This is a genomic window from Gordonia sihwensis NBRC 108236, from assembly GCF_000333035.1.
Lineage (GTDB): Bacteria > Actinomycetota > Actinomycetes > Mycobacteriales > Mycobacteriaceae > Gordonia > Gordonia sihwensis.
Window position 1 is genome coordinate 57,672 of the sequence record NZ_BANU01000014.1, and the last position, 108,370, is coordinate 166,041.

The 108,370-nt window shown below is 69.3% G+C and carries 99 protein-coding genes and 2 riboswitches (1 of these 101 running past the window's edge); of the genes, 44 read left to right on the top strand and 55 right to left on the bottom strand.

What is annotated here, in order from left to right; translation table 11 throughout:
• Window positions 1-1,083, top strand: the 3' portion of a protein-coding gene (locus GSI01S_RS10015; RefSeq protein ID WP_006896435.1) for a flavin-containing monooxygenase. 471 nt of this gene lie to the left of the window's left edge; the window shows 1,083 of its 1,554 coding nt (coding positions 472-1,554); its start codon lies beyond the left edge, outside the window; the stop codon is at window positions 1,081-1,083.
• Between the two features lie 55 nt (window positions 1,084-1,138).
• The gene (locus GSI01S_RS10020) at window positions 1,139-1,969 is read left to right on the top strand and encodes an SDR family NAD(P)-dependent oxidoreductase (RefSeq protein WP_006896436.1); all 831 of its coding nucleotides are present in this window, start codon (window positions 1,139-1,141) and stop codon (window positions 1,967-1,969) included.
• A gap of 78 nt (window positions 1,970-2,047) precedes the next feature.
• Here the strand turns inward: GSI01S_RS10020 and GSI01S_RS10025 are convergent, their stop codons facing one another.
• Both GSI01S_RS10025 and GSI01S_RS10030 read right to left on the bottom strand, forming a co-directional pair.
• Window positions 2,048-2,926, bottom strand: coding sequence for a glycine betaine ABC transporter substrate-binding protein (locus tag GSI01S_RS10025; RefSeq protein WP_006896437.1), 879 nt, complete (start codon window positions 2,924-2,926; stop codon window positions 2,048-2,050).
• Between the two features lie 22 nt (window positions 2,927-2,948).
• Window positions 2,949-3,566: a MarC family protein gene (locus tag GSI01S_RS10030; protein ID WP_039867436.1), complete on the bottom strand. Its 618-nt coding sequence runs from the start codon at window positions 3,564-3,566 to the stop codon at window positions 2,949-2,951.
• A gap of 55 nt (window positions 3,567-3,621) precedes the next feature.
• On the opposite strand from GSI01S_RS10030, the gene GSI01S_RS10035 reads away from it, so the two are divergent.
• Window positions 3,622-4,719, top strand: coding sequence for a magnesium and cobalt transport protein CorA (locus tag GSI01S_RS10035; protein ID WP_039867437.1), 1,098 nt, complete (start codon window positions 3,622-3,624; stop codon window positions 4,717-4,719).
• A 6-nt stretch (window positions 4,720-4,725) separates the two neighbouring features.
• Here GSI01S_RS10035 and GSI01S_RS10040 read toward each other — a convergent pair whose 3' ends face one another.
• The 6 genes from GSI01S_RS10040 to GSI01S_RS10065 form a co-directional block, all read right to left on the bottom strand.
• Window positions 4,726-5,301: a suppressor of fused domain protein gene (locus GSI01S_RS10040; RefSeq protein ID WP_039867438.1), complete on the bottom strand. Its 576-nt coding sequence runs from the start codon at window positions 5,299-5,301 to the stop codon at window positions 4,726-4,728.
• A gap of 63 nt (window positions 5,302-5,364) precedes the next feature.
• The gene (locus tag GSI01S_RS10045; RefSeq protein WP_006896441.1) at window positions 5,365-6,534 is read right to left on the bottom strand and encodes an ABC transporter ATP-binding protein; all 1,170 of its coding nucleotides are present in this window, start codon (window positions 6,532-6,534) and stop codon (window positions 5,365-5,367) included.
• 3 nt (window positions 6,535-6,537) lie between these two features.
• Window positions 6,538-7,368, bottom strand: coding sequence for a carbohydrate ABC transporter permease (locus GSI01S_RS10050; RefSeq protein WP_006896442.1), 831 nt, complete (start codon window positions 7,366-7,368; stop codon window positions 6,538-6,540).
• A gap of 6 nt (window positions 7,369-7,374) precedes the next feature.
• Window positions 7,375-8,586: a carbohydrate ABC transporter permease gene (locus GSI01S_RS10055; protein WP_006896443.1), complete on the bottom strand. Its 1,212-nt coding sequence runs from the start codon at window positions 8,584-8,586 to the stop codon at window positions 7,375-7,377.
• The gene (locus GSI01S_RS10060; RefSeq protein WP_051999639.1) at window positions 8,583-10,040 is read right to left on the bottom strand and encodes an extracellular solute-binding protein; all 1,458 of its coding nucleotides are present in this window, start codon (window positions 10,038-10,040) and stop codon (window positions 8,583-8,585) included. Before GSI01S_RS10060 ends, GSI01S_RS10055 begins: the two co-directional genes overlap by 4 nt.
• Window positions 10,041-10,177: 137 nt before the next feature.
• Window positions 10,178-10,654, bottom strand: coding sequence for a YflT domain-containing protein (locus GSI01S_RS10065; protein WP_039867440.1), 477 nt, complete (start codon window positions 10,652-10,654; stop codon window positions 10,178-10,180).
• Window positions 10,655-10,691: 37 nt separating this feature from the next.
• Here GSI01S_RS10065 and GSI01S_RS10070 point away from each other — a divergent pair, with 37 nt between their 5' ends.
• From GSI01S_RS10070 to GSI01S_RS10085, 4 genes are all read left to right on the top strand, one after another.
• Window positions 10,692-11,972: a magnesium transporter MgtE N-terminal domain-containing protein gene (locus GSI01S_RS10070; RefSeq protein ID WP_006896446.1), complete on the top strand. Its 1,281-nt coding sequence runs from the start codon at window positions 10,692-10,694 to the stop codon at window positions 11,970-11,972.
• The gene (locus tag GSI01S_RS10075; protein WP_006896447.1) at window positions 11,969-12,478 is read left to right on the top strand and encodes a DUF1003 domain-containing protein; all 510 of its coding nucleotides are present in this window, start codon (window positions 11,969-11,971) and stop codon (window positions 12,476-12,478) included. Before GSI01S_RS10070 ends, GSI01S_RS10075 begins: the two co-directional genes overlap by 4 nt.
• A gap of 118 nt (window positions 12,479-12,596) precedes the next feature.
• The gene (locus GSI01S_RS10080) at window positions 12,597-13,715 is read left to right on the top strand and encodes a lytic transglycosylase domain-containing protein (RefSeq protein WP_006896448.1); all 1,119 of its coding nucleotides are present in this window, start codon (window positions 12,597-12,599) and stop codon (window positions 13,713-13,715) included.
• A 42-nt stretch (window positions 13,716-13,757) separates the two neighbouring features.
• A complete protein-coding gene (locus tag GSI01S_RS10085; protein WP_006896449.1) occupies window positions 13,758-14,900 on the top strand; it encodes an Mrp/NBP35 family ATP-binding protein in 1,143 nt (380 codons plus the stop codon).
• Between the two features lie 24 nt (window positions 14,901-14,924).
• Here the strand turns inward: GSI01S_RS10085 and tatB are convergent, their stop codons facing one another.
• The 4 genes from tatB to sigE form a co-directional block, all read right to left on the bottom strand.
• On the bottom strand, window positions 14,925-15,353 hold the full coding sequence (gene tatB, locus GSI01S_RS10090; protein WP_006896450.1) for a Sec-independent protein translocase protein TatB: 429 nt from the start codon (window positions 15,351-15,353) through the stop codon (window positions 14,925-14,927).
• A 41-nt stretch (window positions 15,354-15,394) separates the two neighbouring features.
• Complete coding sequence (locus tag GSI01S_RS10095) at window positions 15,395-16,852, bottom strand: S1C family serine protease (protein WP_006896451.1); 1,458 nt, start codon at window positions 16,850-16,852, stop codon at window positions 15,395-15,397.
• A gap of 3 nt (window positions 16,853-16,855) precedes the next feature.
• Window positions 16,856-17,233: a zf-HC2 domain-containing protein gene (locus tag GSI01S_RS10100; protein ID WP_006896452.1), complete on the bottom strand. Its 378-nt coding sequence runs from the start codon at window positions 17,231-17,233 to the stop codon at window positions 16,856-16,858.
• Between the two features lie 79 nt (window positions 17,234-17,312).
• Entirely contained in the window at window positions 17,313-17,936 is a 624-nt protein-coding gene (gene sigE / locus GSI01S_RS10105) for an RNA polymerase sigma factor SigE (protein ID WP_006896453.1), read from the bottom strand.
• Between the two features lie 219 nt (window positions 17,937-18,155).
• Between sigE and GSI01S_RS10110 the strand changes: the two genes are divergently transcribed.
• Window positions 18,156-18,797: an O-methyltransferase gene (locus tag GSI01S_RS10110; RefSeq protein ID WP_006896454.1), complete on the top strand. Its 642-nt coding sequence runs from the start codon at window positions 18,156-18,158 to the stop codon at window positions 18,795-18,797.
• 24 nt (window positions 18,798-18,821) lie between these two features.
• Here the strand turns inward: GSI01S_RS10110 and manB are convergent, their stop codons facing one another.
• The 3 genes from manB to rfbD are packed head-to-tail and all read right to left on the bottom strand — an operon-like array spanning window position 18,822 to window position 21,733.
• Window positions 18,822-19,895: a mannose-1-phosphate guanylyltransferase gene (gene manB, locus GSI01S_RS10115; RefSeq protein WP_006896455.1), complete on the bottom strand. Its 1,074-nt coding sequence runs from the start codon at window positions 19,893-19,895 to the stop codon at window positions 18,822-18,824.
• Window positions 19,896-19,933: 38 nt separating this feature from the next.
• Window positions 19,934-20,815: a glycosyltransferase family 2 protein gene (locus GSI01S_RS10120; protein ID WP_006896456.1), complete on the bottom strand. Its 882-nt coding sequence runs from the start codon at window positions 20,813-20,815 to the stop codon at window positions 19,934-19,936.
• A 9-nt stretch (window positions 20,816-20,824) separates the two neighbouring features.
• A complete protein-coding gene (gene rfbD, locus GSI01S_RS10125) occupies window positions 20,825-21,733 on the bottom strand; it encodes a dTDP-4-dehydrorhamnose reductase (protein WP_006896457.1) in 909 nt (302 codons plus the stop codon).
• A 168-nt stretch (window positions 21,734-21,901) separates the two neighbouring features.
• Here rfbD and GSI01S_RS10130 point away from each other — a divergent pair, with 168 nt between their 5' ends.
• Window positions 21,902-23,662, top strand: coding sequence for an LCP family protein (locus GSI01S_RS10130; RefSeq protein ID WP_006896458.1), 1,761 nt, complete (start codon window positions 21,902-21,904; stop codon window positions 23,660-23,662).
• A gap of 44 nt (window positions 23,663-23,706) precedes the next feature.
• Window positions 23,707-24,402 (top strand): TIGR03089 family protein, encoded by a 696-nt coding sequence (locus tag GSI01S_RS10135; protein ID WP_006896459.1) that lies wholly within the window; start codon window positions 23,707-23,709, stop codon window positions 24,400-24,402.
• Between the two features lie 87 nt (window positions 24,403-24,489).
• Here GSI01S_RS10135 and GSI01S_RS10140 read toward each other — a convergent pair whose 3' ends face one another.
• Both GSI01S_RS10140 and GSI01S_RS10145 read right to left on the bottom strand, forming a co-directional pair.
• Window positions 24,490-25,659: an acyl-CoA dehydrogenase gene (locus GSI01S_RS10140; protein WP_006896460.1), complete on the bottom strand. Its 1,170-nt coding sequence runs from the start codon at window positions 25,657-25,659 to the stop codon at window positions 24,490-24,492.
• A 68-nt stretch (window positions 25,660-25,727) separates the two neighbouring features.
• Window positions 25,728-26,435 carry a TetR/AcrR family transcriptional regulator gene (locus GSI01S_RS10145; RefSeq protein ID WP_006896461.1) on the bottom strand — a complete coding sequence of 236 codons (708 nt, stop codon included), beginning with the start codon at window positions 26,433-26,435 and terminating at the stop codon, window positions 25,728-25,730.
• A 78-nt stretch (window positions 26,436-26,513) separates the two neighbouring features.
• On the opposite strand from GSI01S_RS10145, the gene GSI01S_RS10150 reads away from it, so the two are divergent.
• Genes GSI01S_RS10150 through GSI01S_RS10165 form a run of 4 tightly spaced genes read left to right on the top strand, consistent with a single transcriptional unit; the run spans window position 26,514 to window position 29,412 of the window.
• Window positions 26,514-26,888: a nitroreductase family deazaflavin-dependent oxidoreductase gene (locus tag GSI01S_RS10150; RefSeq protein ID WP_006896462.1), complete on the top strand. Its 375-nt coding sequence runs from the start codon at window positions 26,514-26,516 to the stop codon at window positions 26,886-26,888.
• Complete coding sequence (locus tag GSI01S_RS10155; protein ID WP_006896463.1) at window positions 26,885-27,703, top strand: dienelactone hydrolase family protein; 819 nt, start codon at window positions 26,885-26,887, stop codon at window positions 27,701-27,703. Before GSI01S_RS10150 ends, GSI01S_RS10155 begins: the two co-directional genes overlap by 4 nt.
• Complete coding sequence (locus GSI01S_RS10160; RefSeq protein ID WP_006896464.1) at window positions 27,700-28,398, top strand: GNAT family N-acetyltransferase; 699 nt, start codon at window positions 27,700-27,702, stop codon at window positions 28,396-28,398. Before GSI01S_RS10155 ends, GSI01S_RS10160 begins: the two co-directional genes overlap by 4 nt.
• A 3-nt stretch (window positions 28,399-28,401) precedes the next feature.
• The gene (locus GSI01S_RS10165; protein ID WP_039867471.1) at window positions 28,402-29,412 is read left to right on the top strand and encodes an NAD(P)H-dependent flavin oxidoreductase; all 1,011 of its coding nucleotides are present in this window, start codon (window positions 28,402-28,404) and stop codon (window positions 29,410-29,412) included.
• A gap of 7 nt (window positions 29,413-29,419) precedes the next feature.
• Here GSI01S_RS10165 and purE read toward each other — a convergent pair whose 3' ends face one another.
• The 6 genes from purE to GSI01S_RS10195 all read right to left on the bottom strand — a co-directional run bounded on the left by purE (window position 29,420) and on the right by GSI01S_RS10195 (window position 34,448).
• Entirely contained in the window at window positions 29,420-29,941 is a 522-nt protein-coding gene (gene purE, locus GSI01S_RS10170; RefSeq protein WP_006896466.1) for a 5-(carboxyamino)imidazole ribonucleotide mutase, read from the bottom strand.
• Between the two features lie 130 nt (window positions 29,942-30,071).
• On the bottom strand, window positions 30,072-30,842 hold the full coding sequence (locus tag GSI01S_RS10175; protein ID WP_006896467.1) for an ABC transporter permease: 771 nt from the start codon (window positions 30,840-30,842) through the stop codon (window positions 30,072-30,074).
• Window positions 30,839-31,624 (bottom strand): ABC transporter ATP-binding protein, encoded by a 786-nt coding sequence (locus tag GSI01S_RS10180; RefSeq protein WP_006896468.1) that lies wholly within the window; start codon window positions 31,622-31,624, stop codon window positions 30,839-30,841. The genes GSI01S_RS10175 and GSI01S_RS10180 overlap by 4 nt, the downstream gene beginning before the upstream one ends.
• On the bottom strand, window positions 31,621-32,511 hold the full coding sequence (locus GSI01S_RS10185) for a DUF4097 family beta strand repeat-containing protein (RefSeq protein ID WP_006896469.1): 891 nt from the start codon (window positions 32,509-32,511) through the stop codon (window positions 31,621-31,623). Before GSI01S_RS10185 ends, GSI01S_RS10180 begins: the two co-directional genes overlap by 4 nt.
• Window positions 32,512-32,596: 85 nt before the next feature.
• Complete coding sequence (locus tag GSI01S_RS10190) at window positions 32,597-33,109, bottom strand: toxin-antitoxin system HicB family antitoxin (RefSeq protein WP_006896470.1); 513 nt, start codon at window positions 33,107-33,109, stop codon at window positions 32,597-32,599.
• Window positions 33,110-33,215: 106 nt separating this feature from the next.
• Complete coding sequence (locus tag GSI01S_RS10195; protein ID WP_006896471.1) at window positions 33,216-34,448, bottom strand: 5-(carboxyamino)imidazole ribonucleotide synthase; 1,233 nt, start codon at window positions 34,446-34,448, stop codon at window positions 33,216-33,218.
• Window positions 34,449-34,538: 90 nt separating this feature from the next.
• On the opposite strand from GSI01S_RS10195, the gene GSI01S_RS10200 reads away from it, so the two are divergent.
• Window positions 34,539-35,099: a GtrA family protein gene (locus GSI01S_RS10200; protein ID WP_045538607.1), complete on the top strand. Its 561-nt coding sequence runs from the start codon at window positions 34,539-34,541 to the stop codon at window positions 35,097-35,099.
• On the opposite strand, the gene GSI01S_RS10205 is transcribed toward GSI01S_RS10200, so the two are convergent.
• The 3 genes from GSI01S_RS10205 to GSI01S_RS10215 are packed head-to-tail and all read right to left on the bottom strand — an operon-like array spanning window position 35,071 to window position 37,701.
• Complete coding sequence (locus tag GSI01S_RS10205) at window positions 35,071-36,468, bottom strand: HAMP domain-containing sensor histidine kinase (RefSeq protein ID WP_006896473.1); 1,398 nt, start codon at window positions 36,466-36,468, stop codon at window positions 35,071-35,073. The two genes, GSI01S_RS10200 and GSI01S_RS10205, sit on opposite strands and share 29 nt — an antisense overlap.
• A 7-nt stretch (window positions 36,469-36,475) precedes the next feature.
• Entirely contained in the window at window positions 36,476-37,168 is a 693-nt protein-coding gene (locus GSI01S_RS10210; RefSeq protein WP_174302287.1) for a response regulator transcription factor, read from the bottom strand.
• Complete coding sequence (locus GSI01S_RS10215) at window positions 37,165-37,701, bottom strand: PH domain-containing protein (RefSeq protein ID WP_006896475.1); 537 nt, start codon at window positions 37,699-37,701, stop codon at window positions 37,165-37,167. Before GSI01S_RS10215 ends, GSI01S_RS10210 begins: the two co-directional genes overlap by 4 nt.
• A 112-nt stretch (window positions 37,702-37,813) precedes the next feature.
• On the opposite strand from GSI01S_RS10215, the gene GSI01S_RS10220 reads away from it, so the two are divergent.
• A complete protein-coding gene (locus GSI01S_RS10220) occupies window positions 37,814-38,410 on the top strand; it encodes a hypothetical protein (protein ID WP_006896476.1) in 597 nt (198 codons plus the stop codon).
• 12 nt (window positions 38,411-38,422) lie between these two features.
• Here GSI01S_RS10220 and GSI01S_RS10225 read toward each other — a convergent pair whose 3' ends face one another.
• Window positions 38,423-39,217: a biotin--[acetyl-CoA-carboxylase] ligase gene (locus GSI01S_RS10225; RefSeq protein ID WP_006896477.1), complete on the bottom strand. Its 795-nt coding sequence runs from the start codon at window positions 39,215-39,217 to the stop codon at window positions 38,423-38,425.
• Between the two features lie 133 nt (window positions 39,218-39,350).
• Between GSI01S_RS10225 and GSI01S_RS10230 the strand changes: the two genes are divergently transcribed.
• Genes GSI01S_RS10230 through GSI01S_RS10240 form a run of 3 tightly spaced genes read left to right on the top strand, consistent with a single transcriptional unit; the run spans window position 39,351 to window position 41,919 of the window.
• Entirely contained in the window at window positions 39,351-40,976 is a 1,626-nt protein-coding gene (locus GSI01S_RS10230) for an acyl-CoA carboxylase subunit beta (protein ID WP_006896478.1), read from the top strand.
• Window positions 40,977-41,005: 29 nt separating this feature from the next.
• Window positions 41,006-41,245: an acyl-CoA carboxylase subunit epsilon gene (locus GSI01S_RS10235; RefSeq protein WP_006896479.1), complete on the top strand. Its 240-nt coding sequence runs from the start codon at window positions 41,006-41,008 to the stop codon at window positions 41,243-41,245.
• A complete protein-coding gene (locus tag GSI01S_RS10240; protein ID WP_006896480.1) occupies window positions 41,242-41,919 on the top strand; it encodes a Maf family protein in 678 nt (225 codons plus the stop codon). The genes GSI01S_RS10235 and GSI01S_RS10240 overlap by 4 nt, the downstream gene beginning before the upstream one ends.
• Window positions 41,920-41,923: 4 nt before the next feature.
• Here GSI01S_RS10240 and GSI01S_RS10245 read toward each other — a convergent pair whose 3' ends face one another.
• Complete coding sequence (locus GSI01S_RS10245; protein WP_045538601.1) at window positions 41,924-42,829, bottom strand: neutral zinc metallopeptidase; 906 nt, start codon at window positions 42,827-42,829, stop codon at window positions 41,924-41,926.
• Between the two features lie 189 nt (window positions 42,830-43,018).
• Here GSI01S_RS10245 and GSI01S_RS10250 point away from each other — a divergent pair, with 189 nt between their 5' ends.
• From GSI01S_RS10250 to GSI01S_RS10270, 5 genes are all read left to right on the top strand, one after another.
• Entirely contained in the window at window positions 43,019-43,912 is an 894-nt protein-coding gene (locus tag GSI01S_RS10250; RefSeq protein ID WP_006896482.1) for a sulfurtransferase, read from the top strand.
• 17 nt (window positions 43,913-43,929) lie between these two features.
• Window positions 43,930-44,355 (top strand): SufE family protein, encoded by a 426-nt coding sequence (locus GSI01S_RS10255; RefSeq protein ID WP_006896483.1) that lies wholly within the window; start codon window positions 43,930-43,932, stop codon window positions 44,353-44,355.
• Window positions 44,356-44,371: 16 nt separating this feature from the next.
• A complete protein-coding gene (locus GSI01S_RS10260; RefSeq protein ID WP_006896484.1) occupies window positions 44,372-45,775 on the top strand; it encodes a condensation domain-containing protein in 1,404 nt (467 codons plus the stop codon).
• Between the two features lie 214 nt (window positions 45,776-45,989).
• Complete coding sequence (locus tag GSI01S_RS10265) at window positions 45,990-47,801, top strand: acetyl/propionyl/methylcrotonyl-CoA carboxylase subunit alpha (protein WP_006896485.1); 1,812 nt, start codon at window positions 45,990-45,992, stop codon at window positions 47,799-47,801.
• Between the two features lie 131 nt (window positions 47,802-47,932).
• On the top strand, window positions 47,933-48,289 hold the full coding sequence (locus GSI01S_RS10270; protein WP_006896486.1) for a hypothetical protein: 357 nt from the start codon (window positions 47,933-47,935) through the stop codon (window positions 48,287-48,289).
• A 44-nt stretch (window positions 48,290-48,333) separates the two neighbouring features.
• On the opposite strand, the gene GSI01S_RS10275 is transcribed toward GSI01S_RS10270, so the two are convergent.
• On the bottom strand, window positions 48,334-48,783 hold the full coding sequence (locus GSI01S_RS10275) for a hypothetical protein (RefSeq protein ID WP_231650343.1): 450 nt from the start codon (window positions 48,781-48,783) through the stop codon (window positions 48,334-48,336).
• A 231-nt stretch (window positions 48,784-49,014) separates the two neighbouring features.
• Window positions 49,015-49,248: riboswitch (cobalamin riboswitch) on the top strand.
• A 109-nt stretch (window positions 49,249-49,357) separates the two neighbouring features.
• Between GSI01S_RS10275 and metE the strand changes: the two genes are divergently transcribed.
• Both metE and GSI01S_RS10285 read left to right on the top strand, forming a co-directional pair.
• On the top strand, window positions 49,358-51,709 hold the full coding sequence (gene metE, locus GSI01S_RS10280) for a 5-methyltetrahydropteroyltriglutamate--homocysteine S-methyltransferase (RefSeq protein WP_006896488.1): 2,352 nt from the start codon (window positions 49,358-49,360) through the stop codon (window positions 51,707-51,709).
• 144 nt (window positions 51,710-51,853) lie between these two features.
• Complete coding sequence (locus GSI01S_RS10285) at window positions 51,854-53,506, top strand: FMN-binding glutamate synthase family protein (RefSeq protein WP_006896489.1); 1,653 nt, start codon at window positions 51,854-51,856, stop codon at window positions 53,504-53,506.
• 17 nt (window positions 53,507-53,523) lie between these two features.
• Here GSI01S_RS10285 and GSI01S_RS10290 read toward each other — a convergent pair whose 3' ends face one another.
• Genes GSI01S_RS10290 through prpD form a run of 5 tightly spaced genes read right to left on the bottom strand, consistent with a single transcriptional unit; the run spans window position 53,524 to window position 61,158 of the window.
• Window positions 53,524-54,129, bottom strand: coding sequence for an NUDIX hydrolase (locus GSI01S_RS10290; RefSeq protein WP_006896490.1), 606 nt, complete (start codon window positions 54,127-54,129; stop codon window positions 53,524-53,526).
• Between the two features lie 37 nt (window positions 54,130-54,166).
• Window positions 54,167-57,559, bottom strand: coding sequence for a pyruvate carboxylase (locus GSI01S_RS10295; RefSeq protein WP_006896491.1), 3,393 nt, complete (start codon window positions 57,557-57,559; stop codon window positions 54,167-54,169).
• Window positions 57,556-58,728 (bottom strand): bifunctional 2-methylcitrate synthase/citrate synthase, encoded by a 1,173-nt coding sequence (locus tag GSI01S_RS10300; protein WP_006896492.1) that lies wholly within the window; start codon window positions 58,726-58,728, stop codon window positions 57,556-57,558. Before GSI01S_RS10300 ends, GSI01S_RS10295 begins: the two co-directional genes overlap by 4 nt.
• A complete protein-coding gene (gene prpB, locus GSI01S_RS10305) occupies window positions 58,725-59,654 on the bottom strand; it encodes a methylisocitrate lyase (protein ID WP_006896493.1) in 930 nt (309 codons plus the stop codon). Before prpB ends, GSI01S_RS10300 begins: the two co-directional genes overlap by 4 nt.
• Before the next feature lies 1 nt (window position 59,655).
• On the bottom strand, window positions 59,656-61,158 hold the full coding sequence (prpD, locus tag GSI01S_RS10310; protein ID WP_006896494.1) for a 2-methylcitrate dehydratase PrpD: 1,503 nt from the start codon (window positions 61,156-61,158) through the stop codon (window positions 59,656-59,658).
• A 118-nt stretch (window positions 61,159-61,276) separates the two neighbouring features.
• Between prpD and GSI01S_RS10315 the strand changes: the two genes are divergently transcribed.
• Complete coding sequence (locus tag GSI01S_RS10315; protein ID WP_006896495.1) at window positions 61,277-62,683, top strand: short-chain fatty acyl-CoA regulator family protein; 1,407 nt, start codon at window positions 61,277-61,279, stop codon at window positions 62,681-62,683.
• A 55-nt stretch (window positions 62,684-62,738) separates the two neighbouring features.
• Here GSI01S_RS10315 and GSI01S_RS10320 read toward each other — a convergent pair whose 3' ends face one another.
• Complete coding sequence (locus tag GSI01S_RS10320; RefSeq protein ID WP_006896496.1) at window positions 62,739-64,907, bottom strand: MMPL family transporter; 2,169 nt, start codon at window positions 64,905-64,907, stop codon at window positions 62,739-62,741.
• A gap of 98 nt (window positions 64,908-65,005) precedes the next feature.
• Between GSI01S_RS10320 and GSI01S_RS10325 the strand changes: the two genes are divergently transcribed.
• Window positions 65,006-65,266: a metal-sensitive transcriptional regulator gene (locus GSI01S_RS10325; protein ID WP_006896497.1), complete on the top strand. Its 261-nt coding sequence runs from the start codon at window positions 65,006-65,008 to the stop codon at window positions 65,264-65,266.
• A gap of 7 nt (window positions 65,267-65,273) precedes the next feature.
• Here the strand turns inward: GSI01S_RS10325 and GSI01S_RS10330 are convergent, their stop codons facing one another.
• Complete coding sequence (locus GSI01S_RS10330; RefSeq protein WP_006896498.1) at window positions 65,274-66,941, bottom strand: PucR family transcriptional regulator; 1,668 nt, start codon at window positions 66,939-66,941, stop codon at window positions 65,274-65,276.
• Between the two features lie 105 nt (window positions 66,942-67,046).
• On the opposite strand from GSI01S_RS10330, the gene GSI01S_RS10335 reads away from it, so the two are divergent.
• Window positions 67,047-70,577 (top strand): bifunctional proline dehydrogenase/L-glutamate gamma-semialdehyde dehydrogenase, encoded by a 3,531-nt coding sequence (locus tag GSI01S_RS10335; RefSeq protein WP_006896499.1) that lies wholly within the window; start codon window positions 67,047-67,049, stop codon window positions 70,575-70,577.
• Between the two features lie 147 nt (window positions 70,578-70,724).
• Entirely contained in the window at window positions 70,725-72,275 is a 1,551-nt protein-coding gene (gene putP, locus GSI01S_RS10340; RefSeq protein ID WP_006896500.1) for a sodium/proline symporter PutP, read from the top strand.
• 12 nt (window positions 72,276-72,287) lie between these two features.
• Here the strand turns inward: putP and GSI01S_RS10345 are convergent, their stop codons facing one another.
• Window positions 72,288-73,505, bottom strand: coding sequence for a PucR family transcriptional regulator (locus GSI01S_RS10345; protein WP_006896501.1), 1,218 nt, complete (start codon window positions 73,503-73,505; stop codon window positions 72,288-72,290).
• Between the two features lie 118 nt (window positions 73,506-73,623).
• Here GSI01S_RS10345 and GSI01S_RS10350 point away from each other — a divergent pair, with 118 nt between their 5' ends.
• Window positions 73,624-75,141, top strand: coding sequence for a flavin-containing monooxygenase (locus GSI01S_RS10350; protein ID WP_006896502.1), 1,518 nt, complete (start codon window positions 73,624-73,626; stop codon window positions 75,139-75,141).
• A 74-nt stretch (window positions 75,142-75,215) separates the two neighbouring features.
• Here the strand turns inward: GSI01S_RS10350 and GSI01S_RS10355 are convergent, their stop codons facing one another.
• The 8 genes from GSI01S_RS10355 to GSI01S_RS10390 form a co-directional block, all read right to left on the bottom strand.
• Window positions 75,216-76,535, bottom strand: a complete 1,320-nt coding sequence (locus GSI01S_RS10355; RefSeq protein WP_006896503.1) for an Ig-like domain-containing protein — start codon at window positions 76,533-76,535, stop codon at window positions 75,216-75,218.
• A gap of 14 nt (window positions 76,536-76,549) precedes the next feature.
• Window positions 76,550-77,260: a hypothetical protein gene (locus tag GSI01S_RS10360; RefSeq protein ID WP_231650329.1), complete on the bottom strand. Its 711-nt coding sequence runs from the start codon at window positions 77,258-77,260 to the stop codon at window positions 76,550-76,552.
• A 65-nt stretch (window positions 77,261-77,325) separates the two neighbouring features.
• On the bottom strand, window positions 77,326-78,252 hold the full coding sequence (locus GSI01S_RS10365) for a hypothetical protein (RefSeq protein WP_006896505.1): 927 nt from the start codon (window positions 78,250-78,252) through the stop codon (window positions 77,326-77,328).
• A 266-nt stretch (window positions 78,253-78,518) separates the two neighbouring features.
• On the bottom strand, window positions 78,519-79,745 hold the full coding sequence (locus GSI01S_RS10370) for an acyl-CoA dehydrogenase family protein (RefSeq protein ID WP_006896506.1): 1,227 nt from the start codon (window positions 79,743-79,745) through the stop codon (window positions 78,519-78,521).
• Window positions 79,746-79,839: 94 nt separating this feature from the next.
• Window positions 79,840-80,646: an 8-oxoguanine DNA glycosylase OGG fold protein gene (locus GSI01S_RS10375; protein WP_006896507.1), complete on the bottom strand. Its 807-nt coding sequence runs from the start codon at window positions 80,644-80,646 to the stop codon at window positions 79,840-79,842.
• 24 nt (window positions 80,647-80,670) lie between these two features.
• Window positions 80,671-81,162 (bottom strand): histidine phosphatase family protein, encoded by a 492-nt coding sequence (locus GSI01S_RS10380; RefSeq protein ID WP_006896508.1) that lies wholly within the window; start codon window positions 81,160-81,162, stop codon window positions 80,671-80,673.
• Window positions 81,163-81,167: 5 nt separating this feature from the next.
• Window positions 81,168-81,974 carry a CbtA family protein gene (locus tag GSI01S_RS10385; RefSeq protein WP_006896509.1) on the bottom strand — a complete coding sequence of 269 codons (807 nt, stop codon included), beginning with the start codon at window positions 81,972-81,974 and terminating at the stop codon, window positions 81,168-81,170.
• Window positions 81,975-81,994: 20 nt separating this feature from the next.
• A complete protein-coding gene (locus tag GSI01S_RS10390) occupies window positions 81,995-82,216 on the bottom strand; it encodes a CbtB domain-containing protein (RefSeq protein WP_006896510.1) in 222 nt (73 codons plus the stop codon).
• Window positions 82,217-82,278: 62 nt separating this feature from the next.
• Window positions 82,279-82,354: riboswitch (cobalamin riboswitch) on the bottom strand.
• 104 nt (window positions 82,355-82,458) lie between these two features.
• On the opposite strand from GSI01S_RS10390, the gene GSI01S_RS10395 reads away from it, so the two are divergent.
• The 3 genes from GSI01S_RS10395 (at window position 82,459) to GSI01S_RS10405 (ending at window position 88,479) form a co-directional block, all read left to right on the top strand.
• Window positions 82,459-87,105, top strand: a complete 4,647-nt coding sequence (locus GSI01S_RS10395) for an ATP-dependent helicase (protein ID WP_006896511.1) — start codon at window positions 82,459-82,461, stop codon at window positions 87,103-87,105.
• Window positions 87,106-87,107: 2 nt separating this feature from the next.
• Window positions 87,108-87,893 (top strand): DNA-formamidopyrimidine glycosylase family protein, encoded by a 786-nt coding sequence (locus tag GSI01S_RS10400; protein ID WP_006896512.1) that lies wholly within the window; start codon window positions 87,108-87,110, stop codon window positions 87,891-87,893.
• Between the two features lie 82 nt (window positions 87,894-87,975).
• A complete protein-coding gene (locus tag GSI01S_RS10405) occupies window positions 87,976-88,479 on the top strand; it encodes a nuclear transport factor 2 family protein (protein ID WP_006896513.1) in 504 nt (167 codons plus the stop codon).
• Between the two features lie 6 nt (window positions 88,480-88,485).
• Here GSI01S_RS10405 and GSI01S_RS10410 read toward each other — a convergent pair whose 3' ends face one another.
• Window positions 88,486-88,908 carry a pyridoxamine 5'-phosphate oxidase family protein gene (locus GSI01S_RS10410; RefSeq protein ID WP_039867448.1) on the bottom strand — a complete coding sequence of 141 codons (423 nt, stop codon included), beginning with the start codon at window positions 88,906-88,908 and terminating at the stop codon, window positions 88,486-88,488.
• Window positions 88,909-88,988: 80 nt separating this feature from the next.
• Entirely contained in the window at window positions 88,989-90,731 is a 1,743-nt protein-coding gene (locus GSI01S_RS10415) for a glycerol-3-phosphate dehydrogenase/oxidase (RefSeq protein WP_006896515.1), read from the bottom strand.
• Window positions 90,732-90,782: 51 nt separating this feature from the next.
• Here GSI01S_RS10415 and glpK point away from each other — a divergent pair, with 51 nt between their 5' ends.
• From glpK to GSI01S_RS10430, 3 genes are read left to right on the top strand one after another with little or no spacing between them, the layout of a single operon-like run.
• Entirely contained in the window at window positions 90,783-92,291 is a 1,509-nt protein-coding gene (gene glpK, locus GSI01S_RS10420) for a glycerol kinase GlpK (RefSeq protein WP_006896516.1), read from the top strand.
• Between the two features lie 38 nt (window positions 92,292-92,329).
• On the top strand, window positions 92,330-92,713 hold the full coding sequence (locus GSI01S_RS10425; RefSeq protein WP_006896517.1) for an ArsR/SmtB family transcription factor: 384 nt from the start codon (window positions 92,330-92,332) through the stop codon (window positions 92,711-92,713).
• 9 nt (window positions 92,714-92,722) lie between these two features.
• Window positions 92,723-93,208, top strand: coding sequence for an SRPBCC family protein (locus tag GSI01S_RS10430; RefSeq protein ID WP_006896518.1), 486 nt, complete (start codon window positions 92,723-92,725; stop codon window positions 93,206-93,208).
• On the opposite strand, the gene GSI01S_RS10435 is transcribed toward GSI01S_RS10430, so the two are convergent.
• Together GSI01S_RS10435 and GSI01S_RS10440 are read right to left on the bottom strand one after the other, a co-directional pair.
• Complete coding sequence (locus GSI01S_RS10435) at window positions 93,177-94,595, bottom strand: MFS transporter (protein WP_006896519.1); 1,419 nt, start codon at window positions 94,593-94,595, stop codon at window positions 93,177-93,179. The genes GSI01S_RS10430 and GSI01S_RS10435 overlap by 32 nt on opposite strands.
• Window positions 94,592-95,995, bottom strand: coding sequence for an NAD(P)H-quinone dehydrogenase (locus tag GSI01S_RS10440; RefSeq protein ID WP_006896520.1), 1,404 nt, complete (start codon window positions 95,993-95,995; stop codon window positions 94,592-94,594). Before GSI01S_RS10440 ends, GSI01S_RS10435 begins: the two co-directional genes overlap by 4 nt.
• A gap of 121 nt (window positions 95,996-96,116) precedes the next feature.
• Here GSI01S_RS10440 and GSI01S_RS10445 point away from each other — a divergent pair, with 121 nt between their 5' ends.
• Entirely contained in the window at window positions 96,117-96,608 is a 492-nt protein-coding gene (locus tag GSI01S_RS10445; RefSeq protein ID WP_006896521.1) for a gamma-glutamylcyclotransferase family protein, read from the top strand.
• 73 nt (window positions 96,609-96,681) lie between these two features.
• Here the strand turns inward: GSI01S_RS10445 and GSI01S_RS10450 are convergent, their stop codons facing one another.
• Complete coding sequence (locus GSI01S_RS10450) at window positions 96,682-97,860, bottom strand: amidohydrolase (RefSeq protein WP_039867450.1); 1,179 nt, start codon at window positions 97,858-97,860, stop codon at window positions 96,682-96,684.
• Window positions 97,857-98,552, bottom strand: a complete 696-nt coding sequence (locus tag GSI01S_RS10455) for an enoyl-CoA hydratase/isomerase family protein (protein WP_006896523.1) — start codon at window positions 98,550-98,552, stop codon at window positions 97,857-97,859. The genes GSI01S_RS10450 and GSI01S_RS10455 overlap by 4 nt, the downstream gene beginning before the upstream one ends.
• Before the next feature lie 65 nt (window positions 98,553-98,617).
• Here GSI01S_RS10455 and GSI01S_RS10460 point away from each other — a divergent pair, with 65 nt between their 5' ends.
• The 3 genes from GSI01S_RS10460 to GSI01S_RS10470 are packed head-to-tail and all read left to right on the top strand — an operon-like array spanning window position 98,618 to window position 101,635.
• Window positions 98,618-99,430: a purine-nucleoside phosphorylase gene (locus tag GSI01S_RS10460; RefSeq protein ID WP_006896524.1), complete on the top strand. Its 813-nt coding sequence runs from the start codon at window positions 98,618-98,620 to the stop codon at window positions 99,428-99,430.
• A 4-nt stretch (window positions 99,431-99,434) separates the two neighbouring features.
• Complete coding sequence (locus GSI01S_RS10465) at window positions 99,435-100,991, top strand: phospho-sugar mutase (RefSeq protein ID WP_006896525.1); 1,557 nt, start codon at window positions 99,435-99,437, stop codon at window positions 100,989-100,991.
• Window positions 100,988-101,635: a hypothetical protein gene (locus GSI01S_RS10470; RefSeq protein ID WP_006896526.1), complete on the top strand. Its 648-nt coding sequence runs from the start codon at window positions 100,988-100,990 to the stop codon at window positions 101,633-101,635. The genes GSI01S_RS10465 and GSI01S_RS10470 overlap by 4 nt, the downstream gene beginning before the upstream one ends.
• On the opposite strand, the gene GSI01S_RS10475 is transcribed toward GSI01S_RS10470, so the two are convergent.
• Window positions 101,632-103,554, bottom strand: a complete 1,923-nt coding sequence (locus GSI01S_RS10475; RefSeq protein WP_006896527.1) for an ABC transporter ATP-binding protein — start codon at window positions 103,552-103,554, stop codon at window positions 101,632-101,634. The two genes, GSI01S_RS10470 and GSI01S_RS10475, sit on opposite strands and share 4 nt — an antisense overlap.
• 75 nt (window positions 103,555-103,629) lie before the next feature.
• On the opposite strand from GSI01S_RS10475, the gene soxR reads away from it, so the two are divergent.
• Window positions 103,630-104,094: a redox-sensitive transcriptional activator SoxR gene (gene soxR / locus GSI01S_RS10480; protein WP_006896528.1), complete on the top strand. Its 465-nt coding sequence runs from the start codon at window positions 103,630-103,632 to the stop codon at window positions 104,092-104,094.
• 9 nt (window positions 104,095-104,103) lie between these two features.
• Here soxR and upp read toward each other — a convergent pair whose 3' ends face one another.
• Entirely contained in the window at window positions 104,104-104,751 is a 648-nt protein-coding gene (upp, locus tag GSI01S_RS10485) for a uracil phosphoribosyltransferase (protein ID WP_006896529.1), read from the bottom strand.
• Window positions 104,752-104,837: 86 nt separating this feature from the next.
• Here upp and GSI01S_RS10490 point away from each other — a divergent pair, with 86 nt between their 5' ends.
• Window positions 104,838-105,161, top strand: coding sequence for a type VII secretion target (locus GSI01S_RS10490; protein ID WP_006896530.1), 324 nt, complete (start codon window positions 104,838-104,840; stop codon window positions 105,159-105,161).
• Complete coding sequence (locus GSI01S_RS10495) at window positions 105,158-106,105, top strand: C40 family peptidase (protein WP_006896531.1); 948 nt, start codon at window positions 105,158-105,160, stop codon at window positions 106,103-106,105. Before GSI01S_RS10490 ends, GSI01S_RS10495 begins: the two co-directional genes overlap by 4 nt.
• Before the next feature lie 30 nt (window positions 106,106-106,135).
• On the opposite strand, the gene GSI01S_RS10500 is transcribed toward GSI01S_RS10495, so the two are convergent.
• A complete protein-coding gene (locus GSI01S_RS10500; protein WP_006896532.1) occupies window positions 106,136-107,845 on the bottom strand; it encodes a cytochrome c biogenesis protein DipZ in 1,710 nt (569 codons plus the stop codon).
• 81 nt (window positions 107,846-107,926) lie between these two features.
• Window positions 107,927-108,370 (bottom strand): anti-sigma factor (locus GSI01S_RS10505; RefSeq protein WP_006896533.1); only part of this gene is annotated, 444 nt, incomplete at its 5' end.

The window sequence follows — 108,370 nt, forward strand, 5'->3', positions numbered from 1 at the left end:
GGCAAGATCGTGCACTCGGCCCGCTGGGACACCGACTACGACTTCACCGGCAAGCGCGTGGCCGTCATCGGCACCGGCGCCTCGGCGATCCAGATCGTGCCGCAGCTGGGCAAGGTGGTCGGACACATGGACGTGTACCAGCGCACCGCGCCGTGGATCATCCCGCGCAACGAGCGCCCGTACCTGAGCGTGGAGAACTGGGCGTTCAAGAACGTCCCCGGTCTGCAGGCGGCCATCCGCGGCGGCATCTACTCGTTCAACGAGGTGGTCGCGGCCGGGATGACCTACGCCCCGAAGGCGCTCAAGCCCGTCGAGGCGCTCAGCCGAGCCAACATCTTCCGCGGTATCCGCGACCCCGAGCTCCGCAAGGCGGTGACCCCGCGGTTCGCGGTGGGCTGCAAGCGCATCCTGAAGTCCAATGAGTGGTACCCGACCCTCGACCAGGACAACGTGGAACTGGTGACCGACGGCATCGACCGCATCACCGAGACCGGCATCGTCACCGCGGACGGCACCGCCCGCGACGTCGACGTGATCGTCGTCGCGACCGGATTCCACGTCACCGACTCCCCTGTCTTCGACACCATCGTCGGGGCGAACGGCGAGAGCCTGGCACAGGTCTGGGAGCGCGAGGGCATGCAGGCCTACAAGGGCTCGTTCGTCCACGGTTTCCCGAACCTTATGCTGCTGATCGGACCGTCGACCGGTCTGGGCCACACGTCGATGGTGTACATGATCGAGTCACAGCTGAACTACCTGGTGGACTACGTGCGCAAGACACGCGCCCACGGGATCACCAGAGTGGACGTGCGCAAGGACGCGCAGGACCGTTTCAACGCGGGGATCCAGCGCACGCTGCGGTCCAGTGTCTGGGTGAACGGCGGGTGCGCCTCCTGGTACAAGGATCACAACGGCGACATCACCGTCCTGTGGCCGGGGTTCACCTTCAACTTCCGCAATCAGACGCGTTCGTTCGACCTCGACGCGTACGACGTGCGCACCGCGGACCGGCCCGCCGTCGTCGCAGAGTCCGTGCAGACCGCTGACGAGGCCCCGGCCGAACCCATCGGCACCGACGCCTGACCCGACCGGCACCCGACTTCCCGACACCGCAACTTCCCGACTTCAGGAGAGAACTATGAAGGATTTCAACAACAAGGTCATCGTCATCACCGGCGCCGGCTCCGGGATGGGCCGCGACCTGGCGGTCAAGCTCGCCAAGCGCGGTGCCAAGATCGCCATCTCCGATGTGAACCCGGACGGTCTCGCGGAGACCGAGCGGCTGGTCGCAGCGACCGGTGCGCAGGTGCACAGCCAGTTGCTCAACGTCGCCGAGCGAGAGGCCGTCCTCGCGTACGCCGACACCGTGGCCGGCCACTTCGGCACCGTCAACGCGATCTTCAACAACGCCGGCATCGCGCACCACGGTGAGGTCGAGACCATGGAGTTCAAGGACATCGAGCGTGTCATGGACATCGACTACTGGGGCGTCGTCAACGGCACCAAGGCGTTCCTGCCGTACCTGATCGCGTCGGGCGACGGCCACGTCGTCAACACCTCGTCGCTGTTCGGCCTGCTGGCCGAACCGGGTCAGGCCGCATACAACTCCGCCAAGTTCGCCGTCCGCGGCTTCACCGAGGCGCTGAATCAGGAGATGATCATCGCGAAGCAACCGGTCAAGGTGACCTGCGTGCATCCGGGCGGAATCAAGACGGCGATCGCCCGCAATGCGACCACGTCGGGCGATCACGACCAGGCGAAGACCGCGGAGTTGTTCGACAAGTACCTGGCGAACACCAGCTCGGAGAAGGCCGCCGACATCATCATCAAGGCGGTCGAGCGCGACCGCGCACGCGTCCTCGTCGGCGCGGACGCGAAGGTACTCGATCTGTGCGTCCGTCTGGTGGCCTCCGGCTACCAGGGCATCGGCGCCCGCGTCACCGGTTGGGCGCTCAAGCGCACCAAGTAGCCTCCCGGACCACGGACGGGGCCGCCGCGACGAGACGATCGTCGCGGCGGCCCCGTCTCGGTGTACGAGCCCGGCGGATCAGACGCCGTGCGTGCCGATCCATTCGTTCGCGACGGCCGCGGGGTCGGCGCCCCGCTCCACGCGCGCGGCGAGCTCGGCCAGATCCGCGGTGGTCAACTCACCGGCGACACGGCTGAGCGCCTTCATCTGCGGCTTGCCGATCAGGGATGCGCGGAATACGGGCACGAGATCCTGCGCCATCGGCCCGGATTCGGCCGACCGCAGGGCCGTCACGTCGTCGCGGCCGGCTAGCGCCGTCGCCGCCTCCAGCCCGGTCAGCGTTCCGAGCGCCTGCCCGCCGCGGACGCGGTCGGCCACCTGCTGCGGCGTCAGGCGCTCCGTGATCGCACCGAACCGGCAGACGCTGAACGCCTGCTTCTCCTCCGCGGTCAGCTCGCCGGTGCTCACCAACGGCAGTCCGGGCGGCACCGCCCCGCATTGCGCCAGGTCGGTGAGGTGATCGGCGTCGGAGACGGTCTGGGCGAGGATCAACTGCCTGCGGTCGTTCACCGCTGCCGGATCGCCGATCGTCACGCCCTGCGGCAGAGCGCGGTTCACCGCCTCCTCCACGTCTTCACTCGACACGGCGTCGGGCCCGGGCATCAACGCGGTCAGCAGTTCGCCGGTGAACGCCGGGAACAGGTCCACATCGCCCTGCGCCGCCTCGTCGAGGAGCCGTCTGTCGGCCGACGCCCGGCCGCCGACGTCGACTCGGACGCCGGTGCGCGCGAGCGCTCCCGCGTAGATCTGCGCTGCCACCTGCATCTCGGGGGTGCCGTCGGTACCGACGCGCAGAGGTGCCGGTACATCGGATCCGCACGCCGTGATCAGGGTCGCAGCCGCGCCGATCGCGGCCGCGAGAGCGGCGGCGCGGCGGGAGAATCGTCGAGTAGACATCGCCGACCAGACTAATCGACGCTCACGCCGTGGCCGCGAAACCGATCACCGACGTCGCGATCAACTGGACCGCGATGGCCGCCAGAAGCAGACCGGCGATCTTGGCGAGCAGCGTGATGCCGCTGACCCGCAGCACCCTGATGATGCCGGTCGAGAAGAACAGCGCCAGCGCCACCACGGCATGGACGGTGAGAATGGCCGCGGCGATCGCCGTGTACCCGGGCACATCTCCGTGTACCTGGCTGACGGCGACGATCACCGCGGCGATGGCTCCGGGGCCGGCGAGCATCGGTGTGCCGAGCGGTACCAGCGCCACGTTGACGTCGTCGGACACCTGTGCGGCGGTCGAACCGCCGAGTCCCATGAGCAGTTGCAGCGCGACCAACAACAGCAGCAGTCCACCCGCGCCCTGCAGCGCCGGTATGCCGATGTGCAGGTAGGCCAGGATGGCGCGGCCGCCGACCGCGAACAGGCTGATGACGAGCAGCGACACCAGCGGTGCCTGCCAGGCGGCCTTACGCCGGTACTCGGCTGAGCGCCGGCCGACGAGGGACAGGAACACCGGAACCTGCCCGGGCGGGTCCATGATGACGAGCAGGGTGATCGCGGTCGTCGTGTACACGGAGACGTCGAATGGCACGGACTGAGTGTAAGCGGGCGGCCCGGCGGCTCGCTAAGGTCGACGTGTGCCGTCCATGCCGAGAATGCTGCAGCCGGGTAACCGCGGGCCGGGTAAGAACCCCGAGGTCGCAACGCCCCCGGTCCCCGTGGCTCGCGCGATCGTCGACTGCGGCGTCTACGTCGACGGCATCCGGCAGCCCACCCCGCCCGACATCCGCTCGGCTCTCGCATTCGTGCGGACCACCGGAAGCGGCTTCGTGTGGCTCGGTCTGCACGCACCGGACGAGCGGCAGATGAACGACGTCGCCGAGACCTTCGGGCTGCACCCGCTGATGGTCGAGGACGCCGTCCACGCCCACCAGCGTCCCAAGCTCGAGACCTACGACGACACTCTGTTCCTCGTTCTGCGGACCGTCAAGTACATCGACCACGACGACGACGAGGTCGCCAACGACATCGTCGAGACCGGCGAGATCATGGTGCTCGCCGGACGGGACTTCGTCATCACCGTCCGCCACGGGGAACACACACATCTCGCGGGCGTACGCGCGCGCCTCGAGCAGACACCCGAGCATCTGCGGCTCGGCCCCGCGACTGTCGTCCACGCGATCGCCGACCGGGTGGTCGACTCCTACCTGAGAGTCGTGCGCGAGATGGAGGCGGACGTCGACGGGCTCGAAGAGCGCGTCTTCGCGGCGTCGTCACGGGATCTCGACATCGACGTGGTCTACCTGTTCAAACGCGAGGTGCTGGAGCTGCGCCGCGCGGTCCAGCCGCTGGCGGTGCCGCTCTCACTGCTGTCGGGCAGCTCCGGCACACTCGAATCGGCGGCGCTCACCCCGCACGACACCGAGATCCAACGGCACTTCCGCGACGTCGCAGACCATCTGACCACGGCGAACGACCTGGTCGTCGAGTACGACGAGCGCCTGACGGCACTGCTGAACGCCGCCGCGACCAAGGTCAGCACCCAGATGAACACCGACATGCGGAAGATCTCGGCGTGGGCCGCCATCGCCGCGGTCCCCACCGCGGCGGCGGGGATCTACGGGATGAACTTCGACTTCATGCCCGAACTCCACTACCGGTACAGCTACCCGCTGCTGCTGCTCACTCTGTTCGCGGTGTGCTTCACCCTGTGGCGGATCTTTCACCGCTCCCACTGGCTGTGAGCGACGCTACGGCGACACCGCGGCCCGGCCGGGGTCGGTCACATCCGTGCCGGCCTCAGCCCACGCCGCGCGCAGCTCATCGGCGCCCTTGAGCCGCACCCATGCCGCTTCGTTCGCGGTGATCGGCACCGCACGCAGGAAACGCACCGGATCGGCGGGGTCGTCGAGCGGCAGATCGGCGAACCGGTCGTCGCCGGTGAGGAGGAAGGCCGAGCAGATCGCCCCGGCCCACAGCGGCTCCTGCAGGTCGATCAGCGAGTCCTCCGCCAGGATCAGCCCTTCGACGGCGGGCGCCGCGGCGAGCATGGCCAGCGACTTGTGCAGTCCTTGCAGCGGCATGCTCGCGCGCAGGGTCACCGTCACCTCGGCTCGCGGTCCGCGGACCGGGTCGGGAGCGAAGTCGGCCGGATCGTGCATCGGGTGGCGTGCGCACCCCACCGTCACGTAGACCACTCGGTCGCCGTCGGCGAACCGCAGCACGTCGATCGGTTCGACGCCGAGAAAGGTGACCGACGCCCGCTGCGGCTCGCTGCCGACGGCGGCGGACACGTGGGCGATCACCCGATCGCTGACAGAACTCACCCCACCAGTTAAACACCGGTGGGGTGAGTCGGATCGGTGCGGGGCCGTGCCCGGCGCACGGCCTCAGCGCAGGCTGACGCCGCTCGCGGTGTCGAAGACGTGCATCCGTGCCGGGTTCAGCGCCAGGGTGAGCGTCTCGCCCCTGCGGGCCTGGGTGTAGGGCGACAGCCGGGCCACCTTCTGCCCGCCCGCGGTGGTGGAACCGAGGTCCTCTGCCAGCTTCGAGAGCACCTGCGTCGCCGAGTCGGGCGCCTGCCAGCCGAAGTACACGTACTTGTCCGACCCCATCGACTCCACGAGGTCGACCGTGATCGGAAAGCTGAGGAAGCCGGCCAACTCGGCCTCGTGCGTCAGCGCCGCGTCCACCAGGTGCTCCGGCCGGATGCCCAGCAGCACCTCGCCGTTGCTGTCGGCCTGGCGCGCACGGCCGGCGATCTCGTTGTAGTCGGGGAACTCGATGTGGCCGATGGCGGTGTCCGCGCCGGTCGCGGTCAGCCTGCCCGGGAGGAAGTTCATGGCCGGCGAGCCGATGAATCCGGCCACGAACAGGTTGGCCGGGCGGTCGTAGAGCTCCTGCGGCGCGCCGACCTGCTGGACGTAGCCCGCGCGCATCACCACGACGCGGTCGCCGAGCGTCATGGCCTCGGTCTGGTCGTGGGTCACGTACACGGTCGTCGTCCCCAACCGGGCCTGCAGCGAGGCGATCTCGGTACGCATCTGGACACGCAGCTTCGCGTCGAGGTTCGACAGCGGCTCGTCCATCAGGAACGCATTGGGCGTGCGGACGATGGCCCGACCCATCGCGACGCGCTGACGCTGACCGCCCGACAGGTTGGCGGGCTTGCGGTCGAGGTACTCGGTGAGGTCGAGCATCGCGGCGGCCTCGTCGACGCGGCGGGCGATCTCGGCCTTGTCCATCTTCGCGAGGCTGAGCGGGAAGGCGATGTTCTGCCGCACCGACATGTGCGGGTACAGCGCGTAGCTCTGGAAGACCATCGCGATGTCCCGGTCCTTCGGGGCCACCTCGTTCATCCGCTTGCCGCCGATACGCAGCTCACCGGACGTGATGTCCTCGAGACCGGCGATCATGTTCAGCGTCGTCGACTTGCCGCAGCCCGACGGTCCCACCAGGATGACGAACTCGCCTTCGGCGATGTTCAGGTTCACCCCGTGCACGGCGATCGAGCCGTCCGGGTACTGCTTGGAGACGTTCTCCAGAACGATGTCGGCCATGGGTTATCCCTTCACCGCGCCGGAGGTGAGGCCGGCGACGATACGACGTTGGAAGAAGAGCACGAAGATGATGATCGGAATGGTGATGACGACGGCCGCTGCGGCGATGACCCCGGTGGGCTCCTCGAACTGACTGCTGCCCGTGAACTGAGAGATCGCGACGGGCGCCGTCTCCGCGTTCTCGGTGGAGGTCAGCGACAACGCCAGAAGCAGGTCGTTCCACGCGAAGATGAAGACCAGGATCGCGGCGGTCACCACGCCCGGCGCCGCCAGCGGGACGATCACGCGGCGGAACGCCTGAGCCGGCGTGGCTCCGTCCATCTGCGCGGCCTTCTCCAGGTCCCATGGGATCTCCCGGAAGAACGCCGAGAGGGTGTAGATCGCCAGCGGCAGCGCGAAGGCCACGTAGGGCAGGATCAGACCGAGCCACGTGTCGAACAGGCCGAGCCGGCGTTCGATGTTGAACAGCGGCGTCACCAGTGAGATCTGCGGGAACATCGCGATCAGCAGGGCCGCTCCGATGAGCAGCTTCTTCCCGCGGAACTCGAGCCGCGCGACCGCGTAGGCGGCCATGGTTCCCAGCAGCACGGCGATCACCGTGGTGATCAGGCCGATGCCGATCGAGTTGATCAGCGCCGACGTGAACAGGCTGGTGTCGAAGATTCCCTTGTAGTTGTCGAAGGTCCACTGCTTCGGGATGAAGCTGCCGTCGGTCACACTGCCGGTCGGCTTGAACGACAGGCTGATGATCCACCACAGCGGGATGATCGCGTAGAGGACCACCAGAACATTGGCGACGCTCCAGCCGACTTTACGGCGAATGCTCGCATCCATCGGTGGTCACCTCCCCTCGTCGTCGGAGCCGGGGGCGGCGGTGCCGAACCCCTTGATGAACACGAAAGCGATGATGGCGACGCACAGGAAGATCAGGATGCTGATCGCCGAGCCGACACCGAGATTGAAGGCCTTGAAGAGGTTGTCGTAGCCGAGCATCGACACCGACCCTGTGCCGTTGGAGCCGGCCGTCAGGACGTAGATGTTGTCGAAGATGCGGAACGCGTCCAGCGTGCGGAAGAGCAGCGCGACGAGGATCGCCGGCTTCATCAGCGGCAGGATGATGCGGAAGAGCCGGGTCCACGCGCCCGCGCCGTCGAGTTGGGCGGCCTTGAGGAGGTCGTCCGGCACCAATGCCAGCCCGGCGAGCAGCAACAGCGCCATGAACGGCGTCGTCTTCCACACCTCGGCCAGGATGATGATGAACAGCGACGGCCACTGCTGGGTGAGCGGCGCGGAGCCGTCCGGGAGCAGGTTGGCCAGGTAGCCGGTGCCCGGCGTCCACGCGTAGTACCAGGAGAACGCCGCGGCGACCGTCACGATGCCGTACGGGATGAGGACCACGGTGCGGACCACGCCCCGGCCGAACAGGGTCCGGTGCATGACGAGGGCGATCGCCATGCCCAGCACCAGTTCGATCAGCACCGACACCAGGGTGATGAACACGGTCACGCCCAGCGCCGACCACCAGTAGCCGTCCGAGAGGACGGTGCCGTAGTTCGACAGGCCGATGAACTTCTGCTCGTCCGGCGCGGTCAGCGTCGCCTTGTTGAGCGAGAGCCAGAAGGCGTAGACGATCGGGTAACCGGTCACCAGCGCCATGACGATCGCCGCGGGTGCGATGAGCCAGTACGCCAGACGTCGCTCCGACGACTTGCGTCCAGTCGCCTTCGGCGCCAGGGGCGCCAGCTGCGCCGGAGTGGGACCGGTGTCGAGGATCTCAGACATCGAACCTCCGTTCATTCCAGGCCCGGCGGGAGTCGCTCCGGCGGCAGCCGCGGCCATCGCGGTCTCGGGCACGGCCTGCGGCATCGGTGGGTGCGGCGGTGGCGGGGCGGGTTCATCGGGTCGGGGTGCCGCGGCCTCCGGCGGCACCCATACGTCGGAGTGCACCGGCTCGGCGCCGTCGCGGGAGTGCTGACCGTGCCCGTCCCCCGAGACGCCTTCCCCGTCACGGGGTTCCGGCGACCGCTGGTCGTCGTGCTTGTCGTCGCTCACGGGATGATCCCCTCGCCGTCGATGGCCTTCTGGACCTGCTCGGTGAGCTTGTCGACCATCTGTGCGGGATCCCAGGCGCCCACCGGCGCGAGGGTGGCGGTCACGAGCGTCGAGATCGCCTGGTATTGCGGCGACGCCGGCCGCGGCGCCGAGTGCTCGGATTCGAGCTGGGTGCGGATCACGTCGCCCATCGGATACGCGAGCTTGAAGTCCTTATCGTCGTAGATCGACGCGATGGTCGGCGGCGTTCCACCCGATATCGCGTACACCTTCTGCGCCTTCTCGCTGGTCATGCACTTCGCCGCCTCGAAGGCGAGCTCCGGCTGCCGGGAAGTGGATGCGACGGCCACGTTCAGCCCGCCGGGCGTCGACTTCGCGGTCTTGCCGGGGAAGACACCCGGGTAGAGCGCGAAGTCGAAGTGCTTACGCATCTTGGCGTTGATCGGAGCGAGCTGCGCGTCTGTCGGCGGATTGTCCTCGTCGGTGAGCAGAGTCTTGTACGGCGAGAGAACGTCCTGGAGGAAGGCGACGTCGCCGGTCGCACCGTTGGTGCGCGCCGAAGCCCACACGAACGGCCAGTTGATCTCGAACGCCGCCTTGCCCGTCTCCATCCCGAGCCGGGCGGTGCCCTCGTCGGACTGGGTGATCGACGGGTCGTGCCCCGGCGCCGTGGCCACCGCCTTCATCACCTCGAGCGCCTTCAGCGTCGCCGCCCGGTGCTCCGGGGTGTCGCTGAGGGTCACCTTGGACGCGTCGTTCGGATCGAGCACCGAACCACCGGCGCTGGCGAGCAGCGAGTTGAACCAGACCATCAGGCCCTCGTACTGCTTGGCCTGGACCATGATCCAGCTCGGTCCGCCGGCCTTCTTGATGGCCTGCGTATCGCTGAGCATCTCATCCCAGGTCGCCGGCGCCCGCCGGCTGCCGAGCGTGTCCTTCATCAGGTCGGGCCGGTACCAGAGCAACTGGGTGTTGGTCCAGATCGGCATCGCGTACATGCGTTTGGCCGCGTCGTCGGGCCGCTGCCACATCGCTGTGGCCACCGGGCCGCCGAGATTGGTCTTCTCGATCTCGGCCGCGGTGTCGTCCGGGACCGGCACGAGCCAGCCGGCGTTCGCGAACTCCGCGGTCCACACGACGTCCATGCCCATCAGATCCAGGGTGTGGTCGTTTCCGGCCAGCCGCCTGGCCAACTGCAGTCGCTGATCGTCGGCGCTCTTGGGCAGGACGTTGGCCTGCAGCTTGTAGCGCCCGCCCGACTCCTCGGTACAGGTCTGCGCGAACTGCTTGATGTAATCGAAGCCGTCGGCCGGCGCATAGATGTTCAGAACACCCTGCTCGTAGCCCGTGGAGCAACCGGCCAGCATCGGCGCGGCGACCGCCGCCGCCACCGCCACTGCCGACAGCCGCCTGGCCAGAGATCGTCCCCTCGGCGCGGATCTACCCTTGCTCATCTCGCTGCCAGCCTCCTGCCTGTCGGCCTCGTCTAAGAATCAGCTGTGAAAGCTGATGCGGGCCTTAGGTTATCCCACGACAGGTGACATAGCGCACACGATGGCACATCGGCGCGCCCGAGACGGCGGAGGAGCGGTCAGAGAGCCAGTTTGGCGAGCATGTCGCGCGCCTGTTCCGCGGTGCGCGGATCGCACAGCACGTCGTACCGTCCGGCGACCAGTTGCATGGTGGAGGTGAAGTCACGCTGGCCGCGGGTGGCCGCGTACGGGATGGCGGCGCTGATCAGCCCGAACACCATGCCGGCGAGCACGCCGAAGAGGATCGGCGTCCACGACGTCCCGACCACCAGTGAGACGAGTGCGCCGAAGAACAGGCCCAGCCAGGCGCCGGACCCGATGCCTCCCGCGATCACCTTGCCCCAGGTGAGTCGTCCGAGGACTTTCTCGACCTGCATCAGGTCGACGCCGACGATCGTCAGATTGTCGACCTGGAATTCGTTGTCGGACAAGTAGTCCACCGCGCGCTGGGCCTGCGCGTAGGTGTCGTAGGACCCTACCGGCCAGCCCTTCGGCGGCGTCGGCAATCCCGGCATCGGTCGCATTGGGTTCGTCACTTCGGCTCCTGAGCTCGGCTCACTTTAGGCTTGACGTATGACGCCCGCCCTCAAGGTCTTCGTCGCCAGACTAGTCGGCCTCGCCGTTCTCGGCCCTGATGGTGAATCAATCGGTCGGGTCCGGGACGTCGTGATCTCCATGCACATGCCGGGCAAACAGCCGCGCGCGCTCGGGCTCGCCGTCGAACTCACCACGCGCAGACGCATTTTCGTGCCGATGCTGCGTGTGACGAGCATCGAGCCCGACGCCGTCACCCTGACCACCGGACACGTGAATCTGCGACGCTTGCGGGTGCGCCCGAACGAGGCGTTGGCGGTGGGTCAGATCCTCGACACCCGGGTCCGCACCGACGATCCGGACTACCCCGAACTGCACGATGTGGACCTGACGGTGGTGGATCTGGCGATCGAGCAGAACCGCAGCCGCGACTGGATGGTCAGCCGCGTGGCGCTGCGCACCACCCGCAAGGGCCTGCGCAGGCGCGGCGAGACGATCGTCGTGCAGTGGCGCCACGTCCGCGGCATGAACCGTCTGGAACTCTCTCGCCCGGGACAGGGCGTGGAGATGGCCCTGGCGCAGTTCGAGGACATGCGTGCGCCCGACGTCGCCAACGCGCTTCGCGAACTGCCGGTGAAGCGGCGCGACGAGATCGCCGCGGCGCTCGACAACGAGCGTCTCGCGGACGTGCTGCAGGAGATGCCCACCGACGATCAGACCGCGATTCTCGGCAGCATGGAGCCCGACCGCGCCGCCGACGTCCTCGAAGCGATGGACCCCGACGACGTCGCCGACCTGATGGGTGAACTGCCCCAGGCCGAAGCCGAGGCGTTCCTGTCCCGGATGGACCCGGAGGACTCCGAATCCGTCCGGCGGCTGCTGCTGCACTCCCCCGACACCGCCGGCGGCGTCATGACGCCGGAACCCCTGATCGTCACCGCGAACGCGACGGTGTCCGAGGCGCTGGCCCGGGTGCGCGACCCGGACGTGAACTCGGCGGCCGCGAGCATGGTCTTCGTCGTCCGCCCGCCGACCAACACCCCCACCGGGAAGTTCCTCGGCGCGGTGCACACGCAGGCACTGCTCCGAGAGCCGCCGGCCAATCTGGTGGGCGGCATCCTCGACAAGGAGATGCCGCGACTGCTCCCCGACGACTCGCTGGAGAAGATGACCCGGTTCTTCGCCACCTACAATCTGGTCTGCGCACCGGTGATCGACGAAGCCGATCACCTCCTCGGCGCCGTCGTCGTCGACGACCTCCTCGATGCCCTGCTCCCGCGCGACTGGCGCGAGACCGACCCCGAAGGGACCGCTCCATGAGTCCTTCCGGACGCCATCTCGACACTCCGAGCCCTCGTCGCAGCCGGTTCAACGTCAATCTCGACTCCGACGTGGTGGGCGTGTACTCCGAGCGGATCGCCCGCTTCCTCGGCACCGGCCGGTACCTGCTAATCCAGACCGTGATCGTGGTGATCTGGGTGCTTCTCAACGTGGGCCTGTTCGCCTTCGAATGGGATCCGTACCCGTTCATCCTCCTCAATCTGGCCTTCTCCACTCAGGCCGCGTACGCCGCGCCGCTGATCCTGCTGGCACAGAACCGCCAGGAGAACCGGGACCGTGTCTCGCTCGAGGAGGACCGCGCCCGCGCCGCCCAGACCAAGGACGACACCGAGTTCCTGGCCCGTGAACTCGCCGCCGTGCGGCTCGCGGTCGGCGATACCGTCACCCGCGACTATCTGCGCCGCGAACTCGACGATCTGGTCGACGAACTGGTGGAACGGATTTCGGCACGCGCGGGCAAGGGTGAAGAACCGGATCCGACATGACCGGAGGAAACGCTGCATGTATGCTGGCTCACAGTCGTCGGGGGGATGATCGCAGACTCCCCCTGATTCGACGTGAACGACACGCCGAATGCAGTGAGAGTCGATGAGGACCAATGGGATGACTTTCTGGCGCAGCCGCCCGAACCGGATTCACGTGCCGCGCCGCGGCCTGGCGGTCGGGACCACCGCCGCCGCACTCGGCGCGCTGGTGCTCGGCGGAACGGTGTCGAGTGTCGCGGCCGATCCGGTGTCCTCGGTCCAATCGGGACCCTCGATCGATCTCGCGGGTGCCCAGAGCGCGGTGGCCGCCCGCGCGGTCGCGGAGACCGTGCCCTCCGGCAGCAGCCAACTCGTCGGATTCGCTCCCCCGGCCGACCCCACGGCCGCCGGCGGCGGCGACCCGCAGTTCCGGCTCGCCGCCGACCTTCCCGCAGGTCCCCTCGGCATTCCCGGGATGGTCCTCAAGGCGTACAAGCTCGCCGCCACCCGGGTGGCCGCCGAGTCGCCGCAGTGCAAGCTGCCCTGGTTCCTTCTCGCCGGCATCGGACGCATCGAGTCCGGCCACGCGGGCAACGGGAACGTCGACGCGTACGGCAACACCCTGACCAAGATCCGCGGCCCGGTACTCGACGGCTCGCTCGCCGGAAACGCCGTCATCCACGACTCCGACGGCGGCAGGCTCGACGGCGACGGCGGGCACGACCGCGCGATGGGTCCGATGCAGTTCATCCCGAGCACGTGGGCGGCCTGGGGCGCCGACGCCAACGGCGACGGCAAGGCCGACCCGGACAACATCTTCGACGCCACCTATTCGGCCGGACGCTACCTGTGCGCCGGTTTCACCGACATCATGGCCGGCCAGAACAAGGTGAACGCGGTCCTGCGCTACAACCACTCGATGGCCTACGTGAACAACGTGCTCGCATGGGCGGCCGCGTACTCGACCGGCGTGATGCCGACCACGCCCATCCCGGAGATGTCGGCGACTCCGGACGACAAGGACAAAGACAAGAAGGACAAGGACCGCGACAAGAAGCCCGGCGAGTCCACCCGGCCGTCCACCCCGAAATCGTCCACGCCGCCGAGTAAGCCGTCACCGAGCAAGCCTCCGCACGCCTGCCTCGGCATCATCTGCCTGCCGCCCGGCATCGGTCCGGCCCCGGCGCCCGCCCCCAAGCCCTCGCCCAAGAAGCCGGCGCCGGCTCCCGCCGGCCCGGCGAAGACCGCCGACCGCTGAGGCGAGAAGCCGAGTCCGTCTCGGCAGCGATATGGTTGAGGTGTGACCACCCCCGCCACACCCACTGAGTCCGCCGTCCGTTCCGCACTGAGCAAAGTGATGGACCCGGAGATCGGCAAGCCGATCACCGACCTCGGCATGGTCAAGTCCGTCGCGGTCGCCGCCGACGGCAGTGTCGACGTCGGGGTGTACCTGACCACGGCGGGCTGCCCGATGCGCACCAAGATCTCCGACAACGTCGAGACGGCCGTCGCCGATGTGCCCGGTGTGGGCGCCGTGCGCGTCGAACTGGACGTGATGGACGACGAACAGCGCACCGAACTCCGCAAGAAGCTGCGCGGCGACCGTGCCGAGCCGGAGATCCCGTTCGCCAAGCCGGGCAATCTCACCAGGGTGTACGCGATCGCCTCCGGCAAGGGCGGTGTGGGCAAGTCGAGTGTCACCGTGAACCTGGCGACCGCACTCGCCGACCGCGGTCTGTCCGTCGGCGTCCTGGACGCCGACATCTACGGTCACAGTGTTCCGCGCATGCTCGGCAGCGACGCGAAGCCCACCCAGGTGGAGTCGATGATCATGCCGCCGCAGAGTCACGGCGTGAAGTTCATCTCGATCGGCCAGTTCACCGACGGCAACACGCCGGTCACGTGGCGCGGCCCCATGCTCCACCGGGCGCTGCAGCAGTTCCTCGCCGACGTCTACTGGGGCGATCTGGACGTGCTGCTCCTGGATCTGCCGCCGGGCACGGGCGACGTCGCGATCTCGATCGCCCAGCTCATTCCGGGTGCGGAGATCCTGGTGGTGACCACCCCGCAGCAGGCCGCCGCAGAGGTCGCCGAACGCGCGGGCGCGATCGCCCTGCAGACTCGGCAGAAGATCCTCGGCGTGGTCGAGAACATGTCCTGGATGCAGCTCCCGGACGGCACGCGGATAGAGCCCTTCGGCTCGGGCGGCGGCCAGTTGGTGGCGCAGCGGCTCACCCGTGCCGTGGGATCTCCCGTAGAACTGCTCGGGCAGGTCCCGCTGGAACAGGAACTCCGCGAAGGCGGCGACGTGGGCACTCCTGTGGTGCTCTCGGCACCCGAATCCGCCTCCGGCTCGGCGCTGCGCGCCATCGCCGACAAGCTGGCCGTCCGCCGGCGCGGGCTCGCCGGCATGAGCCTCGGAATCGACACCACCCGGCACTGACCCGCCGGGACCCGACCGGTCCGGCTAGGTCGCGTCCCAGTCGGTCACGTCGTACTTGCGGGCAGGAGGTGCGGGCGGCTGCGGCGATTCACGCGGCACCTGCCGCTCCCCATCCGGCTTCGCCAGCGGCCGACTCACGTCGAGGGTCTCACGCACCGACTTGCCCAGATCGTCGATCGTCGACGAGTCACCGTCGAAGATGTGCTTGGTGACGATGCTCTTCGGGCTCATCTGGCGGAGTTCGTTGAGCTGAGTGAGCGGCTCACGGAGCTGATCGAAATCGGGCCCGAGTTCGTCACGCAGCTGCGAACTCGCCCCCGTCGCATAGTCGCGCACCTTGCGTACCGCGCCCATCGCCCAGCTGACCGCGCCCGGCAGACGTTCGGGGCCGAGGATGATGAGCGCTGCGGCCAACAGAATGAGGAGTTCACCCCAACCGACACTGCTGAACATGATTCCTCGCCGCTCTCTGGACTGGTCCGACGCTTCCGGCGCTAATCGCTGACCGGGGTGAGCTCGCCGTCGAAGTATCGACCGTCGCGCCAATACGTGAACTTCACCTGCTCACCGATTTTCGACGTCCGCACCGCGACGGTCAACTCGTCCGCGCTCTCGATCGGGCGCCCGTTGAACTTGGTGATCACGTCGCCCTCGCGCAAACCGGCCTGGGCCGCCGGACTGCCCCCGGCGACGTCCTTGATCTGCGCACCGAAGATGCGGTCGTTACGGACGGTGGCGGCGGTGATGCCGACCGACGGGTGCTTCACCTTTCCGTCCGCGATCAGGGTGTTCGCGATCGGGATGACCTCGTTGATCGGAATCGCGAAGCCGAGACCGATGGACCCGCCGCCGGTCATCGCGCCGGCCGTGTTGACGCCGATCACCTGGCCGTCGTCGTTGAGCAGCGGCCCGCCCGAGTTGCCCGGGTTGATGGCCGCATCGGTCTGGATGGCGTTGATCACAGCGTCGGTATCGGAGTCGGCGTCCGGCCTCAGCGGCACCGGCCGATCGAGTGCGCTGATGATGCCGCTGGTGACCGTCTTGTCCAGCCCGAGCGGCGAACCGAAGGCGATCACCTCCTGACCGATCTGAAGGTCGGCGGAGTCGCCGAGCTTGGAGACCGTCAGATTCGCGACGTCGTCCACTTTGATGACGGCCAGATCGGTCTTCACGTCACGTCCGACGAGCCGCGCGGGCACGCGCTGACGATCGGAGAAGACGACTTCGAGCTTGGCTTTGGAGTCATTGGCGGCCTTGGAGATCACGTGGTTGTTCGTGACGATGTACCCGGCCTTGTCGACGATGAATCCCGAACCCGAGCCGCCGTCGACCGCGGTGCGGACCTCGATGGTGACCACCGATCGCTGAACGGCCTTGGCGACCCGCTCCACATTGGTGCCGCCGGTCGCGGAGTCGGGGCTGTCGCCCTCGAGGTGAACGGTGTCGGCGTGCAGCGGCGTGACGACCTCTGCGGTCCATCGTCCGACGAGCCCGCCGAAGAGTCCGACGAGCAGTGCGAGCAGTCCGAGAGTCGCCAGAGCCCACCAGTGCACCCGGCCGCCGAACAGCAGCTCGCGTATCCCCAGTAGCGGCCCCTTCTCCCTCGGCGACGACTCCGGGTCGCCGCCGACAGCCGGTGCGGACAGGTGCGCGGCACTGTCGGGATCACGCCACGGATCCGGTTCCGGTACGTCGTCCGTGGCGGGCTGGGCGTACGGGTCGCGCTGCAGTGTCTGGGTCTCGCCCTCGGGCCGGCCGAAGGCCTCCGCGAGGACCGGATCGGGCGGTGCGATCGTGGGCTGCGGGCGCTCGGCCGGTGATGCATCGGGAGCGAACGAGCCGTCGACACCCTCCGGCCTGCCGAAGGTGGCGGCGAGGTCTGACGCCGGTTCGTTCGCGGACAGCACCGGATCGGTCGGCCGGTCGTCGGACGAAGCAGAGCTGTCGGTCACGAGTCAGCGGCCCCAGCGGTTGGTGCGTCGATCCCTGCGGAAGTCGATCTCCTGAGTCGGGATCTGGCTGAGCTGCGCGCGGAGCGAGTCGGGCACGCTGAGGTCGGTCTGGCAGGTCTGCAGCATCGACCGCGCACGCGCCTGTGCGGCGACCTCGCGCGAGCAGTCGGGGCAGAGCGCCAGATGAGCGTCGGCGCGCGCCGACGCCTGACGCGTGAGTTCGTCGTCGACGTAGGCGACGACCGCCTCGGGATTCAGATGCTCGGTGGACGCGAATCCGGTCGGGCGCCGGTATTCGGGGTTCGGTGCGATCGACGTCGGAAACGGCGACCACCGACTCCCGCGTGAACGTCCTGTCTGGCCCAGACCCACCGGCGTCACCCCTCTCCTCAGATGCACTCGAACTCGATTCAGAGCCACGGTCCAGCGTAGCCGACAGAACCGGAGAGGGTCGCGGAGGTCACTCTGCGGCCGCGACCGAGCGGCTGTCGGTGTGGCCGCGAGCCGCCAGGTACTGGCGGATGCCCTGGCGTCCGCGGTGGATCCGGCTGCGGACGGTGCCCATCTTAACCCCGAGCGTGGCGCCGACCTCCTCGTACGAGAGTCCCTCGATGTCGCAGAGGACCACGGCGGCGCGGAACTCCGGCGCCAGCGAGTCGAGGGCCGCCTGCAGATCGGGATCGAGGTTGGCGTCGGCGAAGGCCTGCTGCGGGTCCGGGGTGTCGGTGGGGATACGGTCGTAGTCCTGCTCCAGCGCCTCCATGCGGATCTTGGCGCGGCGTCGGACCATGTCGAGGAACAGATTCGTCGTGATGCGGTGCAGCCAGCCCTCGAAGGTGCCGGGCTTGTAGTTGGTCAGCGACCGGAACACCCGGATGAAGGTCTCCTGGGTGAGGTCCTCGGCGTCGTGCTGATTTCCGGAGAGGCGGTACGCCAGCCGGTACACCCGGTCCGCGTGCTCTGACACCAACTCGTCCCACGAGGGCATCAGATCTCGATCGCCGGTCGCGTCGAAGCCCGCGGTTCCGCGGAACGCTCCGGTGGTGGTGTCGGGGTCTGCTTTGCCGATCATCGGGACGGTCATCGTGTAGGTGCCAGTTCCTTTCCTCGCTCCGGGCCTGTCAGGGCTATTCTCCCCGATCAACGCGCCCGGCGCGATCGATATTCCGGACCATTGCGCTCTACCCTGTCGCACCTGAATGTGGTGCCCCTATAACTGTCCTGAGGGTTTGATAAGGAAGACCGGCCCGCAGACGGCGTGCCCGCAACCGCAGGTCAACGACCGTATGGCACCCTCGATGTCATGAGTGACACAGCGGCCGCGGCCGCAAGCCTGAGCGAGTACGCCGAAGCCGCGATCATCGAGGACGAGGCCCTGATCGAAGCCCGCATGCGCGCCGAGGAGCTCGGCGCCACGGCGATCTCCCCCGCCACCGGAGCGCTGCTGTCGCTGCTGGCCCGGGTCGCCGGGTCGACGCACGTGGTCGAGATCGGCACCGGAGTCGGCGTCAGCGGGCTCTGGCTGCTGGCGGGCATGCCCGAGAATGGCGTCCTGACCACGATCGATCCCGAGCCCGAGCATCACCGGGCCGCCCGCGAGACCTTCGCCGACGCGCACATCGGTCCCGGCCGCACCCGGCTCATCAACGGCGCGCCGACCGACGTGCTCACCCGGCTCGCCGACGAGACATACGATCTCGTCTTCGTCGACGGAGCACCGCTGAGCTATCCCCTGTTCGTCACCGAGGCGATCCGCATTCTCCGGCCGGGCGGACTGGTCGTCGTGAACAACGCCTCGGCCGACGGCACGATCGCCGACCGTGAGGCCGACGATCCGCGGACCCTGGCCGCGCGCGAGGCGGCGTCGATCATCGCCGAGGACGACCGGCTGCTGCCCGCTGTGATTCCGGTGGGAACGGGTCTGCTCGCTGCCGCCAAGGCCTGAGCGGCCGGCCGATCGCGCTCGGGATCACACGTCGGTCGAGAACCGGATTCCGCTCTCGGGGATCTGCACTCCCGGCCATACGCGCGCGCCGCGCAGCAGCTCGCATCGGGCACCGACCTGTGCACCGTCGCCGATGACGGTGTCGCGCACCAGCGCATGCGCGCCGACGGTGGCGCCGAACCCGACGATGCTGCGCTCGACCACCGCTCCTGCCTCCACCGACGCGCCGTCGAAGATCACCGCGCCGTCCAGCCGTGCCCCCGACCCGACCCGCGCGCCGCGGCCGACGACGGTGCCGCCGATCAGCACGGCGTCGGACGCCACGTCGGCGCCGTCGAGCGAGAGCGACTCCCCGCAGGGCTTCGCCAGCGCGGGCGACGGCGCGATGCCGCGGACCAGGTCCGCCGAACCGCGGACGAAGTCCTCGGGAGTCCCCATGTCGCGCCAGTAGGCGTCGTCGACGTGCGCCTGAATGTGCCGTCCCTGCGCGAGCAGCGACGGGAACACCTCGCGCTCCACCGACACCGGCCGACCGGCCGGGATCTCGCCGATCACCTTGCGGTCGAAGACGTAGGTGCCCGCGTTGATCTGATTGGTCGGCGGATCCTGAGTCTTCTCCAGGAACGCCGTGACCCGCCCGTCGGCGTCGGTCGGCACGCAGCCGAAGGCGCGCGGATCACCGACCCGGACCAGGTGCAGGGTCACTTCGGCACCCGAGCGCTCGTGCGTCGACAGCACGTCGCGGATGTCGGTGCCGCCGAGGACGTCGCCGTTGAACACGAGCACCGTGTCGGCGGTCAGCTCGTCGTAGACGTTGCGGATGCCGCCGCCGGTGCCCAGCGGTTCGCTCTCCGTGACGTAGGTCAGATTCAGGCCCAGATCGGAACCGTCGCCGTAGTGGTCGGAGAAGACGTGCGCCTGGTAGGAGGTGCCGAGGACCACGTCGGTGATCCCCGCCTCCCGGATCCGCGACAGCAGGTGAGTCAGAAACGGGGTCCCCGCAGTCGGGAGCATCGGCTTGGGCGCCGACAGGGTCAGCGGCCGCAGCCGCGTGCCCTTTCCTCCGACGAGGATCAGTGCCTGAACTGATGAGGTCACAGAGTTTCCTTCCTTGTCCACACTCGTGTCGCGGCTGTTCACGCGGGCCCTCCCGTACGGCGCTGTTCACGCAGGGCCGCGGCGACAGCGATCTTCGATCGCACCGCCAGCCCGGCCCGCAACGCCAGGCGGATCGGCGCGCGCAACGGGCCGGGATTCCGGTCGGCGGTGAAACGATAGGCGCTCGCATGATGAGCCGGAATCATCTTCTCCGGATGTCTGCTGACCGAATGGCTCTTCGCGTGCATCACCGACACCGACGGCACGAAGACGTTGAGCCACCCCGACCGGCCCAGCCGGTCGCCGAGGTCGACGTCCTCCATGAACATGAAGTAGCGCGAGTCGAAGCCGCCGATGGCGTCGAAGGCCGCGCGCCGCAGGAGCAGACACGAGCCCGAGAGCCAGCCGACCGGCCGTTCGGTGAGGTCGGCGTCGTCGTTGCGGTACGCAGCCGTCCAGGGGTTCGACTTCCAGACCGTGCCGAGCACCGCGTGGCCGGTGCCCGAGATCAGATCGGGGACGCGGCGCGCGGACGGGTACACGGTGCCGTCGGGCTCGGTGATCAGCGGCCCCAGACTCGCGGCCCGCGGCCAGCGGCGCGCCGCCTCGAGCAGTCCGTCGATCGCGCCCTCCGACCATTCGACGTCGGGGTTGGCCACCACCACGAACTCGATGTCCTCGTCTATCTGCGCGACTCCCCGGTTCACGGCGCCGCCGTAGCCGATGTTTCCGCCGGTGTGCACCAGGGTGACGTTGTCGTGGTCGGCCGCCGCCTGTTCCGGTGCGCCGTCGGTGGACCCGTTGTCGGCGATGATCACTTCGGGCGTCTCACGCGATGCGCGCGTCAGCGTGCGAAGGAAGTTGTGGAGGTAGTCGCCCGAGGAATAGGTCACGGTCACGACGGCGAAGCTGGCAGTCACGCGCTCAGACTAACCGAGCGTCCGGGTGCGGACCGCGATCGCATCGTGCAGGGCGAGCGTCCAGTTCCGCAGCGGTGTGAGACCCGCGGCAGCCCAACTCGCGCCGGAGAGCACCGAGTACGCGGGCCGCGGCGCGGGGCGCGGGAACTCCGCGGTGGTGCACGCCTGGACCCGGGCCGGGTCGGCACCGAGCTCGACGAACACGGCGCGGGCCAGATCGCACCAACTGGCCGTTCCGGCGTTGGTGGCGTGCAGAGTCGCGCCGTCGCGCAGATTCGGCCCGTCGCACCGTTCGGCGAGTTCCCACAGGCCGGCCGCGAGATCGCGCGCGTAGGTGGGCGATCCCACCTGATCGTCTACCACCCGCAGAGTATCGCGCTCGGCCTCCAGTCGGGCCATCGTCGCGACGAAGTCGCTGTCCGCGGACCCGCCGGTGAACACCCACGCGGTGCGCACGACGATCGTCCGCGGATCGGCCTCGCGCGCGGCGCGTTCGCCGGCGAGCTTGGTGGCGCCGTACACCGTCGGCGGCTCACCGGAGACGTCACCGGGTTCGAAGGGTCGCGGTGCGTCGCCGGAGCCCGCGTCGTCGCGGGCGAAGACGTAGTCGGTGGACAGATGGATGAGTCGCGCCCCCGACGCGCCGGTGACGGCCGCCAGATGGGCCGGACCGAGTGCGTTCACCGCGTGCGCCGCCTCGCGGTCGGTCTCGGCGGCGTCCACGGCGGTGTACGCCGCGGTGTTGATCACCACATCGCCGCGCGCAAGGCCACCGAACGCGTCGCGAACCGATCGCTCGTCGCGCACATCGACATCGGACGAGGTCAGCATGACCGCTTCCAGGCCGCCGCGCGTCGACGCGAGCGCCGATCCCACCTGGCCGGAGGCGCCGACGATGTACACCCGATTCGAACCCATGAGTGACCATCCTGGTGCATCCGGACCTCCGCCGGGAGCTCACGGTCGCGGGCAGTGCTGCAGATCACCGGGCCCGGCACCGGCTGCGCCTCCCCGGCAACGGCTCTCCCGATCAGTATTCTTGCGGAAGACCAGCAGCCGAGACGACCGGAAGGGACATCGCGACAGGTGGAGTCACGACGCGACGGCTCGGCAGAGCCCGAGGACACCGACGCCGACGCCGTTTCCGGCGGCCGTGCCGGGGAGCCCTCGACGCGGCGGTCCGTGCCGACGCGCACGGGTGCGGGCACCCGGTCCCGCCGGACCTCCGAGGAGATCCACACGCGGCCCCGCCGACGCCCCCGCAGCACCGACCCCCGCAGCAAGACGGACCGGGGCGCGCGCCACGGCGCCCGGACACGCACGCGGCCCTCCGGTCCACCGCCGGGCAGCTTCCGCGCCGCCCTCAAACTCTGGACGACCCGCCCGATCGCCGGGATCGCACCGAAGAACATCGGCCGGGCACTGATCGCCCTCGTCACCGTGATGACACTGGTCGTCACGGGGCTGGGCTGGGCGAAAGTGCGCAGCCTCAACGGGGCCGTCACGCTGCTGGGAGACCTCGGCCTCGGCGGCGGTGACGACGGCGCCATCGACATCCTCCTCGTCGGCACCGACTCCCGAGTGGATGCGAAGGGCAACCCGCTCTCGGAGCAGGAGCTCAAATGGCTGCGGGTGGGCGGCGACGTCAGCACCAGCACCGACACCATCGTCCTGGTGCGCATCCCGACCGACGGGTCCAAGGCCACCGCCATCTCGATCCCCCGCGATGCGTACGTCGACGTCCCCGGGATCGGCATGAGCAAGATCAACGCCGCCTACGGCGCCACCAAGGAGGGCGTCCGCGAGCGCGAGGTGGAGCAGGGCACCAGCGAGGAGCAGGCGGAGAAGGACGGGACCAAGGCCGGGCGCAAGGCCCTGATCGATTCCGTCGCGAATCTGACCGGCATCACCGTCGACCACTACGCGGAGGTGGGACTGCTGGGATTCGCGCTGCTCACCGATGCCGTCGGCGGAGTGGACGTGTGTCTCAAGAATGCCGTCGACGAGCCCTTCTCGGGCGCCAAGTTCCGCGCCGGCCGGCAGACGCTGAACGGTCCGAAGGCGCTCAGCTTCGTCCGGCAGCGCCACGATCTTCCTCGCGGCGACTTGGACCGGATCACGCGACAGCAGGTGTACATGGCTTCGCTGGCGCAGAAGATCCTCTCGACGCAGACACTGACCAACGCGGGCAAGCTCCAGGAGTTGCAGGATGCCGTGTCGCGCTCGGTGATGATCGACGACGGCTGGGACGTCCTCTCGTTCGCAGAGAATCTGAAGGACCTCACCGGCGGCAACGTGAAGTTCACGACGATCCCGATCGAAGACGATCAGGCCTGGAGCGATGACGGGACGCAGAGCGTGCTGAAGGTCGACCCGCAGGCGGTCCACGCCTTCGTCGACCGGCAGCTCGGCCGCACATCGAAGGCCGGATCGGAGAATCCCCGCTCGGACTACACCGTCGACGTGGTGAACGCGGGCACCGTGGACGGTCTGGCGTCCAACCTGATGCGGCTGCTGAGCGGCCTCGGCTACCAGCAGGGCGCCACGTCGAGCAAACCGATGAACGAATTCGATTCGCTGATCTTCGCCGATTCGAAGGACAACGAGGGCGCCAAGCAACTGGTGAAGGACCTCAAGGCGGGCCCCATCGAGATCCGCGAGGACTCGTCGCTCCCCGAGGACAAGCTCCGGCTGGTGCTGACGAACACCTACAACTACGGTCTCGGTGCGGTCTCCGACACCGGCGGCGACAGCGGTTCGGACTCGGGGTCGTCGGCGGCGCCGTCGTCCAAGCGCCCGTCCCCGGTCATCAAGGCCGACGGCGACGGACCGGTCTGCGTCAACTAGCTCCGGCGGTCGCCGGAGCCGGACACGATAAGCGAGGACACTCGATGAGCCACGACACCGTCACGGGCGCGATCTTCGCGGCCGTGCCCGACCATGCGCGGCCGATGCTGACCTACTACAACGAGTCGACCGGCGAGCGCACCGAGCTCTCCGGTGCGACGCTGGGCAACTGGGCCGCCAAGATCGCGAACTACCTGCGGGACGGGCTGGGCCTGGCGCCCGGCGACCGCGTGCGGGTGGATCTGCCGGAACACTGGCAGACCGCGGCCGTTCTGCTCGGTGCGTGGTGGGCGGGCGTCGCCGTCGATCTGAGCGACGACGCGGCCGACGACCGCGCGACCTTCACCTCGCGGGAGCGGGTCGACGAGCACGACACCGACGAGGTGATCGCGGTTCCCCTGGATCCGTTCGCCATGGGTGTGCGCGACCTCCCGGTCGGCGTCGAGGACTTCGGCGAGTCGGTGCGCGCGCACGGTGACCAGTTCGTCCCGGCGGGTTCCGGGCGGGACGCCGTCGACGAGGTGACGGTGGCGCAGGTGCTCTCGGCCGCCGACGGCGGGCTCGATCCGGCCGACCGACTGCTCAGCACCCGCGGATGGCGCACTGTGACCGACGTCGTCGCGAACCTCGCCGCTCCGCTGTTGTCCGGGGCGTCTCTCGTCGTCGTCGCGGGGGGCGTCGAGGACTCCCGTCTGCGGGCGATCGCCGAGACCGAGAAGGCGACCGTCGTCCGGACCTGACCGAGACGAATGCGCGGGCCGACCGCCACCCGCTGACCTCTCGGTCGGGACGGCGGCCGGCCCGCGCATTCGACGGTCCGGCCGGGTTCAGCCGCGCAGCAGCGCGCGGCTCATGACGACGCGCTGGATCTGGTTGGTGCCCTCGTAGATCTGGGTGATCTTGGCATCGCGCATCATGCGCTCGACCGGGAAGTCGGTGGTGTATCCCGCACCGCCGAAGAGCTGAACGGCGTCGGTCGTGACCTCCATCGCGACATCCGACGCCAGGCACTTGGACGCCGAGCTGATGAAGCCGAGGTTGCCCTCGCCGCGCTCGGCACGAGCGGCGGCGGTGTAGACCATCAGGCGCGCGGCCTCCACCTTCATCGCCATGTCGGCGAGCATGAACTCGACGCCCTGGAACTGGCTGATGGTCTTGCCGAACTGCTTGCGGTCCTTGACGTACGCGATGGCCGCGTCGAGGGCGCCCTGCGCCACGCCGACGGCCTGCGCGCCGATGGTGGGACGGGTGTGATCCAGGGTGGCCAGAGCGGTCTTGAAGCCGGTGCCCTCGTCGCCGATGATCCGGTCGGAGGGGATGGTGCAGTTCTCGAAGTACAGCTCCGCGGTGGGGCTGCCCTTGATTCCGAGCTTGTGCTCCAGCGGGCCCACCGTGAAGCCGGGGTCGTCCTTGTGGACCATGAACGCGGAGATGCCGTTGGCGCCCTTCTCCGGGTCGGTGACCGCCATGACGGTGTACCAGGTGGACTTGCCGCCGTTGGTGATCCAGCACTTGGAGCCGTTGAGCACCCAGCTGTCGCCGTCCTTGCGGGCGCGCGTCTTCATCGAGGCGGCGTCCGATCCGGCCTCGCGCTCCGACAGTGCGTACGACGCCATGGCCTCACCCGAGGCGATCGACGGCAGCACCTTGGCCTTGAGCTCGTCCGAGCCCGACAGGATCAGGCCCATGGTGCCGAGCTTGTTGACCGCGGGGATCAGCGACGCCGAGACGTCCACGCGCGCAACCTCTTCGATCACGATGCAGGCCGCGACCGAGTCCGCACCCTGCCCGTCGAACTGCTCGGGAACGTGCACCGCGTTGAAGCCGCTGGCCACGAGTGCGGCGCGCGCCTCCTCCGGGAAGCGAGCCTTCTCGTCGACGTCCTTGGCGTGCGGTGCGATCTCCTTCTCGGCGAGCGCGCGGATGGCCTCGCGCAGCGCCTGGTGCTCCTCCGGGAGCTGGAAGAGGTCGAAATCGGGGTTCCCGAACTTGCCCATCGTTTCTCCTTAAACCGGCGCTACGAGCCCTGTCACTCAGTGCCGTGATCGTCTTCTCGATAAGTGCATCACGGCACTGGGTGCCGCGTCAATCGCCTCCGCACCGCCTCCGCGACCTCATCGGGCGTGGTCCCGGCCGGAAAGCTGACCACCGCGACCTCGGGAGCGGAGGCCGACGACGGATCGGCGTACTCACCGACCACGCCGTAGATCGCGAGCAACTCCCGCCGCAGGGTCTCGGCGGTGGCGTTCTCGTCGCCGCGGACCATCGACCGCAACAGATAGTTGTGGGCGCCGGTCACGGCGGCGGCGAAGGCCACGATCCGCACCCGCGGCACATCCGGCAGAGCGCGGCGGAGGAACTCCTCGAACTTGCGCTGATAGCGGTAGGTGGTGACCAGCTCCCGGTCGCGCAAGGCAGGCACCCGCGCCACCACCTGATAGCGCCGGACCGCGAGATCGCGGAGCGTCGCGAAGTGCGCGAAGACGAGCTCGGCCGCGGCACACACCGCCCACCAGGGATCGGTGCCCGCCTCTTCCTCGCCTCGCAGCAAGTCGGTGACCTGTTCGAGCAGGGACTCATGGTCGGCGAAGATGAGGTCCTCTTTGGACCGGAACTGCCGGAACAGGGTCCGGCGCGACACGCCGGCGGCGGCGGCGACCTCGTCGACCGGTGTGGCTTCGTAGCCGCGTTCGGAGAACAGGCGGATCGATTCCGCCACCACGTGCGCGGCGAACTCCGCGGGATCGGTGTGCACCTGGTCGGTCGTCGCCATGCCGACATTATCGCGCAGATCCCCTCGCCTCATGCCTCGGCCTCGCCGACCGCCCGTCGATACGGCAAGCTGGAGCACATGAAGGTTCCGCATGCCGTGGCGCTCGTCAACAAGTACGTGACCAATCCGATCCAAGGAGTGTGGGCGGGACGGATCGCGCCGTGGGCGATCGTCGAACACGTCGGGCGCAAGTCGAACCGCCGCTACCGCACGCCGGTCCTGGCCTTCGTCGACGCCGGCCGCATCAGCATCGCGCTGAACTACGGCGCCGACTCCGACTGGGTCAAGAACGTGCTCGCCGCCGGCGAGTTCACGCTCGTCCGCAGCGGTAGGGAGCTGAAGGTGGCCGGCGTGCGGGTGATCCCGTCCGACTCCCCCGACGTCGTGAAGTCCGCTCGGATTCCGGCCAAGCTGTCCGAATCGGTGCTCTACGGCCGCCTCGTCGAAGCATGACCGACGCACTCGACGGCTTCGACCGCGCAGAGTTCACCGACGACGGCGTCACCCACCGGTACTACCGCCGCGGATCGGGCCCGGCGGTGATCGTGATCCCCGAGATCCCCGGCATCACACCGAAGGTCGCCGCCTTCGCCCGCCGGGTCAGCGACGCGGGCTGCACGGTGTACGTCCCCTCGCTGTTCGGCGTCGACGGTGCCGATCCGTTCCCCGGCGGTGTGACCGGACCGGCCCGGACCGGTGCGCTGATGGCCCGAGCGCTCGGCCGGGTATGCGTCAGCCGCGAGTTCACCGTCTTCGCCACGGGACGGTCGTCGCCGGTGGTGTCCTGGCTGCGTGCCCTCGCGCGACGGGCCCACGCCGAGTGCGGCGGCCCCGGCGTGGGCGCCGTCGGCATGTGCGTCACCGGCGGCTTCGCACTCGCGATGGCGGTCGACGACACCATGCTGGCGCCCGTGCTGTCGCAGCCCTCGCTGCCGGTGGGCCTCACGCCCGCACGGCGCAGGACCATCGACATCTCGCCCGGCGATCTGGAGACCGTTAAGGTCCGCTGCGCGCGGGGACTGCAGGTGATGGGTGCCCGGTTCGAGGGCGACCGGCTGGTCCCGGGCAGCCGCTTCGATTTTCTGCGAGAACAGCTCGGCGACGCCTTCATCGGCGTCGACCTGCCCGACGACGCCGCTGCCCCGGACGCGTTGATTCCGCCGCACTCGGTGCTCACCGAGCACCTGATCGACCAACCCGGACAGCCGACGCACGACACGCTCGAGGCGGTCATCGCGTTCTTCCGCCGGAAGCTGGAAGTCGAATGACGGGCACCGTCGATCTGACGCCGCTCGACGATCCGTTCACCTGCGCTCTGACCGGGCGGCAGGAGCGGTTCGCCCGGCGGCGCGGCCGCATCAGTGCGTTCGAGCCGGAGGTCTCGGTGTTCTTCGGTCATCCGCGCGAGATGACCGACGCCGACTGGGTCGACATGGCAGCGCTGGCCGGACCCGGGAACACCGTCGGCCTGCGCGACTGCCGGACCCCGGCGCCCCCGGGTTGGCGGCACGTCGAGACCTTCGATCTGGTGCAGTACTCCGGTGAGGACACCGAACGGCGACCCGACCCGGAACTCGTCCGGCTCGGCCCGCCGGACGTGGCCGAGATGACCGAGCTGGTGACACTGACCAAGCCCGGGCCCTTTCTCCCGCGCACCGTCGAGATGGGCGTCTACCTCGGCTACCGGGACGGCGACGGCCGGCTGCTCGCCATGGCGGGTCAGCGGCTGCGGCTTCCCGGCTGGGTGGAGATCAGCGCGGTGTGCACCCATCCGGAGGCACGCGGACGCGGACTGGCACGCAGACTCGTCGCCGCGGTGGCTCAGGTCATCGTCGACGACGGCGACCTGCCCTTTCTGCACACGACGGCGGAGAATCCGGCGCGCAGCCTGTACGAGGCGATGGGATTCGTCCTGCGCAGCGAGGTGAGCCTGGAGATCGTCCGGGTTCCGAAAGGAGAGTGAATGATGTTCGATCTCGGTCTGCTCGGCGTTCCGATCGCGGGCGCTCCGATGGCCGGAGGCACGTCGACACCCGAACTCACTGCAGCCGTCTCCGGCGCGGGTGGTCTCGGCTTCTACGGTGGCGCCTATCTCACGCCCGAACGACTCCGTGAGGACATCCGCGCGATCGCCGCGCTGACCGACGCGCCGTTCGGCGTCAATCTGTTCGTGCCCGAGGAGATCCCGTTCGACGAAGCGGCCTTCGCCGAGTACCGCGACCGGCTCGCCCCGCTCGCCGAGCGGCTGGGCGCACCGCTGCCCGAGCACGTTCCGTTCACCGACGACCACTTCGACGCCAAGGTCCAGGTGCTGATCGACGAGCGCGTGCCCGTCGCCTCGTTCACCTTCGGCTGTCCCGACGCCGCCACGGTGGCACGACTGCACGCCGCGGAGGTCTTCGTGGTCGGGACCGTCACCTGTGTCGACGAGGCGCTGATCGCGCGAGAGTCCGGAGTGGACGCGCTCTGCGCCCAGGGCGTGTCGGCGGGCGGACACCGCGGCACGTTCGGCATCCTCGACGCCGACCCGGGCATCGACACGCTGCCCCTCCTCACCGGTGTTGCTGACGCGGCGGGCCTGCCGGTGATCGCTGCGGGCGGCGTCGCCTCCCGCGACGACGCGATCGCACTGCTCGAGGCGGGCGCCGCCGCCGTGCAGGTGGGGACGCTTCTGCTCCGCTGCCCCGAGGCCGGCACCAAACAGGCGCACCGGGACGCCCTCGCCGACCCGCGCTTCACCGAGACCGTCACCACCCGGGCGTACTCGGGCCGCTTGGCGCGTGGCCTGGTGAACGAGTTCATCGCCGCCTACAGTGATGCGGCACCGCCGGTGTATCCCCAGGTCAACACTCTTACCGGCGGTATACGCCGGGCCGGTTCCACCGACCCGGACGTCATCAATCTCTGGGCCGGGACCGGCTTCCGGGCTGCTCAGGCGGTCCCGGCGGCCGACGTGGTGGCCGCATTGAGCCCGTAGCGGTCGGTCAGCCGTCGAGCAGGGTCCTGCGCAGCTTCTCGTCCTTCTCGAGGACCATCTCCTCCAGTCCGGCTTGGAACTTCGCCATCGCACTCTGAACGGCCGGATCGGAGGCTCCGAGGATGCGTGCGGCCAGCAGACCCGCGTTCCGGGCGCCGCCGATCGACACCGTCGCGACCGGCACGCCGGCCGGCATCTGCACGATCGACAGCAGTGAGTCCATCCCGTCGAGGTACTTCAGGGGAACGGGCACCCCGATCACCGGTAGCGGTGTGGCCGCCGCGACCATGCCCGGCAGATGAGCGGCGCCACCGGCACCGGCGATGATCACCGAGATACCGCGTCCCGCGGCGTTCTTCGCGTAGTCGAGCATCCGCTGGGGGGTGCGGTGCGCCGAGACCACGCCGACCTCGAACGGTATGCCGAACTCGGCGAGCGCCTCCGCCGCGGCCTGCATCGTCGGCCAGTCGGAGTCACTGCCCATGATGAGGCCGACGAGGGGTGCGGGCACGGTGGCGGGTGCGGTCATCGACGTCTCCAAGGTTCTCGGGGGCTGATTCTCAACAGCGTAGGCGAGGCAACCGTGCGCGGTGACGCCGGCTGTCGTCCCCGACACGGTGTGAAAGCGGCTCGAAGGCGGGCGGCCGGCGTCTTCGCGATCACCGGATCTTGCGGCGGTAGAGGCGAATCGCCGCCGCGTAGGCGATGGCGCCGATCCCGATGCACCACGCGAGCGCGGCCACGAGGTCGGCGGTGGCGACGGGCTGCTCGCCGAGCAGCGCGGAGACGGTGTCGACGATGGAGGTCACCGGCTGGTGCTCGGCGAAGACCCGCACCGGGGTGGGCATGGTGTCGGTCGGGACGAACGCGGAGCTGACGAAGGGCAGGAAGATGAGCGGGTACGAGAACCCGGTCGCACCGTCGACGGTCTTGGCGGCCAGTCCCGCGACGACCGCGATCCACGTCAACGACAGCGTGAAGAGGGCGAGGATGCCGGCGACTGCGAGCCAGGCGAGCGGTCCCGCGGACGATCGGAAACCCATCGCCAGTCCGACCGCGATGATGATGACCACCGTGACCGCGTTCGCCGCCATCGAGGTGAGGACGTGGGCCCAGAGGACGGCGGCGCGAGCGATCGGCATCGATCCGAAGCGCTCGAACAGCCCGCTCTGAAGGTCGTTGAACAGGCGCAGTGCCGTGTACGCGACGCCCGAGGCGATGGCCATCAGCAGGATTCCGGGAAGCAGGTAGTCGACGTAACTCGCAGTTCCGGTGCTCGCCTTGATGGCTCCGCCGAAGACGTAGACGAACAGGAGCATCATGGCGATCGGGGTGAGCGCGGTGGTGACGATGGTGTCGACACTGCGCGTGACGTGCTTGAGCGAGCGACCCAGGAGGGCGCCGGTGTCGCTGAGGACGTGTGTGGTCATGACCGGCCTTCGTTCTCGGTGCGGTGTCTGGTGAGCGCGAGGAAGATCTCCTCGAGGGTGGGCTGCTTCTCGACGTATTCGACCTTGGTCGGCGGAAGCAGTCGCTTCAGTTCGGCGAGTGTGCCGTTCGCGATGATCCGGCCGTCGTGCAGCACGGCGGTGCGGTCGGCGTGTTGTTCGGCCTCCTCGAGATACTGGGTGGTCAGGAGGATCGCGGTGCCGCGGCCGGCGAGTTCGCGGACGGTGTCCCACACGTCGATGCGGGCTTCGGGGTCCAGTCCGGTGGTCGGTTCGTCCAGGAAGATGACGGACGGATCACCGATCAGGCTCATGGCGATGTCGAGACGACGCCTCATGCCGCCCGAGTACGTGGCGACGGCGCGTCCGCCGGCGTCGGTGAGCCGGAAGCGCTCGAGCAGGCCGTCCGCGACGGCGCCGGGGCCGTGCACGTGGCGCAGGCGGGCGATGAGCATCAGGTTCTCGCGGCCGGTCAGTACCTCGTCGACGGCGGCGAACTGACCCGTCAGGCTGATCGACCGGCGAACCTCGAGGGGCTCGGTCGCGAGGTCGTGGCCGCCGACGACGGCGGTGCCTGCGTCGGGCCGCGTCAACGTCGAGAGGATGCGGACGAGCGTCGTCTTGCCTGCACCGTTAGCGCCCAGGAGTGCGACGACGCTGCCCGCCTCGACGTCGAGGTCGACCCCGCGCAGCACAGAACGGCCGTCATAGGACTTCTCGATTCCGCGGATCCTGATCGCGGGCGGAGCGATGGTCGTGGTCATGACCGTGTTCCTTCGTCTTCGACTGAGCGAGCGCTGTCTGAAACCGAGTGGGCGCGCCGAATCTCGATGTCGCCGTATGACGTTCGCGCGCGAATGGACACATGCTCACCGGTCGACGGGACGGTGGAACCGTCGAGACGGTTGCGCAGCTGTCCTTGAGTGGACGAGAGGTCGAGCCAGGCGGGAACCCCGTCGGCGACGCCGACGACGATCGTCCCGAAGCTGCTCTCCAGGTCGAGAGCGCCGCCGCGCGCCTCACCGACGGTGACGCTTCCGTACGCGGTGCGCGCGGTGACCGACGACGCCGAACCGTCGATGTGCAGGTCGCCGTACGAGAGATTGGCTTCGACGGCGGCGTGCGCCGTGCCGAGGTGGACGCTGCCGTACGACGACTTCAGTGCGGCGTCGCCGGCGACGGTGCCGATCCGGATCTGCCCGTGCCCCGCGACGACCTCGGCCGACCCGTCTACCGTGCCGACGGTGGCGTTGCCGTACGCGGCGTGCAGCCACAGGTCGCCGGTGGCGTCGAGGTCGACGGCACCGACGGACGCCTTCACCCGGGTCGCGGCCAGCCTGCCGGTGGCGCGGACACCCCCCGTGGAGCATTCGGCGGTGAATCGCGAGCCCTCCGGGAGTTCGACCGTGATGTCCACCGACTCGGAGGGGCCGAGGAAGCGGAACCTGGGACGCGGTCCGAGGACGGTGATTCGGCGGCCGTCGAACTCGACGGTGGTCGCTGCCGCACCGCGCTGATCGGCGGGTTTGTCCGGGTTACTGGGCGATACGGTCACGACGGCGTCGGTGCGGTCGCTCGCGATGACGTCGATGTGGCCGAGCGGCAGGTTCACGGCGAGATCGACGGGTTCTGGGGTGCGGTAGGTGGGCATGGGAGAGCCTTCCGGAGGGTGCAGTCGACCGACCCCGTGGTCGAGACGGGGTGATGGGGATCGTTCGCGAAGGTGTGGAGAGTGATCAGCGCGCCCAGCCGGCGAAGTCGCCGCCGGTGCGCAACGCGCGCTGCACGGATCGTCGCCGGCGCGGATTCAGGGCTGAGGCGACGGCGCGCACCAGCCAGGTGTTGACCGAGACGCCCTCGGCGGCCGCGGCTTCGTCCACCTGCGCCTTGAGGACGTCCGGGAGTCGCAGTGTGGTGCGTGAGCTGGTGGTGTCGTCGAAGTCGACGCCGATCGCGGACTCCGAGTCGGCATCGTCGGTGGTGCGCGGCGTTGCGACGACGAAGTCCACCTCGCGCCCTCGCAGGCGGAGGTCGACCGAACCGGGAACCAGGTCACGAGTGATCTCGCCGGCCGCCGCAGACAGGACATCGAGCAGGGCGAGTCGGATGGTGGCGTCCATACTGTTCGCGAGACGCTCCGCGGCGGCGCGGACGTCGTCGACCCCGTTGTCAGCGGCGTCGGAGAGGTCACGTTCCGCCGCGGCTCCGAACCGGCGCTGAAGGTCGTCGACGTACTGATCGAGGTCCATGACATCAATCATGACACCACGATGGTGTCAATTCAACCCCGTGGCGGTTTCACACCCTCGTTCACGCACCGAGACCGCAGCGTCACGATGGTGTCACCGCGTCCGACTAGCCCGCGTGCGGATCCCAGCCGTCGGTCCACACGGCCGCGCTCATCCACTGGGCGGCGCGCTCGGCCCGTTCGCGGACGTCGTCGACGCCCTCACCCGGACGTCCTACGACATTGACGTGTCCGATCTTGCGATCGGGCCGCTCGCCCTTCCCGTACAGATGGACCTTGGCCTCGGGCATCCGGGCGAACAGATGATGCAGGCGCTCGTCCATCGACATCTGCGGAGCCTCCGGCGCCCCCAGGATGTTGGCCATCACGACTACGTCGGCGCGCGCCGCGGTATCGCCGAGCGGGTAGTCGAGAACCGCGCGCAGATGCTGTTCGAACTGCGAGGTGACGGCGCCGTCCATGGTCCAGTGACCGCTGTTGTGCGGGCGCATCGCGAGCTCGTTGACCACCAGTTCGCCGTCCGTCGTCTCGAACAGCTCCATCGCCATGGCGCCCACCGCGCCCAGTTCCTCGGCCAGCGTGAGCGACATCTGCTGCGCCTGCTGAGCGACATCGGCGTCCAGGCCCGGAGCCGGAGCCAGAACGACGGCGCACTGGCCGTTGCGCTGGACGGTTTCGACGACCGGCCACGCGGCGCCCTGTCCGTACGGCGACCGTGCCACCATCGCCGACAGCTCGCGCACCATCGCCACCTTCTGCTCCGCCATGAGCACGGTGTCGCCCGAGGAGGTGTCGTCGAAGACGCGCAACGCTTCGTCGCGGTTGTCGGTGAGCCACACTCCGCGACCGTCGTAACCGCCTCGGACCGCCTTCAGAACCACCTGCCAGTCGTGGGACTCGCCGAAGGCGATCAGCGCGGAGCGCGCCGCGCCGACCTCGCCCGACAGGTCGACGAAGTCGGGAACCGGGAGGCCCAGTTCCGACAGTTTGGTCCGCATGGCCAGCTTGTCCTGTGCGAAGTGCAGCGCCTTCGACGGCGGGCGCACCGCGACGCCCTCGGCCTCGAGCGCTTCGAGGTGAGCGAGCGGAACTCCCTCGTGATCGAAGGTGAGCGCGACCGCCCCTTCGGCGGCGGCGCGGAGGGCGTCGAGATCATCGTGCGAGCCGAGCACCACGTTCGCGCTCACCTGCGCGGCCGGCTCGTCGGCGCTGCCCGCCAGAACCCGCAGGCACTGACCGAGGGCGATGGCCGACTGATGGGTCATTCGGGCCAACTGACCACCGCCGATCATGGTCACGGTGGGCATGCCGCTGGAACGTCGGTCTGGGCTGGAAGTCACCGTTCAATGTTGTCATGCCCGGCCGCGGACACGCGCACCCCGGCCGGTCGGTGACAATTCGGCGGGCCAGATTACGTACACTCGAACCTTGTGCCGACAATTGACGGGGCAGTGAAGCGACTGCCGGAGCCCGTGCGACGGCTGGTGCTCAAGCACAGCGAACTGATCAAGTTCGCGATCGTCGGCGGCACCACATTCGTGGTCGACATGGCGGTCTACTACGCACTCGCCCTCAGTGTTCTCGAATCGAAGCCGACGGTGGCCAAGGTGATCTCCGGCGTGGTCGCCACGATCCTGAGCTATGTCCTCAACCGCGAGTGGGCGTTCAAGAACCGCGGCGGACGCGAGAAGCACCACGAGGCACTCCTGTTCTTCGCCATCAGCGGCATCGCCGTCCTGATCGCCGCCGCGCCGATCTGGATCGCGAACAACGTCTTCAACATGCGTGAGAACCTGGTCGGCCTCGAACTCGCGATCTTCGACTTCCTGCTCGCCTTCGTGATCGGCAACCTGCTCCAGATGGTCTTCCGGTTCTGGGCGCTGCGGCGGTTCGCCTTCCCCGACGAGCAGCCGCGCGGCGGCGAAGGCGGATCCACCGACGTCAACCCCACGTCCGAGGAACTCAGCGATGAGGAACTCGGACATGCGTGAGCGTCGGCCCGTCGCCGTCTGTCCCGGCACCGCCGTCCGCACCGGCACCGCCGCCGGCGTCTGACTCCTCGCCGTAGGACGCACCGCTCGCCGGATGCAGCGGCGCCACCACCGCGAACACCGCGGGCCGCCGCGACACCAGATCGAGCCGACCGCCGTCGGCCTCCACCAGGGCGCGGGCCAGTGACAGACCCAGCCCGTTCCGTCCCCCGCCCGACACACCCCGGCGGAACATCTCCGGTACCACCTCGTCGGGCACGCCGGCGCCGGCGTCCGACACCGTGACGCGGACCATCTCGCGCGATGTCAGCACCCCGACCCGGACGACGCACTCCCCGCCCCCGTGGACCAGTGCGTTGTCGACGAGCACGCTCAGCGCCTCGCGGAGGCGGCCCGGACGATCGTAGGTGTGCGGGACCGGTTCGTCGACCACCATCCGCACCGACCGCCCGGCCGCTCGATACGCGGGCTCGAAATCGCGCACCAGGGTTTGAACGACCGACGTGACGTCGATCGCGACCCGCGCCTTGGGATCCGCACGCGAGGCCGCGATCATCTCGTCCAGTTCGTCGGCGAGCCGTTCCACCTGCGCCAGTCCCGCCTCGGCCTCGGCGACCACTGCCGGATCGCGGTGCAGGGTCAACTCGTCGAGCCGCAGCCCGATCGCGGTGAGCCGGCTGCGCAGCTGGTGGGAGACGTCCCCGATGATCTCGCCCTCGCGCTCGAGCCGCAGGACGATCTCGTCATTGGCGTCAGCCAGCGCCGCCGAGACCCGATCGAGCTCATCGATGCCGTATGCAGGCCAGTCGGAGGAGAAGTCGCCCCGCCCCATGGCGGCGGCGCGGCGCGCGACGTCCGACAGCGGCTCCGACAGCCGCCGCGCCGTGAGGACGGCCACCACCGCACCGCCGACGACGGCGACCAGGATCGCCAGCAGCAGGGTCAGCACCGCCAGCAACTGGGTCGGACGGACGTCCTCCTGCGGTATCGCGAGCGTCAGGTCCACGTCGCGGCCGAGATTGACCGACTCCGAAACCGCCGCGCCGTCGAAGACATGGCCGATCTGGCGGATCCCGCGCTGGTAGCCGCCGGGCGCGTCCCGATCGCGAACGCGATAGGTGAGCGTGAGGCGACCGTTCGGCGGCACCAGCAGACGGAACTGTTCGAGATCCAGATCGTGCGGGGATACGGCGCGGCCGGCGGCCTCCTCCGCGAGCACGTGCTCGCTCATGCGTTTGAGCCGCTCGGAGAGGTCCTGGTGAGCGGAGGTGGAGAACCAGTCCCAGGTGATGATGGTCATCGGCACGCCGAACATCACGCCCATCGCCACGAGAGACGCGATCATCATCTTCAGGATTCGACGACGCACACGGCTCCTACGGGTCGAACCGGAAGCCGACACCGCGCACGGTCACGATGTGTCTGCGATTCTTGGGACGGTCGTCGCCGATCTTCCGCCGGATCCAGGAGATGTGCATGTCGAGCGTCTTCGACGACCGCAGATCCGTCGACCCCCACACCGCGTCCATGATCTCGTCGCGCGACACCACTTCGCCCGACCGCTCCATCAGGAAGCGGAGCAGATCGAACTCCCGGTTCGCCAGCGTCAGATCCTCGCCGTCCACCACCACGCGCCGAGCGCGCGGGTCGAGCTGGATGTCGCCGCTGTCGAGGATCTCCTCCCCCTCCACGGCCGTGACGCTGCGCCGCATCAGCGCGCGCACGCGCGCGAGCAACTCGGCCAGGCGGAAGGGCTTGCCGACGTAGTCGTCGGCGCCCGCATCGAGGCCGACGACGAAGTCCACCTCGTCCGTGCGAGCGGTCAGCATCAGCACGGGCAGTTGCGGCAGTTCGGAGCGGATCCGGCGGCACACCTCCAGACCGTCCATCCCGAGCAGGCCGAGATCGAGGATGAGCAGTCCGTAGTCGCCGCTGCGCACCTTCTCCAGCGCCTCGGGACCGGTGGCCGCGATCTCGCAGTCGTTGCCCTCCCGGCTCAGCGCTCGGGCCAGCGGCTCGGCGATGGCCGCGTCGTCCTCGGCCAGGAGCACCGCTCGCGACCTCATCATCGGCGCCACTCGTCGACGCGGCCCGTCAGCGCGTCGTCGTCCTCGTCGAGCAGCTCCTGGTAGAGCTGAGCGTGCACCGCCTCCACCTGCGGGATGTCATGGAAGGCGAGCGGCTCGTCGGATGCCGATTCGATCACCAGAGTGCCGGTGCGGAGGATCCGGTCGATCACCCCGTGCCGGAACTCGACGGTGTTGATTCTGCGGATCGGAATGTCGATTCCGGACCTGGTCAGGACGCCGCTGCGGTAGATGACCCGACGGTCGGTGACGACGAAATGAGTGGTCTTCCACGAGATCAGCGGCCGGATGAGGAACCACGCCACGGCCGCCGCCCAGATCGCGACGACGACGGCGGTGACCCACAACGCGGCCCGGTCGGCCATTGCGGACGTCTGGGCGTAACCGACCGCGACTCCCGCGGCAGCGGTCACCGCCCAGAAGATCAGCACCGGCACCAGCAGGCTCTTCCAGTGCGGATGCCGGTGTATGACCACCACCTCGCCGGGCGCAAGGTTCTCGCGCGGGTAACCCATGGCGTTTCACCTTAGTGCCGGATTCTTAGGAGGGCCTGATATCGGCGCTACACTGGGGCGGATCTGGCCTCACGACCGCAGCGATACCGAGCAGCAACAACAGGCAAGGACCATGACGTACAACGATCCGCGCGACCCGAACCACCGTCCGCCTCAGCCGCCGGCGACGCGTGCCTACAGCCGGCCGAACGATTACGGGCAGTACACCGAGGCCGGCGACTACGGCCAGACCGGGTACGACGCCCAGTACAGTCAGCCGCCCGCCACACCCCGCCGCCGCGGCCCGGACATCGACCCGCTGATGTTCTGCGGAGGCGTTCTGATGACCGGAGTGGTCACGGGGCTGGCCGCTTGGCTCGCCGCCTGGGTGATCCGCGCCGTCACCCAGAAGATCAACGAGTCGGGCCGGTTCGGCATCTGGAATCCGCTCGCACAGGACGAGGTGTGGTTCGCCGTCACCGGGTTCGTCGCCGCGATCGTCGCCGGCGCCCTGTGGTACCTGCTGCAGGTGGGTACGCCTGCGCCCAATCAGTTCTACCGATGGATCGTCGGGCTGCTGATCGCCGCCGCGGTGATCCTTCCGCTGCTGCTGTCGGAGCAGATCTCGTCCGGCATCGGCACCGCGGTGCTGCACCTGATCATCGGCTTGCCGGTGCTGACGCTGATCCCGACGATGGGCCGCGCCAGCAGCGACCGCAAACGCAGCTAGAGGTGTCCGGCGCTAGTCGACGGGCCGCAGATGCGTGACGTCGCCCGCCGACGCCGTGACCGGACCGTCCGGACCGTCGACGATCACCCGCCCCTCGTCGTCGATGTCGGTGGCGATACCGACCACCTCGACGTCGCCGGGCAGGATCAGCCGGACCCGTGACCCCAGGGTGGCGCTGACGCTGCGATAGTTCCCGGCGAGGACGTCGATGCGGTCGGGCCAGTCCGCGAGCCGCTCGGACAACGCCCGCAGATACGCGGCCGCGACTCGGGTCTGGTCCACCGGCGCGTCGGCGAGGCCGCTGATCGAGGCCGCCGTGTCGGGCGCCGACCCGGCGGGCAGATCCAGGTTCAGTCCGGTGCCGATCACCGCCACGCCCCCGCCGTCGCCGGTGAGCCGGAACTCCGAGAGGATGCCCGACAGCTTGCCGCCACCGGGTGCGAGGACATCGTTGGGCCACTTGAGCTCGAGACCGGTTCCGGTGAGTGCGGAGACGGCGTCGTGGACGGCGAGGCCGGTGAGCAACGACAACCAGCCGAGGCTGCGAATCGCATCGGCGTCGACCGCGATGGCAGCCGAGACGGCGAGCTGTCCGGGCGGTGTCTCCCATACCCGCGCATGCCTGCCGCGGCCCGAGGTCTGCCGCGCGGCGATCAAAACAATGCCGTCGACGTCTTCCCCGGCATCGATTCGCGCAATCAGATCGGCATTGGTCGAGCCGGTCTCGGCGATCACCTCCACGGCGCGCCACCGCGTGTCCGACAGCTGTTCGGCGAGGATTTCCTGATCGGGCACGTCGTTGCTCATGTACGAGCACTTTACGGCCCGCGAGTGAATACACTCACAGCACCGCTTCCGCAGTGATCTCGAATGTGAGGATATTCTCACATTATCGGCGCGGTTGACCTCGCATAGGTGTCGGTCGTTAGCATCGGATCCCATGACGACTGCTTCACGCGACGACGGCGCTGCGCCGGACATCCACACCACGGCGGGCAAGCTCGCCGATCTGCGCAACCGCCTCGCCGAGGCCGAGTTCCCGGTCGGCGAAGCCGCTGCGGAGAAGGTTCACGCCAAGGGCAAACTCACCGCACGCGAGCGCATCACCCACCTTCTCGACGAGGGTTCGTTCGTCGAACTCGACGCGCTGGCGCGTCACCGGTCCACCAACTTCGGGCTCGCCGAGCGGCGCCCGATGGGCGACGGTGTCGTCACCGGCTACGGCACCGTCGACGGCCGCGAGGTGTGCGTGTTCAGCCAGGACGCCGCGGTCTTCGGCGGCAGCCTGGGCGAGGTGTACGGCGAGAAGATCGTCAAGGTCATGGACCTGGCGATCAAGACCGGCCGCCCCCTGATCGGCATCAACGAGGGTGCGGGCGCCCGCATCCAAGAGGGCGTGGTCTCCCTCGCCCTGTACGGCGAGATCTTCGGCCGCAACGTCCGCGCCTCCGGCGTCATCCCCCAGATCTCGCTGATCATGGGCCCGAACGCCGGTGGCCACGTGTACTCCCCCGCTCTCACCGACTTCGTGGTCATGGTCGACCAGACCAGCCAGATGTTCGTGACCGGTCCCGACGTCATCAAGACCGTCACCGGTGAGGACGTCACTCAGGAGGACCTGGGCGGCGCGCACACGCACATGACCAAGTCGGGCGTCGCCCATTACGTCGGCCAGGACGAGGAAGACGCCCTCGACTACGTCAAGGAACTGCTGGGTTACCTGCCGAGCAACTGCCGCGCCGAGGCCCCGCGCCTGCCCGCACCGGAGCGCGTCGGCGCCATCGAGGACAATCTCACCGAGGACGATCTCGCGCTCGACACGATCATCCCCGACTCGCCCAACCAGCCGTACGACATGCACAACGTCATCCGGAACATCCTCGACGACGAGGAGTTCCTGGAGGTGCAGGCCGAGCGTGCGATGAACGTCATCGTCGGCTTCGGACGGGTGGACGGCCGCAGCGTCGGCATCGTCGCGAACCAGCCGACCCAGTTCGCCGGCTGTCTCGACATCGACGCCTCGGAGAAGGCGGCGCGCTTCGTGCGCACCTGCGACGCCTTCAACGTTCCGATCGTCACCCTGGTCGACGTCCCCGGCTTCCTGCCCGGCACCGAGCAGGAGTACAACGGCATCATCCGCCGCGGCGCCAAGTTGCTCTACGCCTACGGCGAGGCGACGGTCGGCAAGATCACCGTCATCACCCGCAAGGCCTACGGCGGCGCGTACGACGTCATGGGCTCCAAGCACATGGGCGCCGACGTGAACCTGGCCTGGCCGACCGCTCAGATCGCGGTCATGGGCGCCTCGGGCGCGGTGGGCTTCGTCTACCGCAGCCGCCTCAAGGAGGCGCAGGCGAACGGCGAGGACGTCGACGCACTGCGCCTGGAACTGCAGCAGGAGTACGAGGACACCCTGGTGAACCCGTACGTCGCGGCTGAGCGCGGCTATGTCGACGCGGTGATCCCGCCGAGCCACACCCGGGGCCAGATCGCGAATGCCCTGAAGCTGCTGGAGCGCAAGATGGTGCAGCTGCCGCCGAAGAAGCACGGCAACATCCCGCTGTAGTCCGCTCCCCGATCCAGAAAGGCGACGACATGAGTGACGACGTCACCTCGGCGGGCAGCCAAGAGCAGCCCGCCCGCCCGTTCCTGACCATCGTCGACGGCAAGCCCACCGACGCGGAACTGGCCGCCCTGGTCGGTGTCTTCGCCGCGGCGAGCGGCGGCACCGCCGACACCGGACCGCAGATCCGGAACGACTGGGGCCGCCCGGTCGACATGTTCCGGGTGAACTGGGGCCAGCCCGGCAGCTTCACCAACCGCGGCGGCTGGTGAGCCCCGCACACCGTTCCACCGCGACGACCGTCGTCCTCGGTTCGGCCTCGCCCGCACGCCTGCGCGTGCTGCGAGACGCCGGACTGCGGCCGGCGGTCGTCGTGTCAGACGTGGACGAGGACGCCCTGCTCGACGAGCTGGCGGGCGCCCCGCCCGCGCAGATCGTCACCCGGCTGGCCGAGGCGAAGGCCGACGCGGTGGTCGCCGCCGTCCTCGGTGACCGCGCACCGCAGGCGGCGGGTGCGGCGACCGACGGCGTGGTCGTGACCTGCGATTCGATGCTGCTCACCGGCGGGTCGCTCGCGGGCAAACCGCACACCGCGGCGGCCGCCGCCGAGCGGTGGAGACGGATGCGCGGGACCACCGGTCATCTCATCACCGGACACTGCGTGCGGCGCCTGCGTGACGGCGAGGCCGTCGCGTCCGCCAGTCACAGTCAGTCGACGGCGATCTTCTTCTCCGACGTCTCCGACGAGCTCATCGAACGCTACGCGGCGACCGGCGAGCCGCTCGAGGTCGCGGGCGCGTTCACCCTCGACGGGATCGGCGGCTGGCTGATCGACGGCATCGACGGCGACCCGTCGTCGGTGATCGGCATCAGCCTGCCGCTGGTCCGGCGCCTGCTGACGCAGGTCGGCGTCGACGTCGCCGACCTGTGGTCCGCCGAGCGCTGAGACCTCACTGCCGGAGTACGGCGGGCCAGTACGCCTTGAGGCAGTCGCCGGGCTGTCCCTGCCGTCTGAGGTTGTCGGTGAATCCGCGCCAGAGGGCCCGTGCCCGCGCGACGGAGGTTCCGTGGCCCTGCCCGGGCGCGGCGTCGCCGACACTGACGATCAGCGCTGCGGCCTGCAGCATCGACGTGAACGACAGGTCTTTGCGCTCGAAGACGGTGGCCGCCCAGTTGCCCGCGAAACAGTCGGCGATCAACTCGCGGTCGTCTCCGGGCGGCCCGGCCGCGTCGCCCATGCCGTACGCCTTCGCGAGGCGGTACACGACGTTGTGGCCGTATTCGTGGGCCATGATGGTGGCCGCGGTGAAGTCACCGAGCATGATGCCGGACGAGCCCATGAGCTTGCCGTTCCAGATGTCGGCGAAGGTCTGCACGGGCAGGATCACCGACCCCTGCCTGTCGGTGCCGCCGCCGTCCGGCCGGCGGTCGAGCGGGCAGAAGAAGGCGTTCGGGAAATCGCTCGGGATTCCGTCGGGCAGTTCACCCGAGTCCAGGCACGCGCTGTGGAAGGCATCGCCCGGGGCGATCAGCACCCGGCCCGCCGTCGACCCCTCGATCGCCAACTGGGCGAACCAGTCCTGCCACACCGAGTCCAAGTCGTCGAGCACCGCCGACATGTACGCCGGGACCGCGGTCGACTGATTCGACTCGTCGACCCCGGAGGCCGCCAGCCGCTCAGCCGAGACGGCGGCCAGTTCCGGACACCGAGCGGCCGAACAGTGCGCGGGTGGCGTGGGCGCCGCGCGATGCGCCGTTCCGTCCACCCCGCATGCGCTCATCGTCAGCGCGGCCACGACCGCCAGGGCCGTACCCACCACTGTCCGGAGCCCGCGCCCCGATCCCCTTCTCGGCATGACGGGAACGCTAACACCGTCGCCCCCGGCGACGTGCCCGACGTCATTCGGACGATTGCGCAGGCCGGACCGCGGATCGGGACGAACTTGAGACCGGTCCGGCGAAACGCCTCGGCGCGGTCGTCCGTATGCTTGTATCCGCGGCCGGTTCCGGTCGCCTCCGACATCAGCAGAGGCGGGAGACCCTCAGTGACTGTGGAATTCGATCCGAATCCGGCTTTCTCCGCATACGCACATCCGGAGCGCTTGGTGACGACCGAGTGGTTGTCCGCGCACCTCGGCGCGCCCGGATTGAAGATCATCGAGTCGGACGAGGACGTGCTCCTCTACGACATCGGCCACATTCCCACCGCCCAGAAGGTGGACTGGCACCTTCACCTCAACGATCCGGTCACCCGCGACTACATCAACGGCGAGCAGTTCGCGAAGCTGATGAGCGAGAAGGGGATCTCCCGCGACGACACGGTCGTGATCTACGGAGACAAGAGCAACTGGTGGGCCGCGTACGCCCTCTGGGTCTTCACGCTCTTCGGCCATGAGGACGTCCGGCTCCTCGACGGCGGCCGCGACGCGTGGATGGACGAACAGCGCGAGACCTCCTTCGACGTCCCGGTCTACCGCCCGACCGACTATCCGGTCGTGGAGCGCGACGACTCCAAGATCCGCGCCTTCGCCGAGGACGTGCTGTCCGAGATCGGTTCGACTCCGCTGATCGACGTGCGCTCGCCGCAGGAGTACACGGGCGAACGCACGCACATGCCCGATTACCCGCAGGAGGGTGCGCTGCGCGGCGGTCACATCCCCACCGCCGTCTCGATCCCGTGGGCCAAGGCCGCCGCCCCCGACAGCCGGTTCCGCAGCCGGGCCGAATTGGAAGACGTGTACGCCGGTCTCGACCCGGCCACCCCGACCATCGCGTACTGCCGGATCGGCGAGCGGTCGAGCCACACCTGGTTCGTGCTGACCCATCTTCTCGGCTTCGAGAACGTCCGCAACTACGACGGCTCCTGGACCGAATGGGGCAACCGCGTCCGGGTTCCGATCGCCGTCGGCGACGAGCCGGGCACGGGCGTCGCCGACTGACGCCGGAAAACAGTTCCATGACGCTGCCCGCCCCTCTCGCCGAGATCGTCTCGGATTTCGCCGATCTGGCGGATTCGGACAAGGTCACTCTGCTGCTCGAGTTCTCCCGCGAGCTCCCCGAGCTGCCCGAGTCGCTGAAGCCCGAGTCGATGGAGCCGGTTCCCGAGTGCCAGTCGCCGATCTTCCTGTCCGTGGACGCCTCGGACGCCGAGGCCGTGCGCCTGTACTTCAGCGCTCCGCCCGAGGCACCCACCACCCGGGGTTTCGCCTCCATCCTGCACGAGGGGCTCGACGGCGCCAGTGCTTCGGAGATCACCGCGGTGCCCGACGACTTCTTCCACGAGCTGGGTCTGTCGTCGGTGATCAGTCCGCTGCGTCTCAACGGGATGGCGGGCATGCTGACGCGGATCAAGCGTCAGGTGCGCGAGCAGACCTCCCGCTGAACGCCGTCGCAGCGCAATGGACTTTCTGCAGATCCTCGACGCCCCGATTCAGCCCGGCGGCCTGGTCGAGTGGATTCCGGCTGTGCCGGGCGGTCTGGGCAGCTGGAGCCGAGACGTACGCGAGACCTCGCACAACCACGAGGAGCATCTGCGGTCGGCGTTCGAGTACCGGGCGCTGACGCATCGCGAGGGCGGCCGCGAATCGTGGCTCGGGCTCGCGATCGAGTTCGACGAACCGATGTCGGTGCCCTCGGTCCGCTCCGCCCTGGTGGCGTACATCAATCGCCACGAGGTGCTGCGGACGCACGTGGTGCTCAAGGCCGACCGCGACGCCCGCTACCGCACGGAGCGCTACACCACCGAGCCCGACACCGTCCGGGTCAAGATGGCACGCATCGGCTGGTACACCGAGACGCCGTTGCTCCTCGAGCAGATCGCGGGATCGTTCGACCGCGCGACCGCCCCTCTGCACTGGCCGGCGTACCGGTTCGCGACCGTGGCGCGACCGGACAGCTTCACCCTGTTCTTCGCCGCCGACCACTCGCTGGTGGACGGCTACTCCCTGGTCAATGCGCATCACGAGTTGTCGGAGCTGTACAGGGCGGCCCGCGAGGGTCGTCCACCGGCTCTCGAGCCCACGGGCAGCTACCTCGACTTCAGCGACGCCCAGCGCCGCGCCGCCGACGTCGCCGACCCCGAACACCGCGCGGTGCGCACATGGGCCGAGTTCGTCGCCCGGTTCGGCGGCCGACTGCCACCGAACCCCCTGCTGACGCCCGGTCGGGCGGGGCCCGCCGAGGAGGGCACCGGGCCGGTCCAGCTCGCGCGCACCCGGTTGCTCCTCGACGACGCCGGCGCGACGCGCTTCGAGGCCTTCTGCGCCGCCTCGGGCGCGTCCCCGGTGGGCGGGATCCTGGGAGCGATGGCGGTGGCCTTCCGCGAGACCAGCGGCGCCGACGACTTCGCCGTGATCATGCCCCGGCATACGCGGACCGACCGCTCGTGGCTGCACTCGCTGGGCTGGTTCGTCGGTCTGGCGCCCCTGGTGATCGACGTCTCCGACGATCCCACGCCCGCCGAGGCGTCGCGGCGGAGCACCGCGGAACTGAGCGCTTCGCGGCACGGAAGCGAGCTTCCGTTCCTTCGTGTGGCGGATCTCATCGGCGTCACCGGCTCGCCGCATACGGTGGTCTCGTACATGGACACGCGCGGGGCACCGCGTGCCCAGGCCGCCGACGACGGTGCCGCACGGGTCCTGCGCAGCCATTCTTATGCCGACGACGAGGTTTACGTGTGGGTCAACCGGACGCCCGGCGGCCTGCGGATGCACGCTCGCTATCCCGCCGAAACCGCAGGTGATGTTCCCGTCTTCCTCGACCGTTTCGCGGACCTACTCGCGCGTACAGCCGAAGCCGGGTAGACAATTTTCTTGACCTGCGTGAGATGCGTCGTACCGAGCAATTGATCGGTGCGTTAATCTGAGTCGCGGAAATCACGTTGCCCGTCTGATGCGAGCCACGTGTAGGACGCCACGAGCGGGAGAATCCCGCGCGAGACGCAGCCCGTCGACCCCGGATGGTGAGAGCCGTCCCCGACAACGGCACCGCCTGACCGGTGGTGCCACAGGAGTGCCAGTGACCAGTTCCGCTGAGATCAGTCAGACGACCATCAAGAAGGTCCTCATCGCCAACCGCGGTGAGATCGCCGTTCGCGTGATTCGCGCCGCGAAGGACGCAGGCATCGCCAGTGTCGCCGTGTACGCCGAACCGGACGCCGACGCACTGTTCGTGCAGCTGGCGGACGAGGCGTTCGCACTCGGCGGCCAGACGTCGGCCGAGTCGTACCTGGTGTTCGACAAGGTCCTCGACGCCGCCGCCAAGTCCGGCGCTGACGCAGTCCACCCCGGATACGGCTTCCTCTCGGAGAACGCGGACTTCGCACAGGCCGTGATCGACGCCGGTCTCACCTGGATCGGCCCGCCCCCGTCGGCCATCCGTGACCTCGGCGACAAGGTGACCGCACGCCACATCGCCGAGCGCGCGAAGGCGCCGATGGCCGCCGGCACCAAGGATCCCGTCGCCGGCGCCGACGAGGTGGTCGAGTTCGCCAAGCAGTACGGCGTCCCGGTCGCGATCAAGGCCGCCTTCGGCGGCGGCGGCCGCGGCATGAAGGTCGCGCACACCGTCGAGGAGATCCCCGAGCTGTTCGAGTCGGCCACCCGCGAGGCCGTCGCGGCATTCGGTCGCGGCGAGTGCTTCGTGGAGCAGTACCTCGACAAGGCGCGACACGTCGAGGCCCAGGTCATCGCCGACCAGCACGGCAACGTCGTCGTCGCCGGAACCCGCGACTGCTCGCTGCAGCGCCGGTTCCAGAAGCTGGTGGAGGAGGCCCCCGCTCCCTTCCTGACCGACGAGCAGCGGGCGCGCATCCACTCCTCCGCGAAGGCCATCTGCCGCGAGGCCGGCTACTACGGCGCGGGCACCGTGGAGTACCTGGTCCAGGGTGACACCGTCTCGTTCCTCGAGGTCAACACCCGACTCCAGGTGGAGCACCCGGTCACCGAGGAGACCTCGGGCATCGATCTGGTGCGCCAGCAGTTCCGCATCGCCGAGGGCAAGGCCCTGGAGATCACCGAGGACCCGACCCCGCGTGGTCACTCCTTCGAGTTCCGGATCAACGGTGAGGACGCCGGGCGAGGCTTCCTGCCCGCGCCCGGCCCGATCACCGTCTACCGCGAGCCCTCCGGCCCCGGCGTCCGCGTCGACTCGGGCGTCCGCCAGGGCGACGTCATCGGCGGTCAGTTCGACTCGATGCTGGCCAAGCTGATCGTCACCGGCGAGAACCGGACCCAGGCACTCGAGCGCGCCCGCCGCGCACTGGCCGAGTTCGAGGTCGACGGCCTCGCCACCGTGATCCCGTTCCACCGCCACATCGTGTCGAACCCCGCCTTCATCGGCAGCACCGACGAGAACGGCGTCGAGGGCTTCGAGGTCTACACCAAGTGGATCGAGACCGATTGGGACAACCCGATCAAGCCCTTCACCGGCGGTGAGCCGCTCGACGACGAGGACGACACCCAGCGCCAGAAGGTCATCGTCGAGGTCGACGGCCGCCGCGTCGAGGTCTCGCTGCCCGGCGATCTCAACCTGGGCGGCGGTGGCGGCACCAACGGCGCCATCCGCCGCAAGCCGAAGTCGCGCACGCGCAAGAAGGGCGGCGGCGCCGCTGCCTCCGGCGACGCCGTGACCGCGCCGATGCAGGGCACCGTCGTCAAGGTGGCCGTCGGTGAGGGCGACGAGGTCGCCGAGGGCGACCTGGTCGTGGTCCTGGAGGCCATGAAGATGGAGAACCCGGTCACTGCGCACAAGGCCGGCACCATCACCAGCCTGTCCGCCGAGGCCGGTGCCGCGGTCACCCAGGGCACGGTGCTGCTCGAGATCAAGTAGAACCGGATACACCTCCGGCTGTGCCGTTCCGCCTGACCGATGTGGAGTCAGCAGGAACGGCACAGCCCGTTTTCGGAGCCGTGCACGCGCCCGGATCCGGCCGATTCGTGAGCGAACGAGAAGGACCCGTCATGGAAGCTGTCGAGATCAACGCCGGTGCGTGGTATCTGCGCGCCCTGCGGCACGACGAGCGGTTGTCCGATGTGCCCGCGCTCGAGCTCCTCGGCGTCGGCGATCCAGTCGAGTACATCCGAGCCGCCGACGCCGCGTGGGCCGACGAGTCGCGTCTCACGTGGGCGGTGTGCGTTCCCACCACCGGAGAACTCGCGGCGCTGATCGGCGTCGACGCCGCGGGGTCGGTGGCCGGCCTCGCCCGCGACGGCTACGACGCCGCGCTCGCGGCCGCGGTCGATCCCGCCACCCGTTGCGCGAGCGCACTGCTCGACGTCGAAGCGGCGGCTCTGCGCTCCGGACTGCCGGGCCGCTGACCCGGACGCCGCGCATCCAGGTCGCCGCGCATTCAGGCAGGCGCTCAGAGGGGCGAGTCGGCGGGGTTCCCGAGATCGGTGCAGTCGACCAGCACCATGTCGTCGCGGTGCGCGACGAGATACCGCACGGCAGGCAGTCCCGCCCCCAGCTCCGCGATGGCCTCGCGAACGCGTTCGGCTCCCAGGTAGAAGGGTTGGGCGGGACGGCCGCCGAACGCCGCGCGGCACAGACTCGTCGGGCAGTCGGCGGCGGCCTCGATGACGCGTGCGACTGCGATCGAACCGGCATCCGGGCTGTCGAGGGTCTGGATCACCGCCCCCGCCAGACTCGGATGCTGATCGACGAACTTCAGCGCCGCACTCGAGCAGGCGTCGAGACTGTCGTACCACTCGGGGAGATAGAGCGTCGTCGACGAGGTGTCGGGCGCCGGAACCACGCGGGCGCCGAGCGCCACATAGATGTCCTTGCAGCCGCCGGCGCCCAGACTTGACACGCAGGCCATCAGTCGCTGTTCTGTCGGAACATCGCCGTCACCTGCGGGATTCCGCTCGTCTCCACGGGCTACGAGGATGATCCCAGCGACCGGATGAGCCGGTCCGCCGGAGTTAAAATCACCGCCGGATCCCATGCTGCCCAATGGTACCCGGTCCTTTACCATCGATAACTGCAACTGGTTCGCCCGGCCGGGATCACTATGGAGCCCCTGCTTCCCGCCGGGCGTCGACGCGAGTTCGCTGCCGACGGCAGCGACCGCCCGCGAAGAGGGAATCCGGTGAGACTCCGGAGCTGACCCGCAGCGGTATGTCGGAACGACCGCCGTCACACGCACTGGGACCGCCCCGCCCGAGCCACGGCTCACCGGCGGCGGCGCCTGGGAAGCGACGGCCAGTAGAAGCGGGCTCCATTCCTGGCCCGCGCGCCGACGAGCCCGAAGACCTGCCGGATGTATCGAGCGCATCCGCGCCCGATGGCTGTCCGCCTCGAGGAAACGGGCGACTGACGAACTGCGGTTCGCAGCGCCCGGTATGGCGACGGCTCGAACTACTCATGCAGGAGAAGAACACGTCATGTCCGATGACACGACTATCACCACCGACACCAGAACCACCGACTCGGCGGGCTTCACGGCCACCGTCCCCGGCGTCGCCCGGATCGGCGCCAACCGGGAGCTCAAGCGCGCGGTCGAAGCCTATTGGGCGGGCCGGATCGACGCCGCCGCGCTCACCCGGGTCGCAACGGGCATCCGCCGCGACAGCTGGAGCAGACTGATCGACGCCGGTTTCGACTCGGTGCCCGTCAACACGTTCTCGTACTACGACCAGGTGCTCGACACCGCTGTGATGCTCGGCGCGCTGCCACCGCGAGTGGCGGCGATCGACGATCCGCTGGACCGCTACTTCGCCGCCGCCCGCGGCACCGCCGGCGGCCCGGGCCCCGACATCGCACCGCTGGAGATGACCAAGTGGTTCGACACCAACTACCACTACCTGGTTCCGGAGATCGGTCCGGACACCGAGTTCATCCTCGACCCGGGCGCAGTCCTCGATGAGATCGCTCAGGCGCAGGCTCAGGGCGTGCCCGCCCGTCCCGTGGTGATCGGACCGATCACCTTCCTCGCGCTCGCCAAGGCGGTCGACGGCGGCCCGGCACCGCTGACCCGCATCGACGATCTCCTGCCGCTCTACACCGAGCTCCTCGGCCGCCTGGCCCAGACCGGTGTCGACTGGGTCCAGATCGACGAACCCACGCTGGTGACCGATCAGGCCGACGGTCTCACCGACCTCGCCGAACGCGTCTACGGTGTGCTGTCGGCTGTCCGGACGCGCCCGCGGATCCTGGTGCAGACGTACTTCGGCGATGCGGGCGACCGTCTCGCGGCGCTGGCGCGGACCGCGGTGGAGGGCGTCGGAGTGGACCTGGTGACCGGCTCTCCGGACACCGTCCGCACGGCCGATCTGACCGGAAAACTGGTAGTCGCCGGCGTGGTGGACGGCCGCAACGTCTGGCGCACCGACCTCGACGCGGCGCTGGCCGCACTCGAGTCGCTGCGCGCGCACGCCGGTGCCCTCGCGGTCTCGACCTCGTGTTCCACACTGCACGTCCCGTACACCGTGCGCGGCGAGTTCGAACTCGACCCGGTGCTGCACGGATGGCTGGCCTTCGCCGAAGAGAAGTTCGGCGAGGTGGCCGCGCTCGCTCGGGCCCTGGCGCACGGCCGGGACGACCAGGCGTGCCGGTTCGAGGCGGCGCGCGCGGCACTGGCGTCCCGGGCAGCGGACCCGCGCGTACACGTCGCCGCGGTCCGCGAACGCCTCGCCGGGCTCACTCCGGCCGACTGGACCCGCTCGCCCGCGCCCGACCGCCGTGAGGCGCAGGACGCCGCGCTCGGCCTGCCCGTCCTGCCGACCACGACCATCGGCTCGTACCCGCAGACGGTCGAGATCCGCAAGGCGCGCCTCGCGCTGCGGAACGGAACCATCGACTCGGCGGCCTACCGGTCCCGGATGGAGCAGGAGATCGCCGCGGTGATCGCCCTGCAGGAGCAGGTGGGTCTGGACGTCCTCGTCCACGGGGAACCCGAGCGTAACGACATGGTCCAGTACTTCGCCGAACAACTCGACGGCTTCTTCGCGACGGCCGCCGGCTGGGTCCAATCGTACGGGTCACGCTGCGTCCGGCCGCCGATCCTCTTCGGCGACGTCCGGCGGTCGTCGCCGATGACGGTCGGCTGGATCACCTACGCGCAGTCCCTGACCGAGAAGCCGGTCAAGGGCATGCTCACCGGCCCGGTGACGATCCTCGCGTGGTCGTTCGTCCGCGACGACCAGCCGCTCGCCGAGACCGCGCGTCAGGTGGCTCTCGCGATCCGGGACGAGACCACCGATCTCGAGCGCGCGGGGGTACCGATCATCCAGGTCGACGAACCGGCACTGCGCGAACTGCTGCCGCTGCGGACCGCCGACCGCGCGGCGTACCTCGACTGGGCGGTGACCGCCTTCCGTATCGCCACCGGCGGGGTCGGCGACGCCACCGCGATCCACACGCATCTGTGCTACTCGGAGTTCGGCGAGGTGATCGGTGCGATCGCCGCGCTCGACGCGGACGTCACCTCCATCGAGGCGGCGCGCTCCCATATGGAGGTCCTCGACGACCTCGACGCGGCCGGCTTCGCCGCCCAGGTGGGTCCGGGCGTCTACGACATCCATTCGCCGCGCGTGCCGGCCGCCGATGAGATGGCCGCGTCGCTGCGTGAAGCGCTCGACGCGGTGCGCGCCGACCGGCTGTGGGTCAATCCCGACTGCGGGCTCAAGACCCGCCGCACCGACGAGGTCACCGCCGCGCTGCGGAACATGGTCGACGCCGCCCGCCGGGTCCGCGAGGAGATCGCCGCCGATCGGGCCACGGTGCCCGCCACCTGATCGCGACCGGATCCATCGGACACCGCTCACCGGTGGCCGATGGGTCCGGTGGGCCCGTCCTGCCTCCGGTACCGCCGCGTCCGAACTACAGTGGAAGCCGCCCGATTCCCCGACCGGCGGTGCCCGCGACAAGAGGTGGAGACGATGCTCAGATGGTTGGCTGTTGCCGCGACGTGGGTTCTCGCCGCGGTGTCCTCGACGCTCGTCCTGGTCTCCCCGTGGTGGCTATTCGTCACCGGCGTCCTCGCCTTCATCGCCCTGGTCGGCACGTACGACCTGGTGCAGGCCCGCCACAGCATTCTGCGGAACTATCCGGTGCTCGGGCATTTCCGCTTCCTCATGGAGAGCATCCGGCCGGAGATCCAGCAGTACTTCATCGAACGCGACACCGACGGGACCCCGTTCGACCGGGAGACGCGCACCACGATCTACGAACGCGCCAAGGACGTCAAGGACGTCGACCCGTTCGGCACCCAGCGCGATCCGACGGTGATCGGATACGAGTACGTGCGGCACTCGATCGTCGCGCACTCCGCCACCGACGAGACCCCCACCGTGCGGATCGGCGGGCCGGCGTGCACTCAGCCGTACGACATGGCGATGTACAACGTGTCCGCGATGAGCTTCGGCGCGCTGTCGGCGAATGCGATCCTGGCACTCAACGGCGGTGCCGCCAAAGGCGGCTTCGCACACGACACCGGTGAGGGTGGGCTCAGCTCCTACCATCTGCGGCCCGGGGGCGATCTGATCTGGGAGATCGGCACGGGTTATTTCGGCTGCCGCACCCCCGACGGGCACTTCGACCCCGAGCAGTTCCGTGCCAAGGCATCGAACCCGCAGGTCAAGTGCATTTCGATCAAGCTGTCCCAGGGGGCCAAACCCGGTCTCGGCGGAGTGATGCCCGGCCCCAAGGTGACGGCCGAGATCGCGCAGATTCGGGGTGTCCCCGCCGGGCGGTCCGTCGTCTCACCGCCCTCGCACAACGCTTTCCACACCCCCGTCGGGCTGTGCGAGTTCATCGGCCGTCTGCGCGACCTGTCGGGCGGCAAGCCGGTCGGCTTCAAACTGTGCGTCGGTTCGCGCAGTGAGCTCCTCGGCATCTGCAAGGCCATCCGCCAGACCGGGATCGCACCCGATTTCATCATCGTCGACGGGGCCGAGGGCGGCACCGGGGCCGCGCCGGTGGAATTCGAGGACAACGTCGGGACCCCGCTGACCGAAGGCCTGATGACGGTACACAACGCACTGGTCGGCACCGGTCTGCGCGACCAGATCCGGATCGGCGCGTCGGGCAAGATCACCAACGGCATCGACATCGTCAAGCGCGTAATCCAGGGCGCCGATTTCACCCTCGCGGCGCGGGCGATGATGATGGCCGTCGGATGCATTCAGGCGCAGCAGTGCCACACCAACAAGTGCCCGGTCGGCGTCGCCACCCAGGATCCGAAGCGAGCCCGCGCACTCGACGTGCCCGACAAGACCGAACGGGTCTACAACCTGCAGCGCCACGTCGTCGACAACGCCAAGCAGTTCGTCGCGTCGATGGGGCTGACGAGCTTCGACGATCTCCACCCGTCGATGCTGATGCGGACGGTGGGGCCGAACAGATCGAAGTCGTACGCGGAGATCTACGAGTGGCTCGCGCCGGGCGAACTGCTGACCCGCCCGCCGGAGTCGTGGCGCGAGGACTGGGAGTACGCGAGTGCGGAGTCCTTCGTCCTCACGAGTGCACACGAACCCGATCCGTCACACCGGCCGCCGAGCCACGGCAGCACCCAGCATCCGCTCGCGGTGTAGCCCCGCTCGCGGCGTTCTCAGCGCCAGGCGAACACCGGCTGTTCGAGATCGTGAACGCGGGTGTCCCGGCCGGCCAGTACCACCTCGGCGAACTGATACACGACCGCGGCCGTCGGCGCGTGGATCCGGGCGCCCGCGATGTTCAGCGCGACCAGGGTGCGCGGCGACTCCGGTATCCGGCTGAACACCGCCGGCCTGCGCAATTCGTCGAAGGACACGAAGAAGAGCTCGTCCACCTCGGCCGGACTCGGATGGACGGGCGGGTCGTCGTCCACCCAGCACACCACCGGTGTCATCAGATAGCCCGACCGCGTCTCGTAGTCGTCGAGAAGGCCGAGCACCGTCTCCTCACCGAGCTCGATCCCGATCTCCTCGTGCAGTTCGCGCAACGCGGCCCGGGTCGGCGTCTCGCCGGGATCGAGGCGTCCGCCCGGGAGCGCGAACTGATTGGAGTGGTTGCGCAGGGACGACGGCCGCCGGGCGATCCAGATCCCGTACTCCCCGCCGTGACGGACGACGGTGATGGCGACCGCCGAGTGCCGGAGCCTGCCCGCCGGGTCGTCGATGGTCCGGCGGGCCCAGCTCCCGATCCGCTCCCGTGCCAGTTGCCGCGTGATCTCCATGCCGTCATCTCTACCCGGTGCGGCGTCCCGAGGGCGGCTAACCGATCACCACGAGCAGGTCGCCGGGCGCCACCTCGGCGACCGCGTCGACGGCGACCCGCTCGACCACCCCACCGACGGGCGCGGTGATGGAGGCCTCCAACTTCATCGCCTCGATCGTCGCCACGGTCGATCCCGCGGTGACGCTGTCGCCCTCGGCCACGGTGACGGTGACGACGCCGGCGAAAGGCGCTCCGATCTGGCGCGGATCACTGCGGTCGGCGCGTTCGGCGACAGCTGCCGACGGCTCCACCGACCGGTCCTGGGCCGGCACCGGCCGCAGTGTCCCGTTCACCGTGAACAACACGGTGCGGCGGCCGAGGTCGTCGGGTTCGCCGACCGCTTCGAGACCGACGAGCATCTCGGTGCCGGGACCCAGTCGGACGCGATGCTCCTCGCCGGGCCGCAGACCGTAGAAGAACTCCGTCGCCGACAGCCGCGAGGTGTCGCCGAACGTCGCCCGATGGTCGCCGAACTCGGCCGCCGGACCGGGGAACAGCAGCCGGTCCAGAACCCGCCGCCTGCGCGGCCCGGATCGGGTGAGCGCCTCGCGATCGTCGGCCGCGAGGGCGGCGGTCGGCGGCGTGTGGGTCCGGCCCGCGAGGGCCTGCGTGCGCAACGGTTCCGGCCAACCGCCGGCGGGCTCTCCGAGATCGCCGGCGAGGAAGCCGATCACCGAGTCGGGGACATCGTGCGATGCGGGGTCGGCGGCGAACTCGGCAGCGGTGATCTGCTGCGCCACCAGCGACAGGGCGAGATCGCCGACCACCTTCGACGACGGCGTCACCTTGATCGGCCGCCGCAACAGTGCGTCGGCGTCGGCGTAGGCCCGTTCCACCTCCTCGAAGCGGTGGCCGACGCCGAGGGAGATGGCCTGCTGCCGCAGATTCGACAGCTGTCCCCCGGGGATCTCGTGTTCGTAGACGCGTCCGGTCGCGGCTCCCACCCCGGACTCGAACGGCGCGTACACGCGGCGCACCGCCTCCCAGTAGGGCTCCAGGGAGCACACGCTGCGAAGATCCAGCCCGGTGTCGTGTTCGCCGTTCTCCAGCGCCGCCACCACCGCCGAGAGCGATGGCTGACTGGTGGTGCCCGACAGCGGAGCGCTGGCGGCGTCGACCGCGTCTGCTCCCGCGGCGATCGCCGCGAGATAGGTGGCGACCTGACCGCCCGCGGTGTCGTGGGTGTGGACGTGGATCGGGATGTCGAACTCCCGGCGCAACGCGCCGACCAGGGCGGTCGCGGCACGCGGACGAAGCAGACCGGCCATGTCCTTGATCGCGAGCACGTGGGCGCCGGCGTCGACCACCTGCTCGGCCAGACGCACGTAGTAGTCGAGGGTGTACAGATCTTCACGCGGATCCGACAGGTCGCCGCTGTAGCTCAACGCCACCTCGGCCACCGCCGTCCCCGTCTCGCGTACCGCGTCGATGGCGGGCCGCATCGCCTCGACGCTGTTGAGCGCATCGAAGATCCGGAACACGTCGATTCCCGTGGCCGCCGCCTCCGCGACGAAGCCGCGGCACACATCGTCCGGATACCGGGTGTAGCCCACGGTGTTGGCACCGCGGAGCAGCATCTGCAGGCAGACGTTCGGCAACCCCTCCCGGAGTCGTTCGAGCCGCTCCCAGGGATCTTCCTTCAGGAAGCGGAGCGCTACGTCGTAGGTGGCACCGCCCCAGCACTCCACCGACCACAGCTGCGGGGTCAGTGCCGCCACGTACGGTGCGACGGCGTCGAGGGCGCTGGTGCGCAGCCGGGTGGCGAGCAGCGACTGATGCGCGTCGCGGAAGGTGGTGTCGGTGATCGCGACGGCGGACTGAGTCCGCAGCGACTCGGCGAACCGGTCCGGCCCCAGACTCAGCAGACGCTGCCGTGAGCCCGCGGGCGGCCGCGCCAGCAGGCTCGCCGGGACGGCGGGCAGTTTGGAGGTGGGACGGACGGTCGACGGCGCCTCACCGTGCGGCCGGTTCACCGTCACGTCGGCCAGATACGCCAGCAGCTTGCCGACGTCGTCGCCCGGTGCGTGCCCGGTGAGCAGTTCCGGATGGTCGTCGATGAACGAGGTGGTGGTCCCGCCCGCGAGGAAGTCGTCGTTCTCCAGGACCGCGCGGAGGAACCCGATGTTGGTGGTGACGCCGCGGATCGAGAACTCGGCCAGCGCTCGCCGGGCCCGCGCGGCCGCGGTCGCGAAATCGCGGCCCCGGCAGGTGAGTTTGACGAGCATCGAGTCGAAGTGGCCGGTCACCTCGCTGCCCAGAGCGGCGGCGCCGTCGAGCCGGACCCCCGCCCCGCCGGGCGCGCGGTAGTCGCGGACGCGGCCGGTCTGCGGCCGGAAGCCGTCGGCGGGATCCTCGGTGGTGATGCGGCATTGCAGCGCCGCACCGCGGACGGTGATCGCGTCCTGGTGCAGCCCCATCCCGGCGAGCGAGGCACCGCCGGCGATCTGCAGCTGGGCCGACACCAGATCCACCTCGACCACCTCTTCGGTGATCGTGTGCTCCACCTGAATCCGCGGGTTCATCTCGATGAAGTAGTGCCGGCCGCGTTCGTCGAGCAGGAACTCGACGGTGCCCGCACAGGTGTACCCGATATGCCGGGCGAAGGCGACGGCGTCGCGGCAGATGCGGTTGCGCACCTGGGGGTCCAGGCCCACGGCGGGGGCGATCTCGATGACCTTCTGATGCCGCCGCTGCAGGCTGCAGTCCCGCTCGTACAGGTGCACCACGTCACCGCCGGCGTCGGCCAGGATCTGTACCTCGATGTGTCGCGGTCGCACCACCGCCTGCTCCAGGAACACCGTGGGATCGCCGAATGCCGCATGGGCTTCCCGGCCCGCCGCCGTCACCGCATCGGCGAGATCCTCGATCCGTTCCACCCTTCGCATCCCGCGGCCCCCGCCGCCGGCCACCGCCTTGACGAATACCGGGAACGTCAGCTCGGCCGCCGCCGCTACCAGCTCGTCGGGGTCGGATGACGGCGCCGACCCGGCGAGCACGGCCAGGCCCGCCTCGCGGGCGGCCTGAACCGAGCGCTTCTTGTCGCCGGTGAGGTCGAGCACCGCGGCCGACGGTCCGACGAAGACGAGTCCGTTCTCGTCGCACGCGCGGGCCAGTCCGGCGTTCTCCGAGAGGAAGCCGTAGCCCGGGTACACCGCGTCGGCCCCCGATCTCAGCGCCGCCCCGATCACCTCGTCGACTGACAGATAGGCCTTGACCGGGTGGCCGGGCGTGCCGATCTGATACGACTCGTCGGCCTTGAATCGGTGGATGCCGCCGCGGTCCTCGTGCGGGAACACGGCCACCGTTCCGAGGCCGAGGTCGCGGGCCGCACGGAAGGCCCGGACCGCGATCTCGCCTCGGTTGGCGACCAGGATCTTCGAGATGCTCACGCCGGAACGGACCTCTGCTGCGGGCCCGAGTACGCGGACAGCGGACGGATCAGGGCGTTCGACTCGGTCTGCTCGATGATGTGGGCCGTCCACCCGGTGATGCGGCTCATCACGAACAGCGGCGTGAACATCGGGATGTCGAAACCCATGAGGAAGTACGCCGGTCCGGTCGGAAAGTCGAGGTTCGGCCGGATCCCGGTCCGCGAGACCATCTCCTCTTCGAGCTCGGCGTAGATGGCGAGCCATCTGGATTGACCGAGGTGTTCGGAGACCTCCCGCAGCGCGCGGTACATGGTGGGCACCCGGGAGTCTCCCCGCTTGTAGACGCGATGGCCGAAACCCATCACCTTCTCTCCGGCGGACAGCTTCGCGTCGAGCCAGGCGCGCGCCCGCTCGGGGCGGTCGATCTCGATCATGTCGTGCATCACGGCCTCGTTGGCGCCGCCGTGCAGCGGTCCCTTCAACGCGCCGATCGCCGCGGTCACCGCGCTGTAGATGTCCGATCCGGTCGAGGTCACGACGCGGGCAGCGAAGGTGGAGGCGTTGAAGCTGTGTTCGGCGTAGAGCACCATCGACTTCTCGAAGGCCCGGACGACCACCGGATCGGGCACCTCTCCGAAGCACATGTTCAGGAAGTTCTCCGCGTAGCCGAGCCCGTGGTGCGGGGCGATCGGGTCCAGTCCCCTCCTGCGTCGCAGGTCGGCGGCGACGATGGTGGGCAGCACCGCGAACATCCGCTGAGCCTTGTCGAGCAGTGACGCGGGTGCGGCGACGTCCTCGTCGGGGTCCTCGGTGCCGAGATAGCTGATCATCGTCCGGACCACGTCCATCGGGTGGCAGGTCTCGGGAGTGCGGGCGAGCACCGCCTGTGCCGATCGGTCCAGACGCCGGGCGGCGCGCTCGCGCTGGGTGAACTGTTGCAGCTGATGATCCCCCGGCAGCTCGCCGTACCAGAGCAGGTACGCGACCTGCTCCATCGAGCACTTCTCCGCGAGTTCCTGCACCGGATAGCCGCGATAGGTGAGCGAGTTGGTCTCCGGGACCACTTTCGAGATCGCGGTGGTGTCCACGACGACACCGGCCAATCCCTTGTATATGGCGTCGGTGTATATGGCGTCGGTCCCGCTCGTCCGTGCGGCCGCGGACTGCGCGGTGGGCGTGTCGGTCATTTCTGAACCCCCGGTCGGGTGTAGGTGAACAGCTGGTTGTCGAAGGCGTTGTAGTCGGCGTATCGGAGGAACTCGTAGAGGCGGGCGCGGTGCTGCATGCCGTCGAGGAGCCCCCGCTGCGTGCCGGTCGAGGAGAGTTCGCCGAGACCGGCCTCGACGGCACCCATCGCGATCCGGAGAGTGGTGACCGGATAGATCACCGCGTTGTAGCCGAGATCCCGGAGTTGCTGTGCGGTGAGCAGTTCCGACTTGCCGAACTCGGTCATGTTCGCCAGCAGCGGCGCGTCGACCGCCGCGCGGAAACGCTCGAACTCGGCGGCGGTGGCCAGGGCCTCGGTGAAGATGAGGTCGGCTCCGGCGTCGACGTACGCCTTCGCTCGGTCGATCGCCGCATCGAGGCCCTCGACGCCGCGGGCGTCGGTGCGGGCGCACACGATGAAGTTCTCGTCGCGGCGGGCTCCGACCGCGGCTCCCAGCCTGCGCAGCATGTCGTCGACCGGGACCACCTCCTTGCCGTCGAGGTGTCCGCAGCGTTTGGGGTTCACCTGGTCCTCGAGGTGGCAGCCGGACAGCCCGGCGTCCTCGAGCGTCGCGACGGTCCGGGCCGCACTCATCGGCTCGCCGAACCCGGTGTCGGCGTCGATGAGCGTCGGCAGGTCGGTGGCTCGCGCGGTCGCTCCGCCGCGCGCGGCGACCTCGGTGAGGGTGGTGAGGCCGATGTCGGGCAGCCCCAGGTCGGCGGCCAGCGCGGCGCCCGAGACGTACACGCCCTCGAATCCGGCGTCGGCCACCATCTTGGCCACCAACGGTGAGAACGCGCCCGGCCAGCGCTGGAGTTCGCCGGAGTTCAGGGCGTCGCGCAGGCCGCGCCGCTTGTCGGCGTCGCTGCGGCCGGAGGAGAAGACGCTTCCGGAAGTGGCGGTCATCTCAGAGGATTCCCTTCCCGGTCTCCGGCGCGGACGCCAGCACGTCCGGCAGGACGCGGACGTTGAGGGCGTCGAGACCGCCGGCGGGCAGGTCCGCGAGGCCGGTCGCCGCCGCGACGAAGCGTTCCTGCTCGGCGGGGTCGATCACGCCCTCGGCCATGCGCGCGAACTTCGCCAGATACTGGTCGCGGGCGAATGGACGGGCGCCGAGCGGGTGGGCGTCGGCGACGGCCAGTTCGTCCTCGATCACCTCGCCGCTCGCGAGGGTGATGACGGCGCGGGCGCCGAAGGCCTTCTCGTTCGGGTCGGTGGAGTGGTAGCGGCGCGTCCACTCCGGGTCCTCGACGGTGGAGATCTTGCGCCACAGTTCCACCGTGTCCGGGCGGGCGGCGCGCTCGGGCGCGTACGAGCGTTCGTGGTCCCATTCACCGTCCTGGAGCGCGACGGCGAAGATGTACATGACCGAGTGATCGAGCGTCTCACGGCTCGCGGTCGGGTCGAACTTCTGCGGGTCGTTCGACCCGGTGCCGATCACGTAGTGGGTGTGGTGGCTGGTGTGCAGCACGATCGACGCGATCTGCGAGGGGTCGCCGACCCGGTCGCGCATCCGCCGGGCCAGGTCGATCGGCGCCTGGCTCTGGTACTCGGCCGAGTGCTCCTTGGTGTAGCTGTCGAGGATGGCCCGCTTGGCCTCACCCGGCGCAGGCAGGGGCACCGTGTAGCGCGCCTCGGGCCCACCGAGCATCCAGGCGATCACACCGTCTTCGCCCTCCCAGATCGGCGACGGCGCCCCCTCGCCGCGCATCGCCCGGTCGACTGCCTCGACCGCGATCTTGCCCGCATGGGCCGGGGCGTACGCCTTCCAACTGGAGATGAGTCCCTTGCGGGACTGCCGCGTGGCGGTGGTCAGGTGCAGGGCCTGGCCGACGGCCTGGTAGATCGTCGGCACATCGAGCCGCAGCATGGTGCCGAGACCGGCCGCGACCGACGGACCGAGGTGCGCGACGTGGTCGATCTTGTGCTCGTGCAGGCACATGCCCTTCACGAGATCGATCTGGATCTCGTACGCGGTGGCCAGTCCGCGGATCAGATCGGCGCCGTCGGCGCCCACTCGCTGCCCCACCGCCACCAGGGCGGGGATGTTGTCGCCGGGGTGCGAGTACTCGGCGGCCAGGAAGGTGTCGTGGAAGTCCAGCTCACGCACCGCGACGCCGTTGGCCCAGGCCGCCCACTCCGGTGCGTACGAGCCGTCGACGCCGAAGACCGTGGAGCCGCCGGCGACCGGCCTGGTCTGCGCCTGCCTGCGCGCGCTCACGACCGGTCGCCGCACCACCGACGCGGCGCTCACGGCCGCGTTGTCGATGATGCGGTTGACGATCATCTCGGCGGTCTCGTCGGGCACACCGACGGGGTCGGCGGCCACCTGAGCGATCTTGTACGCGAGATGCTCGCTCAACGGAAACTCTTCGGCGCTGCGGCGGGTGCGGACTTCGTGATTGATCATGTTCGCACCGTACGCAGGCGCTCTCGTCTCGCGAAAGGCCTGGCAAATGCGTATTTCTGCGGATCTTTCAGGACTATGTTGCGAATCTTGCGGATACCGTGCCGGATACAGTTGGCGCATGGCCAAGACCTATGTGGGCGGCCGGCTCCGCCGGCTGCGCGAGGAGCTCGGGCTGTCGCAGGCGGCGCTCGCCCGGCGGCTGGACCTGTCCACCACGTACGTCAATCAGCTCGAGAACGACCAACGCCCGATCACCGTCCCGGTGCTGCTCACCATCACCTCCGCGTTCGACCTCGCGCCGGACTTCTTCTCCGCGTCCGGCGACGCCCGCCTCGCCGCCGACCTGGCCGACGCGATCCTCGAGCAGGGAGAGAAGGTGAGCCGGACCGAGGTGGCTGAGATGGTGGCGCGCATGCCGCAGATCGGCCGCGCCCTGGTCGGCATGCACCGTCGGCTGGCGGCGGCGACCGCCGAGCTGGAGACGCTCCGAGCGCGGACCGGTGACGGCTCCACCGAACCCCACATCACCCCGTTCGAGCAGGTCCGCGACTATTTCTACGACCGCCGCAACTACATCGCCGAGCTCGACCTGGCCGCCGAGCGACTCTTCGCCGACGCCGGCCTGTCCGTCGGCGGGCTGGATCTGCAGCTGGCCGACCTGTTGGAACACCGGTTCGGCGTCCGCGTCACGATCGCGCCCGCCGAGCGCGGCACCGGACCCAAGCGCGTATTCGACGAGGAGTCGGCGACGGTGACGCTCGCGCGGCGACTGTCGGCGGGCCAGCGCGCCTTCCAACTCGCCACGCAGCTCGCACTGCTCTCGCAACGCCCGCAGATCGATCGGCTGGTGGCCTCCGCGGACAGCCTCGACGACGCCTCGATACCCGTGGCGCGCGTGGGCCTCGCGAACTACTTCGCAGGTGCGCTGGTTCTCCCCTACGGCGAATTCGCCGCTGCCGCACGTGAACTCCGCTACGACGTCGACCTCTTGAGTCGGCGGTTCGAGGTCGGCTTCGAGACCGTCTGCCACCGCCTGTCCACCCTGCAACGCCCCGGCGACCGCGGAGTTCCGTTCATCTTCGTCCGTGTCGACAAGGCCGGGAACATCTCCAAGCGTCAGTCGGCGACCGCGTTCCACTTCTCCCGGGTGGGCGGCAGCTGTCCGCTGTGGGTGGTCCACGACGCCTTCGCCACGCCCGGCCGGGTGCGGACCCAGGTGTCGCAGATGCCGGACGGCCGCAGCTACTTCTGGCTGGCGCGGACCATCGACTCGCATTCGGGCGGCCACCTCGCGACGCCGTCCGACTTCGCGATCGGCCTGGGCTGCGATCTCGCGCACGCCGACGAACTGATCTATTCGACCGGAGTCGACCTCGCCGAGGACCGCACGATGGTGCCGATCGGCGCCGGCTGCAAGGTGTGTCCGCGGCCGGACTGCTCGCAGCGCGCCTTCCCGATGCTGGGCCGCGGCATCCACATCGACGAACGGATCAGCGACTCGATCCCGTACCGCCGGTCGGAGTGAACCGGGGCGGTACGGGACCGCAGCCGTGCGGATCGACCGATGTCGGTGGAGTCGATCAGTCGTGAGCGAAGCTCACGGTCGGGAGCACCTTCCGCAGCCAGGCCGGCGTCCACCAGGCCGCCCGTCCGGTCAGCCGCAGCAGCACCGGCAGCAGCACCAGCCGGATCAGGAAGGCGTCCAGCAGCACCGCGACGCCGAGGATCACTCCCATCTCCTTGGGAGGCAGCGGTCCGGACAGGGCGAAGGTGAAGAACACCGCCACCATGACTCCGCCCGCGGCGAAGATCACCCGCCCCGAGTGCGCCACCGCGCCCACCATCGCCGACCTCGCATCGCCGTCACGTTCCCAGTGCTCCTTGGCGGAGGCGAGCAGGAACACCGTGTAGTCCATCGCGATGGCGAAGATCATCGCGAAGAAGAACACCGGCGCCCAGGCGTCCAGGAAGCCCTGCGACTCGAAGCCGAACAGTCCGGCACCGAGTCCGTCCTGGAACACCAACCGCGCCACGCCGAACGCCGCCGCGGTCGAGAGGAGACTGACCAGCGTTCCGAGGAAGGAGATGAGCGGCGCCGCCAGCGCGAACAGCAGTAGCAGGAATCCGAGCGTCAAGACCACCGCGATCACCACCGGAGTGCTCCGGTCGAGTTGCGCCTTCAGGTCCAGATTCTCTACGGCGGCACCGCCCACGAGCACCCCGGCGGGCAGGCCGGCGCGCAACCGGTCGACGGTCTGCGCCAGTTCCGGGTCCGACGGATCGACGGTCGGCACGGCCTGGATCATCCGGTAGTCGACGCCGTCGGACGGTGCGGCCGGCGGGGTCGCGGCCGCGATTCCCGGATCGTCCGCCAGCACCGTGCGCGCCTCGTCGGCGACCGCCGCGGGTGCGATGACGGTCAGCATGCCCGGCGCTCCCGGACCGAAAGCCTCCTGCACGCGGTGGTAGCCGACGCGGGCACTGGCGTCTTCCGGGAGCACCTTGATCGACGGCATGGCGGTGGTCAGGCCCACCAGCGGGATCGCCAGGACCACCAGGATCGCCAGGGCCGCCGCTCCCCACCGCAGCGGGTGCCGCCACAGTCGTTGCGCCCACGCCTCGAACCGCGGCGAACGGTGTTCGCCCGCCTTGACCCACGGCAGCGGCAGTTTGTCGATGCGGTGATCGAGCTTCGAGAGCACCAGTGGCAACAGGGTGAGGGTGGCCGCGAGGATGAACACGACCGAGATCATGATCCCGCCCGCCATCGACCGGAACGACGGTGACGGCACCAGCATCACGGCGGACAGCGACACCAGCACGGTCGCGCCCGAGAGCAGGACCGCCTTGCCCGCCGTATCCATGGTCTGAGCGATCGCGGCCCGCATCGGCAGTCGCTGTCCCATCCGTGCCGCCCGGAACCGGACGACGAGGAACAGCGCGTAGTCGATGCCCAGGGCGAGGGAGAACATCATCGCGAAGTTCATCGCCCAGATCGACACCGGGACAACGGCGTTCACCAGCACCAGAATTCCCGCCGACGCGACGAGACCGGCGATCGTCAGCAGCAGCGGCAGCCCGGCGGCGACGAGCGCACCGAACGCCACCACCAGGATGAAGAGCGTCACCGGGAATGAGATCATCTCGGAGGTCAGCATCGCCTCGAGGTTGGCCTTGTTGAAATCCGACCACATCACCGACGCACCCGTGGGCGCCACCTGAACGCCGTCGCGTGAGAGGGCCTCGAGTGGCGGCGACAGATCGGTCGCCGCGCGCACCATCTCGTTGGTGTCCGCGCCCGCACCGCCGATCACGATCGCCGTCCGGCCGTCGGCGGAGAGGGTGGCCCCCGGCGTCGGCTCGATCACCTGGCTGATCCGTCCGTCGGCGCGCAGGATGTCGCCGACAGCGGCGATCACCTCCGGCCCATCACCCTCGGTGAGGGACCGCTGGCCCGTCACGACCACCTGGATGGCCGACGACGCGTTCCCGCCGAAGTGCGCGACCGCTAGATCGCGGGCCGCGACCGAGTCGGACCCCTGTGCCTGCCAGCCGGCGCCGGAGAGACTCTTCTCCACCGACGGTGCGAAGACGCCGAGCCCGATGACGATCAGGATCCACGCCGCCGCGACCAAGCGGCCGTGGGCACTCACCCAGACGCCGAGCCGACCGAGCGGCCCGGGCCGCGGCTCCACCGCGCCCACGGACGCGGCGGACGCCCGCGTCGGTTCCAGTTCTTCACTTCTCATGTCATTCGTCCTCCTCCATATCCCCCTGGGGGGTTAGTGGGAGACCGTACATCCCCCCAGGGGGTTATGCAATAATCGAGGCGACGAGAGGAGTCGACATGCAACTACCCGACGAGAAGCTCAAACCGGTGCTCACGCGGCTGCGACGCGCCCATGGCCATCTGGCGACCGTGATCCGCATGCTCGAAGAGGGTGCCGAATGCGAGGATGCCCTGACCCAGCTCGCCGCGGTCGACAAGGCGCTGGCGCGCAGCGGCTACGCCCTGGTCTCCACGGGCCTGATCCACTGCATCAGCACCGAGGGCCCGGACAGCGTCGATCAGGCCAAGATGGAGAAGCTGTTCCTGTCGTTCGCCTGAGAGCGGATCAGCGACGGACGGCGGTGCGGAGCAGCGCGAGCTGGATGGTGGTGAGGAGCCGGTCGTCCCGGTCCTCCAGGCGCAGGCCCGAGAGCTGCTGGGCCCGCTCGATCCGATAGCGCAGGGTGTTCGCGTGCACGCCCACCGCGGCGGCCGCATCGCGCACGTTGCCGTGCGCGTCGAGATAGGCCTGGACGGTCGCCACCAGGTCGGCGGAGTGCTTGCGGTCGTAGTCCGCCAGCGCGGCCACCCGCGGGTCCAGGAGGTCCTCGCGCGCGGCGACCACGTCGAGGATCTCGCCGAGCAGAACCGCGGTCCGTGATTCGGCCAGACTCGTCACCCGCGCTGCACCCGGAGCCGATGCGGTGGCCGTGAGCACCCGGTCCACTTCGGCCCGCCCGGCAGGAACGTCGGCCAGCCCGGCGAGCGGGCTGACCACCGCGGCGTGCAGCACCGCGCCCGCCAGGGCCGCGTCCCCGTCGAACTTCGTGACGAGTCCGCCGACCCAACGCATGATCGCGGCCGTGTTGACCGCCGGCAGCAGCAGGTACGCGCGACCGTCGAGCACCGTGGTGACGGCCGCGGCGGCGAAGGCGCTGGCGTGCAGCCGGAGTGCACCGCCGACTGCGGCCATCGCGTCCTCGTAGACGGCCTGGTCGCCGCCGGTGGGCGCGATCCCGATCACCGCGACGGCCTCGTCCACCGGCCACCGCAGGTACGCGCCCGCCGACGAGACGTCGATGCCCCCGTGCGCACCGAACAGACGCTGCACCAACTGGCCCTCCGTGGACGGCGCACGCATCTCCCGGGTCAGGATGCGCGCGGCGATGGCGGCGGCCCCGCGCATCACGTCGGCGGAGTCGTCGGCCAGCGGTCGGGCGCCCTCCTGCACCCAGATGGAGCCGAGATGCCTGCCGGATCGGGCGTGGACGCCGACGACGAGGCGGCGGCGCATGGCCTGTTCCGGGTGCTCGGGCACGTCGACCACCTCGCCGCCGCGGCGAATCGCATCGAACACGCCCCAGCGACGAAGCAGATCCAAGTACGCGGGCGGCCCGGCCCGGCCGAGGATCGTCTGCACCCGCAAGTCGTCGGCCTCGCCCTTCGACGGCGAGTACGCGAGGACCCGCGCACTGGTCGCGTCCTCGATGGACACCAGTCCCCCGGTACCGTTCGCGACCAGCGCCACCAGACCGAAGAGATCGACGTCGACGGGCGGCGTCAGGTCCGCGGGGTCATCGTCCCGGACCCGGTCCAGACATCCCTGCACTGTCGTGAGCACCCGGTCCCACCGCGCCCGGGCATCGACCACCACCACGGCCACCCCCGCCCGCGCGGCGACCCCTGCCAACCCGGACGGATTCGCCTTGGTGAAGACCACACGCGGCCCCTCGGCGGGCCTCCCCTCCGTGTGGCACCCCCGCATCCACTCGAGGACCGCGCCGGTGCCGAGTCCCACCAGAAGCACCGCGTCCGTCGGCGCATCGAGACCGCCGGCCAGATCGTCGGCATCGATCATCGACACCGAGGTGATCCGCCGTTCCGGATCGGCGTCGGCGAGGACGTGTGCCACGGCGGTGTCGAGAGCCGAGACGACGTCTCGGAGGAGCACCGACGGATGCGTCGCCGACACCTCGTCGCTCGTCGCTCCGGAATCCTCGTCACCAGTGGTCATGGCAGTAGAGTCTGTCAGGTCAGCTGGAGAATCGTACAAGAAACCACGTAATCGTTCGTAGTATTGTCCGACGACCGCCGCGGCGCGCCGACGTGTACTGGCATCATGACCACCGCACACGCCGCCGACCCGATTCCGGCGCCCACCGAAGTGTTCACCGAACTGAACGAGCTCGCCGACTCCTCCGAGAAACTCGTCACCGACTGGCTGCGCGCCGCCGCGGCGGCGCAGACCGAGCCGCATGCGTCCGCTCGCCGTCTCGCCTCGGTCCTGTCCGATCCGCGCGGGCTCGACTTCACCGTCGGTTTCGTCGACCGGGTGATCGGCACCGAGGACCAGAAGGCGGCCGCCCAGGCGCTCGCCGAACTCGCGGCGAGCACCCCGGCCACGCTGGGCGCCTGGGACCGCTTGCAGATCAAGGCCGGTGGCGTCCTGGCCGAGAGGCTGCCCGGGGTGGTCATCCCCGCCGCGCGCGCACGGATGCGTTCGATGGTCGGGCACATGATCGTCGACGCCCGTGAGCGGCCCTTCCGCCGGGCGGTCGCCAAGCTCCGCGAGAGCGGCCATCGGCTCAACATCAACCCGCTGGGCGAGGCCGTGCTCGGTGACGCCGAGGCCGACAACCATCTCGCGGACGCGCGGGCATTGCTGCGGCGCGATGACGTCGACTACGTCTCGATCAAGGTCTCCTCCGTCGCCTCCCAGATCTCGATGTGGGCGTTCGAGGAGACGGCGCAGTACATCATCGACCGACTGACGCCGATGTATCTCCAGGCCGCCGCCGCGCCCGCGGGCACCAAGTTCATCAACCTCGACATGGAGGAATACCGCGATCTGGAACTCACCATCGAGGTGTTCACCCGGCTCCTGAGCCTCCCCGAACTCAAGCACTTCGAAGCGGGGATCGTGCTGCAGGCCTACCTGCCGGACGCACTCGGCGCGATGCAGCGTCTGTCGGACTTCGCCGCCGCCCGGGTGGCGGCCGGCGGCGCGGGGATCAAGGTCCGGCTGGTGAAGGGCGCCAACCTCGCCATGGAGTCGGTGCACGCCGAGGTGGCCGGATGGCCCCAGGTGACCTGCTCGTCGAAGACCGCGACCGATGCCAACTACAAACTCGTGCTGCACTGGCTGCTCAACAGGGATCACATGCGGGGCCTGCGCGTCGGTGTGGCCGGGCACAATCTGTTCGACATCGCCTTCGCCCATCTGCTGGCCGATCGCCGCGGTGTGTCCGACCGCGTCGAGTTCGAGATGCTGCAGGGCATGGCGACCGAGCAGGCCGACGTCCTCAGCGCCGACGTCGGCCGGCTGCTGCTGTACGTGCCGACGGTGAAACCGAAGGAATTCGACGTCGCGATCTCGTACCTGGTACGGCGTCTCGAGGAGAACGCCGCGCCCGAGAACTTCATGTCGGGCATCTTCGACCTCGCGCCCGGAAGTGCGATCTATCACCGGGAGTCGGGGCGGTTCCGTGATGCGCTCGCCGAACTCGGCCGCATCCTCACCACCGACGGCTACGCGCCTCCCCTGCCGAACGACCGGCAGGACCGGACACTCGACCAGTCCGCTGAGACGGCCCTCGATCCGGCACTGCCGCTTCCGGCCTTCGCGAACGAACCGGACACCAACGCCGCCCTGCCCGCCAATCAGCGATGGGCGCGCGACGCGCTCGCCACCGCGACACCGCAGTGGCTCGCCTCCCAGCCCGTTCCCGACGCGATCGCCGAGGACGAGGTGGACGCGCTGGTCGAGCGCGCCCGGTCGGCCGCCGCACAGTGGAGCGCACGCCCGGCCGCCGACCGCGCAGCGATCCTCTACCGCACCGCGGACATCCTCTCCCGCCGGCGCGGACACCTCGTCTCACTGGCCGCGGCCGAGGCGGGCAAGACCGTCGCCCAGTCCGATCCCGAGATCTCCGAAGCCATCGACTTCGCCCGCTACTACGCGCATCGAGCACTGGAACTGGACGAGGTCGCCGCGGCTGCCTTCACTCCGGACCGGGTGATCGTGGTGACACCGCCGTGGAACTTCCCGATCGCGATCCCCGCGGGCGGCACCTTCGCCGCCCTGGCCGCCGGCGCAGCGGTGATCCACAAGCCGTCGAAGCCGACACCGCACTGCTCGATGGCCATTCTCGAAGCCCTCTGGGAGGCAGGTGTTCCGCGCGAGGCGTGCCAGGGAGTGTTTCCCGACGAGGGCCCGGCCGGGCGACGATTGATCAGTCATCCCGACGTCGACCGCGTCGTGCTCACCGGCGCCTCCGAGACCGCGGCCCTGTTCGCGTCCTGGCGTCCGGACCTGCGGATCAACGGCGAGACCTCCGGTAAGAACGCGCTGATCATCACCCCGTCCGCCGATCGCGACCTCGCCATCGCCGATCTGGTCCACAGCGCTTTCGGCCACGCGGGCCAGAAGTGCTCGGCGGCGTCGCTGGCGATCCTCGTCGGCAGCACGTACTCCTCGGAGCGGTTCCGCCGTCAGTTGGTGGACGCGGCCGCCTCACTCGTCGTCGACTGGCCCACCAACCTCTCGGCCACCGTCGGACCGCTCACCGAGGATCCGAGCGATAAGCTGCTGCGGGCCCTGACCACCCTCGAGCCGGGCGAACGCTGGCTCCTGAAGCCGCGGCGGATCGACGACCGACTGTGGTCACCGGGAATCAAGGACGGTGTGGCGCCCGGAACGTTCTTCCACCGCACCGAGTGCTTCGGACCGGTTCTCGGACTGATGCGCGCCGAGACGCTCGACGAGGCCATCGAGTTGCAGAATGCCACCGACTTCGGACTCACCGCGGGTCTGCACTCCCTCGAGCCGCGCGAGGTCCGCTCGTGGATCGACCGCGTCGAGGCGGGAAACGTCTACGTCAATCGCGGCATCACCGGCGCGATCGTCCGCAGGCAGCCCTTCGGCGGGTGGAAGCGGTCGTCGGTGGGTCTGGGTTCCAAGGCGGGCGGTCCCAATTACCTGATGCTCATGGGATCGTGGGCCGACCGCGACTGCCTGCCCGACGCCGCACCGGCCGCGCTCGCCGAGGTCGGCGCCTTCATCGACTCGGTCTCGCCGGTGCTCACCGCCGGCGAGACGGCATGGCTGCGAGCGGCGGTGAGCGACGACGACACCGCGTGGGCCGCCGAGTTCGGGACGCCGCGCGACGAGACGGGCCTGGCCGGCGAGGCGAACATCTTCCGCTATCGCCCCGCGGCGGTGGCGCTGCGGGTGACGGCGGAGTCGACGCCCGCCAAGGTGGCACGACTGCTGGCGGCCGCGCACCGGAGCGGTGCGCGCGTGGTGGCGGCACCGGCGCCGGACATCGGCGACGATCTGCGCGCGGTGCTCGACGCCGCGGCGGCGCTGGGCGTGCCGGTCGATCCCGCCCGCGACGACCGGGCCTTCGTCGACCGGATCGGACGGGCCGGCATCGCCCGTGTCCGCCTGGATTCTCCGGCGACACCGGCACTGCGCGATCTCACCCTCGGACGGCCCGAACTCGCGGTGCTCGACGACACCGTCACCGCGTCCGGACGCGTCGAACTGCGGTACTGGCTCGCCGAGCAGTCGGTCTCGATGACCCTGCATCGATTCGGGAACCTCGACCGCGCCTTCGTCGAATTGGCCGAAGACCTCAAGTCTTCATAGATCGCCACAATGTGGGGACGTGCATCTTGTACGTCCCCACATGCTTTGCCGGGCCGGTCACCGGGAAGAATCGTCGTGAGCGGGAGACCTGTGTCACATTTGACGCGTGTGTTGCTTCCGGCTGAACCCACCTCTAGGAGATGACCTATGACCGTCGCGCCCGACGAGAAGACCATCCAGCTGGTCGCGGTCGCGCTGTACTTCGCAGCCATGCTCGGCATCGGCTGGTACGCGTACCGCCGCACGCGGAACAGTCTGGACGATTACATGCTCGCCGGCCGCGGCCTCAAGCCGTGGGTCGCCGCACTCAGCGCGGGTGCGTCGGACATGTCGGGTTGGCTGCTGATGGGCCTGCCGGGCGCGATGTATCTCTCCGGCCTCTCGGCGTCCTGGATCATGATCGGCCTGCTGATCGGCGCGTGGACCAACTGGAAGCTGGTCGCGCCGCGACTGCGCGCATACACGCAGGTGGCAGGTGACTCGATCACGATTCCGAGCTTCTTCGAATCGCGATTGCACGACGACTCGCGCATCCTCCGGATCACCTGCGGCGTCATCATCCTGGTGTTCTTCACGTTCTACGTCTCCAGCGGCATGGTCGCCTCCGGCAAGTTCTTCGACAGCTCCTTCGGGGTCGACTACACCGCGGGCATGCTGATCGTCGCCGGCATCACCATGCTGTACACGCTGTTCGGCGGGTTCCTCGGCGCGTCGCTCACCGACGTGGCGCAGGGGCTGCTGGTGGTGGTCGCGCTTCTGGCGGTTCCGATCATCGGCATCATCGACCTGGGCGGCGTCGGCGCCACCATCGACGGAGTGAACGCCGCCATGGACAACGGTCTGAGCTTCTTCGCCGGGACCACCGTCATCGGCATCATCTCGGCGGCCGCGTGGGGCCTGGGCTACTTCGGGCAGCCGCACATCATCGTGCGTTTCATGGCGCTGCGGTCCCCGTCCGAGGCCGGTGTCGCCCGCCGAATCGGCATCGGCTGGATGCTGCTGTGCGCGCTCGGCGCCGTCGGCACCGCACTGGTCGGCATCGCCTACTTCGCCGAGCACACCGCGCAGGCCCCGAAAGACGCCGAGACCGTGTTCCTGTCGCTGTCGCAGCTGCTGTTCCACCCCTTCATCGCGGGCCTGGTGCTGGCCGCCGTGCTCGCGGCCATCATGTCCACCATCTCGTCCCAGCTCGTCGTCTGCTCGTCGGCTCTGGTGGAGGATCTGTACAAGCTGGTCGCCGAGAAGACCGGCAGGGGCCGTGAACTCACCGACAAGACCTACGTCATGCTCGGCCGTCTCGGCGTTCTGACGATCGCGGTGATCGCCGCGCTGCTGGCGATCTCGCCGTCGAACAGCATCCTGGATCTGGTCGCCTTCGCCTGGGCGGGCTTCGGGTCGGCCTTCGGCCCGGCGGTGATCCTCTGCCTGTACTGGCGCCGGGTCAGCACCGTCGGAGTCCTGTCGGGCATCGTCGCGGGCGCGGTCGTCGCCTACGTGTGGGGTCAGACCTCGCTGAGCGAGGACCTCTACGAGATCATCCCGGGCTTCGCCGCCAGCCTGATCGTCACCGTGGTCGTCAGCCTGCTGACCTTCCGCGCGGACCCGGAGATCGATGCCGAGTTCACCCGCGCGGTGGAGCTGAGCCGGTCCAAGGAGCCGTTCACTCATCAGACGGACGACGTCCTCGCCGACGTCTGACCCGCCGCGCCCCTACTCGCGCCACCGCAGCGCTTCGAGCGCCGCCGCCACGGCGACGGCGTTCGTCTCCAGCGGCCGCGGCAGCAACTCCTGGGCACGCGCCACATGCCGGACCACGGTATTGCGATGCGTGTACAGGCGTGCGGCGGCCGCGCTCGCGTTGCACTGACAGGCGAACCACATCCGAACCGATTCGTGGAGACCGCGGTCGGCGGACGCCAGATCGCCGAGGGTGTGCGCGACGAAGGCGTCCAGCCGTGTCAGATCGCGCGTCATCGCCGCCAGCAACGCGAGATCGTCGTATGCGGCGAACCGCGCCGTCGAGCCGAGCCTGGTCAGCAGTTGCTGTCCTTCGAGTGCTTCGAAGTGGCTGCGGCGGAACCCCTCTCGACCCGCGCCGGGCGAGCCGGCCGTCACCCGTACATGCGGGTGCGCCGCGAGGGCCGCGTCCACCACCAGCCGATCGGTCGGCAGCCACACCCACAGTTCCGAGGCCCCGGCCAGGACGGTGAGACGGCGACCGACGCCGGAGGCGACCATGATCGCCTCGCAGGCGGCCTCCAGATCGTCAGGTGCCAGCCCGGCGTCCCCGGAGATCACCATCGCCGACTGCGGTCCTTCGATCGAATATCGGAGAGCGAGGTCGGCGCGGGCCGGCGCGATCGGCGCACCCTCCAGGATCAGCGCGACCGCAGCACGCCGCTGGGCGTGGTTGTCGCCAGCGAGTTCGGCGCGGGCGACGTCGATCTGGTGCGTCAGTTCGGCCACCGTGTCGTCGATGAAGGTGGCGATCGAGACCGAGGTCACCTCGAGAAGCTCCCGCAGCAGTCTCGCGTCCGAGGTCAGACCGAAGCAGATCTGCATCCAGAGCCGCCAGGCGGTGTTCTGCGCGGTGCGGAACGAGTCGAGCGCACCGGCGTCGAATCCGCGCCTGACCAGATCGCGGACGAAGCCGATCGTCTCCTCGTTGAGGTTGACGCTCACCCGTGCGCCGGGATCGGCCAGGTTGCTTCGAGCCCAGTGGTTGAGATTGCCCTCGTTGATCCGCAGGGCGACCTCTCGCAGATCCGCATCCACGAGGACGCGCTCCATCCCGGCGGGGTGCATCGCGGCGTGGTTCATATCGGCGATCCATTCGGGCGGAGCGTTCAGAACCGTCTCCACCCCGGCCCGGATGAGGTCGGCCACCTCGCGACTGGGCTCGGCCAGTTCTGCCTCGTCAGACGCCATATGGTTGATTATGCACTCCGACTGCGGCCATGCTGGTGCGATTCATCCTTGCTTTTCATCGACGGTTACAACGATCATTGGTATCGAAGGTTCAGCCCTCCTGACGAGAAGGAACACCATGACCACCGAATCGACGGGCACATCGGCCACCGCCGACTCGATTTTGAGCGAGCAGCCGCTCGACGTCGTCGTCCTCGGCGCAGGCATCTCCGGAATCGGCGCCGCGCACTACCTCACCACCGAGCATCCCGGAAAGAGCTTCGTGATCCTCGAATCACGCGACTCCATCGGCGGTACCTGGGATCTGTTCCGGTACCCCGGTATCCGCTCCGACTCCGATCTCAACACATTCGGGTACGAGTTCAAGCCGTGGCGCGATCCCCAGGCCATCGCCGACGCACCCCGCATCCTCGACTACCTGCGTGAGGCCGTCGCCGAGGACCGCCTGGAGTCGAAGATCGCGTTCAACCGCCGCGCGGTGTCGGCCGACTGGTCCGAGGCCGAGCAGTTGTGGACCCTGACCGTCAAGCACAACGACACGGGCGAGACCTCCGAGGTCAAGACCCGCTGGGTGTTCGCGGGCACCGGCTACTACAACTACGACGAGGGCTTCACTCCGGAGTTCGCAGGCAGCGACGACTTCGCGGGGCAGATCGTCCATCCGCAGCACTGGCCCGAGGATCTCGACTACCGGGGCAAGAAGGTCGTCGTCATCGGGTCCGGCGCCACCGCCGTCACCCTGGTCCCCTCGATGGCGGGCGATGCCGCCCACGTCACGATGCTCCAGCGCACGCCGACCTACGTGATCCCGCTTCCCCGCGAGGACGCCATCTCCAACGCGCTCAAGAAGACGCTCGGCGCCGAGCGCGGCTACCGGCTGAGCCGTCAGAAGAACATCTTCCAGCAGAAGCTGGTGTACCAGTTCTGCCAGCGCTACCCGAGCGTCGCGCGCAGGGTCATCCGCGCCTCCAATGCGGCGCTCCTCCCCCGCGACTACGACCTGGACACCCACTTCAACCCGCCGTACAACCCGTGGGACCAGCGGCTGTGCGTGGTCCCGGACGGCGACCTGTTCAAGGCGATCAAGAAGGGCACCGCGTCCATCGAGACCGGCCGGATCAAGCGGTTCGTCGCCGACGGCATCGAACTCGAGTCCGGTCAGGTGCTCGAGGCCGACATCATCGTCACGGCCACCGGTCTCAACCTGCAGTTGTTCGGCGGGATGGAGCTCAGCCGCGACGGCGAGCCGATCGACCTGTCCGAGACCGTCGCCTACCGTGGCGTGATGCTGTCCGGCGTGCCCAACTGGGTGCTGGCGATCGGCTACACGAACTCGTCGTGGACGCTGAAGATCGGCCTGCTGTGCGAGTACTTCTGCCGCATGCTGACCCACATGGACCAGGGCGGCTACAGCTCGGTGCGGCCGGTGGCCGATCCCGGCATGGAGACCCGGCCGCTGCTCGATTTCGGCGCCGGATACGTCAAGCGGGCCCTCGACCGTCTGCCGAAGCAGGGCACACAGAGCCCGTGGACCATGACCATGGCGGTCTCCGCCGACGTCAAGCAGCTTCGCAAGGGCGAGGTCGACGACGCCTTCCTGGACTACCGGAAGGTCGCCGCCACCGTCGACGCCTGAGGCTTCCCCTTCGAGTACGGGTGCCCCGGACCTCATGGTCCGGGGCACTCGTGTCTATCGGTGGTCGGCGTCGCTCAGTTGCTGCTGCCGACCGCGTCGGTGATGCCGCCGAACAGCCCGCCGAGGCTCCCGCCGAACAGGCCACCGAGGCTGCCGCCGCCCAGGCTGCCCGTGCTGCCGCCGTCGCCGCCGGTGCCGGGATCGGGGTCGCCACCGTCACCGGGACCGCCCGGATCGCCTCCGCCGTCACCGGGGTCGCCGCCGCCGGCGGCCTCGACGACCAGGTTCCTTATCGACGACTTCGCGCCCACCACGGCCTTCAACTCCACGGCACCGGCGGTCGTGGGAGTCCACTGACAGGTGGCTTTGCCGTTCGCGAGGACGAGCCCGGAGCAGATCGCGGCACCGTTCGCGGTGAGTGTGACCGCACTGCCCTCGGATGCGTCGGACGTCACCACGACCGGGGTTGCGGTGCCGACCTTGGGCGATCCGTTGACCGCGATCACCGGCGCACCGGGTTCGGGTTCGGGGTCGGCTGCCGCGACGGTGCCCGTGATCGTCGCGTTGGACGCCTCGATGGTCGCGGTTCCCGAATAGACCGCCTTCAGCGAGTAGGCGCCACCCGCGGCGGGCTTCCAGTTCGTCGTCGCGACTCCCGCGGCGACGGTCCCGGTTCCGATCGAGGCGCCGTTGTTGAAGAATTCGACCGTGCCGCCGGTGGCGCCGCTGCCGCCGGCCGTGACCGTCGCCTTCACAGTCGAGGTCTCACCGGCCTTGGGCGCCGGCGTCACCGACACGGCCGTGGCCGACGCGGTCTTGGGGGCGGGTGTTTCCACGGTGATGGTCGGGCCCACGTTCGACTGGTTGTTGTTCTTCTCGAACACGTTGGTGGTGGACCACTGCAGGCCGCCGGTGTTCAGCGTGCCCGGCGCACACTCCACCGTGTAGTCCTGCGTCCAGATCAGCGGCTTGGCCTCCCACGAACCGCCACCGGTCGCATCGATCATCACCCAGCCGTCGCCGGAGGTCACCTCGTTCGGCTTCTTGGTCCCGGGACCGTCCGGATTGTTCGTGTAGGTCCCGCCCGAGACCGTCCACACGGAGGTGTTCGGCACCGCTTTCATGCACGACGGATGATTGTCGCGCACGCTGTACACCAGCCACCCCAACTTGCGGTCGATCCGATTCGTGATGGTGACCGTGTCACCGACCTTCACCTTGCCGTCGACCAAGGCCGCGCTCCCGACCGTCCGCGAGAAGCTGACGGTGTCGTTGCCGCCGGTCACCGGCGTCATCGTCTCCGCGCCCGCGGCCCCGGCCGCCGTGGTCCCTGCGATGATCGCCGCGGACGTCGACAGCAGGGCGACGAGCGCAGGTCTGTTGAGTCTGCTCATCTGATTGCTCCTGATCATCCGAAGAGGTTCGAGAGACTGCCGGACCCGAGGCTTCCGGACCCGGAGCTACCCGACCCCGAACTGCCGCCGGCACCGCCCGTGCCCTCGCCGCCCGAGCCGTCACCGCCGGAACCCGTGCCGCCGCTGCCGGTGTCTCCACCGGAACCGTCCCCGCCACCGGGCGACGACGCCGGGACCACCGTGATGGTCGGACCGACATCGGGCTTGTTGTTGTTCTTCTCGAACGCGTTGGTCGTCGACCATTGCAGACCACCCGTGTTCAGGGTGCCAGGAGCGCAGGTGACCACGTAGTCCTGCGTCCAGATCAGCGGCTTGGCCTCCCACGAACCGCCACCGGTCGCATCGATCATCACCCAGCCGTCGCCGGAGGTCACCTCGTTGGGCTTCTTGGTCCCGGGACCGTCCGGATTGTTCGTGTAGGTCCCGCCCGAGACCGTCCACACGGAGGTGTTCGGCACCGCCTGCAAGCACGACGGATGATTGTCGCGCACGCTGTACACCAGCCACAACATCTTCCGGTCGATCCGATTCGTGATGGTGACCGTGTCACCGACCTTCACCTTGCCGTCGACGAGGGTGGCGCCCTCGACCGATCGTTGGAAACTCACGGTGTCGTTCTCACCGCTGACGGGGCCGACGGTGTCGGCGGCCGCCGCACCGGTGCCGATTCCCGCCAGCGCGGCAGCCGCCGCGCAACTGCCCACGACCGCCACTGTCCGTCTGATTGTCGACATGTTCGTCTGCTTTCTCGAGGTGTTGGTATGCGCGCTCATCCGAGGCTGCCCGTGTAGATGCTTCCGGTGTCCATGCCGGCGCTTCCGCTGCCGAGGCTTCCACCGAGACTGCCGCTCGCCGGGCTGGCCGAGACGTAGACGCTCTCGGTCACGGTGACCGGCTCTGCGCTGGAGATGACGGCGCGCAGCGGGTAGGTCCCGGCCTTCTTCGGCACCCAGGTGCAGCTGACGCGGCGGTCACCGTCGAGCTCGAGGTTGCCGCAACCGTCGAGCGACTTGCCGTCGGCGGTGAGGACCACCTTGTCGCCGGGGCGGCCGTCGGGGTTCTTGACGGTGATCTCGACGTCGTTGTCGGCCATCGCATCCTTCGGGTTCACCGAGATCCCGGGAACGCCGCGCGTCACCTCGATGTTCGGGCCGACGTTCGGATGGTCGCCGTTGTCGCCCACCCAGGTGGTCGAGTACTGCAGTCCGCCGGTGTTCAGCACCCCGACGTCGCACTTGAGCAGGTAGTCCTGCGACCAGGCGATGCTCTCCCAGGAGTTGGCCGCGGGCGCGTCGATCTTCGCCCATCCCGGACCGGAGGAGAACTCGTCGGGCTTCATGGCGCCGGAGACGTTCGGATTGTTCGTGTAGGTCTTGCCGCTCACCTTCCACACCGAGGTGTTGGGCACGGCCTCCATGCACGTCGGGTGCGTGTCCTTGACCCAGTAGATGAGCCATGCGAGTTTGCGGTCGAGCCGGTTGGTGACGGTGATGACCTCTCCGTTGGGCACCTTGCCGTCGACCAGTTTGAGTCCGCTGATCTCGCGGGAGAAGTTCACGGCACTGCTGCTGCCCTTCGCCGGACCGACGGTGTCGGCGTCCGCCGCACCCGATCCGGACATCACGCCGACCGCGCCCAGCGCAGCGATCGCCCCTGCCGCTGCGAGTCGTCGCAGCACGATCTTGGTTTTCAACACAGCCTCCTCGATTCGCGGCGCGGGATCAGGTGGGAGGGCGCCGCGACAGCGTCCGATAAATGTATGGATCCGACGAGGGCGAACGCTTCATCGAGCTGTCGATACGTCCCGAATTGCGTGCTGCCAGCACAAAAACTGCGACATATCGGCCGTTCGTAGGACGGCCGGCACGAAGTGGAGGGCGGCGCACCGCCCGCCGGACACGACGATGCCCGCAGGTTCCCCTGCGGGCATCGGTCGGAGTCGATGTGGTTCGGTCGCGCGCCCTACTGCGCCAGCAGTCCCTTCGCCACGTGGGTCACCTGGATCTCGTTCGACCCGGCGTAGATCATCAGCGACTTCGCATCGCGCGCCAGCTGCTCCACGCGGTACTCGGCCATGTAGCCGTTGCCGCCGAAGAGCTGCACCGCCTCCATCGCGACCTCGGTCGCCGCCCGGGAGGAGTACAGCTTCATCGCGGACGCCTGGGCCAGTGTCGGCGGCTTGCCGGCCTTGGCCGCCTCCATCGCGACGAAGAGCATGTTCTGCACGTTGAGCCGCGCGATCTCCATCTCCGCGAGCTTGAGCTGAATTAGCTGGAACTTTCCGATCTCCTGTCCCCACAGGGTGCGCGTCTTGGCGTAGTCGATGGAGAGCCGCTGGCATTCGTTGATGATGCCCAGGGACAGCGCGGCGATGCCGATCCGCTCGGCGGTGAATCCGGCCTTCGCGCTGTCGCCGCCCCGCTTGTCCGATCCGGTCTCCTCGGTCTCTCCGAGCAAACGATCCCGGCCCACCCGGACGTTGTCGAAGAACAGCTCACCGGTCGGCGAACTCATCATGCCCATCTTCTTGAACGGCTTGCCCTGGGTGAGTCCCTCCATGCCCTTGTCGAGGACGAAGGTGAGCACCTTGCGATCGCGCATCGGCGTGCCGTCGCCCTCGTCGAGCTTGGCGAAGACCACCATGGTGTCGGCGTACGGGCCGTTGGTGATGAAGGTCTTGTTGCCGTTGAGGATGTAGTCGTCGCCGTCGCGGCGCACCGTCGTCTTCATCCCGCCGAGCGCGTCCGAGCCGCTGTCGGGCTCGGTGATGGCCCACGCCCCCACCTTCTCCATCGTCACCAGCTCCGGAAGCCAGCGACGCTTCTGCGCCAGGGTGCCGCGGCTGCGGATCGTCGAGACCGTCAGGCCCAGTGAGACGCCCATCGACGCGATGAGGCCCAGGCTGACCCCCGCCATCTCCATGTTGAGGATCAGGAACATCGAGTTGGCGAGACTGTTCGATCCGCCGCCCGAGGATCGCGGCTCGCCCGCCTCCTCGGCTGCGAGCTCCTTCTCCAGGCTCTCGGCGTTCATCGAGTCCATCCCGAAGGTCGCCAGCATCTTGCGGAGGATGTCGTACGGCGGGAGCGACCCCGACTCCAGACCCTCCAGATTGGGCCGGACCTCCTTGTCGATGAAGCCGCGCACAGCGTCGCGGACCATCACATCTTCCTCAGACCACTCGAACATCAAGCCTCCAAACTGGAACACGTTTCACTTAGGTCTGACGGTAGCGCATCGTGTCACCGACCCGGTAGGTCGACGCCCTCAGTCGACCGGCTCGTCACAGCGCCGATCCGTCCCGTACGGCGGCCTCGGCCAGGCGACTGTGCCACTGCCGATTGAGCCACATCTCGACCAGTTCCGGCGCCACGCCCGCCTGCGCGGCCCAGCGGTGAAGCAGGGAGTTGTACCGCACGTATCTGCGGACGGAGTAGTGCGACACCGACGACGCGACAAGCCAGCCGTTCCACGTGAGACTGCCGGCGCTGGCAGCATCCAGCAGTTGCGGACGGTCGGGTGCCCCGGAGTGGATCGCCCAGCAGTACAGGGACATCAGGACGTGGCCCACACCAGGAGCGACCGGCCATCCCGACCAGTCCCGATACGCCGCGGCGTCGATCAGTGCCGGAGCGCGCCGGCAGGCGACGAGCGCACGCTCGACCGCGGCGAACGGCGTGCCCGCATCCCGCCCGGACCGGACGTCGACGAATCGGCGGACACCGCCGCGCAGCGGGTGCTCGGCCAGCCAGGCGGCACACATGTACAGGCGATCGAGTTCCGGTTCGTCACCGAGGCCCATTCCGTGCACACCCGGCTCGAGATCGCCCCGACGCAGGTACGCGGTGCCCTTCCACACCTGCGTTCCGTCCGCATCGCGCCCGCTGACCTGCGCCGGGATCTCGCACTGAGCCAGGCGCTCGTTCCACCAGTCGAGATCCACTTCGACGACATCCTCGAGAACCGTCTCGGCGTAGGGCTGGTTCCGGCACCAGGCGATGCAGTCCGCCGGAATCACCAGGTGCGCGTCCGCGCCGTCGCCGCTCCAACTCTCGTCCATGCGGCCGATGGTCGCACGGCCCTCTGACATCGACGTCGCACCTGCTCCGCGACGTCAGAGCGTGACCGTGTACAGCCCGCCCGGGCACACGTCGGCCGCAAAGAAGCTCGCGGCGTCCTCGCAGAGCACGGCCTGTGCGACCGGGCCCGCGACCACGAGCGTCGCCGGCCCACCCGCGGCGAGCGCGGCGAGAACGCCGCGAATCCGACCCACGAACGCGCCGACCGACTCACCGCCGTGGCCCGACCACAGGGGATCGCCGAACCAGGCGCCCAACTGCGCCGGATCGACCGACTCCGGCGCGGTCGACCGCCAGCGGCCGACGTCGAGCGACGCCAGTCGCGGGTCGACGCCGAACAGACCGCACGCCAGGCGTGCGGTCTGCGTCACCGATCTCTCGGGTCCGGCGATCACCCGTCCGGCCCGGGGCAGCCGCGATGCGAGCGCCGCCGCATCCCGGCGGCCACGCGAGTCGAGATCGTCGTGCTCGCCGCCGAACCGGACCGCTCTGTTGGGTGCGGTCCGCGCGGCGACCACCAGATGCACCGACGTCAGGCGCCGACCTCCGCGAGCGTGCGGTCGGAAGTCTTGGACCGGCGCATCATCACGCCGAGCAGCGCGACGAACGCCACGGTCAGGACCGTCCACAGAAGTACCTGGTTCGCGATCGCGTACACCCGGAAGTCGGCCACCACCTGTCCGGGGAATCCGGCGCCGACGATCCGGTCGCCGTCCATCACCGGACCGGGGATCTCCTTGAACTCGGGAAGAAGCGCGGCCGTGATGGTCACACCGACCAGGTACACCACCGCGGAGGTGACACCCGACCACAGTCCGCCGATCCGGTCCGCGAGCCGGCAGCCGAGGATCACCGCGACGACCATCAGCGCCACCGACACCAGCGTCAGCGTCAGGTAGGCGCCCGACCGCGCTCCGATGGTGTCCTCCTCGCCGACCGCGGGCGGGTTGGGCGGGTAGACGAAGTAGGGGACGCCGATCACGGCCACGAAGGCCACGGCACCCAGCCCCGCTGCGACCGCCCGAGGGTCCGCGGCCGGCCACCGACGTCCCACGTAGGCCCACAGAACTGTGAACGCGACGGCGAACAGGGCGCCCATCGCGACGGCGAAGACGACCGTGCCGACTCCCGCACCGATGTTCTCCTGGACGGTTCGGCTGTAGATCTCGTGCTCGTGTGCATGCTCGCCGGACAGCATCGACTCGGCGTGCGACCGCTCCTCCTCGTAGTCGATGGCCAGCCGCACCTGCGGTTCGATGAAGATCCGCGCATAGACGAACGACACCAGTCCGGCGATCAGGCCTGCGAGCACGCCTGCGCCGGTGAATCTGCGCTCCATTGTTCTGTTGTCTCCCCGGCTCAGTGGCAGGGGAAGCCGAGGAAGTGCCGTGCGTCGTGCACGAACTCGTGGACATGGGTGTCGCTGCCGAACACCGACACCGCGCCCTGGTCGTATCCCAGGAAGTAGTAGGCGAGCGCCGCGAGTGCCACGGTGGCGGTGAGCCAGAGGGCCGCGCTCGCGGCGGAGAGGTTCGGCACGGCGAGGGAACGTACGCCCTGCGTTGCGGTGGATGCGGTCATCGTCGACGTCCTGTTCTCCCGGATCACGCGCCCGGGGTCGGCATTGTTCACACCGATGCGACTGTCTGGCTCGCAGTCCGACGGCGTCGTCGGCGGACCGCTCACAGTGGCGCGACCGCCCCGGATTCGCACCGGGTTAACCGCATCGGCCCGCTGAGTGTACCGCCGGCCGCAATCCGCTGAGTGTCACAGGTGTGCGCTTGAATGGGAGTGTGGCATCGGGCAGTCAGATCCTTCGGAGCATGCATCCGGCCACGCAGCGGTGGTTCAGCGACGCGTTCGGCGCGCCGACCCGAGCCCAATCCGGTGCGTGGACGGCGATCGCCCGCGGCGAGAACACCCTCGTCGTGGCTCCGACCGGGTCGGGCAAGACCCTCGCAGCCTTCCTGTGGGCCATCGACTCGCTGTACCGCGAGCGGATCGACGCCGCGACCGGCGGCAGTGCGGGCACCGCTCCGGGTGTCCGGATCCTCTACATCTCACCGCTCAAGGCACTCGCCGTCGACGTGGAGCGGAACCTGTCGGCACCACTGGTGGGCATCGCGCACGCGGCGCAGATCATGGGACTCGACGCACCGTCGATCACGGTCGGAGTCCGGTCCGGGGACACCTCGGCGGCCGACCGCCGACGGCTGCAGACCCATCCGCCCGACATCCTGATCACCACGCCCGAATCGCTCTACCTGATGCTGACCTCCTCGGTGCGCGAGACCCTCGCCACGGTGACGACGGTGATCGTCGACGAGGTGCACGCCGTCGCAGCGACCAAGCGGGGCACGCACCTGGCGCTCTCGCTCGAACGGCTCGATGCGCTGCTCGAGCGGCCCGCGCAGCGCATCGGGCTGTCAGCGACCGTGCGGCCCGAGGAACTCGTCGGCGAGTTCCTGGCGGGCGAGGGCGACTGCACCGTCGTGAAGCCGCCTGCGGCGAAGACCTTCGACCTCTCCGTGGACGTGCCGGTGGAGGACATGACCGCCATCCCGCCGCCGGACACCGGGACGGACGATCTCGACGACGCCTTCTCCCCGACCGCCGGTTCCCTCTGGCCCCACGTGGAGTCGGCGATCGTCGACCGCATCGAGGAGAATCGCTCGACGATCGTCTTCGCGAACTCTCGTCGTCTCGCCGAACGTCTGACCGCCCGGCTGAACGAGATCGCCGCCGAACGCGCGGGCATCGAGTTCGACCCGGACCGACCGAACCCGACAGTGCCCGGCGGGATGCCCGCCTACGTCTCGGCCAGTGGAGACACGGCGGGCGCGCCTGCCGTCCTCGCCCGCGCCCACCACGGCTCGGTGAGCAAAGAGCAGCGTGCACAGATCGAGGACGATCTGAAATCCGGCACGCTCCGGTGCGTGGTCGCAACGAGCTCACTGGAACTCGGCATCGACATGGGTGCCGTCGACCTCGTGATCCAGGTGGAGGCCCCACCGTCCGTCGCGGCCGGGCTGCAGCGCATCGGCCGCGCCGGACACCAGGTCGGCGAGGTGAGTCGCGGCGTGCTGTTTCCGAAGCACCGCACCGACCTGATCCACTGCACGGTGGTGGCGCAGCGAATGCTCGCCGGCCGCATCGAGGCGCTCTCGGTCCCGGCAAACCCGCTCGACATCCTCGCCCAGCAGACCATCGCGGCCACCGCCGTCGACGATCTCGACGTCGACGAATGGTACGCGACCGTCCGGCGCGCGATGCCGTATCGGACCCTCACCCGCGACGTGTACGACGCCGTCCTCGATCTGATCTCCGGCCGGTACCCGTCCGACGAATTCGCCGAACTGCGCCCGAGGGTGGACTACGACCGCGCAGCCGGGCGGCTCACCGCCCGGCGCGGCACCCTGCGCCTGGCGGTCACCTCCGGCGGAACCATCCCCGACCGCGGGCTGTTCGGCGTCTTCCTCGTGGGTGGGACCGACCGCGCGGAAAGCAGCCAGCCCCGCCGGGTCGGAGAGCTCGACGAGGAGATGGTCTACGAGTCACGGGTCGGCGACGTGTTCGCCCTCGGCGCGTCGAGCTGGCGAATCGAGGAGATCACACACGATCGGGTGCTGGTCTCGCCCGCGTTCGGCATGCCGGGGAGGCTGCCGTTCTGGATCGGCGACGCCGTCGGTCGTCCGGCCGAACTCGGTGCGGCGATCGGTGAGTTCATCGGGATCGCAGGCGATGCGGAGAAGCTCGCCGCACTCGCCGCCGAACTCGGGCTCAGCGCCAACGCAGAGCGCAACCTGTCGGCGCTGATCGCCCAGCAGCGCGATGCCACCGGCGTGCTCCCGACCGACCGCACCCTCGTACTGGAACGCTTCCGCGACGAGCTCGGCGACTGGCGGCTGGTGCTGCACTCCCCCTACGGCCTGCGGGTCCACGCACCGTGGGCCGGTGCCGTGGCCGCGCAGCTCTCGGCACGTCTCGGCATCGACGGGGCCACCACTGCCACCGACGACGGCATCATCGTGCGCCTCCCCGACACCGATGACGATCCGCCGGGAGCCGACGTCTTCCTCCTCGACCCCGAGCACATCGAAGCGGACGTCACACGCGCGCTGGCCGATTCGTCGCTGTTCGCGTCGCGGTTCCGCGAGTGCGCCGGGCGGGCGCTGCTGCTTCCGCGCCGTGATCCCGGAAAACGCGCCCCGCTGTGGCAACAGCGGCAGCGCAGCGCCCAACTGCTGGCGGTGGCGTCGCGTTTCGGCGACTTCCCGATCATTCTCGAGACGGTCCGCGAATGTCTCTCCGACGTCTACGACCTGCCCTCGCTGGTGGACGTCCTCACCCGCATCATGCAGCGCAGGATGCGGATCACCGAGGTCGAAACGTCCACCCCGTCGCCCTTCGCGGCCTCGATGCTGCTCGGCTACGTCGGCTCATTCATCTATGACGACGACGCCCCGCTCGCCGAACGCCGGGCGACCGCGCTGTCCCTCGACACCGCTTTGCTCGCCCAGCTCCTCGGCCGCGTCGACCTACGTGAGTTGCTCGATCCCGCAGTGATCACGGAGGTCGTCGCGCGGCTCCAGCGGACGGCTCCGGAACGGCGTGCGCGCGACGATCAAGATGTGGTGGACCTGCTGCGGTGGCTGGGACCGTGCACACCCCGACAGATCGCCGAACGCTACCGGGGCGACGACCCACTCGCCGTTCCGCTCGACGAGGTGCTCGAGCGACTCCTCGCCGACGGCCGCTTGATCGAGGTGCCCTTCCGCGGCGCGACCGCTCTGGCCTCGGTCGACGACGCAGCGCGACTCCGCGACGGCCTCGGCATACCGCTGCCGCTGGGCGTCCCGGTCGCCTATCTGCAGGCTGTCGCCGATCCCCTGGCCGACCTGGTGCACCGTTATGCCCGCACCCACGGACCGTTCACCACCGCCGATGTCGCGGAAGCTCTCGGCATGGCACCCGCGGTGGTGACGCGGACCCTCGAAGAGCTCGCGGCGCGACGAACTGTGATCGAGGGCGAGTTCATTCCGCTCCCGCCCGAACCGCAGACCGGCCGCACCCCGAGCCAGTGGTGCCATTCCGACGTCCTCACCCAGCTCCGCCGCGGATCGCTGGCGGCCGGGCGCGCCGAAGTGGAGCCGGTCAGCGCCGAGGCGTACACCCGATTCCTGCTCGGCTGGCAGCACGTCACCGGGAAGTCACGGCTGCGCGGCGCCGCCGGCGTCGCGGCCGTCGTCGAACAGCTCGCCGGACAGCCGATACCGGCGTCGGCGTGGGAGACGCTGGTGCTGCCGGCGCGGGTGGAGGACTACCGGCCGTCGATGCTCGATGAGCTGACCGCCTCCGGCGAGGTGATCTGGTCCGGACACGGGGCCATCGGCGGGGCCGACGGCTGGGTGGCCCTGCATCTGGCCGACGCCGCCGCACTCACCCTCCGGCCCGCCGAGGACGCCGAACCGACTCCCGCTCAGGAAGCGGTCCGGACCGCTCTCGACCGGGGCGGGGCCCTGCGCTTCCGCGAACTGTCCGACGCGCTGAACAGCGCAGAACACGCGATCCCCGACGGTGAACTGCCCGACCTGCTGTGGGATCTCGTGTGGGCCGGAATCATCACGAACGACTCGTTCTCGGTGGTCCGCGCCGCGCTGAACCCGCCGCGCAGCGCACGATCGTCGGCCACCTCCGCCCACCGGACTCGCGGTCGGCCGCCGCGTCTGCGCGCCGCACGGCTGTCGTCGCAGTATCTGGCGGGTGCTGCGGGTACGGCAGCCACGCCGCCCACGGTCGGGGGGCGATGGTCGGTGATCCGTCGCATCCCCGTCGATCCGACCACTGCTGCCGCTGCCACCTGCGACGTGCTTCTCGACCGCTACGGCGTGGTGACGAAGGGAGCCGTGACCGCCGAATCGACCGAGGGCGGATTCGCGCGAATCTACAAGGCGCTCGGCGTCTTCGAGGACAACGGCCAGGTGCGGCGCGGGTACTACATCGACGGGCTGGGAGGCGCGCAGTTCGCCGCCGGCCACACCGTCGACATCCTGCGCGAGTCGACTGTCGTCTCACGCGAGGAACGGTGCGCGGCGGTGGTGCTCGCGGCCACCGATCCGGCGAATCCGTACGGCGCGGCCCTCGACTGGCCCGAGCGAGCCGTCGAATCGGGGCATCGGCCCGGCCGGAAGCCGGGAGCGGTCGTGATCCTGGTGGGCGGACGCGCCGCGGTGTTCATCGAGCGCGGCGGAAAGACGGTGCTCACCTTCACCGCCGAGACCGAGCTCCTCGAGGCGGCCGCGGCGGCGCTGTCGCACGCGGTCACCACCGGGGCGGTGCCGCGCATTCACATCGATCAGGTCGACGGCGAGCCGGTACGCCGCACATCGCTGGGTGAGCGACTGGTCGCCTCCGGCTTCGCGACCACGCCCCGGGGACTGCGGATGAACTACGACCCGAGGAGCCGGTAGCGGTGCCCGAAGGCGACACCGTGTTCCGTGCAGTGCATCGCCTCCGCACCGCGCTTGCCGGAAAAACCCTGAGCGACAGCGACTTCCGAATACCTCGCTACGCCACCACCGACCTGTCCGGTGCGCGCGTCGAGTCCGTGCGGTCGGTGGGAAAGCACTTGTTCATCGACCTGCTGCGTCCCTCGGGCATCCCGGTCTCGATCCACTCGCATCTGATGATGGAGGGCCTGTGGGATGTGCACACCATCGGTGCGAAGTGGCGCCGGCCGTGGCACACCGCACGTGTGGTGCTGCGTGCCGGAGACATCGAGGCCGTCGGCTTCGATCTCGGCGTCCTGGAACTGCTCGCCGATCCCGGCCCCGCGGTCGCCCATCTCGGCCCGGACCTGCTCGGCGACGATTGGGATGCGGCTCGCGCCGTCGAGAATCTGGCCGCCGCCCCCGATACCCCGATCGGCATCGCTCTCCTCGACCAGCGCAGTCTGGCGGGTGTCGGCAACGTGTATCGCAGCGAACTCTGCTTCATGCGGCGCGTCCACCCGGCCACACCGACGGCCGCGGTCGACCTGCCGCCACTGGTAGACCTCGCGCACCGACTGTTGACGGCCAACCGCCTGCGCGTCACCCGCGTCACCACGGGCGCCACCGGCCGCGGCCGGGAACTGTGGGTGTACGGCCGCGACCGTCGTCCGTGCCGCAGATGCGGTACCGCCGTCGAACGCGGGATGCTGGGCGAGCCGCCGGCCGAGCGCAGCATCTATGTGTGCCCGCGATGCCAGACACGGTGACGCGGATGCATCGAACCCCTAGGGTCGGGCGCAAGGCCGGTCGACCCGGGCGTCGACCCCCATCGCGACGTCAGGAGGACGAATGGACATCGAACAGCGCGTGACCGCACTCGAGAAGATCGAAGCGATCAAGGAACTCAAGTACCGCTATTGGCGCGCCTGTGACGCCAAGGATCCCCGCGGATTCCGTGACGCCTTCATCGCCTCCGGCGCCCGGATCGATTACGGCCGCCTCGGCGCGTTCGACGACGTCGAGCCGATGGCGCGGATCTTCACTCAGGTGGCACTGCACGAAGTGGACGGTCACCACGTCATCCTCGACATGCATCACGGGATGCACCCGGAGATCCGGCTCACCGGTGAGGCGTCTGCGACCGGCCGGTGGACGCTGCGATTCCGACAGCTCAACCTGTCGGACCGTACCGAGACGATCGCCACCGGCGAATACGACGACGAGTACGTCGTCGAAAACGGCGAATGGAAGATGTCGAAGTGCGTCTTCACCGAGACCTGGTCGGTGACACGCCCACTCGACACCGAGGCGATCATCACCGAGGGCGCCTTCGCCGCCGAGTCGGCCGGGTGAACCGGATCAGCGGATCTCGTGGTCGGGCTCGGGCCCGAAGACGAACCGCCTGCCGGTGATCTCCTCCACGGCGATCTCCACGTATGTCGTCCGCACCGTGGGAATCCAGGGGTTGAGCGGGGTCTGGTCGGCCGCTTCGATCTCCGCGGAGTCTCGGAGGATGCGGGCCCGCCCCTTGGCCACCACGCTCCACCCGATCCGGCTGGTGAAGGCGTCCACCTCGATCACTGCTCGGTCGTTGACGGCGAGCTCCGCCAGCTTGGTGCCCTCCGAGGTCCGGAACAGGATCTTGCCGTTCGACACGTAGATGTTCACCGGGAACACGTCCGGCTGCCCGTCGACGCAGACCGCCAGCCTGCCGAGGACGCTGCCCTCCAGCAGTTCCCACGACTGTTCGTTGCTCAGGTTCTCCACCGGCTCCGTACTCATGGCCCCAGTCTGGCCCACGACCGCCCGGGCTGTACAGGGCACTTGGTCTGTGAGCCGGGCGACGTGAGTCGGATTCGCCGCTAATCCGGAACGGGAACCGGTTCGAGGATCTCGCGGCGCGCCTCCGGTGCCGCGGCACGCAGTGCATCGGCGGAGGCGTCGTCGGGCTGGCGCTGCGAGGCGATCTCGGCGTCCACCCGCGCCTTGTACGTCGCCACCTCGGTGGCGACCCTCGTCTCGTCCCATCCCAGGATCGGGGCGATCAGCTCGGCCACCTCCTGCGCGCAGTCGACTCCGCGGTGGCTGTACTCGATCGCGATCCGCGTGCGACGGGCGAGCACGTCCTCCAGGTGGAGTGCGCCCTCGGCCCACACCGCGTAGACGATCTCGACCCGCAGGTACTGCGGTGCCGCCTGTAGCGGCTGCAGCAGCGATTCATCGGCGTCGGCGTAGTACAGAACGTCGTCGAGCAGTGAGCCGTAGCGGTTCAGCAGCCGGCGAATCCGGTAGGGATGCAGGCCGAACCGCTGGCCCAGGTGCTCGCACTGGTTGATCAATGCGAAGTAGCCGTCGGCCCCCACCAGCGGCACCCGCTCGGTGATCGACGGTGCGACACGGGTGGGGATGTAATCGTTGCAGGCGTCCACGGCGTCGGCCCCCATCACCCGGTAGGTGGTGTACTTGCCGCCCGCGATCGACACCAGGCCGGGCGCGACGACGGCCACCGCATGCTCGCGCGAGAGTTTGGAGGTCTCGTCGTCCTCACCGGCGAGCAGTGGTCGCAGCCCGGCGTACACACCTTCGATGTCGTCGTGCGTCAGCGGGGTCACCAGTTCCTGGTTCACCCGGTCGAGGAGGTAGTCGATGTCTTTGCGCGTGGCGGCGGGGTGCGCGAGGTCGAGGTTCCAGTCGGTGTCGGTGGTGCCGATGATCCAGTGCGTCTCCCACGGGATCACGAAGAGCACCGAACTGGCCGTCCGCAGGATGATCGCGGTCTCCGAGACGATCCGGTCGCGCGGGACCACGATGTGCACTCCCTTGGACGCACGCACCTTGAAGTGACCGCGCTGCTTCGAGAGCGCCTGCACCTCGTCGGTCCACACGCCGGCCGCGTTGATGACGCAGTGCCCGCGCACCTCGGTGGTCTCCCCCGTCTCCGAATCGCGGACCTTCACGCCCATCACCCGATCGGACTCGGTGAGGAAGCCGACGGCCTGCGTCGAGGTCCGGATCACCGCACCGTACTGCGACGCGGTGCGGGCGAGGGTGAGGCTGTGACGGGCATCGTCGACGACCGTGTCGTAGTACCGGATACCGCCGATCAGCGAATCGCGCTTGAGGCTCGGCGCCACGCGCAGCGCACCCGACCGCGACACATGCCGTTGTCCCGGAACCGATTTGGCGCCGCCCATCCGGTCGTAGAGGAAGAGGCCGGCGGCCATGTACGGGCGCTCCCAGAAGCGGCGCGTGAGCGGAGCGAGGAAGGGCAGCGGCTTCACCAGATGCGGAGCGAGCAGGCGCAGCGACAGCTCGCGCTCACGCAGCGCCTCCCGAACCAGGCCGAACTCGAACTGCTCCAAGTAGCGGAGCCCGCCGTGGAACATCTTCGACGAGCGGCTCGAGGTGCCGGACGCGATGTCGCGCGCCTCCACGAGCGCCACACGAAGACCGCGAGTGGCCGCGTCGAGCGCCGCACCGACGCCGACCACTCCGCCGCCGACGACCACGATGTCGAACTGTTCAGAGCCCAGTCTGCGCCAGGCCTCGTCGCGATAGGCGGGGCTGAGGTCGGCGGGCCGATCCGGATTGAACTCGCTCTCCATATTTCGCAAGACTACCCGAGGGTAACCGGCCGTCATGCCAGACTTGACGGCGTGAAATCGGATGCTCAGTACGTCGCCGCAATCGATCAGGGAACCACGTCCACCCGGGCGATGATCTTCGACCGCAAGGGATCTGTGGTGATGAGTGAGCAGGTGGAGCACAGACAGATCTTTCCCCGCGCCGGCTGGGTGGAGCACGACCCGATGGAGATCTGGCGCAACACCCGTCGCGTGGCCGCCGCCGCGCTGGCGGCGGCGCAGTTGCATCCGGGGAACATCGTGGCATGCGGGATCACCAATCAGCGTGAGACCACCGTCGTCTGGGATCGGCACACCGGCACTCCGATCCACAACGCGATCGTCTGGCAGGACACCCGCACCGATGCACTGTGCGAGGAACTCGCGGGCGAGCACGGCGTCGACCGCTATCGCGAACGGACCGGGCTGCCGCTGTCGACGTATTTCGCCGGCCCGAAGGTCGCGTGGATCCTCGACAACGTCGAGGGCGCCCGCGATCGCGCCGAGGCCGGCGACCTGCTGTTCGGAACGATGGACAGCTGGCTGGCGTGGAACATGACCGGCGGCGTCGACGGCGGTCTGCACGTCACCGACGTGACGAATGCGTCCCGCACCATGCTGATGGATCTGCATACGCTGCAATGGGATCCGGAGATCTGCGCGGACCTGCGCATCCCGGTGTCGATGCTTCCCGAGATCCGGTCGAGCTCCGGTGTGATCGGGAGCCTGCGGACCTCGGGCTCCCTCCCCGATGTGCCGCTGGGCGGAATCCTGGGCGACCAGCAGGCCGCGATGTTCGGCCAGGCGTGCCTGGAACCCGGCGAGGCGAAGAACACCTACGGCACCGGCAACTTCCTGCTGCTCAACACCGGCACCGAGGCAGTGCTCAGCAAACACGGCCTGCTGAGCACCGTCTGCTATCGACTGGGCGATGAGCCGGCACGCTATGCGCTGGAGGGATCGATCGCGGTCACCGGCTCCCTGGTCCAATGGCTGCGCGACAACCTCGGGATCATCGACACGGCCGCCCAGGTGGAGGAGTTGGCCCGCCGAGCCGACGACAACGGGGGCGTCTACTTCGTCCCGGCGTTCTCCGGGCTGTTCGCGCCCCGCTGGCGACCGGATGCGCGCGGCGTGATCGTCGGGCTCACGCGGTTCGCCGACCGCACGCACATCGCACGCGCCGTCCTGGAGGCCTCCGCGTACCAGACGCGCGAGGTGATCGAGGCGATGCAGGCCGACTCGGGCGTGCACCTGCAGACGCTGAAGGTGGACGGCGGCATGGTCGTCAACGAGCTGTTGATGCAGTTCCAGTCGGACATCCTGGATGTCCCCGTGGTGCGGCCGGTGGTGAACGAGACCACCGCGCTGGGCGCCGCATACGCGGCCGGCCTCGCCGTCGGCTATTGGTCGAGCACCGATGAGATCCGCGACAACTGGGCGCGCGGCGGGCGGTGGGAACCGCGGATGTCGGAGTCCGACCGCACACGGCTTTTCGAGGGCTGGAACCGCGCGGTGACGCACAGTTTCGATCTGGCATGAGCCATTGACATACAACCGATTAGTTGTATGTTTGAGAGGTGACCGAGGACGACGAGGACCGCGCTGACGCGCTGTTCCACGCCCTCTCCGACCGCACACGGCGGGACATCCTCCGGCGGGTGCTGGCCGGCGAGCACTCGGTCACCGCGTTGGCGGAGAAGTACGACATGAGCTTCGCCGCGGTACAGAAGCACGTCGCCGTCCTCGAACGGGCCGGTCTGCTGGTGAAACGCCGTGCGGGCCGCCAGCAGATGGCGTCCGGCGACGTGAACGCTGTGCGCTCGGTGTCGGCGATGCTCTCCGACATCGAACAGATCTGGCGGGGCCGCATCGCCCGCGTCGACGACTTGCTCGCCGCATCCCCGGCCCCGACGACCGACACCACCGATCCCTCTGACATCCCACGAGACCATCGACCCTGAGGACCAGCCATGCCTGTCATCGACGTCCAGACCGACACGGACGCTCTCACCCTGACCATCACCGCCGAATTCGCCGCGCCTGTGGAGCGCGTCTGGGAGGTGTACGAGAACCCACGCCGACTCGAGAAGGTGTGGGGACCGCCCGAGTACCCGGCGACCTTCGTCGAGCACGACTTCACTCGCGGCGGACGCGCCACCTACTACATGACCAGTCCCGAAGGTGAGAAGTTCGGGGGCTGGTGGCGCTTCGAGACAATCGACCCGATGTCGTCGTTCACCTTCGAGGACGGTTTCGCCGATGCCGAACTCAAGCCGCTCGACGGCATGCCGGTGTCGCAGAACCGCTACGTCTTCGAGGCCACAGACAGCGGCACGCGCGCTGTCTTCACCTCCACCTACGAGAGCGCCGAGAACCTCCAGAAGGTCTTGGAGATGGGCATCATCGAGGGAGCCTCGGCGGCGATCAACCAGATCGACGACCTCCTCGCCGCGTAGGCGAATCGGGCTCGCGCATGCGGCGGTCGACGGCGAACTCCCGCAGCGCGACCGCGATGCCGCAGAAGGCCAACGCGGCGAAACCGAAGCTGAGGACCCTGGCCGATCCCACGATGTCGGGGCCGCCCAGAGCCACCAGCAGACCCGCCAGCGCCGAGCCGCAGGCGTTCGCGATCAGCTGGCTGGTGTTCAGTCCCGCCGACGCCTGGGCGGCCTCCGCTTCGTCATCGGTGACCCGCAGACCCGCGGTGAACCAGTGCGCCATCGCCATGCCGATGCCGCAGCCGCCGACGAACAGCACCGCGTACCACGCCACGATCACGCCGGGCGAGGGGTCGCGCATCTGCAGCAGGCCGTACAGGATCAGCCCCGACCCCAGCAGGAGCGGACCGCAGATCCGGACCGCTCGCCGCCCGCGCTCGCTCTCGATTCCGCTCGCAGAGATCGAGGCGACCGTCCATCCCCAGGACAGTGCCGCTCCGAGGAAACCGGCGGCGAGCGGCCCGAGCCCGCCGATCCGCTGCCCGAACAGCGGCAGGAAGGTCTCCACCGTCGACACCGCGGCGAGAACCAGGATCGCCAGGTAGATCCATCGCAGCGGCGACCGGCCCCGATAGGTCGTCTCCGGCAGCACTCGGGAACTCGCCCGCCGCTCCCAGCCCACGAAGCCCAGGCCCGCCAGCACGGCGAAGGCCAGCAGCGTCCACGTCGCGATCCCGTGCACCAGCGAGGCCACGCTGATCGCTCCGACCGCCGTCGTCAGCAACGCCAGCGACATCCACGGAACCGCGGCGGCCGGTTCACCGGATGTGCGCCGTACGGGAAGCGCCCGAAGCGTCATCGCGATCAGCGCCAGCGCCAGGAGGGTGAGCAGGCCGAATGCCCCACGCCAGAAGTGGATCTGGGCGAAGAATCCGCCGACCACGGGTCCGACGAAGTTGCCGACTCCCCACATCGCCGACATCAGGGCGATGGACCGCTGCCACAGATGAGGAGCCAGCACCAACCGCACCACCGCGAAGCCCAGGCCGCCGAGGAGACCGGCCCCGAATCCCTGCAGGGCCCGGCCCACCAGCATCACGGTCATGGTCGGCGACGCGCCGGCGACCACCGTGCCCGCAGCGAACAGCGCGAAGGCCCACACGTACGACCGCCTGGCCCCGAGCCCGGCCAGCCAGCGGCTCACCAACATCGACGAGATCACCGAGACCACCAGGAAGACGGTCATCGTCCAGGCGTACAGGTCCTGACCGCCGATGTCGGCGACCGCACTGGGCAGCAGCGAGGTGGTCAGGTAGACGTTGATCGCGAACAGCGCCACGCCGCCCGCCATCACCACCATCGGCGCGCGGTTGTCGCGCCCCAGCAGTTCCCGCCAGGTGCTCAATCCAGATCGTCGTGCCGGACGAGCTGGCGGGCGGCCTCGGTGATCGATCCCGACAGGGACGGGTACACCGAGAACGTCTGTGCGATCTCCGAGACCTGCAACTTGTTCTCCACGGCGATCGCGATCGGCAGAATCAGCTCCGAAGCGTTGGGCGCGACCACCACGCCGCCGATCACCACGCCGGTCGCCGGGCGGCAGAAGATCTTGACGAAGCCGCGGCGCAGACCGCTCATCTTGGCGCGCGGATTGGTCGACAGCGGCAGCATCACGGTGCGCGCCGGGTACTCCCCCGCGTCGATGGCCTTCTGCGAGACACCGACGTTGGCGATCTCGGGCCGGGTGAAGATGGCCGACGCCACCGTCTTGAGCCGGATCGGGCTCACGCCCTCGCCGAGCGCGTGGTACATGGCGATGCGTCCCTGCATGGCGGCCACCGAGGCGAGCGGCAGCACCCCCGTGCAGTCGCCGGCGGCGTACACGCCGGGCGCCGATGTGCGGGAGACCCGGTCGACGGTGATGTACCCGCCCCGATCGGTCACCACGCCCGCCTCCTCCAGGTTCAGCGAACCGGTGTTGGGGACCGAACCGACCGTCATCAGCACGTGGGTGCCCGTCACCTCCTTGCCGTCCGCGAGGTGCACGGTGGCGGAGTCCTCATCGCGCGTCACCCGGTCGGCGCGCGCGTACTTGATGAGGGTCACTCCGCGCTCGGAGAAGGCCTCCTCCAGGACGCGCGCGGCATCCTCGTCCTCGTGCGGAAGCACGCGGTCCCGGCTCGACACCAGCGTCACCTTCACGCCCAGCTCGGTGTACGCGTGAGCGAACTCGGCGCCGGTGACACCCGATCCGACGATCACCAGATGCTCGGGCAGCTCGGCCAGGTCGTAGAGCTGGCGCCAGTTGAGAATCCGCTCCCCGTCCGGCTGCGCCGTCGGCAGGATCCGCGGCGACGCCCCGGTGGCGATGAGCACCACGTCGCTCTCGTAGGTCTCGGTGGTGCCGTCGGCGAGCGTCGCCACCACTTCGTGCGCTCCGATTCCGGTTCCCGTCCGACCGAGCCGTGCGGTTCCATTGACGATCGTCACGCCCTCGCTGATGAGACGCGAACGGATGTCGGCCGACTGCGCGAAGGCCAGATCCTTCACCCGCTGGTGGATCTGCGGCAGGGTCACCATCGCCTGGTCGGTGGCGATGTTGATGCCGAGGTCCACGGCACGGCGCACCTCGGTGCGGATTCCGGTGGACGCGATGAACGTCTTCGACGGAACGCAGTCCCACAGCACGCACGCGCCGCCGATCCCGTCCGAATCGATGACCGTGATCTCCGCGCCGTAGGCCGCACCGGTCAGGGCCGCCTCGTAGCCGGCCGGCCCACCACCGATGATCACGATCTTCGCCACTGTGCACACTCCTTAGACACGACTCTGGACTCCGTGAACAAACTTATCCCCTGGCTGCTGCGCGCGCCGCCCGGACCGGCCGGTGTTCCCTCATCGGCCACCGACCGAATAGGCTGGCGACGTGCCGATCTATGCCGCCTACGCGTCGAACATGGACCCTGCCCAGATGCTGGAGCGGGCTCCGCACTCGCCGATGGCCTCGACCGGATGGCTCAACGGCTGGCGGCTGACCTTCGCGGGCGACGACATCGGTTGGGAGGGTTCGCTCGCCACCGTGACCGAGGACCGCGACAATCCCGACGCGCGCGTATTCGTGGTGCTCTACGACGTCACCGCAGAGGACGAGAAGAACCTCGACCGCTGGGAGGGCACCGAACTCGGCGTGCACCGCAAGATCCGCGCGCGAGTCGACACCGCCGACGGACCGGTACTGGCGTGGCTGTACGTCATCGACGGCTACGAGGGCGGTCTGCCGTCCGCGCGGTATCTCGGCGTGATGGCCGATGCGGCCGAGATCGCCGGCGCGCCCGCGGACTACGTCGAGCGGCTGCGCCTGCACGAGGCGCGCAACGTGGGTCCCGGGCCCGCGGAGCCGATGGACAACGAAGGCTGACCGCGGTCGGGAAGAATTTTGGCTCCCGGAGCGGTCTGAGAGGCCGTTGCGGGAGCCAAAATTTTTCGGCCGCTCAGTCCAGCTCTCCGGAGAGCACGACTCCCGCGAGCGTCGCGACGCCCACGCCGAGCGCGCGCTCATCGATGTCGAAGTTCGGCTGGTGCAGATCGCACTGCTGGCCGACGCCGGTCCACACTCCGAGCCTGGCCATGGCGCCGGGCACCGACTCCAGATACCACGCGAAGTCCTCGCCGCCGGGCGACTGCGGCGTGTCGACCGCTGCCGCCGGACCGATGGCCTCCACGCTGCGGCGCAGCATCGCGACACTGTGCGGGTCGTTGACCACCGGCGGCACACCGCGCACATAGGTCAAGTCGTAGGTGACTCCCAGCGGCGACACCAGTTCGCCGATGATGCTCCGCACCAGCGGCTCGAGGTCCTGCCACACGTCGCGGTCGCCGGTCCGGACCGTTCCGCGCAAGCGCCCCTCCTGCGGGATCGCGTTGGGGGCGTCACCGGAATGCGCGGCACCCCATGCCATCACGGTGCCCGAGCGCGGGTCCACCCGGCGCGACAGCAGTCCGGGGAGCCCGGTGATGACGGTGCCCATCGCGTACACGAGGTCGGCGGTCAGATGCGGACGCGAGGTGTGCCCGCCGGGCCCGCGCAGATGCACTTCCACACGATCGGCCGCGGAGGTCAGCGCACCCGCGCGCAGACCGACCGTTCCGGCCGCCAGGTGCGGATCGCAGTGCAGCGCGAAGATCCTGGTGAGCCCGTCGGTGACTCCCGCGTCGATCGCGTCGAGCGCACCGCCGGGCATCACCTCCTCGGCCGCCTGGAACAGGAGCCGGACCCCGAACGGCAGTTCGCCGCCGGTCTCGGCGAACTCGGACAGCAGCAGCCCGGTGCCGAGCAGAATGGCCGCGTGCGCGTCGTGCCCGCAGGAATGGGAGACACCCTCCACCCGCGAGGTGAACGGAAGTCCGGTCTGCTCCGGGATCGGCAGCCCGTCCAGGTCGGCGCGGAGCCCGATGCGCGGCTTGTCGGCCGGACCCAGATCGCAGACCACCCCGGTGCCCTTCGGCAGGATCTTCGGGGACAGGCCCGCATCGCTCAGGATCTGCACGACCTTCGCCGTGGTCGCGAACTCGGCCATCGACAGCTCGGGTTCGGCGTGGATCTCCCGGCGCCACGCCACCACGCGGCCGAGATTCGATGCGAGCCAGGCGTCGATCACGGGAGAACTCACAGCAGTGTCTCGGGGGTCGGGGCTGTGAGGTCCTCCAACAGCGGCAGTCGCAGCGCGCGCTTGACGGCACCGAGGTTGTCGCCGGCGAAGGACGCGCGCTCGCGGGCGACCTCGCGGGCGCGGTCGAGCAGGCGGTCGGCCTCGACCGCCTCGTCGACGATCCCGCCGGCGACGGCGTCGGCGGCACCGTAGCGGCGGGAGGTCAGCATCGCCTCGGTGAGGGTCGCATCGGGAACACGCGTGCGCAGCAGACCCGCCATCCCGCGCGGGAAGGGCATGTTCAGCGCCGCCTCCGGCAACGACCAGAACCCGCGGTCGGAGCGCATGATGCGGTAGTCGGCGCAGAGGGCGAGCATCGCTCCGGCGCCGAACGCGTGGCCGTTGATCGCCGCGATCGTCGGCGTCGCGGCCGTCACCACCTTCGCGTACAGGGCGTGGACGGCATCGAGATACGCCGGCAGCGGCTCCGCACCGGAGAAGATGTAATCGGTGTCGAGGCCGTTGGTGAAGAACTTGCCGGTGGCGCTGATGATGAGCGGCTTCTTCGCTGCGACGGCCTCATCGGTCAGCTCCGACACCCGGGCCATCCACTCACGGCCGAAGCGGTTCTCCGGATTCGCCTCGTCCAGTTCCATGCCCTCGGTACCCAGGTACAACTCGGCGGCGTCTTCGGTGAGAGTCAAGTACGGCATGGCAGAAACCTTATCGCCGCACACCTCGGCAGGAGCAGGCACGGGTGAGACACTACGGTTGCCTCATGGATCCAACCGTCGATCATGACGCCGCGGCAGCCGCCGCGGCCGCCGTCATCGCCACCGCTACCGACTGTCCCCGCCACGACGTGGCCGTCGTCCTGGGATCCGGGTGGGCTCCGGCTGCGGCGGCGCTCGGCACGCCGGTCGCGCGACTGCCGATGGCCGACATCCCCGGCTTCGGGACCCCGTCCGCGCGGGGACACGCGGGCACCGTCGAGTCGATTCAGCTCGGCGACACCCGCGTGCTCGTCCTGCTCGGCCGGATCCACGCCTACGAGGGCCATTCCCTGGCGCGCGTGGTGCACCCGGTACGGACCGCGGCCGCCGCCGGCGCGCACACCGTCGTCCTGACGAACGCGGCGGGCGGCATCCGTCCCGGGCTCGAGGTGGGCCGACCCGTGCTCATCGCCGACCAGATCAACCTCACCGGCCGGTCCCCGTTGGAGGGCGCGCACTTCGTGAACATGGTCGACGCCTACAGCCCGGCGCTGCGTGCGGCGGCCCGCCGCGTCGACCCCGAACTGGGCGAAGGCGTGTACGCGGGACTGCCCGGTCCCCAGTACGAGACGCCCGCCGAGATCCGCATGCTCGGCGTGATGGGGGCCGACCTGGTGGGGATGTCCACCGTGCACGAGACGATCGCGGCCCGGGCGGCCGGCCTCGACGTCCTCGGACTGTCGCTGGTCACCAATCTCGCGGCGGGAATCACCGGGGAGCCGCTCGACCACGCGGAGGTCCTCGCCGTGGGCCGCGAGTCGGCCGAGCGGATGGGCCGGCTGCTCGGCGCGGTCATCGGCGCGCTCGCCGAACGGTGAGCCGATGCTGACCTTCGGAACCGCCGGTCTGCGGGGCCCCGTGGCGCCGGGGCCCGACGGGATGAACGTCACCACGGTGACCCGCGCGACGGCGGGCCTGGCCGACTGGCTGATCGCGCGCGGACACGCCGGAGCGCCCGTCGTCGTGGGCCGCGACGCCCGCAACGGCTCGGAGGAGTTCGCCGCGGCGACGCGCGAGGTCCTGGCCGCGAGGGGATTCGACGTGATCGCGCTGCCCGACCCGGCGCCGACGCCGGTGACGGCCTTCGCGACCCGCGTGCACGGCGCCGCCGCCGGCGTGATGATCACCGCCTCGCACAATCCGCCGCGTGACAACGGCTACAAGGTGTACCTGGGCGATCCGCCGTGCCCGGGCGCCCAGTTGGTGGGCCCCGCCGATCGGGAGATCGAGGCCGCGATCGCCGCGACCGAACCGGCGGAGATTCCCCGGAGACCGGTGGCTCCGGACCGACGAGCCCGCGCCGCGCGCGCCGACTACCTGGCGCGGATCTGCGCACGCTTCGAGGACGCGGTCGCGCGGCCCCTGCGGATCGCGTTGACACCGTTGCACGGCGTCGGCGGCGACCTCGCGGTGGAGGCGCTCGCCCGCTGCGGATTCTCCGACGTGCACGTGGTCGGCGAGCAGTTCGCTCCCGATCCGGACTTCCCCACGGTCGCTTTCCCGAACCCCGAGGAGCCCGGCGCCACCGATCTGCTGCTGGCACTGGCCGACGACGTGGACGCCGATCTCGCGGTCGCGCTCGACCCGGACGCCGATCGCTGCGCGGTCGGCATCCGCGACGGCGACCGCTGGCGCATGCTCACCGGCGACGAGACGGGGGCGCTGCTGGGCACCTGGGTCCTCGACGCCGTCGCCGAGTCGGCGGTGCCGCACGGCGACCGCCCGGTGGTCGCCAGCTCGATCGTCTCAGGCACGCTGCTGCACGCCGCGGCGCTGCGTCGCGGCGCCGACGCCCGCCGCACCCTCACCGGGTTCAAATGGCTCGTTCGGGCGGGCGAACCGCTCGTCTACGCCTACGAGGAGGCGCTCGGGCACTGCGTCGACCCGGCTGCCGTCCGCGATAAGGACGGAATCAGCGCGGCGGTGGCCGCCGCCTTCCTCGCGTCGTCCTGGATCGGGCGCGGCGGGCTGGCCGCGGCACTCGGCGCGCTGCACGCTGAGAACGGCGTGCACGTGACGGCACCGCGGTCGCTCCGGCTCGACGATCCGTCCGAGATCGCTGCGATCATGGCCGGTCTGCGCACCGCGCCGCCGGCGGCGCTCGCCGGCATCCCGGTGACGGCCGCCGACTACGCCGAACGCACCGACGGCCTGCGAACCGACGGTGTGGAGCTGACCGGTCGGCGGCCGGACGGCGTCGCTCTGCGCGTCTTCGCCCGTCCGAGCGGAACCGAACCGAAACTCAAGTACTACGGACAGCTGAGCGCGCCGGTCGCGGACGGTAGCGTCAGCACCGTGCACCACGAGCTGTCGCAGCTGTTGGACGACGTCCTGGCCGAGCTTCCGGCCGGTAGTCGCGGGGAGGAGATCCGACGATGAGCTATCCGCAGTATCCGGATCCGGGGTATTCGCAGGGCGGGCCCCCGACCGGTCCTCAGCCACCCCGCAACCAGTCGCCCTGGTCGTCGCCGGCGGTGCTGGTCGCGATCATCGCCGGCGTGGTGCTGCTGATCGGCGGGATCGCCGCCGCCGTCCTGTACTCACAGGGGAAGAAGTCGGACACCGCGGCCCCGGTCTCGTCGTCGAGTCCACCGACGACCGTCACTCATACCGCGACCGGCACTCCGACGCCGCCCACCGTCACCGCGCAGCCCACCACCACCGCGCCGACGATCCCGACCACCGCGCCGGGCTCCGGTCCGGTCACCGTCCCCGGCGCCGACCGCCAGGGCTTCCTGTCCGGGCCGCGCTGCAACGCCTCAGAGGACGACGCGGTGTTCGTCGGATACACCGAGCGCTCTCGCGTCGTCATCTGCCAGGTGGGCGCACAGACCGGCCGCTACTACTACAAGGGCGAGGCCGACGGTGACACGGTCGAGGTGGGGTATCCGACCCGCAGCGGCGACACCTTCGTCGCGACCAACGGCAGCGTCGACTACGTGGTCTCCCCCAGCTCGCTGACGATCCGGGAGAACGGCTCGACGCTCACCGTGGAGCCGATGGTCTCCAGCTGGGTGGACTAGCGGCCCGCTCCTCCGCTCGCGGTCGTGGTGCTCGGAGTCGGACCGGTCGCGAACTGCGTCCGGTAGAGCTCGGCGTAGCGGCCGCCGCGTTCCAGCAGCGATCGGTGGTCGCCGCGCTCGACCACCCGGCCTGATTCGAGCACGATGATCTCGTCGGCCGCCCGGACCGTGGAGAGCCGGTGAGCGATGACCAGCGACGTCCGCCCCGTCAGCGCCTCCGCGAGGGCCGCCGAGACGGCGGCCTCCGACGTCGAGTCCAGGTGCGCGGTGGCCTCGTCGAGGATCACCACCGACGGTCGGGCGAGCAGCAGCCGCGCGATGGTCAGCCGCTGGCGTTCGCCGCCCGAGAGACGGTAGCCGCGTTCGCCGACCACCGTGTCCAAACCGTTGGGCAGCGAGCGGACCAGATCGTCCAGACGCGCCCGCGCCAACGCCTCCCAGAGTTCGTCGTCGGAGGCGTCCGGCCGGGCCAGCCGCAGATTGGCGCCGACGGTGTCGTGGAAGAGGTGTCCGTCCTGCGTGACCAGGCCGACGGTGCGGTGGATCGCATCCGACCGCAGGTCGCGGAGGTCCACACCGTTGAGCGAGATGCCGCCCTCATCGACGTCGTAGAGCCGGGTGGCCAGCGACGCGACGGTCGACTTGCCCGCGCCCGAACTCCCGACGAGAGCGACCATCGAGCCGGCGGGGACCTCGAAGTCGACCTCGTGCAGGACCGTGCCGCCGGTGCGGGAGTCCAGTTGCGCCACCTCCTCCAGCGAGGCCAGGGACACCTTGTCCGCGGACGGGTACCCGAATGACACGTTCTCGAACCGGACCGTGACGCCGTCCGCGGCGTCGGGTACCGTCTCGGCCCCGGGGCGGTCCACGATCAGCGGCCGCAGATCGAGCACCTCGAAGACTCGCTCGAAACTGACGAGCGCGCTCATCACCTCCACGCGCGCATTGGCCAGCGCGGTCAGCGGCGCATACATGCGGGTGAGCAGCAGAGCCAGTGAGACCACCGCTCCGGCGGACAGATGCTGATGCACCGCCAGCCAACCGCCGAGACCGTAGACCAGAGCCAGAGCGAGTGCCGAGACGAGCATCAGCGCGGTGTAGAAGTAACTCTGCAGCATCGCCTGGCGGACTCCGATGTCTCGAACGGCGTCGGCGCGGTCGCCGAACTCCTTCGATTCGATCTCCGGGCGCCCGAAGAGCTTCACGAGCGTGGCGCCGGGAGCGGAGAAACGCTCGGTCATCTGCGTCGACATCCGCGCGTTGTGATCCGCGCTCTCCCGCGCGAGCCCCGCCATCCGGCTGCCCATGCGTCGCGCCGGCACCACGAACACCGGGAGCAGGATGAGGGCGAGCACGGTGATCTGCCAGCTGATCGCGACCATCACGCCCAGGGTCAGCAGCAGGGTCACCACATTCGACACCACCCCCGAGAGGGTGTCACTGAAGGCGCGCTGCGCGCCGATCACGTCGTTGTTGAGCCGGCTCACGAGCGCCCCTGTCCGGGTTCGGGTGAAGAACGCGACCGGCATCTGCTGGACGTGGTCGAACACGGCTCGGCGCAGGTCCAGGATCAGCCCCTCACCGATGTTCGACGACAGCCACCGCGTGCCGATCGAGGCCGCAGCCTCGGCGACGGCGATCGCCGCGATCAACAGCGCCAGCATCACGATCTCCCGGCCGGCGTCCGAGCCTCCGGATCCGATGAGGTTGACCACCCGGCCGGCCAGGAGCGGCGTGACGACGGTGAGTACCGCGGTCACCACCGACAGCAGGAGGAAGGTGATGATGCGCCGCCGGTGCGGGCGCGCGAAACCGCTGATCCGGCGCAGTGTCGCCCGCCGGTCCGCCCGCGCCGATTTCGCGTCGGCGGCGTGCATCGACTTGTACATGACGTCCCATGCGACCGATTCCATGCTCATCGCAGATCGCCCCGTTCGGTGCTCATGACTTACAGTGCACTTCATCAAGTGCACTTGATGTCAAGGAAAGGGCCGATGGCCGAGAGCTCGCCGCGCGGAGCGTGGCTCAAACCGGGACAGGTCGCAGACCGTGCGGGGGTCGCCGTCTCGACGCTGCACTACTACGAGCAGATCGGGCTCATCACCAGCCGCCGCACCGCCGGGAACAGGCGGGAGTACCGCAGGGACACGCTGCGGCTGGTCGCCTTCATCCGCGCCTCGCAGACACTCGGCATTCCGCTCGCCCGCATCAAGGCCGCACTGGACGCACTCCCGCATGAGAAGCCGCCGACCAGGCAGGACTGGGCACGGCTGGCTCAGGACTGGCGGGCCGACCTCGACCGCCGCATCGCCGGTCTGGTGGCCCTGCGAGACGATCTGGCCGACTGCATCGGCTGCGGCTGCCTGTCGCTCACCGAGTGTCCGTACGTCAATCCGGGGGATGTCCTGGGCGAACAGGGACCGGGGCCGCGGCGACTGCCCCCGGCGACCCGGGGATGATCCGGGGGCTCAGCGCGGACCGAACTGGCGGTCGCCCGCGTCGCCGAGCCCGGGAACGATGAACTTGGCCTCGTTGAGCCGTTCGTCGACCGCACCTATCACCAGGCGCAGCGATCCGCCCCACGCGCGCAGCGCGTCGAGCCCCTCCGGTGCCCCGACCACGCAGATCGCCGTGAGATCGGTGGCGCCGCGTGCGACGAGCAGATCCAGCGTGTGCGCCAGCGAGCCGCCGGTCGCCAGCATCGGGTCCAGCACGCACACCGGACGCCCGGTGAGGTCCTGCGGCAACGATGCGAGGTACTCGGTGGGCATGGCCGTGGTCTCGTCGCGGGCCACGCCGACCAGACCGATCCCGGCCTCGGGCACCGCTGCGAGCGCGGCGTCGAGCATGCCGAGACCGGCGCGCAGGACCGGAACGAACAGCGGCGTGGACGCGAGCCTGCTACACGACGCCTCCCCGACGGGAGTCCGCACCTGCAACGGGCGTTCCGGAGCATCCGCGAAGGCCTCGTAGACCAGCATCTGGGCCAGTCGGGCGAGCGCGTTCCGGAAGGCCGCGTTGTCGGTGGCCTCGTCGCGCAGAACCGACAGCCACGCGCGGGTCAGCGGGTGATCGACGATGCGGACGTGCAGGCCTGACGAGGGGGTGTCGGTCATTCGCTCATCGTAATGTCGGGCAGTCGGTGACACGCCGTGGCCGACGGCGGCGGAACCGTTCGGCGGCCGGGTGCGTCCAATTAGGTATGAACGTCCAATCCGGCACACCGGTCATCGTCGATCCGGCCGCGGTCCACGCCGTCGCCGCCAACCAGTCGGGAGCGGCAGAGGCCGTCCGTGCGCGCACGGCGGCCGAGCGATCCGGCACGAGCACGCTGGTACCGACTTTCGGGCTGATCGGCGTCGAGTTCCTGGCCGCGCTCGAACGGCTGGGCGCGGCGCGGGCCGACCGACTCGACGCTCTCGCCTCGCGCCACGCGTCGGCCGCCGACTGCGCGAGCACCGCCCGCACCGCTTACCAGTGTTGCGACGGCACCAACGCCGACGCCGTCGCCGGGGTGCCGGCATGAGTGCCGAACTCTTGATCGCGCCGCTCAAAGCGCTGGTGGCGACACTCGGCACCGGAGTGCTCCCGCCCGGGGCGACGGCGGTGTACTCCGACACCGGGTCCGCACTGGCCGAGGCCTCGACATTGTCGGACCGGAGCGTCGCCGCCACCGCAGCGGGCTGGCGCGGCGCGGGCGGCGACCGCGCGGGGACCGCATCACGCCGTCTGGCGGCCGTCGACGACTCGATCGGCACCGCCGGCAGCGACATCACGTCCATCATCGAGCACGCGGCCGGGCGGGTGAAGGAGGCGAACACCGAACTGAATGCTCTCGTCGAATCGTTCGTCGCGACTGCCGCGACGGTCCCGGCGATCGCCTCGCCCGCAGGGCTGGCCGCGCTGGTCCCGCTCGCGCTGAGCCATCTGGCGCGCGGGGTCCACGTGGTGCAGCGAGCGCAGGTCGACCTCTCGCGCGACGCCTCCGCCCTGGAGGGGCAGGCGGCGGCCGATCCGAGCACGGCGCGGGCCGTCTCCGGTGCCCCGTCGGCCGGTGCTCCGTCGTCGGGCGGCGGACGGATCCCGATCACCCTCCCCGACGGCTCCGTGTCGTACGCCGAGAACGAGCGCGCCGCGACCGCGGTCCGCGCTGCGCTCAGCGTCCAGGGCACCCCGTACGTCTGGGGCGGAACCACCACCGACGGCTTCGACTGCAGCGGCTTCACCCAGTGGGCCTACCGGCAGGCGGGAGTGGAGCTGCCTCGGCTCGCCCAGGACCAGGACACCGCGGGGTTCGCCGTGTCACAGGACGACCTGCAGCCGGGAGACCTCGCCGTCTGGTCCGGGCACGTCGCCATGTACATCGGCAACGGCCAGCTCGTGGAGACCGGCGGCGATCCGGTCGGAGTGACGCCGTTGCGTACCTCCAACGCCGACCAGACCTTCGAGGGCTTCTACCGGCCCCGATGACGGTCGAGGCGGGCGGCCGTCGGTCCGGATTCAGCCGAAGGTGAAGCTGTAGACCTCGAGTCCGTCGCTCAGATCAATCGTCGTGTCACGGTGGCGGTAACCGTCGTCGGCGAGGTTGTACAGCCGCGGCGGGCCCGAGACGTCGATCGTCCGGTCCGGGGCTCCGGGTGTGTGCACGACCGCGCGGCCGGTGCCGCCGAGAACCGCGTTGACCGATGAGGCGGTGCTGTCGAGGCGGATACGGGCGGCGTCGACCGCGCGCACCGATTCGTCGGTCACGTCGAACTCGCCCGCTAGCGCGTATGTGCTGGGCTTCGAGTCGGCGCCGAATGAGAAGGTGCGGCGTCCCACAGTCAGCGCACCGCCCGCGTAGGAGCCCTCCGAGCGCGACGCCGACACGTACATCTCCGGCGAGATCGGTCCGGAGGCCGGTCCGCCGCCGAGGTCGCCGGCACTCACGGTGGCGCCGCTGACCGGTGCCGGCAGCGCACGCTCGGGCGAGGCCTCGTGGAGCAGAGTGCGGATTCGCTGTTCCATCTCCTCGTAGCCGCCCTCACCGTAGGAGACGGCACGCACGGTGCCGTGCGCGTCGATCAGGTACTTCGCCGGCCAGTAGCGGTTGCCGTAGGCGTTCCAGATCGCGTAGTCGTTGTCCTGCACCACCGGATAGCCGATGTGTTCGTCGCCGATCGCGGCGGCCACATTGCCCGAGTCCTTCTCGAACGCGAACTCCGGCGTGTGGACTCCGACGATCTCCAGTCCCGACGTCCGGTACGCGTCCCACCACTGGCGCACGTGCGGGCCGTCGCGCAGGCAGTTGATGCACGAGTAGGTCCAGAAGTCGACGAGGACCACTTTGCCCCGGAGCCCGGCCACCGTCAGCGGGGCGCCGCCGGGCGTGTTGAACCAGCGACCGCCTCCGGTGAAGTCGGCCGCACTGCCGCAGTCGGCGAGCCCGTCGCCGCCCGTGCACGCCGCGGCACCGCCCGTCTGCCGTCCGAGTGCGCGGTTGACCGCGTCCGACTGCGACAGCGCACGGTCGACCGAGGCGGTGTACGAGGGAATCGCCGCCTGCAGCCGGGCCGGGGCGTCGAAGACGAGTGCCACCGCCAGCCCGATGAGGATCACCCCTCCCACCGCGCGGAAGGTGCGCTGCCGCCGCCGGTACGCGGCCAGCCGCTTCGCCAGCGACGCCCCCGCGACCGCGAACACGGCCAGCGGCAGTGCCGCGCCGACGGCGAACGAGACGGTCAGGACCACGGTCCGCCACCCGATGTCGCCGGTCGCGCCGGCCACCGAGATCGCGGCGAGCACCGGGCCGGCGCACGGCACGTACAGGGTGCCCAGTCCCAGGCCCAGAAGGAAGGGCGCGGCCCGCCCGCCTCGGCCCTTCGGCGTCCACCCGGGCAGTCGCGCGAACGGACGCTCCAGCACATGCGCCACCGACGGGATCAGCATGCCCAGTCCGATCAACACCAGCAGGACGATGCCGGTCCATCGCAGCAGTCCGCTCGGCAGTCCCAGCGCGGCGAGCACCAGAGTCCCGAGCAGCGTGATGAGACTGAAGCTGACCACGATTCCGCCGATGATCGCGATCGCCCGGCCCGGTGACGCCGACGTCTCGCGAGTCCCGGTCTGAGCGCCGCCGGTCACGAAGATGATCGGAATCATCGGCAGCACGCACGGCGACACCCCGGTCACCAGACCTCCGGCCAACCCCACCAGAATCATCGTCAGCATCGCGGATCCATTCCTCTCGACCGGTCTGTTCACGATTGATTCGACGCCGAGCGCGGCGGGGATTGGATCGCGGGACAGATCTCAGGGAATCGGGAACTGGACCACCATCGGTGAGGTCGGCTGCGGGGAACCGGTCATCGGCTCCACCGACAGCGAGACGTCGGCCGGCCGGCTCATGTCGGTCATGATGACGCTCGACGTGTCGGCACCGTGCACCATGCCCGCCGACTTCTTCCGCCCGTCGACGGTGATCCACACCTGGTATCCGGTCCGGTGGTCGGTCGGCGGCAGGTTCTCAACACTCACCACGGTGGCGCGCTGCGACGGTGCGTACATCGCCTTGACCGTGCCGTCGCCGACGGCACCGGTGGCCTTCTCCATGTCGGGTGCGGCGAGCACGTCGTCCATCGAGGTCCCCGAGGTCGACGTCGCCGACGGCCGGTGGTCGGCGACGACCCGCCAGGTGACGACGCCGCCCGCGGCCGCGACCGCGATGCACGCCGCTGCCGCCGCGCGCACCCAGCG

What these genes read in the sequence shown, in the direction of transcription:
- GSI01S_RS10160 (WP_006896464.1), top strand. Translation starts at nt 27,700, where the DNA reads ATGACGGGCACCGTCGATCTGACGCCGCTCGACGATCCGTTCACCTGC.
- GSI01S_RS10045 (WP_006896441.1), bottom strand. Translation starts at nt 6,534, where the DNA reads ATGGCCGACATCGTTCTGGAGAACGTCTCCAAGCAGTACCCGGACGGC.
- GSI01S_RS10320 (WP_006896496.1), bottom strand. Translation starts at nt 64,907, where the DNA reads ATGAGAAGTGAAGAACTGGAACCGACGCGGGCGTCCGCCGCGTCCGTG.
- GSI01S_RS10465 (WP_006896525.1), top strand. Translation starts at nt 99,435, where the DNA reads ATGCTGACCTTCGGAACCGCCGGTCTGCGGGGCCCCGTGGCGCCGGGG.
- GSI01S_RS10370 (WP_006896506.1), bottom strand. Translation starts at nt 79,745, where the DNA reads ATGTTCGAGTGGTCTGAGGAAGATGTGATGGTCCGCGACGCTGTGCGC.
- GSI01S_RS10495 (WP_006896531.1), top strand. Translation starts at nt 105,158, where the DNA reads ATGAGTGCCGAACTCTTGATCGCGCCGCTCAAAGCGCTGGTGGCGACA.
- GSI01S_RS10075 (WP_006896447.1), top strand. Translation starts at nt 11,969, where the DNA reads ATGAGTCCTTCCGGACGCCATCTCGACACTCCGAGCCCTCGTCGCAGC.
- GSI01S_RS10395 (WP_006896511.1), top strand. Translation starts at nt 82,459, where the DNA reads ATGCATCCGGCCACGCAGCGGTGGTTCAGCGACGCGTTCGGCGCGCCG.
- GSI01S_RS10020 (WP_006896436.1), top strand. Translation starts at nt 1,139, where the DNA reads ATGAAGGATTTCAACAACAAGGTCATCGTCATCACCGGCGCCGGCTCC.
- GSI01S_RS10070 (WP_006896446.1), top strand. Translation starts at nt 10,692, where the DNA reads ATGACGCCCGCCCTCAAGGTCTTCGTCGCCAGACTAGTCGGCCTCGCC.
- putP (WP_006896500.1), top strand. Translation starts at nt 70,725, where the DNA reads ATGACCGTCGCGCCCGACGAGAAGACCATCCAGCTGGTCGCGGTCGCG.
- GSI01S_RS10050 (WP_006896442.1), bottom strand. Translation starts at nt 7,368, where the DNA reads ATGGATGCGAGCATTCGCCGTAAAGTCGGCTGGAGCGTCGCCAATGTT.
- metE (WP_006896488.1), top strand. Translation starts at nt 49,358, where the DNA reads ATGTCCGATGACACGACTATCACCACCGACACCAGAACCACCGACTCG.
- GSI01S_RS10355 (WP_006896503.1), bottom strand. Translation starts at nt 76,535, where the DNA reads ATGAGCAGACTCAACAGACCTGCGCTCGTCGCCCTGCTGTCGACGTCC.
- GSI01S_RS10215 (WP_006896475.1), bottom strand. Translation starts at nt 37,701, where the DNA reads ATGGGTTACCCGCGCGAGAACCTTGCGCCCGGCGAGGTGGTGGTCATA.
- GSI01S_RS10490 (WP_006896530.1), top strand. Translation starts at nt 104,838, where the DNA reads ATGAACGTCCAATCCGGCACACCGGTCATCGTCGATCCGGCCGCGGTC.
- GSI01S_RS10260 (WP_006896484.1), top strand. Translation starts at nt 44,372, where the DNA reads ATGGACTTTCTGCAGATCCTCGACGCCCCGATTCAGCCCGGCGGCCTG.
- GSI01S_RS10230 (WP_006896478.1), top strand. Translation starts at nt 39,351, where the DNA reads ATGACGACTGCTTCACGCGACGACGGCGCTGCGCCGGACATCCACACC.
- GSI01S_RS10375 (WP_006896507.1), bottom strand. Translation starts at nt 80,646, where the DNA reads ATGTCAGAGGGCCGTGCGACCATCGGCCGCATGGACGAGAGTTGGAGC.
- upp (WP_006896529.1), bottom strand. Translation starts at nt 104,751, where the DNA reads ATGACCGACACCCCCTCGTCAGGCCTGCACGTCCGCATCGTCGATCAC.
- sigE (WP_006896453.1), bottom strand. Translation starts at nt 17,936, where the DNA reads ATGACCGTCCCGATGATCGGCAAAGCAGACCCCGACACCACCACCGGA.
- GSI01S_RS10180 (WP_006896468.1), bottom strand. Translation starts at nt 31,624, where the DNA reads ATGACCACGACCATCGCTCCGCCCGCGATCAGGATCCGCGGAATCGAG.
- GSI01S_RS10285 (WP_006896489.1), top strand. Translation starts at nt 51,854, where the DNA reads ATGCTCAGATGGTTGGCTGTTGCCGCGACGTGGGTTCTCGCCGCGGTG.
- GSI01S_RS10190 (WP_006896470.1), bottom strand. Translation starts at nt 33,109, where the DNA reads ATGGACCTCGATCAGTACGTCGACGACCTTCAGCGCCGGTTCGGAGCC.
- GSI01S_RS10385 (WP_006896509.1), bottom strand. Translation starts at nt 81,974, where the DNA reads ATGGAGCGCAGATTCACCGGCGCAGGCGTGCTCGCAGGCCTGATCGCC.
- GSI01S_RS10500 (WP_006896532.1), bottom strand. Translation starts at nt 107,845, where the DNA reads ATGCTGACGATGATTCTGGTGGGGTTGGCCGGAGGTCTGGTGACCGGG.
- GSI01S_RS10210 (WP_174302287.1), bottom strand. Translation starts at nt 37,168, where the DNA reads ATGATGAGGTCGCGAGCGGTGCTCCTGGCCGAGGACGACGCGGCCATC.
- GSI01S_RS10080 (WP_006896448.1), top strand. Translation starts at nt 12,597, where the DNA reads ATGACTTTCTGGCGCAGCCGCCCGAACCGGATTCACGTGCCGCGCCGC.
- GSI01S_RS10315 (WP_006896495.1), top strand. Translation starts at nt 61,277, where the DNA reads ATGGCCAAGACCTATGTGGGCGGCCGGCTCCGCCGGCTGCGCGAGGAG.
- GSI01S_RS10335 (WP_006896499.1), top strand. Translation starts at nt 67,047, where the DNA reads ATGACCACCGCACACGCCGCCGACCCGATTCCGGCGCCCACCGAAGTG.
- tatB (WP_006896450.1), bottom strand. Translation starts at nt 15,353, where the DNA reads ATGTTCAGCAGTGTCGGTTGGGGTGAACTCCTCATTCTGTTGGCCGCA.
- soxR (WP_006896528.1), top strand. Translation starts at nt 103,630, where the DNA reads ATGGCCGAGAGCTCGCCGCGCGGAGCGTGGCTCAAACCGGGACAGGTC.
- GSI01S_RS10350 (WP_006896502.1), top strand. Translation starts at nt 73,624, where the DNA reads ATGACCACCGAATCGACGGGCACATCGGCCACCGCCGACTCGATTTTG.
- GSI01S_RS10345 (WP_006896501.1), bottom strand. Translation starts at nt 73,505, where the DNA reads ATGGCGTCTGACGAGGCAGAACTGGCCGAGCCCAGTCGCGAGGTGGCC.
- GSI01S_RS10330 (WP_006896498.1), bottom strand. Translation starts at nt 66,941, where the DNA reads ATGACCACTGGTGACGAGGATTCCGGAGCGACGAGCGACGAGGTGTCG.
- GSI01S_RS10455 (WP_006896523.1), bottom strand. Translation starts at nt 98,552, where the DNA reads ATGCCGTACTTGACTCTCACCGAAGACGCCGCCGAGTTGTACCTGGGT.
- GSI01S_RS10165 (WP_039867471.1), top strand. Translation starts at nt 28,402, where the DNA reads ATGTTCGATCTCGGTCTGCTCGGCGTTCCGATCGCGGGCGCTCCGATG.
- GSI01S_RS10145 (WP_006896461.1), bottom strand. Translation starts at nt 26,435, where the DNA reads ATGGCGACGACCGACCAGGTGCACACCGATCCCGCGGAGTTCGCCGCG.
- purE (WP_006896466.1), bottom strand. Translation starts at nt 29,941, where the DNA reads ATGACCGCACCCGCCACCGTGCCCGCACCCCTCGTCGGCCTCATCATG.
- rfbD (WP_006896457.1), bottom strand. Translation starts at nt 21,733, where the DNA reads ATGGGTTCGAATCGGGTGTACATCGTCGGCGCCTCCGGCCAGGTGGGA.
- GSI01S_RS10110 (WP_006896454.1), top strand. Translation starts at nt 18,156, where the DNA reads ATGAGTGACACAGCGGCCGCGGCCGCAAGCCTGAGCGAGTACGCCGAA.
- GSI01S_RS10255 (WP_006896483.1), top strand. Translation starts at nt 43,930, where the DNA reads ATGACGCTGCCCGCCCCTCTCGCCGAGATCGTCTCGGATTTCGCCGAT.
- GSI01S_RS10135 (WP_006896459.1), top strand. Translation starts at nt 23,707, where the DNA reads ATGAGCCACGACACCGTCACGGGCGCGATCTTCGCGGCCGTGCCCGAC.
- GSI01S_RS10475 (WP_006896527.1), bottom strand. Translation starts at nt 103,554, where the DNA reads ATGAGCATGGAATCGGTCGCATGGGACGTCATGTACAAGTCGATGCAC.
- GSI01S_RS10460 (WP_006896524.1), top strand. Translation starts at nt 98,618, where the DNA reads ATGGATCCAACCGTCGATCATGACGCCGCGGCAGCCGCCGCGGCCGCC.
- GSI01S_RS10185 (WP_006896469.1), bottom strand. Translation starts at nt 32,511, where the DNA reads ATGCCCACCTACCGCACCCCAGAACCCGTCGATCTCGCCGTGAACCTG.
- GSI01S_RS10290 (WP_006896490.1), bottom strand. Translation starts at nt 54,129, where the DNA reads ATGGAGATCACGCGGCAACTGGCACGGGAGCGGATCGGGAGCTGGGCC.
- GSI01S_RS10155 (WP_006896463.1), top strand. Translation starts at nt 26,885, where the DNA reads ATGACCGACGCACTCGACGGCTTCGACCGCGCAGAGTTCACCGACGAC.
- GSI01S_RS10060 (WP_051999639.1), bottom strand. Translation starts at nt 10,040, where the DNA reads ATGAGCAAGGGTAGATCCGCGCCGAGGGGACGATCTCTGGCCAGGCGG.
- GSI01S_RS10430 (WP_006896518.1), top strand. Translation starts at nt 92,723, where the DNA reads ATGCCTGTCATCGACGTCCAGACCGACACGGACGCTCTCACCCTGACC.
- GSI01S_RS10245 (WP_045538601.1), bottom strand. Translation starts at nt 42,829, where the DNA reads ATGCCGAGAAGGGGATCGGGGCGCGGGCTCCGGACAGTGGTGGGTACG.
- GSI01S_RS10405 (WP_006896513.1), top strand. Translation starts at nt 87,976, where the DNA reads ATGGACATCGAACAGCGCGTGACCGCACTCGAGAAGATCGAAGCGATC.
- GSI01S_RS10225 (WP_006896477.1), bottom strand. Translation starts at nt 39,217, where the DNA reads ATGAGCAACGACGTGCCCGATCAGGAAATCCTCGCCGAACAGCTGTCG.
- prpB (WP_006896493.1), bottom strand. Translation starts at nt 59,654, where the DNA reads ATGACCGCCACTTCCGGAAGCGTCTTCTCCTCCGGCCGCAGCGACGCC.
- GSI01S_RS10025 (WP_006896437.1), bottom strand. Translation starts at nt 2,926, where the DNA reads ATGTCTACTCGACGATTCTCCCGCCGCGCCGCCGCTCTCGCGGCCGCG.
- prpD (WP_006896494.1), bottom strand. Translation starts at nt 61,158, where the DNA reads ATGATCAATCACGAAGTCCGCACCCGCCGCAGCGCCGAAGAGTTTCCG.
- GSI01S_RS10235 (WP_006896479.1), top strand. Translation starts at nt 41,006, where the DNA reads ATGAGTGACGACGTCACCTCGGCGGGCAGCCAAGAGCAGCCCGCCCGC.
- GSI01S_RS10300 (WP_006896492.1), bottom strand. Translation starts at nt 58,728, where the DNA reads ATGACCGACACGCCCACCGCGCAGTCCGCGGCCGCACGGACGAGCGGG.
- GSI01S_RS10415 (WP_006896515.1), bottom strand. Translation starts at nt 90,731, where the DNA reads ATGGAGAGCGAGTTCAATCCGGATCGGCCCGCCGACCTCAGCCCCGCC.
- GSI01S_RS10270 (WP_006896486.1), top strand. Translation starts at nt 47,933, where the DNA reads ATGGAAGCTGTCGAGATCAACGCCGGTGCGTGGTATCTGCGCGCCCTG.
- GSI01S_RS10470 (WP_006896526.1), top strand. Translation starts at nt 100,988, where the DNA reads ATGAGCTATCCGCAGTATCCGGATCCGGGGTATTCGCAGGGCGGGCCC.
- GSI01S_RS10175 (WP_006896467.1), bottom strand. Translation starts at nt 30,842, where the DNA reads ATGACCACACACGTCCTCAGCGACACCGGCGCCCTCCTGGGTCGCTCG.
- GSI01S_RS10410 (WP_039867448.1), bottom strand. Translation starts at nt 88,908, where the DNA reads ATGAGTACGGAGCCGGTGGAGAACCTGAGCAACGAACAGTCGTGGGAA.
- GSI01S_RS10035 (WP_039867437.1), top strand. Translation starts at nt 3,622, where the DNA reads ATGCCGAGAATGCTGCAGCCGGGTAACCGCGGGCCGGGTAAGAACCCC.
- GSI01S_RS10150 (WP_006896462.1), top strand. Translation starts at nt 26,514, where the DNA reads ATGAAGGTTCCGCATGCCGTGGCGCTCGTCAACAAGTACGTGACCAAT.
- GSI01S_RS10220 (WP_006896476.1), top strand. Translation starts at nt 37,814, where the DNA reads ATGACGTACAACGATCCGCGCGACCCGAACCACCGTCCGCCTCAGCCG.
- GSI01S_RS10325 (WP_006896497.1), top strand. Translation starts at nt 65,006, where the DNA reads ATGCAACTACCCGACGAGAAGCTCAAACCGGTGCTCACGCGGCTGCGA.
- GSI01S_RS10140 (WP_006896460.1), bottom strand. Translation starts at nt 25,659, where the DNA reads ATGGGCAAGTTCGGGAACCCCGATTTCGACCTCTTCCAGCTCCCGGAG.
- GSI01S_RS10390 (WP_006896510.1), bottom strand. Translation starts at nt 82,216, where the DNA reads ATGACCGCATCCACCGCAACGCAGGGCGTACGTTCCCTCGCCGTGCCG.